Below are 102501 nucleotides of genomic sequence, written 5' to 3'. Positions count from 1 at the left end.
TATCCCGCCGAAAGCGGCGATGACCTTCAACCAGATCCTTGGGTAGCGGCACTGTCTTTCGCCCTCCTAGTTGCTCCAAATCCGCGCGAACATTTTCAGCCTGATACGCTTTTGTCCAGCCATTGGGATCACATCTGCACGCAGCTTCTTCTTGCTCACCCTTGCCTCGGCCGGTCAAACTGTCGCACAACAATGGAAAACTGAATTCCTTTGGGGGGAAGCGAAATGGCGGAAAGCGCCTCGAACTGGTTCAGCCGCGAAAACATCGTCGCGAAGCCGGGCTTCAGCCGATGGCTGGTGCCCCCGGCCGCACTCTGCGTGCATCTGTGCATCGGCCAGGTCTATGCCTTCAGCGTATTCAACCTGCCGATGACCAAGCTGATCGGCATCACCGAATCCGCTCCTGACGACTGGAAGCTCACCGAGCTGGGCTGGATCTTCTCCATCGCCATCGTCTTTCTCGGCCTCGCCGCCGCCTTCACCGGCAGCTGGCTCGACCGCCAGGGCCCCCGCAAGGCCATGTTCATCGCCGGCATCCTGTTCGGCGGCGGCTTTCTTGTCTCGTCGGTGGGCGTTTATCTCCACCAGCTCTGGCTGATCTATCTCGGCTACGGCGTGCTCGGCGGTTGCGGTTTGGGCATCGGCTATATCTCGCCGGTGAAGACCCTGATGACCTGGTTCCCGGACCGCCCGGGCATGGCGACCGGCATGGCCATCATGGGCTTCGGCGGCGGCGCCATGATCGCTTCGCCCCTGTCCGTCTGGCTGATGAATTACTTCTCCACGCCGGACAGCGTCGGTGTTGCCCAAACCTTCCTGACGCTGGGCATCATCTATCTCATCTTCATGTTCGTGGGCGGCACCATCGTGCGCGTGCCCGCCGAAGGCTGGAAGCCGGAAGGCTATACCGCGCCATCCCAGCCGAAGAAGATGGTCACAGACGCGAACGTCCATGTCGACACCGCGCTGAGGACCCCGCAATTCTATCTGCTGTGGGGTGTGCTCTGCCTGAATGTCACGGCGGGCATCGGCGTGCTGGGCCAAGCCTCGGCCATGAGCCAGGAGATGTTTCCGGGCGTCACGGCGGCCGCGGCCGCCGGCTTTGTCGGGCTGCTCAGCCTGTTCAACATGCTGGGCCGGTTCTTCTGGGCCTCGACGTCGGACTATATCGGCCGGCGGACGACCTACATGATCTTCTTCCTTCTCGGCATGGCGCTCTACGCAGCCGTGCCCTGGACCGGCGCCATCGGCAGCATGGCCCTCTTCGTCGCCTGCTACGCCGTGATCATCTCCATGTACGGCGGCGGCTTCGCCACCATCCCGGCCTATCTGAAGGATATCTTCGGCATTCGCTATGTCGGCGCCATCCACGGCCGCCTTCTCACCGCCTGGTCGGCAGCGGGAGTGTTTGGCCCGGTTCTGGTGAACTATATCCGCGAATATCAGATCGAGAGCGGAGTGCCGAAGGCGGACGCCTATAACGTCACCATGTACATCATGGCGGGGCTGCTCTTCCTGGGCTTCCTCTGCAATCTCATGATGCGCCCGGTGCATGAGAAGTATCACGAGCAGCCAGAACCGGCGAAAGCCTGACCCGGAGGAAACTGATGACCGAACACACCGACATCTCCGGCCAGAACACCGTAAAGCTGGTCCTGGCCTGGGCCTTCGTTGGCATTCCCCTGACCTGGGGCGTGTTGCAGACCCTGGCCAACGCCATGCAGCTCTTTCAGTGATCTCCGCGGCGGCCCGAGGAAAGGGTCGGCTGAAAGACCGGACACGGACCTGACGGGCCGGCCGTGGTGAACGGCGCTTAATCGGCCTGTCAGAATCTTTTCATGTCCACTTCATGCGGTACTCATTGTCGCACCCTAAATTGAACCCTGTAGGCAGGACGGATGTTGTGTCCGTCAGGCTCACAGAAACGCAAAAGGAGACTGACCATGAAGACCTGGCTGAAACCCGAGATCACCGAGTCCGAAGCTGGTATGGAAGTGACGTCCTATCTTCCGGCTGAGCTGGACCGCGCTTAATCTCAGACCTTGAGAGAAGCGGAATTAGGAGGGCGGCCCGCACACGCGGCGCCGCCTTTCTTTTTGCCCGGTCGTGGAGCGATCACGCCGCGCGGCAGTCGGGCCAAAAGAGGGGAAGACGATGAGACTTCTATTAGCAGGCGCGTTGATTTTGGCATTCACGGGTGCGGCCTTCGCCGAGCCCGATCAACCGATCGAGCGCATGGCTACAGACAAGGCGCAAAACTTCGAGCTTGGCAGCATCGACTGGCAGGACGAGGCGCTGCTGCCGAAAGGTGCCAAGAGCGCGCTCCTGATCGGAGACCCAAGCAAGCCCGGCGTCTTCATGGCCTATCTTAAATTCCCGCCGAACTACGAGATCCCTGCCCACACCCACCCCTTTACCGAGGTCGTCACGGTCCTCAAGGGCACGGTCTGGAACGGTCATGGGGAAAAGCTCGACCGCGACAAGGGCGATGAACTCGATGTCGGCGCCAGCTTCACCTTGCCCGCCGAGCACCCCCACTATCTTTGGAACGAGGATGAGACTGTCGTGCTCCTGACTGCGACCGGTCCCTGGAACATCAAATACACCAATCCGGATGACGATCCCCGCAAGGACAAGTAGCGGCCGCGCCCGCGAGAGCGCTTCATCGCACGGAGCCGAGGTCTTTTTTTGGCAGATTTCCTAGCCTGATTGATCCAAAGCCCCCTCGACGCGCTTTCATTTTCCGTTAATGTGCGAGTCATGCGGTGTCCATGTAGCGCCGCTATATTTACAATCAAGAATTTGGCAAGAGGAGACTACCCATGAAGACGTGGCTGAAACCCGAGATCACCGAGTCCGAAGCTGGTATGGAAGTGACTTCTTATCTTCCGGCTGAGCTGGACCGCGCTTAATCGCTAAACGCGACTAAAAGCGAAATTCAGAAAAAGGCGGTGCCTCGCGATTGCTGGCGCCGCCTTTTTTGTTGCGCGTTTTTCTTCCGGGATGGGAACGCCACTTAGCACCTCTCTAACCCCTATTTTGGCGATTTTTACGTTTTTTCGGGCCGATTTCTCCCTCAGAACCCGAATTTTTCGGCAAAAAGCCGAATTTCATCTCATTTTCATTTGAGAGTCAGGCGAGCGTAATCTCGCGTCCCCACATCTAATTTAGAACGCGAAAGGAGGACGCTATGAAACAGTGGCTGAAACCTGAGATCACTGAGTCTGAAGCCGGTATGGAAGTGACTACGTATCTTCCGGCCGAGCTGGACCGCGCTTAATCGAGCGCAGATCAGTTAGATCGCTATAAGAAAAGGCGGCGCCCAGCGAGATGCGGGCGCCGCTTTTTTTGTTTGGTTGCCTGAGCTGGCCGCCCCAAACGCGGGGATGACAGCGCCGAGCCGCGCCGATATGGTCGCGCCGAATTCGAGCGGCGACGGCTCCGCGCCCGCTGCTTTCTCCCGCCCACAGCCAAATCGATCATCCGCGACATGAAAAATCCCGCCGCAGGCAATTTTTTCGAAGATTTCGAGCTCGGTCAGACCATCGTCCACGCCACGCCCCGCACCGTGACGACAGGCGACGTCAGCACCTTCACCGCGCTTTACGGCCCCCGCTTCGCCGTCCAGTCCTCCGATAAGTTCGCCCAGGATATCGGCTATCCGGTCGCGCCCATCCCGGACGATCTCGTCTTCCATATCGTCATCGGCAAGACCGTGCCGGATGTCTCCCGCAACGCCATCGCCAATCTCGGCTATGCGGAGTTCCGCTTCCTGAAGCCCGTCTATCCGGGGGACACGCTCGCCGCCACCTCGGAGGTGATCGGCATCAAGCAGAACTCCTCCGGCAAGAACGGCGTGGTCTATGTGCGCACCACCGGCACCAACCAGGCCGGCGAACCCGCGCTGCAATTCGCCCGCTGGGTCATGGTCAACAAGCGCAATCTCGATGCGCCCGCGCCGGAGACAGTGATCCCCGATCTCGACGATCACGTCACGCCCGACACGATCGGCGGGGCGCTGCCGTCGCTCGACATGAACCATTACGACTTCGATCTCGCCGGCTCTCCCTTGCGATGGGACGATTTCGAGATCGGCCAGAAGATCAATCATTTCGATGGCCAGACCATCGAGGAGGCCGAGCACCAGATGGCCACCCGCCTGTTTCAGAACACCGCGCGGGTGCATTTCAATCAGCATATCGAGGGCCAGGGCCGCTTCGGCCGGCGCCTCGTCTATGGCGGCCACATCATCTCCATCGCCCGGAACCTTCAGTTCAACGGCCTCTCCAATGCCTTCCACTGGGCGGCCCTGAACGGGGCGGCTCACGTGGCCCCGTCCTTTGCCGGCGACACCATCTACGCCTGGAGCGAGATCCTCGATAAGGCGGAGCTCGATGGCCGCGACGACATCGGTGCCCTTCGCGTGCGGCTGTTCGGCGTGAAGGATTGCGATCCGGCCGACTTCCCCGGCGTGAAAGAGGACGGCAAATACGAAGATTCGGTCGTCCTCGACTTCGACTGCTGGCTGGTAATGCCCCGCTAAGCACGAAGCTGCGACCATCGGCGGATCGTCAAACAATCGCGAGACTCGCGCGTTAAGCCCATATGTGGATGGGCCAGCAGTTTGCGCCGGTCCCGGCTCTAACGGATTTTAGGAGATTTTCATGACCCCCTGTTGCCTTAAGCGCACCGCTGCCGCCCTCGCCTTCGGTACGGCCATGCTCGCCGTGCCGGCGGTCGCCGCCGCGGCCAGCGCCACCCTCAAGGACCTCGACGGCAAGGAGGTCGGCACGGTCGAGCTGACCCAGACCGCCACCGACGGTGTGCTGCTGAAGGTCGACATCACCAACCTGCCGCCGGGCGAGCATGCCTTCCACACTCACGAGACGGGCAAGTGCGAGCCGCCCTTCAAGTCGGCAGGCGGCCACTTCAACCCCGATGACGACACCCACGGCTATATGACCGAGGATGGTCCTCACGCGGGCGACATGCCCAACATTTCCGTGCCCGAGTCCGGCAAGCTGACCTTCGAGGTCTACAACGACGAGGTGAGCGTGGCCGAGGACGAGGGTCTGCTGGAGGACGATGAGGGCTACCTGTTCGACGACGACGGCTCGGCCATCGTGGTCCACGACGGCATCGACGACTACAAGAGCCAGCCCTCCGGCGACGCGGGCGACCGCATCGCTTGCGGCGTGATCGAGAAATAAGGCAGCGTCGGCTTCCGACCGCTTTGGAAGGGCCCCGGCTATCGCGCCGGGGCTTTTTCGTCTTCGACGGGCGGTTTTCCCGCGGCGGGGCATGCCCGCCGCTACCACGTGGCGCAGACCAGCATGATTGCCGCACTGCGAAGCGTGCGATAAGACTGAGTCTCTGGGTAATTCAAAATTTGAGCATATGAGCGACGGCAGGACAGAGATAGAGCGGCCGCTATCGCCGCATCTCCAGGTTTACCGGCCGATGCTCACCATGATGATGTCCATGACCCACCGGGTGTCCGGTGCGGCTTTGGCGGTAGGATTCGCCCTGCTCGCCTGGTGGCTCGTCGCGGTGAGCTCGGGGCCTGAATCCTACGCGGACGTGAGCGCCTTCTACGGCAGCATCCCCGGTCAGATCCTGCTGTTCCTGTTCACCTGGGCGCTGATCCACCACATGCTGGGCGGCGTACGCCATTTGATCTGGGATACGCTCCATATGCTGGACAAGACCAGCATCGAATTTCTCGCCTGGGCGACCATCGTCGGGTCCACCGTGCTCAATCTCGCACTCTGGATCTGCGGCGTCTGGCTGAAAGGATCGTTTTAGAAAATGCCAACCCCGCTCGCGCAAGCCCGCGGCCTGGGCGCGGCCCATAAGGGCCCGGAGACCTTCTGGCGTCAGCGCCTCACGGCGGTGGCCAACATTCCGCTCGTCCTGTTTCTGATCCTCTCGATCCTGCTCCACATCGGCAGCCCCTACGAGGAAGTGCGGACCTATCTCGCCAATCCCATCGTCGCCGTGCTGATGCTGGGCCTCGTCCTGTCCGCAACTATCCACCTGCGGATTGGGCTTAAGGAGATCGTCGAGGACTACATTCATGGCGACGCGTTGCGCATGACCATGCTGTTCCTGTCCGGCTTCTTCGCCATCGGCGTTGGTCTGGCCTCGGCGCTCGCCATCATCAAGATCAGCCTGGGGAGCTAACCGAATGAACGACCAGAGCCCCAATGCACCGTCCGTCAACGGCCGCGCCTATCCCCTCATCGACCATAAATACGATGTGGTGGTGATCGGTGCCGGCGGCGCGGGCCTGCGGGCGGTGGTCGGCTGCTCCGAAGCCGGCCTGCGCACCGCCTGCATCACCAAGGTCTTTCCGACCCGCTCCCACACCGTCGCCGCCCAAGGCGGCATCGCCGCGTCCCTCGGCAACATGCACCCGGACGACTGGCGCTGGCACATGTACGACACTGTGAAGGGCTCCGACTGGCTCGGCGACCAGGACGCTATCGAGTATCTCTGCCGCCACGCGCCTCAGGCCGTCTACGAGCTGGAGCACTGGGGCATGCCGTTCTCTCGCACCGATGACGGCACCATCCTGCAGCGGGCCTTCGGCGGCATGAGCATCGATTTCGGCAAGGGTCAGGCCATGCGGACCTGCGCCGCCGCCGACCGCACCGGCCACGCCATGCTGCACACCATGTACGGCCAGGCGCTCCGCCATTCGGCGGATTTCTTCATCGAGTATTTCGCCATCGACCTGATCATGGATGCGGAAGGCGTCTGCCGCGGCGTGGTGGCCCTCGATCTTCAGGACGGCACCCTCCACCGCTATCAGGCCAAGCAAGTGATCCTGGCGACCGGCGGCTACGGCCGCGCCTTCTTCTCCTGCACGTCGGCCCATATCTGCACCGGCGACGGCAACGCCATGGTGCTCCGCGCCGGCCTGCCGCTCCAGGATATGGAGTTCGTCCAGTTCCACCCGACCGGCGTCTATGGCGCGGGCGTGCTGATCACCGAAGGCGCGCGCGGCGAAGGTGGCTTCCTGACCAATGGCGAGGGCGAGCGCTTCATGGAACGCTATGCGCCGACTGCGAAGGATCTCGCCTCCCGGGACGTGGTTTCCCGCGCCATCACCATCGAGATCCGCGAAGGGCGCGGCGGCGGGCCCAACAAGGAGCACGTCTTCCTCAATCTGAGCCACCTGGAGCCCAAGATGCTGGCCGAGCGGCTGCCGGGCATCTCGGAATCCGCCCGCATCTTCTCCGGTGTCGACGTCACCCGCGAGGCGATCCCCGTCCTGCCGACGGTTCACTACAATATGGGCGGCATCCCCACCAACATGCATGGCGAAGTCATCCGCCCCACCGCCGACGATCCGGACGCCCTCATGCCCGGCCTGATGGCCGTCGGTGAGGCGGCCTGCACCTCGGTGCACGGCGCCAACCGCCTCGGCTCCAACTCGCTCATCGATCTCGTCGTGTTCGGCCGAGCCGCGGCCCAGCGCTGCGCGGAGATCGCCGGTGACGGTGCCTCCATGCCGGACCTGCCGAAGGATGCCGGCCAGAACGCCATCGAGCGCCTCGACCGGCTGCGCTACGCCGATGGCGACATCCCCACCGCCCAGCTCCGCCTCAAGATGCAGAAGACCATGCAGAACGACTGCGCCGTCTTCCGCACCGAGGAGACGCTGCAAGCCGGCGTCGACGGCATCAAGGCGGTCTGGGAGGAAGCCAAGGACGTGAAGGTCACCGACCGGTCCCTGGTCTGGAACACGGATCTCGTCGAGACCCTGGAGTTCGACAATCTCATCTGCCAGGCCGCGGTCACCGTGAACGGCGCGCTGAACCGGGAGGAAAGCCGCGGGGCTCACGCCCGCGAGGACTACCCCAAGCGCGACGACGAGAACTGGATGAAGCACACCTTGGCCTGGGGCGATTTTGACACCCACGAGGTGAAGCTCGGCTATCGCCCCGTGCACAGCTACACCCTGTCCAACGAGATCGCTTATATCGAGCCTAAAGAGCGGGTCTACTGATTGGGAGCTACTCGCTGATGAGTCATTGCCGGGCTAGTCCCGGCAATCCATGAACACGGAGTTCGATGAAGAGCTACTATGTCTATATTCTTGCAAGCAGAAGGCATGGGACGCTCTACATAGGAGTAACCGCCGATCTTCCAAGGAGAGTGTGGGAGCATCGTCAGGACGCGGTGGACGGCTTCACCAGACGGCACGCCGTTCATCGACTGGTTTACATGGAGGAGTTTTCGGAGCCCGGTCTGGCCATTGCACGGGAGAAATCACTCAAGCGATGGCCCCGGGATTGGAAGATCAATCTGATCGAGCAGGGCAACCCTGATTGGGCCGATCTATTTGACGGGCTCAATCGATAGAACCGAGAAGAAGGTGTTCATGGATGCCCGGCACAGGGCCGGGCATGACAACTGAACAAGAGGCACCATGGTCGAGCTGACGCTTCCCAAAAACTCCAAGATCAAGAAGGGCAAGACCTGGAATCCGCCGCCGAAAGACGCGGAGAAGAACCGCTGGCGGGAATACAAGGTCTACCGCTACGACCCCGACACGGAGGAGAACCCGCGCGTCGATACCTATTGGGTGGACACGGCCGATTGCGGGCCGATGGTTCTCGACGCCCTGCTCTGGATCAAGAACAACGTCGATTCCACGCTGACCTTCCGCCGCTCCTGCCGTGAAGGCGTCTGCGGCTCATGCTCTATGAATATCGATGGCACCAACACCCTTGCCTGCACCATGCATGCGGACGATGCGCGTCATAATCTGATCGCCATCTATCCTCTGCCCCACATGCCCGTGGTGAAGGACCTGGTGCCGGACCTGACCCATTTCTACGCCCAGCACCGCTCGGTCGAGCCGTGGCTCCAGACCGACAGCCCGACCCCGGGCAAGGAATGGAAGCAGAGCCGGGAGGAGCGCGAGGAGCTCGACGGACTCTACGAGTGCATCCTATGCGCCTGCTGCACCACGTCCTGCCCGTCCTATTGGTGGAACGGCGACAAATATCTCGGCCCCGCCACGCTGCTTCAGGCCTATCGCTGGATCAACGACAGCCGGGACGAGCATACCGGCGAGCGCCTGGACGATCTGGAAGATCCGTTCAAGCTTTATCGCTGCCGCACCATCCTGAACTGCACGAAATCCTGCCCCAAAGGGTTGAACCCGGCAAAGTCCATCGCCTCGATCCGAGCTCTGATGGTCGAACGCGGCGAGTAGGCGCGCGACCCTCTAGGCCCCCCGGCAGCGCGGCAGACTGAACGTGCAGTGCGGCAGGTTTGGCTTCTTCTTGCCGAACTCGGTGTAAGGGCTTTCCACGTCTTTCGGCGCGTAGCTGATCTCCTCAAGCCGGTCCCCCGTGAACTCCATGGTGGCGGAGCAGCTCCAATCCTTCGGCGTCCCGCCCGGCACCGGACCGGTCCCGCTATAGCGATAAATCAGGATCTCGCCCCCGGGCTTCGAAATCCGGCTATGAGGCTGGCCCGCGCAGGTGACGATTTCGGCCTTGGTGCGTCCGATATAGGGCTTGGTGAGATCGGGCGCCGTCAGCCGCTCGTAGGAATCGAGCGGATGGGTACAGCCCCCGAGGGCTATCGCGCCGGCAAACACGGCCAGAACGGCCGCGAGGCTATGCTTGAGTGTCATGGCCGCCCTTCTCGCAACCCATCGCGCCGAAATCTTGACCGAGCTGCGGCAACTGCCGCGACACGATGGCAAGATTGATACCGTCTAAAAGACCGGCGCCCACTACATGGGGATCGCGCCTGCGCTCGCCAAACCGCATCCTCGGGCGTTATCCTACGCCGATGTCTGAAATTGCACCAAATACCAAGCCCGATCGCATCGTATCGCTGATCGCATCCGCCACGGAGATCATCTGCGCCCTCGGTGCCCGCGACCGGCTCGTCGGCCGCTCCCATGAATGCGATTACCCGGGAGACGTGCTGAGCCTGCCACAGCTCACGGAAGCGAAGTTCCCCGTCGCCGGCACGAGCTACGATATCGACCAGCGCGTGAAAGCCATCGTCCAGGAGGGCCTTTCCGTCTATCGCGTCGATGCCGAAGCCCTGGAGGCGCTGGATCCGGACGTCATCGTCACCCAGGATCATTGCGAGGTCTGCGCCGTCAGTCTCTCCGACGTCGAGGATGCGGTCTGCACCTTCGCCAAGGGGCCTGGCGGCCAGGGAGCGGAGATCGTCTCCCTCCACCCCGACAGTCTTGCCGACATCTGGTCGGACATCCGGAAAGTCGCCAAGGCCATCGGCGACGTCGAAGCCGGCGAACAGCTTATCGAAGACGCCCGGGATCGCATGACCTGGATCGCCGGCCTGACCGCGAAGGCGGAAGGCAAGCCCCGCATCGCCATGATCGAATGGATCGATCCTCTCATGGGCGGCGGCAACTGGATGCCCGAGCTGGTCGAGCTGGCCAGCGGGATCGACTTCCTCGCCAAGCCGGGCGAGCCGTCCCCCTGGGTCGAATGGGACGACATACGCAACACCGATCCGGAAGTGATCTTCGTCCACCCCTGCGGCTTCGATATCGCGCGCACCCTGGAAGAAATGCCGAGCCTGGAGCAGCGGCCCGGCTGGAACGACTTGAAGGCCGTCCGTGAAAACAAGGTCTTCGTCGCCGACGGCAACCAGTATTTCAACCGTCCCGGCCCGCGCGTCGTCGAGAGCCTGCAGATTCTGGCGGAGATCCTCCACTCCGATCTCTTCCCACCGAGCTTCGAAGGCAAGGGCTGGGTCCGCTATGACGGCAGCTCCTCTGCCGCAAGCTCCGCCGCATAAGGAAAGCGGATGCGATCCCTCACCCTTATCGCCGGCCTCGTGGCAGCCTTTTGCCTCGCCGGACCTGCCGCTGGTCGGGATGCACAATCCGGCGCCAGCGCTTCCGCCTACGAGCAGAGCACCACGGAAGAGGATCTGCTGGCCGAGGATCTGGCCAGCGATCCGAAGGAAGAGGTGAAGGCCCAGCTCTACACGATCGCCGCCAAGACCACGCTCCCCTGGCACATCCACCCGGACGCCCAGGAAATCGTCTACGTGCTCGATGGCCCCTTCGTCGTCGAGGTGGAGAAGCAGGACCACTCCGTCGAAAGGACTGAGCTGAAGACCGGCGACGTCTTCCATCTCGATCCCAACGCCGTCCATCGCGGCATGAACGAGCATGCGACCGACGCAGCCAAGCTCTACGTCATCCGCATCAAGCCAAAGGATGCGCCCCTGGTCGAAGAGGTCGACGAACCGCAACAATAAGGTTGCGCTTTCAACAATGCCGCGCTACAAGATACGCAACCAGGAGGTTGCGCATGAGCGATCGTATCGAAAAGTCCATCGAGATCGAGGCCCCGGTGTCCCGCGTCTGGGAGGCTTTGACCGACCACGAGAAGTTCGGCGCTTGGTTCAAGGTCCGCCTCGATGGCCCCTTCGTCCCCGGCGAAGTTTCGACCGGGAACATCACCTATCCGGGTTACGAGCATCTGAGATGGGAATCCGTCGTGACAGCCATGGAGCCGGAGCGATACTTCGCCATGACCTGGCACCCTTACGCGATCGATCCCGACAGGGATTACAGCGCGGAGACGCCGACCCTGATCGAGTTCACCCTGGAGCCGACGGATGGCGGCACGCGGCTGAAGGTCGTCGAGTCCGGCTTCGACGAGCTCCCGCCGGAGCGCCGCGACGAAGCCTTCAGAATGAACGAAGGCGGTTGGGCGCAGCAGGTCGAGAACGTCAAGGCTTATGTCGAGAGCGCTTAGCGACCACAATCTCCGCGCCCATAGCGCATCCCTTTTCGCCGCCCTCGGCGACGAGACCCGCCTCGACCTGCTCGCCAAACTGACGGGAGGCGTGCCCAGGTCTATTTCCGCCCTGACCGAGGGCACCGATCTCACCCGTCAGGCGGTGACCAAGCACCTCAAAGTGCTCGAGGACGCCGGGATGGTGCATAGCGCGCGCGTCGGCCGCGAGAGCCGCTACGCCCTGGAGCCGAAGGCGATCGACGATTTGAAAGCCTATCTCGATCTCGTCTCCGCCCACTGGGACGACGCGCTTTCCCGCTTGAAGACGATGGTCGAAAGCGATCTGGATTGACGCCTCGCCTGCGGCCCATTTCCCCGCGCTCTTGACCACCAAGGCTTAACCGCCAAGCGTTATAGCTCGAAAAGGCAACCTGCCGGCCGACCTCCAGCGTCCGCCGGCGAAGAATCCGGAAGACCGATGCGCGGCGGCCCAAAACAGAAGTATGAAGCCCTGGTGGACGCCGGCGAGATCGATTTCGACCCCGCCCAGGCCGATGCTGCGAACGCGCTCCAGGCGCTCCAGGACCGGCTCGCGAAACGCCCCGAACCGAGCCTCATCGACCGCCTCAACCCTTTCGCCAAGAAGCCTGACCCCATCCCCGGGCTTTACATCTGGGGCCCGGTCGGCCGCGGCAAGACCATGCTCATGAACCTGTTCTTCGAGAGCGTGCACGGCGAGAAGAAGCGCCGCGTCCATTTTCAGGAATTCATGAGCGAGGCCCATGACGAGATCGAGAAGGCTCGCCAGCGCTCCGAGCAGCAGGCCGTTCGCGCCGCCGCCAGCGAGCTCGCCAAGAACCTCACCCTGCTCTGCCTCGATGAGCTCGAGATCACTGATATCGCCGACGCCATGGTAGTCGGCCGCCTCTTCCGCACCCTGTTCGATAAGAACGTCACCATCGTCGCCACGTCGAACACCGCGCCGAAGGATCTCTACAAGGGCGGCCTGAACCGACAACTCTTCCTGCCGTTCATCGAGGTGATCCGGAAGCGCATGGAGGTCCAGCCGCTGGAATCGGAGAAGGACTACCGGCTGGAGCGGCTCGCGGGGAGCGATCTCTATCTGACCCCCGCCGACGAGGCCGCCCGGGCCTCCCTCGATAAGAGCTGGCAGAAGCTCACCGGCCGGCAGGAGGGCGAAGAAGAGACCTTGACAGTGAAGGGCCGCGAGATCCGGGTGCCGCAAGCCGCGCTTGGCGTGGCCCGCTTCCCGTTCGGCGATCTCTGCGAGCAACCGCTCGGCCCTCTGGACTACCAGCGTATCGCCCGCAGCTATCACACAGTCATTGTCGACGGCATCCCCGTGTTGGGCCCCGAGCAGCAGAACGTCGCCCGCCGCCTCACAACCCTCGTGGATGCGCTCTACGATCACGGCGTGGGCCTCATCGCCTCCGCGGAGGCCAGCCCCGACAGCCTTTATCAGGGCCACAACCCCGACAGTTTCGCCCGCACGGCCTCCCGCCTCATGGAGATGCGTTCCGTCGACTATCTGAAGAGCCGCCACACCGGGCTGGAGGTCGAGACGGCCGAGCAGCCGACCTCCGAAGACGCCTGAAGAGACCCGGTCGCCACGCCGCACCGACGCCGAAACCCCAAGAGTTGCTATCGCAACGCACTCGATTAAACTGGCCTGCAGTCACGTGTCTTGGGGGGTCGCATGTCACGCAGTCGGATCGCGCTTATTGGTTCTGGGCAAATCGGCGGAACGCTGGCGCATCTTTCAGCCATCAAGGAGCTCGGTGAGGTCGTCCTGTTCGACGTTGTCGAGGGCGTGCCCCAGGGCAAAGCGCTCGATATCGCCGAATCCTCGCCCGTCGAGGGCTATGGCTCGAAGCTCGTCGGGGCCAACGAATATGCCGCCATCGAGGGTGCCGACGTGGTCATCGTCACCGCAGGCGTGCCCCGCAAGCCTGGCATGAGCCGCGACGATCTCCTGGAGATCAACCTGAAGGTCATGGAGCAGGTGGGCGCCGGCTTGCGCAAATACGCGCCCGACGCCTTCGTCATCTGCGTCACCAACCCGCTCGACGCTATGGTTTGGGCCCTCCAGACGGCCTCAGGCCTGCCCCACGAGAAGGTTGTGGGCATGGCCGGCGTGCTGGATGCGGCCCGTTTCCGCTATTTCCTGTCCGAGGAGTTCGACGTCTCCGTGAAGGACGTCACGGCCCTCGTCCTGGGCGGCCACGGCGACACCATGGTGCCGCTCACCCGCTATTCCACCATCGGCGGCATCCCGCTGCCCGACCTGGTCAAGATGCGCTGGATCACCCAGAAGCGTCTCGACGAGATCGTCCAGCGCACCCGCGACGGCGGCGCGGAGATCGTCGGCCTGCTCAAGACAGGCTCGGCCTTCTATGCTCCCGCTGTCTCGGCCCTCGCCATGGCCGAATCCTACCTCAAGGACCAGAAGCGCATGTTGCCCTGCGCCGCCTATCTGAACGGCGAATACGGCGTGAAGGGTCTGTATGCCGGCGTTCCGGCGGTCATCAGCGCGAAAGGCATCGACCGCGTCGTCGAGCTTGAGCTGACGAGCGCCGAGAAGGATCAGTTCAAGAAATCCGTGGACTCGGTGAAAGGCCTGGTCGAGGCGTGTCAAAAGATCGCCCCGAACCTCGGAAAAGCATAGAAGTCCCGTAAAGTTTTCGAAAGACGAGCCCGGCCTCGAAAGGCTACGTCCTGTCATCGCAAGAGCGTAGCCTTGCGGTTCCGGACGGCCGATGCCAGAAACCGGGCCAATTGTAGCAACCAACTGCCAGCGAGTAGCCCGCCCCGATGAATCTGCACGAATATGAGGCCAAGGCGCTGTTGAAGGAATTCGGCGCCCCCACCGCGAACGGCCATGTCGCCACGACACCCGACGAAGCCGCCGAGGCGGTGAAGCATCTGGACACCGGCACCTATGTGGTGAAGGCCCAGATCCACGCCGGCGGCCGCGGCAAGGGCGGCGGCGTGAAGCTGGTCAAGACCGTTGACGAGATTCGGTCCGAGGCTGACCGCATGCTCGGCATGACCCTTGTCACGCCCCAGACCGGCCCCGAAGGCCGTCTCGTCCGCAAGGTCTATGTCGAGGAAGGCTCGCCTATCGCCCGCGAGCTCTACCTCTCGATGCTGGTGGACCGGGCCGACGGCCGCGTGGCCTTCGTCGCCTCCACCGAAGGCGGCATGGACATCGAGACCGTCGCGGCCGAGACGCCCGAGAAGATCCTCACCTTCAGCGTCGATCCGGCGAGCGGCCTGCAGCCCTTCCACGGCCGGAAGGTCGCCGCGGCCCTCAAGCTCGAAGGCGATCTCGCCAAGCAGTGCGGCAAGCTGATTGCCGCGCTGTATAAGTTATTCCTGGCGAAGGATTGCAGCCTGATCGAGATCAACCCGTTGGTGGTCACCGAGGACGATCAGCTCCGCTGCCTCGACGCCAAGATGAGCTTCGACGACAACGCGCTCTTCCGCCACAAGGACATCGCCGAGCTGCGCGACATCCACGAGGAGGATCCGGCCGAGGTCGAGGCTTCCAAATACGATCTGTCCTACGTGAAGCTGGACGGCGATATCGGCTGCATGGTCAACGGCGCCGGCCTCGCCATGTCGACCATGGACATCATCAAGCTCTATGGTCGCGAGCCCGCCAACTTCCTCGACGTGGGCGGCGGCGCCACCAAGGAGAAGGTGACCGAAGCCTTCAAGATCATCCTGTCCGACGAGAACGTGAAGGGCATCCTGGTCAACATCTTCGGCGGCATCATGCGCTGCGACGTCATCGCCGAAGGCATCATCGCCGCGGCCAAGGAGACCAATATCGGCGTGCCCCTGGTGGTCCGTCTCGAAGGCACCAATGTCGAAAAGGGCAAGGAGCTGCTCGCAGGCTCCGGTCTCGACATCATCGCCGCCGACGATTTGGAGGATGCCGCCAAGAAGATCGTCGCCGCCGTGGAGGGTAAATGAACGCTGCGCTCGCCAGCACGCCCGATGGGACCGACACGCCGGGAGCCGCCACAGCGGCCCTGCGGGCCTGCCCCAATTGCGGCAAGCAGGCGAGCAAGCCGTTAGAGGCCTATTCCTCGCCGCCCTGGGCCGTCGTGGAATGCGCCGATTGCGGCTTCGTCTACCTCAAGAACCCGCCGGACTACGAAGCGCTCTCCAAGGACTTCGCCTGGGAGAAGACCCGTGCCGCCGAGAAGACCCGCCGCTCGAAGCAGAGCCCGGCGGTCATGTGGCTCGACCGCGCCACTCGCTGGCGTCTGTCTCTGATGCGCAAGAACCTGCTGGAATACGTCGCCGACCGCTATCCCGGCGGCCGCGTCCTCGACGTGGGCTGCGGCGAAGGCCGGCGTCTGCCCGAGACTTTCGTGCCGTTCGGCATCGAGATCTCCGAAGGCCTCGCCGCCGAAGCGGATAAGCGCATGCGCGCCCTTGGCGGATATGCCGTCCACGCGCCCGCCGTCGAAGGCGTGAAGCAATTCCCGGACGAGCATTTCGAGGCGATCCTCCTGCGCTCCTTCCTGGAGCATGAGAAACAGCCCAAGGAGCTTCTTCAAGAGGCCGTCCGGGTACTGAAACCCCAGGGCGCCATCTTCATCCGGGTGCCGAACTTCGCCAGCCTCAACCGCCATCTGCGCGGCGGCAAGTGGTGCGGCTTCCGGCATCCCGACCACGTGAACTACTTCACACCCAACTCGCTCAAGGCCATGGCGGCCGATTGCGGGCTCAAGATGAGCTTGCTCAATCCCCTCCGTCTTCCCTTGGACGACAACATCAACGCGATCCTCGAGCGGGATCCCAACATAAAAAAAGCTGCTGCATGAGCGTACTCGTCGACAAATCCACCCGCGTCATCTGCCAGGGCCTCACCGGCGCCCAGGGCACCTTCCACACCGAGCAGGCCATCGAATACGGAACCCGGATGGTCGGCGGCGTGACCCCCGGCAAGGGCGGCACGACCCATATTGGCCTGCCCGTCTTCGACACCGTCCAGGAGGCCGTGACCGAGACCGGCGCCAACGCATCCGTGATCTACGTCCCGCCGCCTTTCGCGGCCGATGCGATCCTGGAGGCGATCGACGCCGAAGTGCCGCTCATCGTCTGCATCACCGAGGGCATTCCGGTGCTCGACATGGTGAAGGTGAAACGCGCCTTGTGCGGCACCAAATCCCGGCTGATCGGACCCAACTGCCCAGCGTTATCACGCCAGACCAGTGTAAGATCGGCATCATGCCTGGCCACATCCATCGCCCGGGCAAGGTGGGCATAGTGTCGCGGTCCGGCACCCTCACCTATGAGGCGGTCGCCCAGACCACCGCGGCCGGACTCGGCCAGTCCACCTGCATCGGCATCGGCGGCGACCCCGTGAATGGCACCAATTTCATCGATTGCCTGGAGCTGTTCCTCGAGGACGAGCAGACCGAAGCCATTATCATGATTGGCGAAATCGGCGGCAGCGCCGAGGAGGAAGCGGCCGCCTATCTGGCCGAAGCCAAGGTGAAGAAGCCCACCGTCGGCTTCATCGCCGGCGCCTCCGCACCGCCCGGCCGTCGCATGGGTCACGCCGGCGCCGTGATCTCCGGCGGCAAGGGCGCGGCAAAGGACAAGGTCGCCGCCATGGAAGCGGCGGGAATTACCGTGTCTGAATCGCCCGCAGCCCTTGGACGCACGCTACTTAAGGTATTAAATGGTGCATGAGCTAACATGACTGTGCAGTGCACAATCACCGCTGAAGCCGGAGGGATTCGTCCGGCAAGGTAAGGTTGATGACCAGGCATCCATTGAACGACGTTTTCGCCCGCACGTCGTTCCTCCATGGCGCGAATGCCGCCTATATGGAGCAGCTCTACGCCCGCTATAAGCGCGATCCAGGCGCGGTGGATGCCGAGTGGCGGCAATTCTTCGAAGATCTGGGAGACGACGGCGACGCGGTCCTCCGCGAAGCCGAAGGCCCTTCCTGGGGGCGCCGGGGCGGCGTCTTCGAGGAGCCCTCGGCGCAACTCCCGGCTGCTGCGCCGGGCCCGGCTCTTCCCGCCGGCGAGACCCCGACCGAAGCGGCGAACGACACGCTGCGCGCCGCCCAGCTGATCCGCTCCTACCGCCAGCGGGGCCATCTGGTCGCCGATCTGGATCCCATCAAGCTCACCACGCGCCAAGAGCATCCGGAGCTGAAGCCCGCCACCTACGGCTTCACGGAAGCCGATTACGACCGCCCGATCTATCTCGGCGGCCTCCTCGGCCTCAAGACCGGCACCCTCCGACAGATCCTCGGCATCCTGAAGAAGGTTTACTGCCAGCATATCGGCGCGGAATACATGCACATCTCCGACCCCGAGCAGCGCCGGTGGATTCAGGAGCGCATGGAGGTTGAGCACGAGCAGTTTAGGTTCACCGAGAAGGGCAAGCAGGCGATCCTGAACAAGCTGATCCAGGCCGAGAGCTTCGAACGCTTCCTGGACGTGAAATACACCGGCACCAAGCGCTTCGGCCTCGACGGCGGCGAGAGCATGGTCCCGGCGCTGGAGCAGATCATCAAGCGCGGCGGCCAGCTCGGCCTGGAACAGATCGTCATCGGCATGCCCCATCGCGGGCGGCTCAACGTCCTGTCCAACGTGATGAGCAAGCCGTTCCGGGCCATCTTCAACGAGTTCAAGGGCGGTTCGGCCCATCCCGACGAGGTCGAAGGCTCCGGCGACGTCAAATATCATTTGGGCACATCGTCGGACCGCACCTTCGACGGCAATCAGGTCCACCTCTCTTTGACCGCCAACCCGTCCCACCTGGAGATCGTCGATCCCGTGGTGCTCGGCAAGGTGCGCGCCAAGCAGGACCAGCTCGGAGACAAGGAGCGCCGCAAGGTGCTGCCGCTTCTCCTCCATGGCGATGCGGCGTTCGCCGGTCAGGGCGTGGTAGCGGAATGCTTCGGCCTCTCGGGCCTGCGCGGCCACCGCACCGGCGGCTCGATCCATTTCATCGTCAACAACCAGATCGGCTTCACCACCGCGCCCCGCTTCGCGCGCTCTTCGCCCTACCCCTCGGACGTGGCGAAGATGATCGATGCGCCGATCTTCCATGTGAACGGCGACGATCCCGAAGCTGTCGTCTACGTCACCAAGCTCGCCATCGAGTTCCGCCAGCTCTTCGGCAAGCCCGTCGTGATCGACATGTTCTGCTATCGGCGCCACGGCCATAACGAGGGCGACGAGCCGGCCTTCACCCAGCCCCTGATGTATCAGCGCATCCGCAAGCATCCCCGCGTGATGGAGGTCTACGGCAAGCAGCTGGTCGACGAAGGTCTCCTGACGCCCCAGCAGGTCGAGGAGATGAAGGAAGCCTTCCGCGTCAGCCTCGAAGAAGAGTTCGAGTCCGCCGACAACTATCGCCCCAACCGCGCCGACTGGCTGGACGGCAAATGGTCCGGCATCAGCCTGGCCGAGGAAGGCGCCCGCCGCGGCACCTCCGGCGTCGATCTCGACGTGCTGCGCGAGGTGGGCGAAAAGCTGTCCTCCTATCCCAAGACCTTCCACCCTCATAAGACCATCGCCCGTATCCTCGAGGGCCGCCGCAAGATGGTTGAGGACGGCGAGAAGATCGATTGGGCCATGGCGGAGGCACTGGCTTTCGGCACCCTCCTCCTGGAAGGCTATCGCGTCCGCCTCTCCGGCCAGGACGTGGAGCGCGGCACGTTCTCCCAGCGCCATTCGGTGCTGATGGACCAGGAGAACGAGAAGAAATACACGCCGCTGAGACACCTCTCCAAGAAGCAGGGCACCTTCGAGGTCATCAACTCGATGCTGTCGGAAGAAGCGGTGCTGGGTTTCGAGTACGGCTACAGCCTGGCCGAACCGAATGCCCTTGTGCTGTGGGAAGCCCAGTTCGGCGACTTCGCCAACGGCGCCCAGGTCGTCATCGATCAATTCATCTCGTCGGGCGAGCGGAAATGGCTTCGCATGTCCGGCCTGGTCTTGCTTCTGCCCCATGGCTACGAGGGCCAGGGACCGGAGCATTCCTCGGCGCGCCTCGAACGCTATCTCCAGAGCTGCGCCGAGGACAACTGGCAGATCTGCAACTGCACCACGCCGGCGAACTATTTCCACGTGCTGCGCCGCCAGCTCCATCGCCAGTTCCGCAAACCACTCGTCCTGATGACGCCGAAATCGCTGCTGCGCCACAAGCGCGCCGTCTCGCGCATCGAGGAATTCGGCCCGGATTCGACCTTCCACCGCGTGCTCTGGGACGATGCCGAGAGCGGCAAGGACGAGGAGATGACACTCGTGCCGGACGACCAGATCCGGCGCGTCGTGCTCTGCTCCGGCAAGGTCTATTACAATCTCTACGAGGAGCGGGCGAAGCGGGACATCCGCGACGTCTATCTGCTCCGCATCGAGCAGCTCTACCCCTTCCCCGCCCGCGCGCTGCTTCAGGAGCTTTCACGCTTCCGCCAAGCTGAGATGGTTTGGTGCCAGGAAGAGCCCCGCAACATGGGCGCCTGGAGCTTCATCGAGCCCAATCTCGAATGGGTGCTGCAGCATGTCGAGGCGAAGCACACCCGTCCCCGCTATGCCGGGCGGGCGGCGTCGGCGGCAACCGCCACGGGGCTGATGAGCAAGCATATGCACGAGCTCGAAACATTCTTGGACGAAGCGCTGGGCTGAGCGGCAAGACACGAAGCGGAACGAAAACAACAACGGAACGAGGCCATGGCCACAGAAATCCGCGTACCGGCATTGGGCGAAAGCGTCGTCGAGGCGACGGTCGGACAATGGTTCAAATCGGCTGGCGATACGGTGAACGCCGACGAGCCCCTGGTGGAGCTCGAGACCGACAAGGTCACCGTAGAGGTCCCGGCGCCGTCGGCCGGCGTGCTCTCCGAGATCTCTGCCAATCCCGGCGACACCGTCGAGGTCGGCGCCGTGCTGGGTTCGATCGGCGAGGGGGAAGGGACCGCCCCGGCCGAAGCCAAGGGCGAAACCGAGGGCGAAATCAAGGGCGAGCCCGAGAGCGCGGCCACAAGCGAGCCAAAGAGTAACGGCAAATCCGAACCCGCCCCGGAGCCGAAGGAGCACGACAAGGCCGCCAACGAGAACGAAGCGCCTCTCAAGAGGGAGCCGAGCCCGCGCGAAGAAGCCGCCAGCGGCATTTCCCAGCACGAGGGCACCGACATGCCGCCGTCCCCTGCCGCCCGGAAGGCATTGGAGGAGGCGGGCCTGCAGCCAAATGAGGTGAAGGGCACGGGAAGGCGCGGACAGGTCCTCAAGGAGGACGTGATGCGTGCGAAGGCCGGCGGCCAATCGTCCGGAAACGGCGCGGGCGGCGACGCGGTCACCGAGATCCTCTCCCGCGAGCACACCAAGGACGCGCCCCCGCCGCGGCAGCCATCGGCATTGGAAGACGCCGAGCGCGAAGAGCGCGTGCCCATGACGCGTCTGCGGCAGACCATCGCCAAGCGCCTCAAGAGCGCCCAGGACACCGCCGCCATGCTCACCACGTTCAACGACGTGGACATGGGCGAGGTCATGGCCCTGCGCTCCGAGTACAAGGACGCGTTTCAGAAGAAATACGGCGTGAAGCTCGGCTTCATGGGCTTCTTCGTGAAGGCCTGCTGCCACGCCCTGAAGGAAGTGCCCGAGGTCAACGCCGAGATCGACGGCACCGACATCGTCTACAAGGATTATTACCATGTCGGCGTCGCCGTCGGCACCGAGAAGGGCCTCGTCGTGCCCGTCATCCGGGACGCCGACCGCATGAGCCTGGCCGAGATCGAGAAGACCATCGGCGCGTTCGGCAAGCGGGCACGCGAAGGCAAGCTTTCCATGGAGGAGATGCAGGGCGGCACCTTCACCATCTCCAATGGCGGCGTTTACGGCTCCATGCTCTCAACGCCGATTCTGAATGCCCCCCAATCGGGCATCTTGGGCATGCACCGCATCGAGGAGCGGCCCGTCATGCGGAACGGCGAGATCGTTGCCCGGCCCATGATGTATTTGGCACTCTCTTACGACCATCGCGTGGTAGACGGGCAAGGGGCCGTCACCTTCCTGGTCAAGGTCAAGGAAGCAATCGAGAACCCGGTCCGCCTCCTGCTCGACCTGTAAGATTGGAGTGACTCTTGCGTGAACAGCCGAAACTGCCGCCGCTCTATCCGCAGATTTGCGTATTGGGCGGGCTGGACGCGATCGCCTTCTATGAAATCGCCTTCGGCGCCGAATGCCTCGTGAAGCTCCTGGACGAGGACAACACCCGGGTACGCTACGCCCGGATGGAGATATACGGCGGCGAGGTCGCGATTCACGACGAAGTTCCGGAATGCAACGGCGCGGTGTTCTCGCCCGAGGACTGGCCCACCAGCGTCGCCCTGACCATTACGCTGCCCAACGTTGACGACGTGAATGCGGCCGTGGAACGGGCGGTCGTCAGCGGCGCCGAAGTCGTTTTTGATGTGCAGGATCTGCGGGAATGGTGCGTGCGCTACGGGCGGGTCAGAGACCCGTTCGGCCATGTCTGGGCATTCCAAGCCTTCCTGCCCTGCAGCTGAGGAAGATCGGATCAAGGACGGAATAATGGCCTACGACGTCATCGTGATCGGCACCGGCCCCGGCGGCTATGTCTGCGCCATCCGCGCCGCCCAGCTCGGGCTGAAGACCGCCGTGGTGGAGAAGCGCGCCACCCATGGCGGCACCTGCCTCAATGTCGGCTGCATCCCGTCCAAGGCCCTGCTCCATGCCAGCGAGGCCTATGCCGAAGCCGCCAACGGGTTCGCCGAGATGGGCGTGAAGGTTAGCCCCACGCTCGACCTCAAGACCATGCTCAAGTTCAAGGACGAGGGCGTCGCCGGCAACGTCCAGGGCGTTGAGTTCCTGCTTAAGAAGAACAAGATCGACTCCTTCCAGGGCACCGCGAAGATCCTCGGCGAAGGCAAGGTCGAGGTAACCTCCGGCGAGGGAAAGACCGAAACCCTGGAGACCAAGAACATCGTCATCGCCACCGGATCCGAGGTCGCCAAGATCCCCGGCGTCGAGATCGACGAGGAGGTGATCGTCTCCTCCACCGGCGCGCTTGCGCTGCCCAAAGTGCCGAAGAAGCTGGTGGTGATCGGCGGCGGCTATATCGGCTTGGAGCTCGGCTCCGTCTGGCGGCGGCTCGGCTCGGAGGTCACCGTCGTGGAGATGCTCGACCGCATCACACCCGGCCTCGACGGCGAGGTCGGCAAGCAGTTCATGAAGATCCTGAAAAGGCAGGGCATGGAGTTCAAGCTCTCCACCAAGGTCGTCTCCATCGAGAAGACCGCCAAGGGGGCCAAGATCACCGTCGAGCCGGCCGAGGGCGGAAAGCAGGAGACCATCGACTGCGACGTGGTCCTCGTCTCCATCGGCCGCATCCCCAATACCGAAGCTTGGGCGCCGAGGATGTCGGCATCGCCACCGACAAGCGCGGTCGCATCAAGGTCGACGGCCATTACCGCACCGATCTGCCCGGCGCCTATGCCATCGGTGATGTCATCAAGGGTCCCATGCTCGCCCACAAGGCCGAGGACGAAGGCGTCGCCGTCGCCGAGATCATCGCCGGCCAGGCGGGCCATGTGAATTATGACGTCATCCCGAGCGTGGTCTACACCGAGCCGGAGGTGGCAAGCGTCGGCAAGACGGAAGAGCAGCTGAAGGAGGAAGGCGTCGAATATACGGTCGGCAAATTCCCCTTCACGGCCAATGGCCGCGCCAAGGTGAACCGCACCACCGACGCTTCGTGAAGGTTCTCGCCGACAAGGAGACCGACCGGGTCCTCGGCGTCCACATCTTGGGCCCGGACGCGGGCAACATGATCGCCGAAGCCGCCGTTCTTATGGAGTTCGGTGGCTCGGCCGAGGATTTGGCCCGCACCTGCCACGCCCACCCGACCCTGACCGAGGCCATCAAAGAAGCCGCCATGGCGCCGACGGCCGTGCTATTCATATGTAGAACGACCGGCGTGGACCGGCGGCAGGGGGGAATTCGCGATGCTTTGGAAGCTTGGATCCGCATGGATGTTCGTCATCGCCTTACTGATGACTGCTGCACCGGCGAACGCCGCCCAGCCCAGCTTCGACTGTGCAAAAGCCAAGGCGGCCGACGAAAAGGCCATCTGCGCCGACGATAAGCTGGCGCAATTGGATCAGGCCGTCGCCATCGCCTACGGCCAGCTGGATTCCACAGCCCAGACCGATGCCAAGCCGATGATGCGCCAGAGCCTGGCCAACCGAGCCCAATGCGGGTCGGACAAGCTCTGCATCCTGAACGCCCAGGCCGACCAGCTCGTCATGCTCAAGGATTTCGGCGCGACCGTGCCACTGCCCCCTTGGGTCGGCCGCTACCAGCTCACCCTGTTCGAGGAGAGCGGGGCCAAGCTGACCAAGGGCATGCCGGGCAAGGTCGGCCAATGCACAAAGTCGAAGATCGCCTCCATCACCACCCGCTTCGGTGAGGAGCTGGTCGAGCCCGAAGATCCACTCGATAGCAACGGCTCTGCGGTGACCTACGCCAATGGCGGCTACCAGGTCTCCTACGACTATATTCCGGAGCTGGCCGCATCTCAGATCGGCGACGAGGTGCTGATCTGTCTGGTGGCGCTGCCCGAGGACTGCCCGCCCGGCGACGATCGCGGCAAGTACTACTCGGCGACCAATATCCGCACCGGCGGCGCCTGGTCGCTCCCCGACTCCCAGCATATGTGCGGCGGCGCTTAGCGCCCTTCCGTTTCACCTCTCCCCCTGGGGGAGAGGTCGAGCGCTCTTGCGCTCGGGTGAGGGGGAGAAAGGGTTCCGGTAGGATCCGTCCCCCTCACCCCAGCCCTCTCCCCACAGGGGAGAGGGAGTAGTCTGCACCGGCTGCACACGCCCCAAAAAGAACCACCGCTCAAGCCCGGGGGTGCGCGGCTTCGTAGGTGCGCAGCAGATGCTCCCGGTCGACCTCAGTATAGATCTGGGTCGTCGAGAGGCTGGAATGACCCAGCAGCTCCTGAATCGCGCGCAGATCGGCGCCCGCACCCAGCAGATGGGTTGCGAAGGAATGGCGGAGCGCATGGGGTGTCGCCGTCTCCGGCAGGCCCAGAACCCCGCGTAAGCGCGCGATCATCAGCTGGATGATGCGGGGGGAAAGCTGCTTGCCCCGTTGGCCGAGAAAGAGCGGGTCGCTCGCCGACATCTGGTACGGACAGAGCCTGAGATAGCGCTCCACCGCCTGCCGCGTCACCGAAAGCACGGGAACCACCCGAGCCTTGTTGCCCTTGCCGGTGACCCGCAGCATGTCCCGCCCGCCGACCGGCGCATCCTCGCGGGTCAGCCCCAGCGCCTCGGAGATACGCAAGCCCGAACCGTAGAGAAGCGTCAGCACGGCCGTATCCCGCGCCGTCACCCAATCCGGCGCGTCGGGTCCAGCGATCTCGGCTGAATCCACCAACGCCGTCGCCTTAGGCGCCGTCAGCGGCTTCGGCACGGAGTGCGGCAGCTTAGGAAGCTGCACGGCCCGCACCGCATCGTTCTTGCCGTAGCCCCGCCGCTCCAGAAACTGGAAGAACATGCGCAAGGCGGAGAGGGTCCGCGAGAGGCTCCGGCTCCCCACATCTTCTGAGCGCCGCGCCGCCAGGAAGCTTCGGAAATCCCGGGGCTTCAACCCCATCAGGGCGTGCAGATCGGGTAGACGGTTCAGCTCGCCTGCCAGGAAGCTCAGGAACTGGTCCAGGTCGCGCCCATAGGCCTCGCCGGTCTTCGGCGAGAGCTGCCGCTCCACCGCCAGGTACGTAAGCCACCGGTCGGCTGCCTCCTGAACGTCCGGAGCACCCGCCACATTGGCGCGCTTCGTTTTCTCTGCCATCGAAGGGGCCCTATCTCGCTAACGCATATCGCAAGGGACGAATTGCCCGTCATGATGCGCTAGGAGTCCTTAAGCCCGCTTAATCATAGAGATGAGTCGCGAAGCCCTGACCAGCGTCAAGACAGTCCCGGTTCTGCTGCCCCTCGCCCTGCCTGCGCCCTACGACTATCTCGTGCCGGAGGGAACGGAGCTGCATCCGGGCGACTTCGTTGTCGTGCCCCTCGGACCGGCCCTGCGCCTCGGCGTGGTCTGGCACGAGAGCAGCGGCAGAGCGGTGGACCCGGCCAAGCTCCGCGCCGTCGAAAGCCATTTCGATGACGTCCCGCCCCTCCCCGAGATCTCGCTCAGATTCTGCGACTGGGTCGCCAACTACACCCTCACCCCGCCGGGGATGGTGCTCCGCATGATGATGAGCGCCTCCAAAGCCTTCGAAGCGCCGGCCATCCGCTTCGGGGTGCGGGCAGGAGGACCGGAGCCGGAGCGCATGACGCCCGCCCGCGCCCGCGTCCTGGAGGCGGCCGCCAGCGGCATGATCTTCAGGAAGTCGGAGCTGGCGGAGATGGCCGGCGTGTCCGGCGGCGTCATCGACGGGCTGGTGAGCACCGGCACGCTTCTTCAGGAGGTGCTACCCGATCCATGGGAAGCGCCCTTCGACCTTACGGGCGAGAACGTTCAGCTCTCCGACCTTCAATCGGGCGCTGCGAAGGAGCTGTGCGCCAACACAGACGACGGGTTCATCGTCACGCTCCTCGATGGCGTCACCGGCTCCGGCAAGACGGAGGTCTATTTCGAGGCCATCGCGCAAACTCTGAAGGCCGGCGGACAGGCGCTGGTGCTCATGCCGGAGATTGCGCTCACCGGCCAATTCATCGCCCGCTGCGAACGGCGCTTCGGCGCCAAGCCCGCCGAGTGGCACTCCGGCATGACCTCCAACATGCGCGGCCGGGTCTGGCGTGCCGTGGCCAACGGCCAGGCGAAGTTCGTGGTCGGCGCCCGCTCCGCCCTCTTCCTCCCCTTTCCGGATCTTCGTCTCATCGTCGTCGATGAGGAGCACGACCAGGGTTACAAGCAGGAGGATCGGGTCACCTATCAGGCCCGCGACATGGCGGTGCTGCGGGGCAATCTCGGCCAATGCCCCGTCGTCCTTTCCTCGGCGACGCCCTCCATCGAGAGCATCGTGAACGTCCAAGCCGGGCGCTATCGCCACATCAAGCTGGAGAGCCGCTACGCCCAGGCCACCCTGCCAGATATCGAAACCGTCGATATGCGCAAGAGTCCGCCGGAGCGGGGGCGCTGGCTGGCCCCGCCCCTGGTCAAGGCCGTCGAGGAGACGCTGGAAGATGGCCAGCAGGCGCTGCTCTTCCTCAACCGTCGGGGTTACGCGCCGCTCACCCTTTGCCGGAGCTGCGGCTATCGTTTCGAATGCCCGAACTGCTCCGCCTGGCTGGTGGAGCATCGCTTCCGCCGACGTCTGGAATGCCACCATTGCGGCACCTTCATCCCCGTGCCGGAGGAATGCCCCCAATGCGGCGCCGAGGACTCGCTGACGCCTTGCGGCCCCGGCGTGGAGCGCATCGACGAGGAGATCGCCGAGCGCTTTCCCGACGCGCGCCGCATCATCCTCTCATCCGATCAGCTCACCGGGATCGAGGAGCTCCGCCGCACCTTGCGGGAAATCGAGGCGGGAGAGGCCGACATCATCATCGGCACCCAGCTCGTCGCCAAGGGTCATCACTTCCCGGGGCTGGCGCTGGTGGGCGTCGTCGATGGGGATCTGGGCCTGACCCAGGCCGATCCACGCGCCGCCGAGCGCACCTTCCAGCTCCTCAGTCAGGTCACGGGCCGCGCGGGCCGGGAGGCTGTGAAAGGCAAGGGGCTGATCCAGACCTATATGCCCGACCACCCGGTGATCCAGGCCCTCGTCCAGGGTGATCGGGATGCGTTCCTGGCCCGGGAGATCGAAGCGCGGCGGGATGCGGAGATGCCGCCCTTCGGCCGCCTCGCCTCCATCCTGATCTCATCGAGCCTTCGCGATCGCGCCGAGACCTTCGCCCGGGACGTTGCCCGGGCCGCCCCGCCCGCCAACAAGATCGAGGTGCTCGGCCCGGCCGAAGCGCCGCTGGCCATCATCCGCGGGCGCTACCGCTACCGACTACTGGTCAAGGCCGCGCGCGAGGCCGACCTGCAGAACTACATCCGCCTCTGGCTCCAGAACGCCCCCAAACCCCGCGCCGATCTGAGGCTTGTGGTGGATATCGATCCTTATAGCTTTTTGTGACGAGTTGTTGCCTCAAGCCGACTCGGCTATTTGGTGTACGTGACCTTCGAGAGATCAGGAGCGATTCTTGGGACAAGCCAAGCAAAAGGCTACGGCAACTCAGAAGATGATCCGCGCCCATCCACAATGCTCGTTGTGTGGTGGTATTCGCGCGACAAAAACGCGTGAGCATTTTCCTCCAACAAACTTCTTTGACCAATTTCATCGTCCGGAACAATTCGTTGTCCCTGCTTGCGACAACTGCAATCGGGGAACCGGTGTTGCCGACCTACTAGCGGGAATTATGGCCAGGATCGGGTTCGGCGAGCCGACCGCCCAGGAGCTAGACGACAACAAGAAACTCATGCGGAAGTTGCGGTCATTGCGCCCAGATTTCTACGCCAAAATGCTGAGTATTGGTCCTGTCGAAAAAATAAAAAATTTGTCTCGATACAGACGTTTGGGTCTGGATATACCAGATGATTGCGGTATGTTTGCGATTACTGGAGAGATGTTTCAGTACTTGAATCTATTCGCGCACAAAGCGGTACTCTGCCATTACTTTCACGCGGCTGGCCGAATTCTGGGTCCGGAGGGTGGAGTTCTGAGCTTCCTTCGACCAAAGGAACTCGTCGCCCTTGGGGCGATACCTCCCGAACTCCTAAACATTTTGGGACCCACTAACATTTTGTCCCAAGGCTCCAGGAGATTCGAAGTCTACGAGTATCGCGAAGATTTCAATGAAACCGACGGAGTATACGGAGTCGCTTGTAGATTTCGTACTGGATTCCAGCTTTTCGGGTTGGCCGCAGAAGATCTAAGCACGCTGGACGAGGAGACCCGTGTCGGCTTCGTTTCGCCCTCAAACTTACCTTCCATCCTCACGGACGAGAATTACAAGCACTACAACCAGTTCGAGAAAGCCACGCGATCCACCGCCGCATAAGCGGCAGAGAAGGGTTGCACCCCCCTACCCTGGATATACCTTCACGCTGGACGCCACGCTGTCCGCCACATGCTCCTTGGTGATCACGCCAAGGATGTTGTCGGCCCGCGCGATGCCGCGGCCACGCATCACCAGCGCCATCATCGCCTCCTTCTTCCACATGCGCTGGATCACGTCGAAGACGATGTCGTCCTCCCGCACGATGGTGAAGTTGCGGTGGGCGATGTCCCGCAAGGTGATGGTCGAAGTCGCCTTCTCCGGCGCCTGACGGAAGGACATGTCGATATAGAGCACGCCGACGATGTGGTTCTCGTCCCGCACGGCCACGTGGCGGATGCCTCCATCATGGGGCGGCTGGGCGAGGAAATCGTCCAGCGTCATGTCCGCCGGGGCCAGCACCACGTCGGTCTCCATGATCTCGTTCGCCCGGCGCACCAGGAACATGTTGGCGTGGAGCGCCTTGGGGATCACGTGTCCGCGGGCCACCAGCTTCAGGGTGTAGATGTTCTCCCGGGAGAGGATGCGGCGCGTGCCGATGGCGAGCGCCACCGCCAGGATCATGGGCAGGACAATGTCGTAATCCCGCGTCATCTCGAAGATCATGGTGACGGCGGTCATGGCAGCACCCGTGCCGCCGCCCACCATGGCGCCCATGCCGACCATGGCGAAGGAGGGCACGCTCACCCCCAGCGCCGGAAACAAGATGGACATGGCCACGCCGAAGGCGCCGCCGACCGTGGCTCCCATGAAGAGTGAGGGCGAGAACACGCCGCCCGAGGCGCCGGCGCCGAGGCTGAGAGAGGTGGCGACCAGCTTGCAGACCGCCAGCAGCAACAGCAGCCAGACGCCGGTCATGCTCCCTTCCAGGATCGCCTGGATGGTGGGATAGCCGACCCCCGCCACGAAGTAATGGCCGTAGGCGACATGCAGCCCGTAGATCATCAGCCCCACCAGGGTCATGCCGATGATGTTGCGGATGTAGCGGCCCTCGATCTTCTCGAACACCGTCTCGGTCCAGGCGAGGCCCCGCACGAAGACCGCCGCCGCCACGCCGATCACCACGCCGAGCAATGCATAGAGAAGGAGAAGTGCGCCCGTGGCCGCGTCGACCTCGACGGGAGAGAGGATCGGCACCAGGAAGGCCGGATCCTGGCCGAAGAAATAGCGTCCGATGAAGGTCGCCGTGCCCGTCGCGAGCGCCACCGGCAGGAAGGTGCGCACGCTCACCTCGGGCATCATCAGCTCGATGGCGAACATCACCCCGCCGATCGGCGTGTTGAAGGTGGAGGCGATACCGGCGCCCGCGCCCGCCGCCACCAGAATGATGCGCTGGCCCGGCGGCACGGTGATCACCTGGCCGAGGGTCGAGCCCAGCGCCGCGCCGATCTGGATGATCGGCCCTTCGCGGCCGACCGAGGCCCCCGACCCGATGGAGATGGCGGAGGCCAGCGACTTCACCACCGCAACCACAGGGCGGATGATGCCGGACTTGTAATAGATCGAGTCCATGACCTCCGGCACGCCGTGACCTTTCGCCTCGGGCGCGAAGGTGCTGACCAGCCAGGTCACGATGAGACCGCCAATCACCGGCACCAGGATGATCCCCGCCCCCCAGGGGCTCTCGGGGATGAAGCTGTTGTGCTCGAAGTCGATGGAGAAGGTGCCGAAGAAGAAGGCGTTATGGATGACGCCGATCAGGCCCCTGAAGAGAATGGCGCCGAAGCCCGTGACGACGCCGACGATGAGGGCGAGGAACGAGAGTAGCCAGAGGCTGATGCGGAGGGTTTCCTCCTCCTCCATGGCCGGAACCGTGTCGTCCGTCTGCAAGGGCTGCAAGACGGAGGCGTCGTCCTCCTGATCCGGCTTGTGCTTGCCTGGGCTTTTTCCGCCCGCGTCCTTCTCGTCCTTTGTCATACGTCCAACATATGCCGAGCCGAGCCTGCGATGTCGCGCAACCGGGGGATGGTGTCCCCATCGGCACCAGCGCCGTTTTGGAGCCGAAAGCGCGTTTTGAGGCCGGTTAGCACTCAAAGACATACGAGAGCAATCCGCTATTAAGCAATCTGCCCCGTTTCGGGTACTTCAAAAGTTGCGCCCCCCTCCCCGCCATGTTAGAGGCAAGCCGGCATTTCCGGGGGCGCTCAGCGTGTCCGCTGGGCGCGTTGACGCGGAAGTGGCAATCCCAGATTTTACGTGGCGACAATTGACCGGACTGAAAAGCAAATCAGTCCCCTGGCTAAGAATGAGCGTGTAACGTGGCAGGCGAAGACCCGACAGTGACAGGCGTAGCGGGCCGGTATGCCCTTGCCCTGTTTGAACTGGCGCAGGAAGAGAAGGCGCTGGAGAAGACCGAAGCCGATCTGAACCGCTTCGGCGAAGCGCTCGATGCCAGCGAGGACCTGGTCCGCCTGGTCAAAAGCCCGGTCTTTGGCGCCGACGAGCAGATGAAGGCTATCTCGGCCGTTCTGGAAAAAATCCAGATCGAAGGCCTGACCGCCAACTTCCTGAAGCTCATCACGAAGAATCGCCGGCTTTTCGCCGCTCCCGACATGATTGCAGCCTTCCGTGCGCTGACCGCCCACCATCGCGGCGAGACGAGCGCGGAAGTCGTTTCCGCAACGAAGCTTGAGGAAGGGCAGGTCACGGCGCTGAAGCAGGCGCTCAAAGCCGCTCTCGACAAAGATGTGCGCCTTACGACCCGCGTCGATCCCGCCCTGCTTGGCGGCCTCGTCGTGAAGGTCGGCAGCCGCATGATCGACTCCTCACTTCGCACCAAACTCAATAGTATGAAGCACGCCATGAAAGAGGTTGGCTGATGGACATCCAGGCCGCTGAGATCTCCGCGATCCTCAAAGATCAAATCAAGAATTTCGGCCAGGAGGCGGAAGTCTCCGAGATCGGCCAGGTGCTGTCGGTCGGCGACGGTATCGCCCGCGTCTATGGCCTCGACAACGTCCAGGCCGGCGAGATGGTCGACTTCGGCGACGGGATCATGGGCATGGCCCTGAACCTCGAAGTCGACAATGTCGGCGTCGTTATCTTCGGCAGCGACCGGAATATTAAAGAGGGCGACACGGTCAAGCGGACCGGCGCCATCGTGGAAGTGCCCGTCGGCAAGGCCCTGCTTGGCCGCGTGGTGGACGCTCTCGGCAACCCGATCGACGGCAAGGGCCCGATCGAGGCGGAAGAGAAGCGCCGCGTGGACGTTAAGGCCCCGGGCATCATTCCCCGCCAGTCGGTGCATGAGCCCATGCAGACCGGCCTCAAGGCCGTGGACGCCCTGATCCCGATCGGCCGCGGCCAGCGCGAGCTGATCATTGGCGACCGTCAGACCGGCAAGACCGCCATCATCCTGGACTCGATCCTGAACCAGAAAGCGATCAACGAAGGCGACGACGAGTCCAAGAAGCTCTACTGCATCTATATCGCGGTCGGTCAGAAGCGTTCGACCGTCGCCCAGCTCGTGAAGGTCCTCGAGGACCGCGGCGCCATGGATTACTCCATCGTCGTCGCCGCGACGGCCTCCGACCCGGCCCCCATGCAGTTCCTGGCTCCGTTCGCCGGTTGCGCCATGGGCGAGTTCTTCCGCGATAACGCCATGCACGCTTTGGTCGCCTATGACGACCTGTCCAAGCAGGCCGTGGCCTATCGTCAGATGTCCCTGCTGCTTCGCCGTCCTCCGGGACGTGAGGCCTATCCGGGCGACGTCTTCTACCTCCATTCCCGCCTGCTCGAGCGCGCGGCGAAGATGAACGAGGATATGGGCTCCGGCTCCCTCACCGCCCTCCCGGTCATCGAGACCCAGGCGAACGACGTGTCGGCCTACATCCCGACCAACGTGATCTCCATCACCGACGGCCAGATCTTCCTTGAGACGGACCTGTTCTACCAGGGCATCCGCCCGGCGGTGAATGTCGGCCTCTCCGTGTCTCGTGTGGGCTCCGCGGCCCAGGTGAAGGCGATGAAGCAGGTCGCCGGCAAGATTAAGGGCGAGCTCGCCCAATACCGTGAGATGGCGGCTTTCGCCCAGTTCGGTTCCGACCTCGACGCCACCACCCAGCGCCTTCTGAAGCGCGGTGAGCGTCTGACCGAGCTGCTGAAGCAGCCCCAGTTCTCGCCCCTTCAGGTCGAGGAGCAGGTGGTCGTCATCTATGCCGGCGTGAACGGCTATCTCGACGATCTCAAGGTCGATCAGGTGGGCCGCTTCGAAGACGAGCTCCTCCGCTTCGTCCGCGAGGATCACGCCGATCTCCTGAACGAGATCCGCGAGAAGAAGGCGCTTTCCGACGAGCTGACCGCTCAGCTCAAGGGTGCTGTCGACAAGTTCGCGAAGGCCTTCTCGTAAGAGAAGGAGTGGCGGGTAAGAAATGGCGTCCCTAAAAGATCTCAAGAACCGGATCTCCAGCGTCAAGGCGACGCAGAAGATCACCAAGGCCATGCAGATGGTGGCGGCGGCGAAGCTCCGCCGCGCCGAGCAGGCCGCTCAGGCCGCGCGTCCCTATGCTCAGCGCATGGAGACCGTGCTGGCCAATCTGGCCAACGCGCTGCGCGGCCAGGAAGGCGGTCCGCCCCTCATGGTCGGCACCGGCAGCGACCAGCGTCACCTGATGATCGTCTGCACCGCGGATCGCGGCCTTTGCGGCGGCTTCAATTCCGCCATCGTCAAGAAGGCTCGCGAGCATCTGCGCCGCCTCCTCGCCGACGGCAAGGACGTGAAGATCATCTGCGTCGGCAAGAAGGGCTATGACCAGCTTCGCCGCGACCATGCGGACAAGATCATCGAGGTGATCGAGCTGCGCGATGCCAAGACCGTCGGCTTCGTCCACGCCGAGAAGATCGGACAGAAGGTCTTGGGCATGTTCGAGGCCGGCGAGTTCGATGTGGCGACGCTGTTCTACTCCGAGTTCAAGTCGGTGATCAGCCAGGTCCCGACCGCGCAGCAGATCATTCCGGCCCAGATCCCCGAGGATGCTCCTTCCATGGAGGAGCAGCTCCGAGGCGCGGTCTACGAGTACGAGCCGGACGAGGAAGAGATCCTGGCCGATCTCCTGCCTCTCAACGTGACGACCCAGATCCTGAAGGCGCTGCTGGAAAACGCGGCATCCGAACAGGGCGCCCGCATGAGCGCGATGGACAACGCCACGCGCAATGCCGGCGACATGATCGACAAGCTTTCTCTGCAATATAACCGTACCCGTCAGGCGCAGATCACCACGAGCTGATCGAGATCATCTCCGGCGCCGAGGCGCTGTAAACGACGAAGGAAGAAATCATGGCGAAGACTGACAAATCAGATGCCACGGCCGGACATATTCGTCAGGTCACCGGCGCCGTTGTCGACGTGCAGTTCGACGATCATCTTCCGGCCATCCTGAACGCGCTCGAGACCGAAAACCAAGGTCAGCGCCTGGTTCTGGAGGTCGCGCAGCATCTTGGCGAGAACACTGTCCGCACCATCGCGATGGACTCCACCGAGGGTCTCGTCCGCGGACAGGAGGTTCGCGACACGGGCGCCCCGATCGAGGTTCCTGTCGGCGAGAAGACCCTGGGCCGCATCATGAACGTGATCGGCGAGGCCATCGACGAGGCCGGACCCATCGGCGCCGAGCAGACAGCCCCGATCCATCAGCCGGCTCCGGCCTATGTCGACCAGTCGACGGAAGCCGAGATCCTGATCACCGGCATCAAGGTCATCGACCTGCTCGCCCCTTACGCCCGTGGCGGTAAGATCGGCCTGTTCGGCGGCGCCGGCGTGGGCAAGACCGTGCTCATCCAGGAGCTGATCAACAACGTGGCGAAGGCCCACGGCGGTTACTCCGTGTTCGCCGGCGTCGGCGAGCGTACCCGCGAGGGCAACGACCTCTATCACGAGATGATCGAGTCCGGCGTGAACAAGGACCCGGCCAAGGAAGGCTCCGCGGAAGGCTCCAAATGCGCTCTGGTCTATGGCCAGATGAACGAGCCGCCCGGCGCCCGTGCCCGCGTGGCGCTGTCCGGCCTGACCGTCGCGGAGCATTTCCGCAACGAAGGCATGGACGTGCTCTTCTTCGTCGACAACATCTTCCGGTTCACTCAGGCGGGTTCCGAGGTGTCGGCCCTTCTCGGCCGTATTCCTTCGGCCGTGGGCTACCAACCGACCCTGGCCACCGACATGGGCGCCCTGCAGGAGCGGATCACCACCACTCATAAGGGTTCGATCACTTCGGTGCAGGCCATTTACGTGCCGGCCGACGATCTGACCGACCCGGCGCCTGCCACCTCGTTCGCCCATCTGGACTCCACCACCACCCTGAACCGTTCCATCGCGGAAAAGGGCATCTACCCGGCCGTGGATCCGCTGGACTCCACCTCCCGCATGCTGTCGCCCGGTATCGTCGGCGAGGAGCATTACGCGGTGGCCCGCGAGGTCCAGGAGATCCTGCAGCGTTACAAGTCGCTTCAGGACATCATTGCCATTCTGGGCATGGACGAGCTTTCCGAAGAGGACAAGCTGACCGTGGCGCGCGCGCGTAAGATCGAGCGCTTCCTGTCGCAGCCCTTCCATGTGGCCGAGGTGTTCACCGGCGTGTCCGGCGTGTTCGTCGATCTCGCCGACACCATCAAGGGCTTCAAGGGTCTTTGCGCCGGCGATTACGACGATCTGCCGGAAGCCGCCTTCTACATGGTCGGCACCATCGAAGAAGCCAAAGAGAAGGCTCAGAAGCTGGCTGCAGAGGCTGCCTAATGGCTGAAGCGTTCAATTTCGAACTGGTATCGCCCGAGCGGCTCCTCGTCTCCGAAGACGTGGAGTCCGTTCTGGTGCCGGGGACGGAAGGGGATATGACTATCCTCAAGAACCACGCCCCCCTGATCACGACCCTGAAGCCGGGCCTTCTCGACATCGTCTTCGCAGGCGGCCGTGAGGCCCGCTATTTCGTCAAGGGCGGCTTCGCCGAGGCCAACCCTTCGGGCCTGACCGTGCTCGCCGAGACCGCCATCAATCGCGACGACCTCGACGCGGCCAAGATGGACCAGGCGATCAAGGACGCCGAAGAGGACGTCGCCGACGCCGAAGACCCGCTCAAGCGGGATAAGGTGCAGATCCACCTGGATTATCTCCGCCAGGTGAAAATCACTCTCGGCCTCTGATTCCAGAAAACCTTGCAGCGCTCCGGCGCTGCAACTGTCTCTTCCCGGCCACACGATCCTGTTGGCCCGACCCACCCAAGGTTTGCTATAACTCCGCCCAAGACGATTGGGGAGGGACGAACCTGGGGGACGGGTGCACCGCACTTGATGCTCTGCACTTGAGCCGCCCGGTTTGCTGCCGGAGGCGGAATGAGTCGCAAGTCCAGTAACAAGTCCAGTCACATGCCCAGGCGATCGCTGACCTTCGGGATCGAGCGCCTCGGTCTCCTTTCCTTGTCGCTCCCGCGCCTGCTGCTGATCGCCGTGGTCGTCCTGATCACGATCGGCGCCTTCTTCGGCATGCAGCGCCTCAGGGTCGACGACTCCCTTTCGGAGCTCTTCCGCACCGACACCCCCGAATTCGCGACCTACGAGAGCCTTTCGGAGCGCTTTCCCTCCAGCGAATACGATGTCCTGATCGTCGTCACCGGGCAGGATCTGCTCGCACGCGATTCCATCATCGCCCTGCGCAACCTCGCCGTTGATCTGCATTTCGTGGACGGCATGGCCGGCCAGGTTTCCCTGTTCTCCGCCCGCGAGGCGCCCCAGCCGGGCAAGGTCCCGGGGCCGGTCTTCCCGGACGATCTGCCCGAGGGCGCCGCCTACGATCAGATGATCCAGAAGGTCCGCGACAACGAGATCATCAAGGGCAAGCTGCTCTCCGACGACGGCACCTTGGCGCTCATCCTGCTCGCCCTCGACCGGGACATCGTCGCCGAGCAGGGCCTCGAGACGGTCATCAAGCAGATCAAGGATACCGCCAAGCAGGATCTCGGCGATACGGATCTTCAGGTCAGCATGTCCGGCGCCCCGGTCATGCAGCTTGAGATCCGCAACGCCGTGAAGCGGGACCGCAACCTCTACAACGCCCTCGGCTTCCTGTTCGGCGCGGTCATCGCCTTCGCCTTCTTCCGGCGGTTCTCCCTCATGATCGTGGCCGCCCTGCCCCCGGTCATCGCCATCGTCTGGTCCCTGGGCATGTTCGGCTGGCTCGGCTTCAAGCTGAACCTGTTCCTGAACGTCATGATCCCGCTCATCATGGTGCTCGGCTTCTCCGACTCCATGCAGCTCACCGTTGCCGCCCGGGACCGGATGCTCCGGGGCCGCTCGCCCATCGACGCCTCGCGTTATTCCCTGCTCGTGGTCGGCCCGGCCTGCGTGCTCTCCAGCACCACCGCGGCGGTCTCCTTCCTGGCGCTGTTCTTCTCCGACTCCGCCCTGATCCGCACCTTCGGCATCGCCGGCGCGCTCTCCACCATCCTCGCCTTCATCGTCTGCATCATGATCGTGCCGCTGCTGGTGCGGCTGCTGATCCGGGATCACGAGAACCTCGGCGTTTCCCAGGACCGCGACAATCCCTTCATGGAGGCGCTGAAGAACCGCTGCGCCTGGCTCGCCGACTTCGTCGTCAAACGGCCTCTTGCCATCCTGAGCCTTGGTGTCATCGCCGTGCTGGCCCTCGGCATCATCTACAGCACCCTTCCGCCCCGTTATCGCCTCGCCGATCAGGTGCCCGACAAGGAGCAGGCCGTCGAGGCATCCGCCCAGCTCGATCAGAAGCTCACCGGTGCCAACCCGCTCCACGTCATGATCGATTGGCCGGCCGGCAAATCCCTCTACGACCCCGACGTGCTCGCGGTGATCGGCGAGGTGCATGATGCCGTCCAGTCCGAGCCCGATGTCGGCAATGTCTGGTCCATCGCGACGCTGCAGCGCTGGCTGGCCCGGACAGATGAGGACACGCCCGAGAAGCTGCAGGAATACGTGAGCATCCTGCCGGACTACCTCACCAACCGCTTCATCAACGAGCAGGCCCATGCCGCCGTCGTCACCGGCCGCGTGCCCGATATCGACGTCAGCAACCTGCTGCCCGTGGTGGACAAGCTCGAGACCCGCCTCAACCAGCTGCGCGAGCAGCACCCTGAGTTCCAGATCCGCGTCACCGGGCTCTCGGCCATTGCCGCTCGCAATAGCGCCAGCATGATCGAGAACCTCAACATGGGTCTGACAGTGGAGATCGCGGTCATCGCGCTCTTCCTGGGGCTGATCTTCCGCTCCTGGCTCGTCGTCGTGGTGAGCGTGGTGCCGATCCTCTTCCCGGTCTTCTCGGCTGGAGCCCTTCTCGCCCTATCCGGCGAGGGCCTGCAATTCGCCTCCATCGTCGCGCTGATCGTGGCCTTCGGCCTCTCGCTGAACGCGACCGTGCACTATCTGAACCGCTTGCGATTGGAAGACAGGGAGCATCAGGATCCGACCGTCGCGGTGCGGCGCGCCGCCGTGCTCATCGGTCCGGCGCTGGTTCTGACATCGACGATCCTGGCCTTCGGCCTCGGCATCACCGTGCTGTCGTCTCTGCCGTCATTGAGACTGTTCGGAAAGCTCGCGGCTCTGACCCTCATCGCCGCGCTGATCGGCGATCTGGTGCTCCTGCCTGCCTTTGTGCTTGTGATCCGCCGGGTGATGGCGCGCTTGCGGGGCGAGCCCCCCGCCACCAATGCCGAGCAGGCGAGCGCCGAAACCTCGTGACAGCGGCCAGCGCCTTAGGGCCTCTGGTCCTAGCTGCGTAGCGTCTGAACCAGCGGTGCGAATTCGTCGACCAGCCGGGTATAGACGTCCCGCTTGAACGGCACGATCAGCTCGGGCAGCGTCTCGAGCGCGACCCACTGCCAGGCGTCGAACTCCGCATCGTGATCCGGCCGGCCGTCGAGATCGATCTCGCTCTCTTCCCCGTCGAAGCGGGCCACGAACCATTTTTGGCGCTGGCCGCAATAACGTCCCTTCCAGGCGATGCCCACCAGCTCGGCTGGAAGATCGTAATGGTACCAATCTCGCGACTCGCCGATCAGCTCGGCGGACTGCACCCCGGTCTCTTCATAGAGCTCCCGGCGGGCGGCGACATCCGGCGCCTCGCCGGGATCGATGCCGCCCTGCGGCATCTGCCACCAATCGCCACGACCTTCGGTCGTGTCCTGGCGGTCGGTTCGGCGCCCGACGAACACGAGCCCATGCGGATTGACCAGCATGACCCCGACGCAGGGACGGTAAGGCAGGGTGGATTTCGTCTCGTCGGTCATAGGGAGGTTCGGATGCTGGGAATGAGAAGACGTTCGAAAGTCGTTGCTAGCTGCTGGCGGAGAGCGCCGCGCTTACGGGAACCAGAGAGATCCCCTTCTTGTCGAGCTTGCTGGCCCAAGACAGGATCTGCCGCACCGCAGCTGGTGAAGCTTCCGTGACCGCAATCGCCCCACCCTTCTCCTGCGCGGTCGCTTCGAGTTGGGTCAGCATGTTTTTGATCTCTTCTTCAGACTGGTCGCCGGCGATTTCCATCACGGCCGAACCATAGGGAAGCCCGAGCCCCTGGGCGATACCCGGTCCCACCGAATCCTTAGACGATCCGTCGCTCACATAGATCAATCCGCGATCCTTAAGCTCGGTGAGCAACGGCTTCATGACCGCCTCGGTGGACTGAAACTTGGTCCCGAAATAATTTGTCACGCCCACATATCCTGTGAAGCGTGACATTAGCCAATGAAGGCGTCCCTGGTTCTCCGCGGCATCCACATCCGTCAGCAGGGTGTGGGGACCGGGATCGTTGTTCGGATAGTTCGGAGGCTCCAGCGGGATTTGGAGGAAGACCTCGTGCCCCTTGTCCCGGGCGCGGGTCACCCAATCCTGCAAGCCGCGCCCATAGGGGCCGAGTGCGATGCTGACCTGGGGCGGCATGTGCAGCAGCACCTGGGTAATCACCTCGGCCTGACCGAGCCCATCCATCAGGATGGCCACCTTCGGCTGGTTGGCCGCCTCGCCCGCCGGCCCCACCGCAGCATAGACTTTTGCCGGCGTTTCGCCGTCTTCCGCCACCTTCGGCAGCGGTCCGTACTCGGATTGTTCTATTAAGCCTTCCACCGGAGCGGGCGGCAGGGCATTCCTCTTGGAGTCGGAATCCTTGCCCCCGGCCAAAGTCATGCCGGGGGTGTCGGACTCCGGAAGATCCGGAAGGTCTAGTTCGGAACGCTCGTCGTTTCCGGGCGGCGTTTGATTGCCTTCCGGGGCGCCTTGTTGCCCCTCCGGCACCACGTCGATGATAACCGATTGCTCGCCTGGCTGTGGCGAAGGCAGAACCGCCATGACGGCTATGCCCAAGCTCAACAGTAGCACCACGAGCGTTGCCGTGATGGCCAACGCTTTCATCGTGCTTGTCCCTCCCCGCGCTTCATTCCCCCGGTGAGACACGGCCCGGAGACCATCCCGGTCCCGGCCCGCGCCCGATCGTCTTCCCAGCCGGCCCGCACGCCTATTCGGCTTCCGTGCTCTTGGCCTGTGCCTGTTTGGCCTTCGCCTGCTTCGCGTCGGCCTGCTTCTTGAGCTCGGCCTCCACGGTCTTCTTGCCGCGCAGGATATCCAGCGCATAGATCAGCTGGGTGTCCTTGCTCTTGTCCTTCGGAACATAGGCGGAGCTGCCGGAGGCTTCGTCGTCCGCCTCCTCGTCGCCCTCGTTCCGAAGATGACCGCGAAGATCGGCCTCGCCGCGGGTTCCCGCCGCCTCGGCCTTCTTCTTCAGATCATCGGGCAATTCCTCCTCGACCACGAGATCGGGCTCAATGCCCTTGGCCTGGATGGAACGTCCCGACGGCGTGTAGTAGCGCGCCGTGGTCAGCCGCAGCGCACCATCGCCGAGCGGGATGATGGTCTGCACGGAGCCCTTGCCGAAGGAGCGGGTGCCGATGGTGGTCGCCCGCTTGTGATCCTGCAGAGCGCCGGCCACGATCTCCGATGCGCTGGCCGACCCGCCATTGATCAACACGATGATCGGCTTGCCGTCGACGATGTCGCCGTCCCGGGCGTTCGACCGCTGGCTCTCTTCCTGGTTGCGGCCGCGCGTCAGCACGATGGCGCCCTTGTTCAGGAAGGAGTCGGAGACCGAGATCGCCTGGTCGAGGAGACCGCCGGGATTGTTACGCAGGTCGATGACCCAGCCCTTCAGCTTGTCCGGCCCGATCTCTTCTTCGAGATCCTTCACGGCCTTCTGAAGATTGGGCGTGGTCTGCTCGTTGAAGGTGGTGATCCGGATGTAGCCCACATCGTCTTCGGCGCTGTATTTCACCGGATTGATGTGAATGATGTCGCGGGTGATCTTGACCTTGAACGGCGCATCCTCGCCCTCGCGGATGACGGTCAGCTCGATCGGCGAATTGACCGGACCGCGCATCTTCTCGACCGCTTCCTGAAGCGTCAGGCCCTGGATCTCCTTGCCGTCCAGATGGGTGATCAGGTCGTTGGCCAGGATGCCGGCCCGCTCGGCCGGCGTGTCGTCGATCGGCGACACCACCTTGACCACGCCGTTCTCCATGGTGACCTCGATGCCCAACCCGCCGAACTCGCCGCGGGTCTGCACCTGCATATCGCGGAAATGTTCGGGATTGAGATAGGAGGAGTGCGGATCGAGACCGGTCAGCATGCCGTTGATGGCGGATTCGATCAGCTCCTTGTCCTCGGGCTTCTCGACATAATCGGCCCGGACCCGTTCCAGCACCTCGCCGAACAGATCGAGCTGCTGGTAGATCTCGGAGTTGGCCGCCGAGGCGGATTCACTCTTCGCGACACTGACCATCGCTGAGCCGGCACCAATCACCGCCAGCAGCAAGAGGGTCCACACTGCGTATTCGGATTTCCGCATCATCCTTGCACCTTATCGGACAGCTCCGCCCACCATGGGTCGGGGTCTATCGGTCGTCCGTCCTTCCTGAATTCAACATAGAGAGCCGGGCGAGAGGTAGCCCCGTCCTTACCGTTGCTCCCGGAGGCTACGCCCATCTCTGCGATGGGCTCACCGGCGAGAACGAATTGACCGACGGTCACATCTATACGGTTCATGCCCGCAAGCAAAATATGATACCCCCCGCCAGCATTGAGGATCAAGAGTTGCCCGTAGGACCGGAAGGGTCCTGAGTAGACGACCCACCCATCCGCCGGGGCCGTGACGCGGGCTTTCGGACGCGTGGCCAGGGAAAGGCCTTTCCGGGTCCCGCCGAGTTCGTCCTCATCCCCGAATTTCGCGAGATACTGGCCCTGCGCCGGCAACGGCAGCTCGCCCTTGGTGTCGTCGAAAGGCACCGCCGGCTTCATCCGGTCCGGGCTTGCGAAAGCCACCTTGCGGCTCTCCGGCTTCACCTCGACCAGATTGTCGTCCGGCCCGCCGAGCATCTGCTCTTCCTGGCGCTTCCGGAGCGCCTGCTCCGCGGCCACCTCGGCCTCGTACTGCGCGATCTCGGCCTTGGCGATGCGGTCGTCCAGCTTCTCCACCAGCTCGCCCAGCGAGCCCACCTGCTGGGCCTGCTCTTCGGCCTGCTCCTTCACCGCGACCAGCTCGCTCTGACTCGCCTGGAGCCGTTGCTTCTTCGCCTCCAGGAGCTGATCCAGCCGGTTGCGCTCCGCCGCCAGCTTCTCGGTGTCTTGCTGCTCGCGGTCCCGCTCCTGGCGGATCCCATCCTCCAGCGCGACCAGCCGGTCGAGCTCGTCCGAAAGGAGGTCGGCCTGATATTTCAATTCGGGGAAGACCTTCGCCAGCAGCATGGCGCTGCGCACCGCGGCCAGCGAATCTTCCCGCGGCGTTACCAGGGCCGGCGGCGGGGACCGGCCGATCCGCTGCATGGCGCTCAGCATCTTGACGATGGTCCGCTTGCGGTCGGTGATCGACGATTGAACGGTTTCGACCTGATCGCTCATCTCCTTCAGCTTCGCCTCGGTCTGCGAAAGCTTGGCCTCGCTGGCCTGGACACGGCGTCCCGCCTCGATCAGGGCCTCGTTGAGCTTGGCCCGCTCCTTGGCAAGCGCCACAACATCTTCCGCCAGTCCTTCCTGGCGCGACCGGCTCTGTTCCAGCTCCTGGCGGGTGGATTCGAGCTTCTGCTTCGCCTCGTCGCGGGTCAGCTCTTCGTCGATCGAAGGGGGCGTTTCGCCTGAGGCCCCGTCTTGCGCCGGGGCTGCGGAGGGCAGCAGAGGCAACGCCAAAGCCACGATCAGCGCCAAGCGATGTGGAAAACGTGACCCGAAGGACAATGAACCGGCCATGCGCGAGATTGCGTTCCGAAGGGGGCGGGTGGAAACCGCTTCCGGGGGGACGCGTCGATTGAGGCGACCACACCGGAGCCATAGGGCAGAATCAAGGCACTCTGGTTAACATTCTTTAACCCAGCAAGGCACTTAGAACCGATGTGAGGCGACCGGGAGTGCCTGCCTAGCCCCGGTGATAGGGATGGCCGGCCAGGATCGTCATGGCCCGGTAGATCTGTTCGGCGAGCACGATGCGCGCCAGGCCGTGAGGAAGAACCATGGGACCGAGGGAGAGTGTGTCCTCCGCCCGCTCCAGAAGACCGTTACCGAGCCCGTCCGCGCCGCCAATGACGAAGCAGACCCCAGGCACCGCCTCGTCCCGCAAGCTCCGCAGCCGGTCGGCGAACGCTTCGCTGGACACGGCTCGGCCGTTTGGATCGAGCGCGACGATCCTGGCATCCGCCGGAATTTTGGAAATCAGCGCATCGGCTTCGGCAACCTTCCGCGCCTCCGCGTCAGGCAGTTTCGCCTCGGGCAGCTCGGCTTGGGTGACGGGACCGAATCCCATCGTCCGCCCGCTCGCCTGAGCGCGGTCGAGATAGGTGGCCAGAAGCTCCCGCTCAGGCCCCCGCTTGAGCTTCCCGACAGCCGCGATCTGGAGCCGCATCATGGGGCTGTCGCCCCGCGGCCCGCACGCACGCCGGGAATGGTGCTATACCGCCAGCCGCTCGATAGGCCGGTCGGCGGACCACATCTTTTCCAGATTGTAGAACTCGCGAACTTCTGGACGAAAGATATGGATCACAATGTCGCCCGTATCGATCAGGACCCAGTCGCATTGCGGCATGCCTTCGACCCTGGCCCGACCGAAGCCTTCTTGCTTCAGCACCTTGACCAGCTGGTCGGCGACAGCACCGACATGCCGTTGGGACCGGCCTGAAGCAACGATCATGTGATCGCCGATCGAGGTCTTGCCCTTGAGATCGATTGTAACGACGTTTTCGGCTTTGGCGTCGTCGAGAGCCTTCTCAACAATGCTCAACAGACGCGCCGGATCTGGCAACTGCCCCGAGCTCGCACTGTATCGGTTAAGCTCGGTGGGAGGAGCGCCGTGATCGGCACCCTCACTAGATGAGCGCATTTTGCGATAGACATCCTTCTGTCGTTGCACACTCGCGAAGCTGACTTGAACGCTGCAACGAGCCCCTCCAAGCAACTCCCACGAAGACACCCCAAAGATAGTATGGCCGATGGGCGCCTTTCAATAGCGATAGTCGATTCGAATGACGATTTGATCGCCCCGCCCCCGTCCCGGCGGTCGACGCCCCCGATCGCCGGTCCTCGATTGCTTTGACACTGTCATTGGCCTGTTGCTTAAGTTGCAAAACAGCACGGGAGGAAATGGCAATGAGACGAGGACTTTTGGCATTCGCGCTGCTTGTCGGGACGGCCGCACCGGCTGCGGCAGGCACGCTTCTGGCTTCCCCGACAAGATCATCGACGGCGACAGCTTCACCTTGTGCGAGGGCCGCGCCTGCAAGGAGGTCCATCTTTGCGGGATCAGGGCACCCTCCGATGGCGAGGAAGGCTTCCAGGAATCCTCCGACGCCCTGATGACCATCCTGGGCGGCAACCTCATCAAATGCACCCAGGTCGGCGGCGGGACGCCGTGCGACGAGAAGGGCAAATCCACCGACGGCGAAGCCATCGTGGCGACCTGCCATATCGGCTCACACGACATTGCCGAAGACATGGCGAAACACGGCTTCGCCTGCGATCAGGTGAGCATGTCCGGCGGACGCTATTCCGGCGAAGGTCTCGGCAAGCCTTGCGATACACAGCAAAGCGCGCTTAAGCCGGCGGAATAGACCGCTTAATCGGTGCTGCCATTCTCGCGAATTTCCGTCGAGGAAAGCGAGGACAGCGGCAGGGTGACGAGGGTCCAGGCGGGCGGGCGCATGAGTGCGAGCCCCGCCGCATCGCTCGGATCCACGAAGCGCCGCGCGAAGACCTGCGCCGCCTTTCCGGCCCGCGCCTTCATGCGGAAGCCGGGCCTGTCGAACACCGCCACCGGCATCGTCTCGAAGATCGCATGCCAGTCCTTCCAGCGGTGGATGTCGGCCATGTTGTCCGCGCCCATCAGCCAGACGAAATTGGTCTCGGGATACAGTCGCTTCAGCGTGCGAAGCGTATCGGCCGTGTAAGGCGATCCCTGCCCCTTCTCGAAATCCGTGACCTTGATGCGCGGATGGCGCGCCACGGCTTCCGCGGATGCCACGCGCTCCTCGATCGAGGGACCGGTTGGGGTCTTCAGGGGATTGCCCGGCGTGACAAGCCACCAGACCTGATCGAGCTGCAGCCGCTTCAAGGCCGCGAGGGTGATGTGCCGGTGGGCCTCATGGGCAGGGTTGAACGACCCCCCCAGCAGTCCGATCCGCATGCCCGGCGCCGCCAGGGGCGGCTTGGCGCGAAGGTCGATGGTCCGGCTTCCAGATACCAACGGGAAAGACCCTAGGGCCGCGTCTGGCCGCTGCCGCGGACCACGTATTTGAAGGTCGTGAGCTGCTCCACCCCCACGGGACCGCGTGCATGGAAGCGGCCCGTCGCGATGCCGATCTCCGCGCCCATACCGAATTCGCCGCCATCGGCGAACTGGGTGGAGGCGTTGTGCAGCACGATGGCCGAGTCGACTTGCGTGAGGAACCGGTCCGCCGCCGCTTGGTCGCCGCTCACGATGGCATCCGTATGCTGGGAGCCGTAGGCCGCGATGTGGTCCATGGCCTCGCGCTGGTCGGCGACCACCTTCATGGCGACCACGGGCGCCAGGTACTCGGTCAGCCAATCGGCTTCCGTCGCCGCGATCACCCGATCGTCTTCCTGCTGCACGGCCTCATCGCCACGCACCTCGCAGCCGGCATCGATCAGGATCTCGATCAGCGGCTTCAGATGGGTCTCAGCAATGGCGCGGTCCACCAGAACCGTCTCGGCCGCGCCGCAGATCCCCGTGCGCCGCATCTTGGCGTTGAGCACGATATCCTTCGCCATCTGAAGATCGGCGCTCCGCTCCACATAGACGTGGCAGATGCCTTCCAGATGGGCGAACACCGGCACCCGCGCTTCCTCCTGGACCCGCGCGACCAGGCTCTTGCCGCCCCGGGGGACGATCACGTCCACCGAGCCGTTCAGCCCGCCGAGCATCATGCCGACCGCCGCACGATCCGTCACCGGCACGAGTTGGATCGCCGCTTCCGGCAGCCCGGCTGCCGTCAGCCCTTCCACCAGAGCGCCATGGATCGCCTGGGACGTCGCAAGCGCATTACTGCCGCCACGCAGGATCACCGCATTGCCGGACTTGAGCGACAGCCCGCCCGCATCGCTGGTCACATTGGGGCGGCTCTCATAGATGATGCCGATCACGCCAAGCGGCACGCGGACACGGGAGATCTGAAGTCCGTTGGGCCGCTCCCAGGACGCCATTTCCTGGCCCACCGGATCGGCCAGCGCCGCGATATCCCGCAGGCCCTTTGCCATCCCCGCGATCCGATCTTCGGTGAGGGTGAGCCGGTCGACGAAAGCGTCTTCCATGCCGCTTTCCTTGGCAGCGCGACCGTCTTCGGCATTCACCGCCAAGATCTCGTCCGTCCGGGCCACCACCGCGTCGGCCATCTTCCGGAGAGCTGCGTTCTTTGTCTCCTCCGACGCCGTGGCCAGCGCATGGGCGGCCGACCGCGCAGCCTCGCCGATGCCGAGCATCAGCGCGTCCAGGCTTTGCGAATCCTGCCGTTTCACCGCCGCGTCCATGATCATTCGCCCTTTCGGTTCGCTGCCGAGCTCTTCAACGCCATATCGTCCCGGTGGACCAACTCGGCGCGGCCACGGTAGCCGAGAATCTCTGATATTTCACTGCTCTTGCGGCCGATCATGCTCGCCGCCTGGGCATGGTCGTAGGCCGCCAGACCGCGCCCCAGCTCGTCGCCCTCGAGCGTGCAGATCGAGACCGCATCGCCCCGCTCGAACTGCCCTTCGACCCGCTTCACGCCCGCCGGCAGCAGGCTCTTGCCGTTGCACAGCGCATTCGCCGCGCCCGCATCGACGACCAGCACGCCCTTGGGCTCGAGCGACCCGGCGATCCAGCGCTTCCGGGCTGCGACGGGATCGCTATGAGCGACGAACCAGCTTCCCCCTTCGCCGTCAGAAAGAGCCTGCAAGGGGTTCAGCACCTTGCCGCTGGTGATGGCCATATGGGTGCCTGCGCCGACCGCAATCTTCGCCGCCTCCACCTTGGTCACCATCCCGCCCTTGGAGAGCTCGGAGCCCACATCGCCCGCCATGGCCTCGATCTCCGGCGTGATCTCCCGAATTTCTTCGATCCGCCGGGCATTGGAATCCTGCCCCGGCGGCGCGGTGTAGAACCCGTCGATATCCGACAGGAGAACGAGGCAGTCGGCGCTCATCATGGTCGCGACCCGGGCTGCCAACCGATCGTTGTCTCCATAGCGGATCTCGGTCGTCGCCACCGTATCGTTCTCGTTCACCACCGGCACGGCACCGAACTTCAGCAGCGTGTTCATGGTGCTGCGGGCGTTCAGATAACGGCGCCGGGTCTCCGTATCGGCAAGCGTCAACAGGATCTGCGCCGCCACCAGACCGCGCTCCGCCAGCTTGGAATCGTAGGCATGCGCCAGATCGATCTGCCCGACCGCCGCGGCAGCCTGGCTCTCCTCCAGCCTCAGCGGGCCCTTGGGCAAACCCAAGGCATGGCGGCCGAGCGCGATCGAGCCCGAAGAGACAAGAATCACCTCCTTGCCCGCATTCCGCAGCGCGTTCACATCGTCGAGCAGGGAATCCAGCCAATCCGTTTTCAGCTGGCCCGTCGCGCCATCCACGAGCAGCGACGACCCGATCTTCACGACGATCCGCTTGGCGTCGCTCCATTCGGCGCGCGAGCTCACGGCTGCCATCCCTTCTTGGGCGAGGCGACCTCCTTGGCTGCGGCCTCGCAAGCGCGGATCGCATGGCTTAGGGCACGGACCGCCTCGTCCATGCCCGCACCCGTGACCGCCGAGATCAGCATCGGCGCCTTGCCGGCCGCCGTCTTGAGCGCTGCGACCTTCTCGTCCAACTCTTCTTCCGGGATGGCATCGGTCTTGGTCAGCGCAAGCAGCTCTGTCTTCTCCGTCAGCCCCGCTTCGTACTGCTCCAGCTCGTCCCGCACCGTCTCATACGCCTCGACAGGATCCTCTTGCGTCCCATCCACCAGATGGAGCAGCACATCGCATCGCTCGATATGGCCCAGGAACCGGTCGCCGATTCCCGCACCCTCATGGGCGCCCTCGATCAGACCGGGAATATCGGCCAGCACGAAATCGTGCCCGTCGGTGCGCACCACCCCGAGATTGGGATGCAGCGTCGTGAAGGGATAGTCGGCGATCTTCGGCTTTGCCGCGCTCACCGCCGCGAGGAAGGTGGATTTGCCGGCATTGGGCAGCCCCACCAGCCCGGCATTGGCGATCAGCTTCAGCCGCAGCCAGACGGTAAGCTCTTCGCCTTCCTGACCTTCATTGGCCCGCCTGGGCGCCTGGTTGGTCGAAGATTTGAAGTGGAGATTGCCGAACCCGCCATTGCCGCCATGGGCTAGCACGACCCGTTCTCCCGGTTCCGTCAGGTCTGCCAGAAGCGTCTCCTGATCCTCCGCATAGATCTGCGTGCCCGGCGGCACCTTCAGAACCGAATCCGCGCCCCCGGCGCCCGTCCGGTTCTTGCCTGCCCCGTTCGTGCCGCGTTTCGCCTTGAAATGCTGCTGGTAGCGGAAATCGATCAGCGTGTTCAGATTGGCCACGCATTCGGCAATCACGTCCCCGCCCCGCCCGCCATTGCCGCCATCGGGCCCGCCGAACTCGACGAACTTCTCCCGTCGGAACGAGACGCACCCGTTACCACCGTCTCCGGCCTTCAGATAGACCTTCGCCTGATCGAGGAATTTCATCGGTTTGTTCCGCTTGGACAGCGGCCTTTCTAGCGGAAAATGGTTAGCGTGCCGCTTCGCGCGCGACATCCGCTCGCGCCAGCCTGTAAAGCACGCAGCGGGACTTGCCGTCCCGGGATTCGCTCTCACGGAGCTCCTCCCCGCACCGCGCGAAGCCGAGCTTGCCGAGAACCCGGGCCGACGCCGGATTGTCCTCGAAATGCCCGCCCAGCAACGAGTCGAAACGCTCCGTCGCGAAGGCGTGGACGATCAGTTCCGCCACCGCTTCCGTTGCGAAGCCTTGCCCCCAGAAGGGCTTGCCGACCCAGTATCCCACCTCGGCGGTCTGTCCGCCGTCATCGGAGCGGTAGCCCGTGCAGCCGATCAGCTTGCCGTCGGATTCGATGGCGAAGACCGTGCCTTCTTCGCCTGCGGCCACGGATTTCAGCCATTCCGAGGCCTGCCATTCGCTGTAGGGATGCGGGATCGAGGCTGTCATGCGGGCGATATCGCGGTCGCCGGCCAGCAACGCAATACGGCCCGCGTCTCCCATGGAGAGCGGGCGCAGGATCAGCCTCAGAGTGCGGAGTCTCATCGCGCTTTCCTCGTGGTGGCCGCCGGGGCGACGCCACATGGAAAGGCAGTGCGGCGCCGACCGGAAACAGGCCGCGCCGAAGGGCGGGCCTGGCCTAGCTCGGCTTGACCGAAACGAAGACGCGGTCCTGCGCCTTGCGCTGGAACTCGACCACACCCTCGATCTTGGCGAAGATCGTGTAGTCCTTGCCCATGCCGACACCCTCGCCCGGATGCCACTTGGTGCCGCGCTGGCGGATGATGATATTGCCCGGGATCACGTGCTGGCCGCCGGACTTCTTAAGCCCGAGGCGGCGGCCTTCGGAATCGCGACCGTTGCGGGACGAGCCGCCTGCTTTCTTATGTGCCATGGTTCAATTCCTTCTCGCGCTCGTGCCTAGCTGTCGGACTTCTTCGCTGCAGGCTTCTTGGCGGCCGGCTTCTTCTCGGCAGCCTTCTTCGCCGCAGGCTTGGCATCCTTGTCGGCGGCCTTCGAGGTCGGAGCCTTCTTGGCCGGCGCCTTCGCCTTGGCGGCGGGCTTCTTCGCTTCGGTCGTCTTGGCCTCGACGGCCTTGGCCTCGGTCTTGGTATCCGCAGCCTTGGATTTGGCGGCGGTCTTCGCCGGAGCCTTCTCCTCGGCAGCCTTCTCGGTCACCTTGTCCGACGTATCGGCCTTCTTGGCCGCCGTCTTCGAGGGCTTCTTGCCGCCCGTGAGGATCTCGGTGATCTTCAGCGCCGTCAGATGCTGGCGGTGCCCGGCCGTGCGGCGATAGTTGGAGCGGCGCTTCTTCTTGAAGACGCGGATCTTGCCGGCACGCTTGTGCTCCACGACCTCGGCCGCGACGGTCGCGCCCGAAACCAGCGGTGCTCCGGTCTCCGGCTTGTCGCCGCCGACCATCAGAACCTCGCCAAGCTCGACCGTGTCGCCCGGCTCGCCGGTGACGGTTTCGACCTCGATAATGTCGTTCGGCGCAACGCGATATTGCTTGCCGCCTGTGCGAATGACCGCGAACATGTCTAAATCTCGCTTATCTCGCGATTGATATGGGGCCGGCCGCGCCTCGCGTCACCCTTGAAGATCTTCAGTGCAGATCGTCCAGACGACGCAAAAAGGCCGCTTGGCGCGAAACCGCGAGCCAAGGGCCGGATCGGCGCGGAATATAGAAGACAGGTTCGATATGTCAATTGCTGTTGGCATCGATCTATAACGTGACCTATCCGGCGAATGAGCGCGTATGCGTCCGCTCATGCTTTCGGCTCTTAGCCCCACCTTCGCGCCCGGCGGCCTAATCTAGTTGCGATCGGATCGTCCGCCGATAACATGCGCGCTCCGCGATCCCCCGCTCAAGCTCCCCTCAAGAGACGTCACGCCAGTGTTGAACTTCTTCATCCTGTTCCACAAATGTGGGAACTCGTACGTCAAGGCCGTCCATAAGCACGACCGGAAGACTCGTTTCGTGATGAGCGTTCGGCCGGGTGAAGCAGATACTCTCCTCGGTCACGACGAGCCCGGCACCCCGGTGAACGTCCGCTGCCGGAATTTCGGCTTGAACGTGGTCGAGCAGCACAACCTGCTTTCCGTCGATGATGCCCGGTTTCTCGTTTTCACCCGCCATCCGGCGAGCTTCATCCTTAGCGCGGTTAAATACCATCTCCGCGGCTCTGAGGAGTGGGCTGTAAACCGTCCGGAGCCGCATTTGGGTGGCGTATCCTTTACGACTGCACTCAACGCGACCGACGATGAGGCCGAGCGTCAGATCATCGCCATGACCCAGTTCGAGAGCCTCTACGAGAGACAGGCCTCGTTTGCCGAATGCTTCGCCGGTGAGAAGTTCATGCGCGTGCGTTGCGAGGAGCTCTTCGCAACGGCAGATCCCGAATATTTCGAACGGATCGCTGAGTTTCTCCGCCTCGACGACCGGCCGAAATTCGCCCGCGCGCTTCGGAAGGCCTCGCCCTCCAGCATGCGGTGGCTGCCCGGCCATTCCACGGGCGCATTTCAGGAGCGTGACCCGTATGCGGCATTAGCGCCGAGAGCGAAGGACCACTACGACCGCCACTTCCGGCGCTTCGCCGACAGGCTCGGCTACTAGAGAAGCGCTAAAGCCCATCTTGCGGGGGAAACCGACAAACGTTACAAGGCCCCTCCCGCGCAGCGACCACACATAACGCTATACGCGCCAAAGCACGGAGAGGTGCCGGAGCGGTCGAACGGGGCGGTCTCGAAAACCGTTGTACGCGCGAGCGTACCGAGGGTTCGAATCCCTCCCTCTCCGCCACTTTCCACATCGCCAAGATTCCTTGAGTTTCACTGCATGACACAATTCGGCGGCGGGAGATAATCGAGGCTGAGCTTGCCCCCATTGATGCTGGGCTCGGCATAGGTGCGCTGGAAGGTCACGAACGGGTCCTGTCCGTCCAGGATGGCAATCTCGAGATTGGTCACGATGGGCACCCCGGGCGCAGTCGGCACCTCCGCGGCGCACGTGCTGGCGCTCATATAGACCATGTCCGGATCGGCGAGCTGTTCCGGCGGTAGCTTCGCCTTTAGGCACGCTTCCATCGCGGCCTTGTCCGGCATGACAGCGACGGCAGGCCCCCAGCCGCGGATCCCGACCACGTGGGAGATCTTGCCGCTGCCGTCTCTCCGCTGCGCTCTGCACGCGTCGCCGTCAGATCGAATGTACCGAAGTGACCGTCGGCATGGATGGCGCCGGAGCTTCCCCCCTCGTAGACCAGGGTAAAGGCGTAATCCTTGCCGTATTCGGTGCCCTGGCAGGCAATGCTGAGCGTCTCAGCCGAAGCCGGACCGGCCGCCAGCAGCGCGAGGAGGGTGGCCGAGACCGCAAACCGATACGTCATCCGACTTGTCCTTTCGAATGCGGACCGTTTGCGGCCTGCGCGGCCGCTCACTGGCCGCTGCAGCGTACGGGCCCCAGGGAAAGCTGCTTGTTGATCGCGCTGGTGACGACCTTGCTCATGGCCGCGTTCTGATCGGCGGCGCAGGCATTGAACACAGCCACGGGATTGCCGTCCTTCACGCCTTGCGCGCTGCAGCACCATGGCAGCGCTGCCCTGCACGCATCGCTCTTGGCCTCCGCGCCGGCGGGGCATGCACAGCCACCTTCCAGCCCCCCGGGCGCACACGCTGCGCCGCGAATATCGTCGGGGATGGCCACCTCGGCCGCCGACGGCGTCTTCGGAGTATCCGCGGGCGCTTCGACGGCGGGCGTTTGCGCAGCGGGCGTTTCCGGTGCCTTGCTGGCGCCGACGGGCTCGCAATAGGAGCCGGCGGCGTTCGGTGATTCGAGCACGACATTGCCGGGCGGACAGGCATGCTGCCCCTGCGGTTCGGCGTCGGCCGGTGCCGCGTCCGGCTCGATCTCCGCCGGCGCGATCTCCGCCGGCTCGGATGGTGCGGGCGCGACGGACCCTCCACCGCTGGAACCGCTCGATTTATGCTGGGTCTTCGATCCGCCGCTGGACGACGAGGGCTTCTTGGCCGGATAGGTCTTCTTCTGAACCGGTTGCTCTTGGACCTTCTTGCGCCGGCGAAGCGGCTTCTCCAGCAGTCCGCCACCGCTTCCGTCCCGGCCGCAGACGATGGCGCCGCCCACGAGACGGCAGCCGATGCCGACTTCGACGACGAGACCGTTTGTACTGGTCGTCCCCAGCCAAGGACGTGACGCCGGTTGCGCCATGGCGGCCGATGCCGAGACGATCCCGAGCAGACCAGCGCACAGCAGGAAGGCGACGGCGAGAGAAACCCGATATCCCTTCATCGGACGATCACCTCATCGCACCGGTCGCCCGTTGTCCCCGATGGGCAATGGCAGTTGGGATAGGTGCCCTCCATGTAGGACGGACACACCTGGCGCGGCGTGGGTCCGGTCGGCTGCGGCTGTGGCGCCGGTGCAGGTGGCTGGCAGTGTGGCGGCGAGCCGGTCCAGCCGGGCGAGCACTGGGTCGGATAGCAGCTGCCTTCGGTGAAGCGCGTGCCGGGCGGGCAGCAATTCGGCGGCGTGCCATTCGGCCGGTCAGCAGGGCATGTGGCCGGCGCCTGCTGGATCTCTTCGCAATAGGCGCCGTACTTGTTCGGCCGGCGCAGCTGACGATACCCCGGCGGGCAATCGGGCCGCTGCCTTTCCTCCTGCTTCTGCTTCATGGGAATGCAGATCGGGTAGCGGCCGACGGTGCCCGGCGGGCAGGGCTGCACCTCCTGCTGAAGCGGACGGCACGATCCGCGGGAGTACTGATAGCCTTCGGGGCAGCAGCGCGGCGGGGTGCCGACGGGGCGGTCCGGCGGGCAGACATTCGGTGTCTGAGGCGCCTGCTGCTTCTGGGGCGCCCGGCAGGTGCCGTTCACATAGTCGAGCCCGCGCGGGCAGCGGCATTTGCCGCTGCGGTATTCCAACCCGGCCGGGCAGGTCTTACCGGACTTCGAGGGATAAGCGCCCCCCGTTCCGGTACCGGGCTTGGGCGCAGGCGTCTCAGGCTGCTTGGAAGTGTTCGTTCCGCCGGTCCCGATCGATTTGCAATCCGGATAGGTCCCGCTCGTGCCGGCAGGACAGACCTGCTTAGGCGCCACGCAAGCGGCCCCGTCCCAGCTTTGACCCGCCGGGCAGGCGCATTCTCCGCTTCTGGTCTTGACCAAGCCACCGGTGCATTGCGGCTCGGTCGAAACGACATGGCAGGAAGTCTCGGTCGGCGCGGCCCCGGTGCCGCCCGTGGCGGCCGGTCCCTTGCTCGTGGGCTCAGGACCGCCGATGGCCGCGCAATTGCTGAACCAGCCTTGCTCGGAGACGATCTCCGGCAGCTTCACCACCATGGTGTATTTGTTGTGCTCTCCCGGATCGAGCCGCATCTTGCCGGTGCAGGAGAACGGCAGGCTCGTGGGCGCGGGCGAGCACGGGAAGGGATCGTTGGCGGCGCTGATCGAGACGATCTCCGCCGATTCCAGACCCACGAGATTGTCGACCACCGTGACCGGATCGTCGTGCACGATCTTCTCGTCGTTGAAGATGTCGAGGGTGAAGGTGCAGGTGGTGCCCGGACGGCAGTTCTGATCGCCGTCCTTGGAAACCTTCACCTTGAATGGGTCGAGCTTGACCTCTGCGCAACCGAAGCCGGCCGGGCCGTCGCCGCCGAAGGCCGCGGCGCAGTTCTCAAGCACGTTGTTCTTCTGCCAAAGCGGACCAGGCGTCACCAGAACATCGAGGCTGAGGGATCCGCCGACCGGGATCACCCGCTTGGCCTCGACCGGCTTGCAATCGATACTGCGCGCGTCTGCACTGGTGCAGGTCCAATCCGCGCTTGCCGCCGCCTCGACCTTTGACGGCGCCGATTGCGGGATGCCCTTGGACGAATTCTCTGCAACGCCGTCATGCACCCGGAGATCGCCCTGGAATACGGCCGGCCCGTCATTGGTAACGACGATGCGGAACGGACAGCTCCCCTTCAGGTCGCAGACGCCGTTGCTGGTCGAGACCTTGACCACCGAGAGATTGGACGTCGCCATGGCGCTCGCCACGGAGATGCAGTCTCGCGGATGATCGGAAGCCGCCGCCGCCGGCCCGACGATCTCGGCGCAGTTTTGGAACGTGGTCGCTGTGGTGAGGTTCGGCTTCGTCGCGTAAATGATGGTGATGGATTTGCCGGACTCAATGGTCACCGGCGCCGACGTGCTGCAACCTTCAGCGCCGCAGACAAAGGTGATGCCGCCGCCGACCGGCACATCGTGCTGCCGCCGCCGGGGGTGAAGCTGTCGCTGAAGGTGAACGGGCCGGCATAGGTCCCTGGGCCGACATTGTTGACGATGACGATGAACTGGCAGCTCTCCGACTTCTTGTCGGCGGCGAGATCGCAGCGGATCGGGCCGTGCTTCTCGAGCCTCAGCTGCGGGCCATTGGTCAGCGTCAGCGTCGCGCAGCTTGGCGTCTGCCCGGTCATGGTCGCGCAGTTCTTCATCTCCTTCACCGAGCCGGTGCCGGCACCGAGGCTCGCGGCGAACGAGAAGCGCTTGATGGCGTTAGGGCCGCCGGCGGCATCGAGCTGCAGGGTTGCCGTGCATTTGAAGCCCGTGCCTTCCTTGGGGCAGGTCCACGGCTCGCCAGGAGAGACCGTTGCGCCCCCGAACAGCGCGCCGTCACCAGTCAGATCGTCGGTGAATTCGACTGGACCGTTGATCGGCTGATCGGTGCCGTTGGCGACGGCGATGGTGAAGCTGCAAACTTGCGGGTTGCCGGCGCAGCTGCCGCCGGTCTTGACCACCGAGAGCTTTCCGGGCTCACCCGGCAACGGCAGCGCGCTATTGATATCGGCGCATTTCGACGGTTGATCGGAGCCGACCGAGGCCTGCCCCGTCAAAGTCGCGCAGTTGTGGAACGACCGCGCCAGCGGATTGCCCGGAACGATCTGAACACTGGCTGTGACGCTCTTGCCGGGCTCGATGGTGACGGGCTCCGGTGCCAGGCTGCAGTCGGTCGTGCCGGTGCCGGTGCCGGCGATGCAGGACCAGCCGCCGCTGGACGATCCTTTGGCGGTGATCGAGCCGAACCCGGGGGACGTGACAAGGTCGTGGAAGCTCACCGGGCCGGCATAGGTCGCATTGCCCGCATTGGTGACGGACACGTTGAAGGTGCAGGTCTCCGAAGCATTGCCGGCGGCCGGAATGCAGGCCACCGGCTGTTTGTCGATGCGCAACATCGCTCCTTGGACGAGAGGTGCTGTGGCGCAGCTCGAGGGCAGCCCCTCGATAGTGGCGCAGTTCTTCATCTCCTTCACCGTTTCGGTGCCGGCCCCGAGGGTGGCGGAGAAGGTGAAGGTCTTGGACGCATTTGCGCCGCCCTTGGCGTCGAGCTTCAGGTTGGCGGTGCAGACGAAGCCCTGCCCCTGCTTCGGACAGCTCCAAGGCGCAGGAACGCCGCTCAGCGCCGCGCCCGCAACCGGGGCGCCATCGCCGCTCAGATCGTCGGTGAAGGTCACCGGCCCGTCGATCGCCTTGTCGGTGTCGTTGACGACGGTGATATCGAAATCGCAGACCTGCGGACTACCGGCGCACGCCTTGGCGGATTTTTTCTTGCTGATCGAAAGCTTGCCCGGGACGATCGGTGTCGCCTTGAGTGGCAGGCTGGCGCAGGCCGGCTGCGGCTTGGCCGGGGGATTGCGCCCTGGCCTCCAGCACCGGGCGCGACGGCAACGCCCGCCGTCGCCTTGCCGATCGAGCTTAGCTTGGCGGTGGAATAGGAGACAGTCACGGCGTTGAGCATGCTGCCGTTGTCGCCGATATTCGGTGGCGCCCCGACCGTCAGGTTCATGTCCGCCGTATAACTCTGACCGGGCGTCAGCGTCACCTCGCCGACATTGCAGACGAGTTGCTTCGCCTTGTCGTCGGCGCGCGGCCCGCAAGCCATGGCCGGGTTCGCCGTCACCGAGTCGACCTTGACGCCGGCGCCCCTGACTGACGTTACCGGATCGGTGTAGACGAAGTCGGCATTGAGCACGATGGAGAAGGTGCGGGTCTCGGCGCTCGTGTTCGTGGTGGTGAAGCGCCACGGGCAGGACTGCGCCTTGGCACAAGAATTTCCGGCCGGCACCAGCTCGGTCTTGAAGCCATCCTTGTCGCTGCTGAGCGGCGCCATAACCGGTGCCGCGGGGGCAGCCACCGGCGGAAGCTGCGGCTCCACCGAGGCGCAGTTGTTCATGGTCGTCGCCGTGGCTTTGGCGCCGATCTTCAACCCCATATTGAATTCGTCGCTCGCGCCTGGTGCGAGCGGCGTCCCGCGTTCGCAGCGCGTTGGAAAGCCTTTCGAGCAGCTCCAAGGAGCGCGCGGCAACACGGCCATATCGTCACCGGGAAGATCCAGCGCGCCGTCGCCCGTCGGCGCGTCCACCACCGTCAGCTTGTCGACTGGCGCATTGCCGTCGTTCTTCACCTTGATCTTGAACTCGCATCCAGTGGCGCCGGAGCAATCCGCCACGACGGCTTCCTTGGAAATGCTGAGACCGTTGCCTTGCGGCACCGGCTCGCCGGGTTTCGGCCCTGCTGGCGCGCCGCCGGGGCCCACTCCGCCACCCGCGCCGCCGTCCCCTCCGGGAGTCGGCCGGGTCGTCGGCATGACGGCGCAGGACTGCGGCGCTCCTGGGGGTACCCCGGTCGCCGCAGGCGCTGCCGGGGCCGGCGCAACCGCCTCAACCCCCGGGACGAGCCCTTCCTTGTTCGGGGCTGCGCCGGCGGCCGCCGGCGGATTGGCGGCGGCTTGCTGCGCCCTGCACTGATCGAGCACGGTCTTTTGTGCCGATAGGAGGCTTTCGGGACTTGCCGCGGTCTGCATGCAGAGCTTCTTCTGCTCGGCGAGGTCCGCCGACATGAATCCCTGGTTCAAACTGCAATTCAGGCGCTTGTTCTCCTCGCCTCCTACTATGGCCTGCTTGGCATAGTCATCGCAGCCGGGCGCCTTTGCCTTGCACTGCACCAGCAAGGCGGTGCGCGCGTTGGTTTCCTGGGCGATGATCGGAGCATTGACGGGTTGCGCCATGCACCATTTCTCGTGACTCATCTGATCGCGTGTCCACCGCCCGGCGGGTTCCCGATCAATCGCGCAGTTCAGCTGCTCGGCTTCCTGCATTGCGCCGTCCGCGGCCCGTCCATAGGCGTCGCAGGTCTCGCTAAGGAGGCATTTGAGCGGGGCTACGTTCGTGAAGGAGGTGGTGCCGCCGCCGGCCGTGATCGCCTTGCCGGTCACGCTGCCGTCCGGCCCGACCGTGCCCTGATAAGTCACCACGGTTTCGAAATCGGGCGGAGTGTCGTTTGGCCAGCGGACGACGAAGGAGAATCTATCCTGGGTTATCGTCCCCGCTTGTATCTCCGCCCTTTGCGGGCCATTGGATGTGATCCGGCTGGCGGTGCCGGTGAGCCTGCTCGGCTCGCCGCCTCGAGGAACCTGCTTAAGATCGAGGAACGAGACAGCGCCTCCAGTCCTCTGATTGACTGAGAAGCCGTCTTTCTCCCATCGCACGCAGAGATTCTTGCCCGACGGATCACCGTCGGCGACCCGGTGGAGGAAGCGCCATGGCAAAGGCGTCTGCTGTGGCACGGCGAAGCTTGCGAATTTCAACAGACTATTGCCGTACGGCACGAGCTCACCTTTCTGCTCGGGCGCAGCCGGTTTCGGCGCGGGTGCAGGCCCCGGTGCCGCCGGCAGGGGAGTGATCGTGGTACAGTTCTTGACCGCTTCGGCGGCACCGATCGGGCCGGTCTCGAAGCCGACCTGAAGCTGAATACTGGTCCGGGGCGGAATACCTTCGGCTCTGGTGCAGGCGAAATTCGGCGGGGCCGAGCTGCAGGTCCAGCCGGCTGTGCTTTCGACGAGCTTGGCAGTGGCCAGAGCAGCGTTGCCGGCCGACAGCGTGTCCTGCACGGTGATCGGACCCGGAGCCTCTTTCTCGGTGGTGTTCTCGACGAGGATCTCCCAGCGGCAGACTTTGGTCTCGTCACAATGGGTCGAAGTATTGAGCTTGGTAATCGCGAGGTCGCCAATCTGAGCGGGCTCCCCATTGGTGGCCTCGGTCGTCTTGCCGCCGCCACCGCCGGGCGTTTCCGGGACAGTCGTGCCGCCTCCGCCGACGACTGGAGGTAAACCCGTGCCGCCGCCACCCGCCACGGGCGGGAATCCACCGCCGCCGGCGATGGGCGGAAAGCCACCGCCTCCACCCCCGGCGATTGGTGGAAAGCCTCCAAGACTGCCGCCCGCGATGGGCGGATAACCCGCCTCGCCCTTGCAGATCTGGAAGGCTTGCGTGTCGCCCACATGACCGATGAGGTCGGGCTTGTCCTGTTTCGGGCTGAAATTGATAAGGGCGCTCGTCGCCGGCGCATCGGCGGGTTCGACGGCCGAGGTCGAGCTCACTTGCGCGCCGTGGCCGCTGCCATCTTCGGCGATCCCCTCGACGCTAAACACGATGCTGGCATCGCAGGTCTGGGTGTCGAGGCTGCCGTCCTCGGTAAAGGCGTATTGCAGGCCGGCACCGCCGGCGCCCGCCTCATTGCCCGGGCCGGTGCCCACATTATAAGTCTGCGGCTCCGGCGACCAAATGCCGGGGGTCGCTGGATCGTCGGGCTGTTCGAGCTTGAACAGCAGTGGCTTGGCCGAGCCCGGTTCGGTGAAGGCGGTATAGTCGTAAGACGCCTTCAGGGGACGGCGCAGGCCCAGGATCATGTCGCCCTTGGCGTCGAAGGCGATGTTGGCCACCACCACGGGCTGCTCCGTCTTCACCTCCAGCTCGGATCGGGCATCCTCGGCGAAGGCGCCGTCCGGCTCGAGGCCGACGGACCAGATCTCTGGCCCCTGATCCACGGAGTAATAAAGCCGTCCGCCGTGGACGGTGAGACCCCGCACCCGGCGGGCTTCGGGAGTGAAGCCCCAGGTCGACGGATCCTCCGCCTTGAAGTCCGGACTGGTGATGTCGGCGCGCTTGCCGTCATCCTCCAGGGGCTTCAGCCCCCTGGCGGGCCGGCCGGCCACGCCGTGATCGAACTGGCCGAGATTGGCCGCGTTGTAGTCGAGGCCGAAGCGATGGATTAGGCCGGTATCCAAGTCCGAGGCGTAGAGGTTGCGGCTCGCCGGATCGATCGCGAGCCCGCCGAGCCCCGGGCCGCTATTGGCGATGCCGGTGAAGGCCGTATCGGCCAGCAGGGTCGCTTCCCCTGTCCTACCGTCGATCTTCCAGATGGCGCCGGGACTTGCGCCGTCAAGACCACCGAACTGGCCCGGCATGAACCTCGCGCCGGCTTCGCCCGTCTTGAGACGGACGGGCAGCCCCTTCGCGTCGGGCTTGGCGCCTATGATGTTCAAACCGTAGGCCGAGGTCGCCGCGGCGTAGAGGCTGGGCGAAAGCCCATCCTTCCCGGGATCGAAGATCAGCGAATAGACCTGGCCGATATCCTTCGCAGGGACGGCGAACTTCACCAGCGGCGAAACCAACTGGCCCTTCAGCGGACCGCCGAGATATCCGAGGTCGTAGACCGTCAGCGCGGCTGCGGACTCGTCGATCACGGTCTGGTCGATGGGATTTGTCCCGGCAGGTAGGCTCGGGGACGAAAGCTTCGTGCCGGCGAAACCGGAGATTGCGAGATCGCCCGGGGCCAGCCCGCTTGCCCCACCCCCGTCCTGCGCTGCCAGCGCGCCGAGAGACGCGAGGAGCCAGAAGAGCGCCCAGGAGATGAGAATAACGAAACGGTTGAGAGAGAGGCGGAATCTGCCGCTCCGCCCGCGCCCTGATCCGCAATCAGGGAGCCGGCCCGCTCCGAGAGCTGGACCGAAAGCCACGACCATGCTTCACAACCACCATAAGGCAGCCACGGGATACAGAGCCGGGCTCGACGAGCAAACTATCGACGAATCTTAAAGTTGCAAACTGGAATAATATTCTCTTTGCGTGCGTTGGCGATTCTGCTTCCAACCCGGTCGCAACTGGATCTAGATAGCTGATCCAAATTCTCTGCCGCCCTCGGTGGCGGCGACCTTCAGGGCCGGACATGCGCCTCAAGGGTCGAATTCAACGAATGCTGCTTGCCGGGCTGGCCGCGTCTATCGCTGCGGCCACGGGACCCGCCTTGGCAGGTGACCGCGCGCCCGCCGTTATCCGGTCCGGCGTCTTCCTCAACTTCCCTGAGCAGTTCAACCGCTACTACACCGATCCGGCCTGGCGGCCTTCGACGACCCTCTATGCGAGCCCGGAGGCAGCGGCGACGGAACGACACGCGGGGCCCCGGCGAACCCGTCCGATGCGATCGAATCCGCCCGCCCCGGCACCGAGATCCGCTTTCTGCCTGGCGTCTATGCGGGCTGCTTCGAACTCTCTCAGAGCCAAAGCGGCACCTACGATCGACCCATCGTTCTGACCGGAGAGCGCAATGCGGACGGCTCCATCGGCGTGCTTATGACCTGCTGCCCCGACGAGCGCGCGACCTGCTTCAACCTGGAGAATGCAAGCTACGTCGCCATCGACGGCTTCGAGCTGATCGGCGGCAAATACGGTGTGCGCGCTGTTGGAGCCGACTACCCCGCGAGCGATCATTCACGCGGCATCGCCGTGATCAACTGCATCGGCCACGATCAGCGCCGCGATCCCTTTTTCTCCGGCCAATCGGATTGGAATGTCTGGGAAGGCAACGTCGCCTATGGCGCGGGCGAAGAGGACGGCCACGGCATCTACCTGAGCAACGGCAGCGATTGGAATCTCGTGCGTTTCAACGAGACCTACGGAAACAGCTCCAGCGATTTCCAGATCAACGCCGATCCCCAATCGGCCTGCGCCGATGTCGGCATCGCCTTCGACGATCCGCGATGCGACGCCTTTGCCGGCGGGGGAGAGGGCGGCCAGGGCGCCAGCGATTACTTCCTGGTGGAGAACAACTATTTCCACGACAGCCTGGGCCCTGGACCCAACTTCACCAGCGTCCGCCGCAGCATCATCCGCAACAATATCTTCGGGCCTCAGACCCGACACAATGTCAGCTTCTGGCAGGAGACGGACAATCCCAGGCTCGGCTCGAGCGACAACAAGATCCTGCACAATCTCTTCATCACGATGGGGGCCCACGCCGTGCAGTTCGTCAACGGCTCGACCTGGAACCTGTTCGCTAACAACGTGCTGATCGGGGTCAGCCGGAACGGAGCGACCGTTACCGCGAACCCGGACGCGCTCTTGATGGAGGTCGACGAGACCACGGCCGAGAACAGCTATCGCGGCAATCTCTATATCTCCGGCAGGCTGGACGGGCGGGAGCCCAACAGCAGCGAGTTCGCGCTCTCCAATTTCGAGCCCGGCTGGTTCGCCGATTTTCCTGCCGAGATGACCCATGACCCCGATGCGTTCGCACCGGGACCCGAAGCCCCCTTCCTCGACAAGGTCGCTCCCGAAGACGATGCTCGCTTTGATCGCAATGGACAGCCGCGATCGAACCCTGCCGACCTTGGTCCGATCGAAGACCTGGGTTCCGTCGATTCGGAGTGATCTCGCGGTCACCGCCGATGCTGGAGGCCGAGAGCTGCCGCGTCAGAGATTGCCGCCGTTATAACGGCCGAAGCGCCGGGCGAGGTAGAGCGCCACGAGCAACGCGCCCAGCAGGAAGATCAGGATATGCAGCGGCAGGCGCCAGTCGAACGCGCCCACCCGGGCAAGCAGCAGCCAAGCGACGATAAGATTGGCGAAGCCCCAAAGCACATTCACCGTCGATGACGAGACGCCTTCGCCCAACGGCCGGGCGAAGGGTGTCTGGAACGGCCGCCCCATGCAGCCGGAGACGAGGTGGGGAATGGCGTTCACGGCCAGGGCCCCTGCGAAGAACCAGGCGATCAGGGCAAGGATGGGCATTGTGTCTCCGGATGCTGGAAGCAGACATGCTATCGTCTTGGCAAATCGCGCCCTGGCCCATGAGGTTCCATGATGAGGCTCCATCGGATCGCTCAGCGGAACAATTTCACGCCCACGCGACTGTGGGTTCGCGACATCTGATCTTCGAGGCCCCCGATGCTCTCTCTTCTCGTCTTCTACGGCTCCTACCGTTCCGATCGCATGGGCATCCGGCTCGCCCGCTATCTCGTCCGCCAGTTCACAGAGCGTGGCCACGACGTGGAGCTGATCGACGCGAAGGAGGTGAACCTCCCCATGCTCGACCGCATGTACAAGGAATACGATGAAGACGAAGCGCCCGCGGCCATGGAGACGTTGGCCCAGAAGATCCGCGCCGCCGACGGCTTCGTTTTCGTCACCGGCGAATATAACTGGGGTATGCAGCCGGGCCTGAAGAACCTCACCGATCACTATCTGGAAGAATGGTTCGGCCGGCCCGCCGCAATCGCGAGCTATTCGGCCGGCCGGATCGCCGGTGCCCGCGCCAGCATGGCTTGGCATGTGACGCTCAATGAAATGGGCATGCCCGTGGTGCCGACCACGATCACGGTCGGCCAGATTGGAAAGGCGCTGGATGAAGACGACCAGCCCCAAGGCGAGGGCGGCGGGGCCCTGGAGAAATCCTTCCCCCAATTTGCCGACGACCTCGCCTGGTGGGCCGAGGCGGCCAAAGCCCAGCGGGAGAAGACGCCGCTGCCATATTGAGGGTGTCCCCTCAGGCCTCCACCGGCGCCGCGGCCGGCTGCCCCATGCGGTTCCAGGCGTCCAGCCCGGCGACCTTGTAGGCTTCGGCCAGGGTCGGGTAGTTGAAGGTGTTCTCCACGAAGAAATCGACCGTGCCCTGCAGGTTGATCACCGCCTGTCCAATATGGATCAGCTCCGTGGCGCCCTCGCCGATGATATGGGCGCCGAGCAGCCGGCGGGTCTCCAGAGCGAAGATCAGCTTCAGGAAGCCTGAGTTCACCCCCATGATGTGGCCGCGGGAGGTCTCCCGGAAGCGCGCGACACCGCACTCATAGGCGACGCCGCTCTCCCGCACCTCTTCTTCCGACTGCCCGACCGTCGAGATCTCCGGCACCGCGTAGATGCCGTAAGGGAAGGCTTCCGGCGGCGGCGAGGCCGGCATGCCGAAAGCGTGGCAGGCGGCCAGACGCCCCTGCTCCATGGAGGTGGAGGCGAGGCTCGGAAAGCCGATAATGTCGCCCGCCGCATAGATATTCGGTACGTCCGTCTGGAAGGTGATGGGATCGACCTTCAGCCGTCCTCGCTTGTCGGCCTCCAGCCCCAGCGCAGCGAGATTGAGACTGCCCACGCTGCCCGAGCGCCCGGCGGCGAACAGCAGGCATTCGGTGTTCACCTTGCGCCCGTCTTCCAGCGCCACCTGCACCCCGCGGTCGGACTTGGTGATCTCCTTCACCGCCGCGCCCAGCCCCACCATGCCGCGGTCGCGCATCTGGTGGACGAAATCGGCCACCACCTCCTTGTCGATGAAGTCGAGGATGGTGTCGCGCCCTTCGATCAGCGTCACCGGCACGTCGAGGGCGGAGAAGATCGTGGCGTATTCCACCCCGATCACCCCGCCGCCGATCACCGTGAGCGAGCGCGGTAGTCGGTCGATCTCAAGGATCTCATCGGAGTCGAACACCCGCTCCCCGTCGAACGGCACGTGGCCAGGCCGGTAAGGCTTGGTGCCGACGCAGATCACGCATTTGTCGAATTCGACATGGGTGATCTCCTCCGTATCGGTCGTCAGCTCCACGGTGTTCGGCCCGACGAAGCGCGCCTCGGCCAGGGCGAAGGCCACCATGTTCCGCATGAACTGGTGCTCCAGCACCTCCACCTCGTGGTCCAGCGTCTTGTGCAGCCGCTCGGTCAGATCAACCGCGGTGATATCCTGCTTCACCCGGTAGGCCCGGCCGTAGAAGCCGCGCTCCCGCCAGCCGGACAGGTTCAGCACCGTCTCCCGCAACGTCTTCGAAGGGATCGTCCCCGTATGCACCGAGACGCCGCCGAGGCGCCTGCCCCGGTCCACCACCAATACCGATTTGCCGAATTTCGCCGATTGCACGGCCGCCCGCCGACCGGCAGGCCCGCTGCCGATCACCAGCATATCAACCTTGTCCATAATCCCCCGAAACGGTTAGACGCCGTTCCTCCCTCGCTCAAAGCTTGCAGCATTGTGCAACTGCGAAACAACAGTTTTGCGGGACGGAAGCGCGATTTCTGGCCTGAGCGAGCCGAAGCCTCCCTAGTTCGGCATGCCCTCGAACTGGGGCATATCGAGCGGAACGGCCCATTTCAGCCGGCGCTTGGTAAACATCTCGAGCTTCGGCTCGATCAGCTCCGGCCGGTCGAGGCTGCCCAGCATCACGAAGACGAGTCCGGGGAAGCTCTCCAGATTGCTGGTGAACAGCCGGGCGCCGCAGGTCGGGCAGAAGTTTCGGTCGAGCTTTTTGCCGGAATCGGCGACGTAATGCTCCGCCTCCGGCGTGCCGCTGGTCAGGATGAAATCGTCCTCCGGCACGGCGAAAAACGTCGCCGCCTCACCGCCAGAGGCCTTCTTGCAGTCGAGGCAGTGACAAACGGCAACGAAGTCGGGGTCCTTGTCGAACCCGAACGTCACGGTGCCACAGGCGCATTGGGCAGTATATTTCTTGGACATGGCTGGCCCCTTTCGGCAAAGGCCGTTTCACGGGAAGCCTGCCTGACCGGCACCTTCCCAATCCGCTCAATATACTCCGTGGTTGCAGAAACGGGGAGCGCTACCGGCTCCCCGCCGCTCGTCCTTTTGCCGCGTTCTCTCCGCGCGTATCCCCAAGGATCGTGGACTGCGCCATCACCGTGCTTGCCCCTTTCCACAGCCGGGCTATGTTGCACTGCAACAAACCCGCGAATTTCGCGATCCAGACAGCAATGGAGGAACAACATGCACGGTCGTCCGCGCCGTAGCGCACTCTATATGCCCGGCTCAAACCAGCGCGCGCTCGAGAAGGCGAAGACGATCGCCGCCGACGCCCTGATCTTCGATCTGGAGGACTCCGTTGCCCCGGACGCCAAGAGCCGCGCCCGCGAACAGGTCTGCGCGGCGGTGAAGCAGGGCGGTTATGGCGACCGCGAGCTCGTGATCCGCGTGAACGCCCTGGAGACCCCGTGGGGCACAGACGATCTCCACGCCGCCTGCGAGGCCGCGCCCGACGCCATCCTCGTGCCAAAGGTCATCCATTCCGGCGACATCATCTCCGCCGCGAAGATCCTCCAGAGCTGCAACGCGCCCCAGAAAGTGCGGCTTTGGGCCATGATGGAGACCCCCATGGCCATCCTGACGCGCGCACCATCGCCGCCACGGCCGTCTACGAGGATAACCGCCTGTGCTGCCTCGTCATGGGCACCAACGACCTGATCCGCGAATCCCGGGCCCATGCCCATTACGACCGCTTCGCCGTCGTCCCCTGGCTCGCCATGACCCTCGTCGCCGCCCGCGCCTACAAGCTCGACATCCTCGACGGCGTCTATAACGACTTCAACGACGAGCAGGGCCTGCGCGAGGAATGCGAGCGCGGCAGCAGCTTAGGCATGGACGGCAAGACCCTGATCCATCCGAGCCAGGTCGGCCCCTGCAACGAGATCTTCACCCCCTCCGCCGAAGAGGTGGAATGGTCGCGCAAGATCATCGCAGCGTTCCGCGAGCCCGAGAACGAGAACGAAGGCGTGATCGTGGTCGAAGGCCAGATGGTGGAGCGCCTGCACCTCACCATGGCGGAACGCACCGTCGATATCGCCGAGCAGATCGAGGCAATGGAAGCCGCGATGGGGTAAGGTTCGCGGCGAGGGAGGATTCGCCGATGACCGATACGCTGCAGACCGAGCAGGCTGAGAACGCCGTGCGCTTTCAATATACCGAAGACGACATGGTCGCCGCCCACGCGGCCTGGTGGTCGGGCTCGGCGAGCTGGCAGACCTTCCTGAAGTTCGGCGTCATCATCGGCCTTCTCTATATCGGCCTCGTCTATGTGGCGAATTGGGGCAACCCGACCACACCGCCCCAGATCGCGGGCGCGCTCCTAGTGGCCATCGTCGTGACCTTGGCCGGGTTCGCCATCGGCTACGTCATCACGCCGCGCCGCGCCCGGAAGATGTATCGCCAGCACAAGGCGCTCGGCGGGGAGCACCAGATCGAATGGGACGATGACGCCATCCGCATGAAAAGCGGTATCGGCTCCAGCGAACTGCCCTGGACGATCTTTCATTGCTGGCTCGACGGGCCGGGCTCGCTGCTTCTTTATCAGGCGAACAATCTCTTCCACGCCATTCCGAAGCGTGGCCTTTCGGACGCCCAGTTCCGGGACATCATCCGCTGCCTGCGCGCCGCCGGCGTCCCCGAAAAGCCCCGCTTCGGGTTTCTCAGATCCGGCGCCTGAACGTCCGCACCGCGGCGGCCGCTGGACAAACCCGCCGCTCCCGTCTACTGGCATTGACGGCGCGCCCGCGTGGGTTGTGCCGGCGTTACTGAGGACGGACAGGGGGCAGGGATGGAGCCGGGTCTCAAGGTCGATCCAACGCATTTGCCGTCGTTCATCACCCCGCCGGGCGACACCGACACCCTGATGGTGGTCGTCGCGCTGTTTTTGCTCTTCGCCGTGCTCGGCGCCGGCGCCCTCTTCCTCACAGTTCACGCGCTCCCGGAGCGCATCGCTCACCGCTCAAAAAAGCTCCAGATGGAGATCGTCGCGGTGCTCTGTCTGCTGGCCCTGTTCTCGCATCAGCACCTGTTCTGGGTCATCGCCCTGGTTCTGGCGATGGTCGACCTGCCAGACATCACCACGCCCATCCGCCGCATGGCGCCGCCCTCGAGCGCATGTCCGGTCTGCCCTCGATTGCCGATCCCGAGATCGCCCGCGCCGAAGCGGCGGGCTGGGACGCCGCCACACCTGCCCCCGCCGCCGTGCCCGGCCCGCCAAGGGAAGAGCCCGCAAAGGAAGAAGTTGCAAGGGAGGAGAACTCGGCGGAGGACGCTGCCGCCACGTCTCCGGCCAAGGAGTCCCAGAAGACGCCGCGGGCGAAGGAGTCCAAGACCGCTTCAGCCAAGACCGATCCCGCGAAGACCGATCCGGCGAAGACCGATCCGGCGAAGACCGATCCGGCCAAGACCGATCCGGCCAAGACCACCACACCTGAGAGCAAGGAGAGCTAGATGCTGGAGCTTCTTCTCTGCTCGATGGTCACGGTGCTGCCCGACTATCTCTATCGCCGCTACGTGCAGGGAAAGCGCTTCGGCCACGAGATCACCCTCTTCTCAGTCTGGTACGAGCTGCGCTGGGGCATCGTGAGCTGCCTCATGCTCACCGTGCTGCTGATCACGCTGGTCTTCTACTACCACCCCTCCAGCACCGCGGCCGCCTCGGTGTTCCGCACCGTGCCCATCGTGCCGGAGATCAGCGGCAGGGTCGCCAAGGTCGAGGTGCCGGTCAGCGGCGAGGTGAAGGCCGGCCAGGTGCTCTTCCGCCTCGATGACGCGCGGCAGAAGGCCCAGGTGGAGAGCCTGAAGCGGAAGGTCGAGGAGATCGACGCCCAGATGCAGCTGGCCGAGGCCGAAATCGCCAGCGCCGAAGGCCAGCTCCGCCAGGCGAAGGGCGACTATCAGCAGGCTTCCGACGAGCTCCGCACCAAGCGCGAGCTGTTCCAGAAGAACGCCAACGTCGTCTCCCGGCGCGAGCTGGAGGATCTGGAGACCGCCGTCGATGCCCGCCAGGGCGGGGTCGATGCGGCGGAAGCGGTGAAGGCCCAGGCCGAGCAGAAGCTTGCGACCCTGCTTCCCGCCCAGAAGGCGAGCGCCGAAGCCTCCTTGAACGAAGCGGAGGTGCAGCTCAGCAAGACCGTGGTGCGCGCCGGCGTGACCGGCCGCGTCGAGCAGTTCAACCTTCAGCCCGGCGATTTCGTCACCGCCCTCGGCCGGCCTGCGGGCGTCCTGATCCCGGCGGACTCCGGCCGGGGAACGCTTGCCGCCGGCTTCGCTCAGATCGAAAGCCGCGTGGTGGAGACCGGCATGATCGGCGAGGCGACCTGCGCCGCCATGCCCCTGACCATCGTGCCGCTGGTGGTGACCCGCCGCCAGGACTACATCGCCTCGGGCCAATACTCAGCCCAGCAGCAGCTTTTGGATACGACCGATCTCGGCGCGCCCGGCTCCATCCTGGTGCGCCTGGAGCCGCTCTATGCGGGGACGCTGGACGACCTGCCCCCCGGCAGCGCCTGCCTGGTCAACCTCTACAGCAACCATCACGAGGAGCTGGAAAGCGGTGAGCTCGGCGTCTTCCAGTCCCTCTACTATCACGGGGTCGACACGATCGGCCTGGTCCACGCCGCCATCCTGCGCATCCAGGCCATCATGCTCCCGATCCAGACCCTTGTGCTGGATGGGGGGCATTGAGGGGACATCGCATCTAGGACGAATGGACCGATGTGAGGTGCGATAAGCCGCGCTGGTGTATCGTGGAATCAGCGAGATGAATGGTCACTCAATGTAGGGATTATCGTCTTCTTCGACATGCTGAAGGACGACGTCGCCGTTTTCTTCGATGGTAAATATGACGATCAACGGGGGAATACTGTCGATCCGCTTGGTGCGGGCGTACCTAAAGCTACACCAATCGTTCTGGTGGGAATCGAAACCAAAAGGGTTGCGATAGAGTCCTTCGACAATAGCCTCCATGGCCTTATCGATGGCTCGGTATCCGCCCAAAGCGGTTACCGCGGCGCCGAAGCTTTCCGACTCTTTGATCTCTCGCACTGAGCTACTTCGAATTCCAGCCTTGCGCGCGGCCTTGCTCGGACAGCTCGGACAGCTTGTCTTTTGACAATGGCTTGTCTGAGAAATAAGCGGCCTGATAGGGGATTGGCTCGCCGTCTTTTCTGATCTTCCACGCGATACCGTGAGATTCGTCGCTGCTTTCAGATCCGGTCATGTGTTCGTAATGGGCTATGGATTCGTCGAGGTAATCGAGGTCCTCCTGGCTGAAAAAATTTAGAACCGGCCGTCCCTTCGCAACGGGCCGCCGCTCCACCACTAGACCGTATTTTTGGGACACATATTCCAGATGCCCTTCAGAACCCAACTCACGCAAGAGGGGAGGCATTTCTACCGGAGCGGGCCCCTTCTCCAGCCTCTGATACTGCCGACCTGTGACAGGCTGCCCGCGCTCATAAAATGAGCGGAAGTCGGCACGCCAAAGAGTCTTATTCAGCTTGATCAAGCCGAAATATCGAAAAGAGGCGCAGCGTTCTGCGACGTAAAGAATGGCCTCCTTCAGGCGTCTCTGCCCTTCAGGGAGGTCAATCTTATACAGCGCGCGCTGATCGTATTTCTCAAACGAGGTCATAGGCTCCCGGTCTCTGAGAATCATTTTACATCTCACTTGACTCCAGAGCAAGATTGTTGTAGCCGCCACCAAAAGTTGCGATTCTCTCTGTTGCAACAGAAAGTTAAGCCTACTTCTGCCATTGGCCTCAAACTCGGCTAAACCGGGGCGTGGGGCCAAGGCCGACGTCTTGTGGGCCATTGTCGAGTCTGGCTCCCGGGCCGCATGTGCCCGCCGCGTTAGCAGCACCCTACCTGCGGCGTGAATTTGCGCTAGTATCGTTTCTGCGCAGTCCAGCGCCAATTGATGGAGGCATGACCGTGTCAAATGCACCGTCCACCTCCTCCCCCGACGCCCTTGCCCAATCGATCCTCCGGCGGATCGCGCCGGAGCTGCTGGAGGCTCGTGCTGAGGAGTTGGTGAGCTTCGGGGCGTTCTGCGCAGGCGAGCTGGAAGACCAGGCCGCCTATAGCGACCGCATCCATCCGCCGGTCTGGAGGAACGTGCCCGTCGATCCCGCTCATCCGGGGGAGCGGCGCGGGGCCATCTTCCTCAACCCGCGCTACGAAGCCTGCCATCAGGAGGTCTATGCGCGGGGCTTCATCGCCGATCTGTTCGCCGAAGCGGACCCGGCCCCCCAGCTTTGGCCGCTGATCGGCCAGTATCTGGTCTCGCAATCCGACATCTCCATCGGCTGCCCCTTCGCCATGACCCACCCCGTGGCGCTGATCGTGGCGGCTTATGCACCCGACGCCGTGCGCGAGAAGTATCTGCCCGAGCTGACCCGCACCGACGGCGAAACCAAGAGCGGCGGCACCTGGGCGACCGAGAAACATAGCGGCAGCGATGTCGCCCAGACCCAGACGAAGGCCGAACCGCAAAGCGACGGCACCGTGCGCCTGACGGGCCAGAAATGGTTCACCTCCAATGCCGGCTCCGGCCTGGCGCTCGCCACCGCGCGGGCAGAAGGCGCACCGGACGGCGCCAAGGGGCTCGGCCTCTATCTCGTCCCCAGCCATATCGACGACGACTGGCAGACGCCGAACGACTACGAGATCACTCATCTAAAGGAGAAGATCGGCACCCGGGCGCTCGCCACCGGCGAGGTCCGCCTCGATGGGGCGCTGGCCTACGAGGTCGCGGCGCCGCCGGACGGTCTGCGAGTCATGATGGCGGCTTTGGGCTGCTCCCGCGCCCATAATGCCATGGCCGCCGCGGGCATGATGCGCCGTGCCCTGATGGAGGCTCATGCCTGGGTGCAGACGCGGGAGACATTCGGAAAAAGGCTGATCGATCACGCCCTCGTCCGCAAGCGGCTGCTCGAGATCGCCACCCAATGGATCGCCGGCACATTGCTCGCCTTCGAGGAGGCGAAGAGCTTCGACGAGGCATGGGGCGCGGACGACGATGCCGCCCGGCTTTGGTCGCGGATCGTCACGGCGCTCGCCAAATACAAGACGGCGGAGCAGGCGGTCTGGTGTATGCAGAAGGCGCTCGGGCTGATCGGCGGCAACGGCTACACCGAGGACTACCCCATCGCGCGCCTGTATCGCGACGTCATGGTGCTGCCTGTCTGGGAAGGGCCGGAGCAGATCCAGGCGCTGGAGCTGCTGCGTCTGATTGCCGGGAAGGCGCCGGGCGGCGCGGTCTTCATCCAAAGACTGGGCGAGATTCAATCGGACCTGCCGGACGATCAGATGGCCCGCGAGAAAGAGCGGCTGGGCGATTTACGCGCAGGCCTCCGTCGGGCGCTGACGGATCTTCAGGCGGCAGACGATGCCGCCAAGGAGGCGACCGCCGACAGTTTCCTGCATAAGATGTCCGATGCGCTCTGCTACGCGCTGCTCTGCGAGCATGTCGCCTGGGAGATCAGCGATACGGGCAGCAAGAGCGCCCTGCTCCCCGTCTGCGATGCCTATTACCGCACGACCTTCGCGCCCGACCCCACACCGAGCACCGAGCCCGATCCGCTGCTCCAAAGCTTCGACGCGGTCATGAGCGTCGTCGGCGCCGGCTAGCCGTTCTGCCGAAGGCCTTCCAGATAGGCGCAGAGCATATCGGCCAGGGCGTCCGCATAAGCCTCGATCTCGCCCTTCGTTCGCGGCTTCTCGGAAAAGCGCTTTCCCACCGCGGTTAGCGTGGTGGCGATCAGATCGCCGGCCAAGACGCGCTCCTCCTCTGAGATTTCAGGCAGCAGGTCGGCCATGAAGGCGGCGATCTTGCGCTGCGCTCCCGCCTTGGCCGCCTGCGCCTCCGGGGCGTCCCGGTAGAGCGGGGCGGCATCGTCGAGCGCCATGCGCACCTCCGCCTCCTCGCATTCGGAGCGGACGAAGGCGTGCACGAGCGCGCGCAACCGCTCCAGCGGCGGCTTGCCGTCGTCGTCGAGAATGCCCCCGAGCAGCTCTGCCGTTTCGCGCCACTCGTCGCTCTGCAGCCGGAAGAGGATCGCCGCCTTGTTGGGAAAATACTGATAGAGCGAGCCGACGCTCACCCCCGCCCGCTCGGCCACCCGCGCGGTGGTGAAGCGCTGCGCGCCCTCCTTCGCCAGAACCTGAACAGCGGCATCCAGAACCGCCGCTACAAGCTCTGTTGAGCGCGCCTGTTTCGGCTGCTTTCGCGAGGAAATCCGGGGAGTCTTGCGCTCGGTCATGGCGTGGCTCGGCAATGCGAATATGAAACCTGACGGATTATTCGTATTTTTCTTCGCAAGGCGCAACCCCGCGCCGTTTGCATAAATGGAGTTACCCCGATGACCACCCTGACCGAAGCCCCGCTTGCCCCCGTGCTGGAGCGGCTGTTCGAAGAAGCTGCCGCAGCGGCGCCGTCCCAGAGCCTCGTCTGGGCGACGCTTTCGCCGGAGGAGCGCGACCGGCTGATGCACAGCAAAACCGACTATCTCGACATCTACAGCCGCCTGAAGGATCTGCCATTACCGGTGTCGCGCGAGACCGGCGCACTGCTCTACATGCTGGCGCGCAGCAGCAAGGCGAAGGCGATCGTCGAGTTCGGCACGTCCTTCGGCATCTCGACGCTGCATCTCGCCGCCGCCCTGCGCGACAATGGCGGCGGGAGGCTGATCACCACCGAGTTCGAGCCCTCCAAGATTGCCCGCGCGCGGGGCTCGCTCACCGAGGCCGGTCTCATCGATCTGGTGGAGATTCGCGAAGGCGATGCGCTCAGGACCCTGAGCGCCGACCTTCCCGAATCCATCGATCTGGTTCTGCTGGACGGCGCCAAGGCGCTTTACGATGCGGTGTTGGATCGGCTTGAGAGCCGTCTGAAGCCCGGCGCGCTCATCGTGGCCGACAATGCCGATTATTGCCCCGAATATCTGGAACGCGTGCGCGATCCCCAGAACGGCTATCTGTCGGTGCCCTTCGCCGAAGACGTGGAGCTCTCGCTCCGGCTCGCCTAGAGCCCGGCGCAGCTCTCAAAAGCAGACCGGCATGGGGCGTCCCGCCGGTCCGCTTTAGCGATTTCTAGGCCTTGGCGGCCGCAGCACCGTCGCTCACATGAGTCAGCGTCCGCTGCTCCTCCGTCGCGGCGATCTCCACCGTGTGGTTCTTCCCTTCCCAACCTTCCGTGTAGCGGCGGGTGAAGTTCAGCTCTTTCCGTCCCGCATAGCGCTCCGGCTCGATCGCCACGCCCCAGAGGCCGAAGGGGAGCTCCTGCGCCGGCACGTCGGCGACGTCCTGCCAGCCGTCCCAACCGAGATGCAGGGTGAAGGGTTCGCGGTCCTCGATGATCAACGCGCGCCCCTGACAGAGCGACGGCACCGGCACCTCGTTGCGCCAGCGGGTGTATTTCGCCTTCGGCACCGAACCGCCATAGCGCTTGGCCACCGCCTCGAGCAGCTCCACGGGCCGTCCGGCCTGGCGAGCGATCAGGAGCTTCAGAAACTCCGCGTGGCTCCAGACCAGCGGCATGGCGCTGCCGGAAGGCCTACCGGGATAGAGATGGCGCTCGGGGATGGGTGCCGCGTCCCAGACCTGCTCGGGCAGCAGCCCGCCCGGGCTGGCGCAGTTCCGCATGGTCTTCAGATAGAGCAGCGGGTCTTCTCCGGCCTGCAGCGCGAGATGCCCACGCTCACCCACCAGCAGCGGCCAGGCGCGGCCAACGCCGTTGCCGTCATAAGGCGAGCCGTCGTCATGCTCGCCGTAGCCGTCCTCGTTGTAGCGGCGATAGACCGGGCCTGAGGGCGTATCCACCTTCAGTACCTCGTCGACCACCTTGATCGTGTCCTTGATCTTTGGATCGGTGGCCGAGCGCAAACCCAGCCGCACGATGTAGGAGAAGTCGAGCGCCACCAGCGCACAGGCCCGGATGGTCTCGCCGTTGCGGTTTCTCAGCATCAGCGTGCCGGTCACTCCCCCATCCATCTCCGGCGGGGCGATGCGCACATAGTAGCCGTCCACACCGAGCTTCTCGGCCATGGGTGTGCCGGTGACGTAGCACCACTCCTCGATCCGCTCGTTCCAGTCGTCGGCGAGATCGAGGGCGTAGCCCCGGGTCGCCTCGTCGAGCCAGGGCGCGGCCGCCACCAGGGCGGCGATCAGCACCGGAATGGTGAAGGCGCTGATGCCGGGATTCTCCTCCCACCGGTCCTGATCGCTCTGGGGGCCGGCCTTTGCGATGAAGGCGATCGCCCGGCGCACCATCTCCGTGGTGCCCGGCAGATCGGGCTGCCCGAGCTCGCGCAGCTTCGCCGCCAGCATCACGGGGAAGGCCGCCTCGTCGAGCTGAATGCCGGTCCAGAAGGGCACGCCGTCGGGGAAATAGTTCTGGGTCCAGTGGCCGTCCGGCTGCTGGACGCCGATCATATGGGCCAGCATGCGCCGCGCGTCCTCGACCTGGTTGGCGGCAAGCAGCGCGAAGGCGGCAAGCGTCGCATCCCGCGGCCAGACGAGATGATAGCCGCCGAGCGTATTGGTGGAGTTGCCCCAGGGCGTGCTCATGGAGGCGACCACCGCTCCGGGGAACATGCGGTCCTCGTGGGTGCGCAATACGGTGGCCGTGGTCAGCGCCTCCTCCGCGAGATCCGCCTCAGGCGCCGGTAGGCTGAGCTTGCTGCCCCAGGCCTCCCACCCCGCGAGGAAGCGCTCCCGCACCGTGTCGTAGCCTTGCGCCAAGGACGACATGGCAAGCGTGCGGGCGCCGGTCGGATGGGGCGCGATGCCGAGGGCGATCACACCCTTCGGCGCCGAAAGCGCGGCCGACATGGCGATATTTCCGCCGGTCGCGCTCGTGAAACCGTAGGTGAAGCGGTTATGGGCGTTGAGATCCTGCCAGCCGTCGGAAGCACCGACGAAGCCGACGCTCTGGTCTTCCATTGGGGCATCGGCGCCGATGCAGACCGCGCGCGCCGGGATCGAGGCATAGAGCAATCCGCCATCCACCCACGCATCGTTATCGTAGCCGCTCTCGCCGAGATGGGGCGCTGCGATGATGCCGAGCTTGTACGGGCCTTCCAGATCGTACCGCACCAGTAGCACGTCCCGATGGGGATCGGGCAGGACCTCGAGGGTGAGCCTGTAATCGTCGCCCGTATGGGTCACCGTCAACAGAGGGAGATAGGGTTCGGGCTTCGAGAGGGTGTAATTGCATACCCGCTTGAGATCGACCCAATGGCCCCCTCCGATCAGGTAGAATCCGAAATCGCGGATCTCCGGCCGTCCGGTCGAAGGCCAGTAGATCTCGTTGACATTGCCATGGCCGATGCTCGCCCAGACACGGGCCGTGCCCAGGGAGGTCGTCACGAAATCCTTGTCGCTGGACGCCCAGGTGGGCGGAATGCCCGGTGCGCCGAATGCTTCCCCGCCTGTCATGGCATAGCCCCCGTCGATCGGAAAAAAGCCGGCCGCCGACCGTCCTGGATCAGGTGGCGGTCCCGCACCGGCATGGGTTCAACACGAGGGGGATCTTACGCGCCGAACCGTTAACATCCGCGTGACGTCACGGCGAAAATTGACCGATTTCGGCGAAAAATGCTCTGGGGCGGGCTTCAAGGCGGTCTAGATCGCGCGCTCGGCGAGCATCAGCGCGCTATCTTCCGGATCGCGGCGCAAGCGGCAACCCAACCGCCGAGCGAGGGTCTTCATGGGCGTGTTGTCGGCATGGATCGACGCCCATGTCCGGCGGTAGCCCATCTCGCGGCCGGCGGCGAACACCGTCTCCAACGCCTGCCGAGCGAGATCCAGATGCCGTGCCTCGGGCCGGAGCGAGACGGAGAATTCCGCCGTGCGTCCGTCCGGCTGGCCGGCAATCCGCGCGCCGCCGAGGATCTCCCCGGCAAGCGTGCCCCGGCCCTCGATCACCAGGCAGATATCCTTCGCCGGATCGGGCGTGCAGAAATCCAGCGCCATCGCTTCCGACAGATGCGGCATCGTATGGTTCATGCGGAACCACTTCGACATGTTTTCCAGCGCGTCGTAGCCTCGTATCAGCGAGGCGGCATCCGTCGGCCGGATCGGCCGCACGACGTAAGCCAGCCCGTCCCTGCCGTTAAGCGTGACCTCGCGCCGGGCAAGCCTCTCCCGCAGGGTGCGCGGGAGCTCGACAGGCGCCGTCGCGGGGACGGCGGGGTGATATCGCGTATGAACGACAGCCATGGGGTCATCGGCCTGAGTCCGGCCGCTCTCTCAATAGGTTAGGCGCACAATGCTGCACCGCAACAATTGGGAGATAGGAACATTGAGAGACCATGGCAAAGCCTCGCGACAAGTGAGCGCAGGCGCCCGTGGCATCTAAACGAGCATGCCGCCGGAAACCTCGATCCGCTGGCCCGTGACCCAGCGATTCCCGCCCGTCAGGAGATCGGCGATCATCGGTCCGATATCGTCCGGCAGGCCCGCGCGCCCCATGGCCGTCATGGAGGCAACGCGATCGTTCATTTCCTGATTGTCGCGCACGACGCCGCCGCCAAAATCGGTCGCGATCGCCCCCGGCGCAACGGTGTTCACTGCGATGCCCCGGTCGCCGAGTTCCTTGGCGAGATAGCGGGTCAGCACCTCCACGGCACCTTTCATGGACGCATAAGCCGACATGCCGGGAAGTGAGAACCGCGCCAGCCCGCTGGAGAGATTCACGATCCGCCCGCCATCCGCCAGCAGGGGCAGCAGCTTCTGGGTCAGGAAGAACACGCCCTTGAAGTGAATCCGATAGAGATTGTCGAGATCCTCCTCGGTGGTTTCGGCGAAGGGCGCGCGCAGGCCGATACCGGCATTGTTCACCAGATAGTCGAACCGCTCGCGGCCCCACCCGGAAAGGGTCTCTTTCACCTGACCGACGAACCCGTCGAAGGCGGAGATATCACCCGTATCCAGCTGGAACGCGGCCGCCTTCCGGCCCATTCCCTCGATCTCGGTGACGACCTTGTCGGCCTCGTCCTTGTTCGAATGGTAGGTGATGATGACGTCGGCGCCGCGCTCGGCGAGATTGATGGCCGTATTGCGGCCAAGGCCGCGGCTGCCGCCCGTGACGATGGAGGTCTTCTGAGAAACCCTGTTCCCGTTGGTCATTGTCGAAATCTCCCGTTCGAAAACTCTGAGGGGAGATTTAGGGAGCCCGGCAAAAAGCGGAATGGCTGAAGGTGCCGCTTCCTTGCCTAATCCTCCACGGCTCCACCGAGCGACCGGGTCTCGAAGGTCACCTTCTGATCCGCGTTCCCGATGAGATCGATTGTGGCCGAGGTCGCGCCCTTCGGGATGCGGATATCGGTCTTGGAACCCAGCTTCAGCACCAGAACCCCGTCGGTCTTCTTGCCCGAGGCGGCCCAGGCTCGAAATAGCTCTTCACGACATCCACCTCGTCGCCGGCCTGCTCGATCGTCTCGCCATTCTCAAGCTTGAAGACGATGGAGCGGACATAGGCTCCACCCGACGATCCGCCAGCATTCACATAGAGCGTGGCGACGCCGGGCTCCGGCCCGGGCTCGGCCACAATGGAATATTCGCTGACGCTGGTCCGCCGGTGCAGATCGCGATGCCGAAATAATACTGGTAGAAGCCGACCGTGAAGAGGATCGAAACGATCGTGAGCACGATCGCCACGGGACGCGTGAACAGCCGTGCGAAGGATCGATCCCGACAAGAGTATCGAGGGACCAGGCGCCCGGGCCGTAGAGCATCACGCTGACCGATATGGCAAAGCCGAGCGCTGCCATGGTCCATTCGTCCAAGCACTCGAAGCCTTGCCAGCCGAAGATCAGCATCAGGGCCACGTTGAGCAGCGCCGCACCGACGGCCGCGCCCCGGGTGATGAGCCCGAACATCAGCCCAAGCCCTGCCAGCAGCTCGCCGACCGTCATCAGATAGGTGGCCGCTTCCGTCAGCTGCGGCTGCTCCAACAGCCAGTGGATCACGCTCTCGATGGGGGAGCCCGGCGCGGCATGCACCAGCTTGTTGGCGACGTCGTGGGGGCTGTCGATGTCGAGCTTGGCCGGCGCGTTGTAGAAACGCCGCCAGGCAGCGGACACGAAGGTGAAACCCATAGCGAAGGCTGATGCACGCAGCGCGAGCGCCTTCACCCAGTCGAACCGCTCGTCCTCGACCATGATGCCCCTCCCCGAATCGCTGGCTCGGCTAGTGTGGATTGCGCCCTAGCTCGTGCCAGCTTTTCTCGCTTACGTCGACACCGTAGTGCTCGGCCGCCTTCTTGATATTGGCGAAGGCAAGATCGCGGTCCTTGTCGGACACGCCCTCGACCTGATCGAACCGCGCCAGGGCGTTGCGCACGTGATCGGCGTCCGTCAGCGGCTCCTTACGCTTGTCGGGAAAGGCGAACACGCTATCGGGCAGATCCGACTGCTTGGTGAGTTCGCCGTGCTTGGTGTGGGGTTTCCAGGTGGTCTGCATCGTAAACCTCCTACGACTCTGTAGAGCCCCCGAGGAAGAACGCCGGTCCCGGCATTTGGTTTTTCGAAGGCTTATTCCAGCGCGATTAGAAGCTTGCCGGAGACAAAGATGATGTCCGGCCCGCCGCCATCATTCGGATATGAGCCATCGATACGCTGGAGCTCCAGACGCACGCGAAACGATCCGTCGCTCTCTTCCAGCGCGCGACTGTCGGGCTTGATCGTCGCCACCGGCTTGGGCTCGGTATGCCGCTCGACGATCGGCGCAAGGTCGAACCTGACCTTTGCCGGTTTTGAAGGCATGGCGATGTCGAGGGAGATGGTTTCGGGATCGAATCTCGCGACCAGTTCGAGAGGCTCGGTTCCATCAGCCTTCAAGGGGAACGTCCGTTCGAGCGACTTTGGACGCTTGGCGCTGGGATAGAGCGCCAGAGCGATCAGGTAGTCATACCCGGCAACCGCTGTCGCGGTCTCACCCCGTTCGACGCCGAAAGAAAAGCGCCGCCGCGTGTTCGTACCACGCTCGTTGCTCGGCACGTAACCGATTCCCATACGCTCGACCGCCGTCTTCGCACCCATGTTGTCGAGATTCGGCTCACCAGGATGCTCCGGATCGCCGAACCACGGTCGGATCTGGTCAAGCTTCTTGGTGTTCGCGAGATAGTCAGTGATTTCACTTATCGCGATCCGGTCTTCACGGCTCACATCGTTCGCCGGCTGTCTTATTTGTCCGTCCACCAAAACGCCGCTTCGCTCCAGCGCCGTTTCGAGCCGCCCAACCTGACTCCACGCCGACACGGCGACGGCGCCCCACGGCCCCACCGACGCACCGATCAAGAGAAACGCCAGCAAAGAAACGATCAATGCGGGCGCTCTCATTCGCCCGAGAGCCATGGCCAGAACCGCCGACAGCGTCAGCCAGACCAGACAGAGGAGCACGGTATAGCGCTCTTCGGTGAAACCGTATTCGTTGATCCGCACCCCGATAGCGATCGCCAGGAGGACGAGCGGCGCCAAAAGGACCGGAAAGAAAAGCTTTCGGAAGAGCGCGGCAAGACCGTGTTCGAGCGGATAGACCACCAGATAGGTGATCACGCCCGCAAGAGCATAGCCCACGACGAGATAGGCCACGCCGCCCTCCGGCAGTTGCCCTGCGAAGGCGATCTTCGCCATGTAGGCGTAGAGGATCAGCGTATAGATCGCGAGCAGAGGGATCATCGCGTAGGTCGCGATAACCCTCAGAGCCTTAGGGTAGCTGGTTTGAAGCCTTTCGTAGTCCGAAGGAATGCCGGCGAGGAGGGCTATTGGGAAAACCAGATAGAAGCTCACCTTTCCGAGAAATTGGACGACCTGGCCGGCGTTCAGATCGATCCCGAACAGATATTCGATGCTGTAGACGATCGCGCAACCGCCGAGAAACAGGATGCTTGCGCCGATGGCCGAAAACAGACCTTGTAAGGTAAGCCGCGCGGCATAGACCCAAAATGCCGAACGGTCCTGATCTCGCAGATAGGGGACCGCGACCGCAAGCAGCAGCAGACCATAGGCAAGGAAGGAGAAGGGAAAGTACGGAAGAGGCGATGCAAGAAAGAGCGCAGAGACGCCCACGAACATCATAGGGCCGAGGACGAAAACCGTGGGCCAGCCCCAGCCGTAGCGCTCGCGCACCAATTGCAGAGAGACGAAGAGAAGCGATCCGCAGACCCAGATCGCAAACCAGCGGACGAACCCTCCCAGCTGCCAGTGGCGGAGCGCGATGATGAACATTCCGCCGCACAATGCAGCGGGAATTGGAAAGCGCGTTATGCTCCCTGCCGCCTCCTGAACGAGGGTCCCGGCGGCATGACGCCACCAGCTCCGGCCAGAATCGTCGCTCATGTCTGTCCCCCGCGCCCCGCTTCGCGCACTTTTTGCGGGTCACGGCGCCATCGCGCAACCCATTTCTGCGGAGACACGCGCGGCCACTGCTTTACTCCACCACCACCGCATAATCCTCGCCCTCGTCCTTCGCTCCGGATTTCTGGCCGCTGCCCTTCAGCAGGAAGACCAGGCCGATGGCGAGGAGCGACATCACCATCATCAGATAGAAGTCGTCGGAATAGGCGATGATCGTCGCTTGGCGCGTGATCTCCTGGTCGAGCAGCGCCCGGCTCGCCCCGCTCGTTGGATCGAGTAGCCGCCCCGCCCCGCTCTCAAACGCCCGATTGAACGGCGTCACGTAGCTGGCGATGTTCGCATGGTTCACCTGCGTGTTCTCCACCAGCAGGGCCGAGACGATGGAGATGCCGACGCTCGACCCGATATTGCGCGACAGATTGTAGAGGCCCGTCGCGCCGCCTCGCATCTTGGCGGGCAGGGTCTGGAACGCGACCGTGGTCAGGGGCACGAACAGGAAGCCAAGCCCCGCCCCCTGGATGAAACCCGTGACGGCGATGTTCCACTGGGAGACCTCCGGCGTCCAGCCGGTCATGTCCCACATGGCCCAGGCGGTGATCACCAGCCCGATGACGAGCAGCGCGCGTGTATCGACCTTCCCCATCAGGCGGCCGACGATGAGCATGGTCGCCATGGTTCCCAGCCCCCGTGGTCCCATGACGATCCCCGCCGTGGTGACGGGATAGCCCATCAGGGTCTGGAGATAGGGCGTCAGCAATGCCAGGGAGGCCAGGTAGGTGATGCCGATGATGAAGATGAAGACCATCCCGATCGTGAAGTTGCGGTCGAGGAAGAGCTTCGGATCGACGAACGGATTGTCGGTCGTGAAGATATGGACGAGGAAGACATAGAACGCGCCCAGGCAAACCATCAGCTCGATGACGATCTCGCTGGAGCCGAGCCAGTTGAGCTGCTCGCCGCGGTCGAGGAAGAGCTGCAGGGCGCCGATGGCAATCGACAGGCTGACGAAGCCGGTCCAGTCCAGCTTGGAGTCTTCTAGCACGGTTTCGCGGACGAAGATCATGATGCCGACGAAGGCCATGATGCCGATGGGCAGGTTGATGTAGAACACCCACCGCCAGCTGAAATTCTCCGTCAGCCAGCCGCCGAGCACAGGCCCGAGCACCGGTCCCACCATCACCGACATGCCGAACAGGCCCATGGCCTTGCCCCGATCCTCCGGAGGGTAAAGGTCGAGCAGGAAGCTTTGCGCAAGGGGTACCAGCGCCGCCCCGAACGCGCCTTGCAACAACCGGAAGAGAACGATCTCCGTGAGGGATTGCGCCATTCCGCAGAGCATGGAGGCGACCGTGAATCCGGCGATAGCGACCATCAGCACGCGCTTGCGGCCGAAGCGCCCGGCGAACCAGCCCGAGGGCGGCGTCATGATGGCGGCAGCAACGATGTAGGAGGTGAGGACCCAGTTGATCTGGTCTTGGCTCGCCGCGACGGTTCCCTGGATATAGGGCAGCGCGACATTGGCAATGGTCGTATCCAGCGCCTGCATCACCACCGCGAGGATCACGCAGAACGTGATGGCTGCGCGCCCGGGGACGGCCTCGAACGCCTCCCCGCCCGCGCTGGCCGCCGCCTCAGCCATGGGTGTTCTCCGGCGATCGGCCCGCACCGAACCAGCCGGTCATGAAATCCGGCAGGCCGCGCGCATGGCCGGTGTCGACCTCGATCTCGACGCTCATGCCCGCCCGCAGCGGCGGCTTGTCCGACGGCGTATCGAGCCGCACCCGGACCGGGATTCGCTGCACGACCTTCACCCAGTTGCCGGAAGAGTTCTGGGCCGGCAGCAACGAGAAGCTGGACGCGGAAGCCGGGCTGATGCTCTCCACGCTGCCGCTCCACGTCACGCCTGGATAGGTATCGACACTCACCGTCACCTTCTGGCCGGGCCTGACATAGGTGAGCTGGGTCTCTTTGGGTTTCGCCTCCACCCACATGTGATCCGTCGCCACCAGGCTGAATGCGGACGTGGAGGCCGCAAGATACTGCCCGACCTGGAGCGACGGGACGTTGGCGACGACGCCATTGAATGCGCCCGCACGGTGGTGTGATCGAGCTGCCGCTTCGCCTCGTCGCGCTGGGCCACCGCGTATTTGAAGCCTGAGAGCTTCTCCACCGGATAATCCGGATGGTTGTCGAGCTTCGCCGCGGCCTGGGCCAGCTGGGTTTTCAGCGACGCCAGATTCTGCTGGGCATCCTGCAGATTGTGCTGCGCCTCATCGTAATCGGCCTGGGACGCGAAGTTGCGCTTCAGCAGGGATTGCTTGCGATCGAAATCCCGCTCGTAGAAATCGACATCCATCTTGGCCTGATCGATCTGGGTCTCGATCTGGGCATAGGATCCCTTGAGGGCTTCGAGCTGGGCGCGGGCGATTCCGACCTGTCCTTCCGCCTTCTCCAGGGCAAGTTTGAAGGGCAGCGGATCCAGCCGGAACAGGACGTCGCCCTGCTTCACCGGCTGATTGTCGTGCACGGCGACGCTCTGAACGATGCCGGAGACGTCCGTCGAGACCGCCACCATGTCCGTCCGGACATAGGCGTTCTCGCTCTCCATCACCGCCCCGCCTGTCACGTAGAAATACGCGCCGATGGCCAGCGCCAACGGCAGCAGCGCGAACAGCACCAACCGCACCCGGCCGCGTCTCTTGTTGCGCGGGGCCGGGCCCGTGTCGGCCTGGTGCTCAGCCTCCTTCGCCGCCACCGCTGTAGCGTCCTGCTCCTCGGAGGAAGCAGGCTCCGGCGTGCTGTCCGGCTTCTTCTCTTGAACCTCGCCCAGCGGCTCCGCGGGGCTGAAATCGGCATCGCGCTCTACCTTACCCATCGGAGGTGTCCTCATCTGGCCTTTGCTCGGCGCTGCTGATGCCGCTGAGATTTTCCCGCATGGCCTGCAGCGTTTCCATCATCCTGGCGGCATCGGCTGGGGGGACCCCTTGAAGGGCGTCCTGCTTGGCGGTGGCCGCGATGGCTTTCAATTCTTTCAGCTTGGGATAGGCCGCCGGCAGCAGGAAAAGCTGCTTGCTGCGACGGTCGGTGGGATCGGGGCGGCGCTCCAGAAAGCCTGCGGCCTCGAGCTTGTCCACCACGCGCGAGAGGCTGATCGGCTCCAGCTCCAGCATCTCCGCCAAGCGCCCTGCCGGATGCCGTCGTTGAACCGCAGATAGGCGAGCACCTGCCATTGCGCGCGCGTCAGCCCGAGCCCACGCGCACGCTGCTCGAACAGCTTGCGGATGAGCCGCGCCACGTCGTGCAGCAGGAATCCGAGGGTGATCTCGGGCTTGTCTGGGCTGAAGTCCGTCATTGGACGATCGAATACTAAGCGTGCTTATTATAGATAAGCTTATTTATGCCGATCGCCTTCGCTCGCAAGCGGCGAGACGTCACACCTTCGGGGCGCAGATGCCGCGTCCCGGAGGTGTTTCGTGGAATATCGGGGTTCTAGTCGCCGGCCGTGCCGACATCCGGCACGTCCTCGCCCAAGGCCGTGGCGAGATCGATCTGATGGTCCTGCTCCTGGACCAGGATCTCCCGGATCTGCTCGGCCATGGCGAACTCGTTCAGCGCCTCGCATTGACGGACACGCTGCCGGTAGTTGCGAACCGTCTCATTCTCGTTGTCGAGGTCGAAGCGCAGCATCTCCCGCGCATCCTCGGAGACCTTCACGGGCTTCGCCTTCACCGTCGGCGTATGGCCGAGATAGTCGATCTGCCGCGAAATCGTCAGCGCGTGCTCCAGCTCCTCGTGAGCGTGCTGCTCGAGCTGGTCCGCGATGCTCATATATTCAGCACCCTTGATGACCTGGGAATAGACCACGTAGGCGATGATCGCCTGATACTCGCGCGCGAGATCCTCGTTCAGGAGCTCGGCAAGCTGGTCGCGTGTAATATTTTTCTCAGCCATTTCGTTTCCTCATCTCAAAAAAGAACCGATATCTGAGATATTGGGTGCGCCCACCCGCGCTGAAAAGGAGGCGGTTGCTTTTGCGCCGGACCGATCTCGCTCCACGAACCGGTGGTGCGACGCTGCGCCAATTGGGGGACTTGATCCGCCAAGCCGTTCCGGGTTCTAAGGAGAGCATGACGCGAAACGGCCTGAGAATCGGCAGCCGCTTGATGCTGGCCCTCCTGACCTTCCTGTGCCTTGCACCGGGAAGCGCCGGCGCCGTCGTCTGCATCGGAGCGGATGGCCACCTGGCGGTCGAGACTGCCCATGTCGCGTCCTGCCACCGCGAAGAGGTCGTCCATCACGACCCTGCCGTCCACCAGGGCGTATCGCTGGCCGTGCATGGTCAGGACCATGCCGAGCCATGTCTCGACCTCAGCGCACCGCCGGGCGCGGCCACCACCAAGGCCATGGCCCAGCTGAATGCACCGGCCAGTGGAGCGATACCCACTCCGGCCCTGACCGCGGTGCCCACCCATGCCAAGACCCTCGCAGCGCCGCCACCCCCGGCGACTGCACCGCCTTCGCCCCACCTGACATTCCTGAAGACGGTCGTCCTTCGCACCTGACGCCTGTTCCGCCTGCCGGACTTCTCGTTGAAGCCCGGCCCTTTGCGCATGCGCATCTCTCGACGGAACAAGGCTTTCAACGATGCATCTCAAATCCAAGCCGGCGACACCGGCCCGGCTCGCTCATCCCGCGTCTGTCTTCCTGGCGCTTACCGCCCTTCTCGCCCTGACGTCCGGCCTTGCCGCCTGCGACGGCCTTAGCGCCCAGGAGGACTCAGGCTCACAGTCTGCCGGGCACGATCAAGCCGAAGGTCACGGCCACGACGATGGCCATCCTCACGCCGACACGAATGAGGAGGATCACGAGGGACACGATCACGGCGCCGAAGAGACGGGTGACGAAGGCCATGCGCACGGCGGAGAAGAAGCCGGCCACGAAGGCCATGAACATGGCCACGAAGGCCCGATCCGCCTGAGCGACGAGCAGCGCAAGGAGTTCGGCATCACGGTGGCGGCGGCCGAGACGGGCGCCGTGACCGACAGCTTCACCCTGCCCGCAGAGGTCCACTACAACGGCGACCGCCTGGCCCACGTCGTGCCGCGGGTCTCCGGCATCGCGACCGAGGTGAACGCCACCGAGGGCGATGATGTGAAGAAGGGCGAACTGCTCGCCGTCCTCGACAGCCGCGAGCTCGCCGATGCCAAATCCGACTATCTGGCGGACGTGGAGCGGGAGAGCCTCCAGGAGATCAGCTTCCGGAGGGAGCAGCAGCTCTGGGACAAGAAGATCACCTCCGAGCGCACCTTCCTCGACGCCAAGTCTGCATTGGCCGAAGCCCGTATCGCGCGCCGCGGCGCCGAACAGAAGCTCTACGCCCTGGGGATCAGCAAGGATCAGGTCGTCAATATCAAGAACGAGAAGGACACGGTGCTGACCGCCTACGCGCTCACCGCACCCTTCGACGGCCACGTCGTGAAACGCCACATCACGCTTGGCGAATATATCGGCGCCGACCGGCAGGCCTTCGCGGTCGCCGACCTCTCAAGCGTCTGGATCGATCTCAGCGTCTTTCCGGGCGATCTCGACCGGATCGAGAAGGGTCAGACCGTGGATATCCTCGACGATCAGGGCAACGTCATCGCCCAGGAGACGATCGCCTTCGTCACCCCTCAGATCGAGGAAGGCACGCGCACGGCCATCGCCCGTATCATCGCCGATCCGGTCGGCGGCCGCCTACGCCCCGGCATGTTTCTCACCGCCCGGGTCACGGTTGATTCCGGCCAGGACGCCGTGAAGGTCCCGCGCGCCGCCGTCCAGACCATCGAAGACAAGCCGGCCGTCTTCGTCGAGACAGACGAGGGCTTCGAGCCGCGCAATGTCACCCTGGGGCCGAAGGGCGAGAACGACATCGTCATCGCAGAGGGCCTGAAGCCCGGCGAGAAGATTGTCACCGAAGGCGCCTTCACCCTGAAAGCCGAGATGTCGAAAGGCAGCTTCGGCGGTCATCATCACTGAGGCGGGAGAACAACAATGAACCGCTTCATCGAGACCATCCTCGCCCAGCGGCTGATCCTGCTCGTCCTGGGCATCGCCATGATCGTCGCCGGCGGCTTCGCCTATCGGAGCCTTCCCGTCGATGCCTTCCCGGACGTCACGCCGACGCTCGTTCAGGTCTTCACCGAGACGGAGGGCCTCGCCCCAGAAGACGTCGAACGCTACGTCACCTATCCCGTCGAAGTGGCCATGAACGGCCTGCCTGATCTGGCGGAAGTGCGCTCGACATCGAACTTCGGCCTCTCCGTCGTGAACGTCTATTTCGAGGACGGCACGGATATCTATTTCGCGCGCCAACTGGTCAACGAGCGGCTCCAGGTGGCCGCCGAGGAGATCCCCCAAGGCTTCGGCGAGCCGGAGATGGGGCCCATCACCACGGGTCTCGGCCAGATCCTTTTCTACTATCTGAAGGACGAGACCGGCTCCTACAGCCTGGAGGAGCTGCGCGAGCTCCAGGATTGGGTGGTGAAGTTCAATCTCCAGACCGTGAAGGGAGTGACGGAGGTTCTGTCGCTTGGCGGTTACGTCAAGCAGTTCCAGGTTGTGATCGAGCCCCAGGCCCTTCTCCGCTACGACCTGACGATCGCGGACGTGCTGGAGATCGTCGAGGCCAACAACGCCAATGTCGGCGCACAATTCCTCGTCCAGAACGCGGAGCAATATGTCGTCCGCTCGATCGGGTTGGCCGAGGACATCGCCGATCTCGACAACATCGTGGTGAAGACCGTGGACGGCACGCCCGTCTATCTCCGCGACATCGCCGAGGTGAAAATCGGCGGTGAGGTCCGCCAGGGCCTCGCGACCTCCAACGGCCAAGGCGAGGTCGTCGCCGGCCTCGTGCTGAAGCTGATCGGCACCAACACGTCGTCGGTCATCGATCGCGTGAAGACCGAGCTCGCCAAGATCCAGACGGCGCTGCCCGAGGGTGTGAAGATCGTTCCCTACTACGACCAGTCGGCTCTGGTCGGCCAGGCGGTGAGCACCGTCACCAATGCCCTGATGCAAGGCGTAGGCCTCGTCGCGCTCGTCATCTTCGCCTTCATGGGAGGCGTGCGCCCGAGCATCGTCGTGGCTCTGTCGATCCCGTTCTCCATCGGCTTCGCCTTCATCATGATGCAGGTGCTCGGCGTTTCTGCGAATCTCATGTCACTGGGCGCCTCGCCATTGCCATCGGCATGATGGTCGATGCGGCCATCGTGATCGTGGAGAACGTCGACCGCGTGATCCACGACCCCGAAGTCAAGGGCACCCGCCGGGAGCTGATCGCCCAGGCCTGCGCCGAGGTGCTGCGCCCGGTGATCTTCGCGATCCTCATCATCATCATCGTCTTCCTGCCGCTCTTCATGCTCCAGGGCGTCGAGGGCAAGACGTTCCGGCCATTGGCCCTCACCGTGTCTCTGGCCATGCTGGGATCGCTGATCTTCGCCCTTCTCATCGCACCGGCCCTGTCGGAGATCATCATGCGCCGCCGCAGCGGGGGCGGGAGCATCGAGGAGGCCGGCGTCCTCCGCGCCCTCGTCGCCCTCTACCGGCCCATGGTCGCCTTCCTCGTAAGAGCGCGATGGCTGGCGGCTGGCCTCGCCGGCGCCCTCGTCGTGGTCGGCGTTCTCGCCTTTCCCATGCTGGGCTCGGAGTTCACGCCCGCCTTGAAGGAAGGGGATCTGCTGGTGCGCCTCACCATGGCCCCCTCGATCTCCCTCGACGAAGCGAAGGAAACCGTCACCCGCTTCGAAAGGCGTCTCATGAACCGGTTCCCCGAGGTGGAGCGTGTCGTCAGCCGCGTCGGGCGCGGCGAGGTCGGCGCCCATGCCGACCCCGTCAACAGCGCCGAGAGCTTCGTCGGTCTGAAGCCCGAGAGCGAGTGGACGGAGGATATCTCCTATGACGATCTCATCGCCGAAATGGCGGAGTACTTCGAGGACTTCCCCGGCACCCAGTTCAACTTCACCCAGCCCATCGCCGCCGCCACCGACGAGCTTTTGACAGGCACCAAGCGGAACTTGCCGTGAAAATCTTCGGTCCCGATTCGGAGGAGCTACGCCGCATCGCCGGAGAGGTTCGCAACGTCGTCGCGGGCATGGAAGGCGCCGCAGACGTCCAGATGGATCAGGTGATCGGCACGCCCCAGCTGCGTATCACCATCGATCGCGCCGCCGTCGCCCGCTACGGCCTCAATGTCGACGACGTCCAGGAGGTGGTCTCCACCGCCGTGGGGGGCTCGACCGCCGGCCAGATCCTCGAGGGCGTCCGGCGCTTCGATATCCTGTTGCGCTATCCCGAGGATAGGCGCGACACGGAAGAAGCCATCCGCCGCATCATCCTCCAGACGCCGGCAGGTCCGCTGGTCTCCCTCGATCAGGTGACGAAGATCGACTCCATCGTCGGCCCCCGCCAGATCACCCGCGAGGACAGCCAGCGCTTCATCACCGTGCAGGCCAATGTGCGCGGCCGCGATATCGGCAGCTTTGTCGCCGACGGCGAGCAGCAGATCTCCGAAAAGGTGGAGCTGCCGCCGGGCTATCTGATCAATTGGGGTGGCCAGTTCGAGCTGCAGCAGGAAGCCAACCAGCGCCTGGCCATCGTCGTGCCCGTCACCCTCGGCCTCATCATGCTGTTGTTGTTCATCAACTTCGGCTCACTGAAGAGCGCCGGCCTCATCATGCTGAACATTCCGCTGGCGCTGGTCGGCGGCATCCTCGGCCTTCTGATGACCGGACAGAACCTTTCGGTCCCCGCCTCGGTCGGCTTCATCGCCTTGTTCGGGATTGCGCTTGAGAACGGGATGGTTCTGGTGACCTACCTCAACCGTCTGGTGGAGGAGGGGGTCGATGTGGACGAAGCCTCGATCCAGGGCGCGTGCCTGCGGGTCCGGCCCGTGCTGATGACTGCGGCCACCACCGCGCTCGGCCTGATCCCGCTGCTTTACGCCACCGGAGCCGGAAGCGAGGTGCAGAAGCCGCTCGCCACCGTCGTGGTCGGCGGCCTCGTCACGTCGACTATCCTCACGCTCCTGGTGATCCCGGCACTCTACAAATGGTTCGCGCCAGGGCGTGAAGGATCCGGGAACTAAGGGGTTAAAGTCTCTCGGTCGTCGTCCAGGACCTCCGTACCACGCACGATCTCTTCGGCGGTGACCTTCCCATCGTCATTGAGGTCGAACAGCATCAGGTAGCCATATCGCTGATGGAAGCGCTCCGCTTGTCTGTCCGTGTCGTCACGGGCGTCCGCCATCATTTCATCGCTGGAGACATCCCCATCCCTGTTGGTGTCCAGAGTGCGCCGAAAGATCTCGAGTTGGCCGAGCTCGCTGCCGGAAAACAGTCCGCCAAGCTCTTCGAACTCTTCGTTGCTGATCTTGAGATCGCCGTTCAAGTCGTACCGAAGCGACTGCGAAAAGCGCCGTGAGCGATTTTGTGCTGCTTCGAGACGTTTCCGCTTTTCGAGAACCTCTTCCGTCAGAACTCCGTCGGGGGCGAGCTGATAAAGCTGCCGGATGGTGTTCTCGATATACCGGTCAGGATTCTGCGCAATCATCTGCACAGTCCTCGGCGGAAGCTTTCGGACCACCTCCCCCTGAGGCATGGGTTCGGCTCTGGCGGTGCTTATGGCGGCAAGGAGCATCGGGAATATCGCCAGAACGCGGAGTATCATGAGAGGAAGTCCTTTGTGGTTTGCTGCGTGGCAGGAGAGTTGAAGCGCATGCATGAAGCTACAGCTTCAGGCGGGTTGCAGAACCCGGCAGCCGCAATCGTACTTAAGAGCTGCTTTCCGGGTCGCTCTGAGACGAGCGCCTGTCGAATGCGCGGCGATGCTACGCCGGCCGCACGATGAGGCCGCGGCCGCTTCTGGCAGCGCATAAGCCGCCTTCCACCCACACTCCGTATCTCGTAATGTCCGGCGGTGACGAAGATTCGTAAATCCCAGGTCGAGGCTGTGCGCAAGGCCGTCGACGCCCTCACCCGCGCCTATAAGATCGCGGAGCGGCCGGGCAGCTGCGTGAGCTCCAAGCTCAATCCTTCGGATATGCACGCGCTGCTCTACATCATGCGCAACCCGGGTTGCATCGCCAGCGATGTGGCCTGCTATCTCGGCGTTGTACCGACCACCGCCTCCACCATCCTGGATCGGCTGAGCAAGCGCGGCCTCGTGAGCCGCTCCCGGACGGAAGAGAACCGTCGCATCGTCAAGCTCGCCGCGACGGCCGAAGGGGAGAAGACGGCCGCCGCTCTGCTGGCCGAGCAGGAAGGGCAGTGCGAGGAGATGCTGTCCCGCCTCGATCCTTGCGAGCGAGACGCCTTCGTGGCCCTGATCGGCAAGGTCGCCGACCTCAAGCTCTGACGGAATGATCCCTGAATCGGCAGCGAGATGGGCCGCTCGAGCCGCCCACCACGCCTGCCGTCGGTCTCGGGTCGCGCCCTTAGTCCAACGTTCCCCGCGGACCGAAGAATTCGAAATGCAGGTTCTCCGCAGGAACACCCCGCACGGTAAGCTGCCGGTGCACCGACTCCATGAACGGCTTCGGGCCGCAGAAATAGTATTCCGCACCCTCGCCCGGCAGCAGCTTATCGAGCAGCGCCTCATCCACCAGACCGGTGGTCATATGCGCCGCCCGTGTCGCCCCATCCTTGGCCGGCTCGTCATAACAATAGTGCCGGTGAAGATTGGGATGCTTCTCCGCGAGCTGGTCAATCACCTCTCTGAACGCCTGCATGTCTTCGTTGACGGCGCCGTGCACGAGAAGGATCGGCCGCTCCGGGCTGGTCTGCAGCGCGTCGGAAAGAATGCTGAACAGGGGGGTAATGCCGACGCCACCGGCGAGCAGGACCAGGGGCCGGTCCGGATCGAGATCGGGCTGCAGGAAGAACTCGCCGCAGGGTGCGGCGACTTCGATTTCGTCACCTGGTTCGAGCTCCCGATGCAGGAGCGTCGAGACATACCCTTCGGGCGCGTCCGGCCCCTTGCTCTCTTCCCGTTTCACGCTGATCCGAAACCAACCCTGACCCGGCCGATCCGACAGGCTGTAGTTCCGCATGGTGGTGCTGCCGTCGGGCGTCGGCACCCGCAGCGTGATGTACTGTCCAGGCTTGAACTCCGGGAGCCGCTTGCCGTCCACCGGCTCTAGATAGAAGGAGGTGATCACATCGCTCTCCGGCTCCTTTCGTGCGATCCGGAACTGCTTGAAGCCGGACCAGCCGCCGGGTTCGGAGGCGATCTCGTCGTAGATCGCGCTCTCCCGACCCACCAGCACATCGACCAGCACACCGTACGCCTCGGCCCAGGCCTGGATCACCTCGTCGGTTGCGCCGTCGCCAAGCACCTCCTTGATCGAGGCCAGCAAATTCTCGCCGACGATGGGGTAGTGCTCCGCCCTGACCTGGAGAGCCACGTGCTTCTGAGCGATCAGCTCGACTGCCGGACCGAGCGCGCCCAAATTATCGATATTCGCCGCATAGGCGCAGATAGCCCCGGCCAGCGCTTGCTGCTGCAACCCGGCGCGCTGATGCGCCTGATTGAAGAATGGCTTCACTTCGGGATTATGGGAGAACATCCGCTTGTAGAAGTGACGCGTCAGGGTCTCCCCATGCTCCTCCAGAACCGGAACGGTGGATTTGACGATCGAGATGGTTTCGGCGCTCAGCATGAGTCCCTCCTTTGAATATGTATTCCGAATGCATATTATGAGTCACATGCTCCCGAAACGGGCTATAAGGCCGCACCATGCAGCTCACCATGTTCACCGATTACGGGTTACGCAGCCTGATGTACTTGGCCGGCCGGCCCGACCAGCTATGCAGCGTCGGCGAGATCGCCCAGCGCTACGGCATCTCGCGCAATCACCTCGTGAAGGTCGTCCATCGACTCGCCCAGCTCGGCTATATCGCCAGCAGTAAGGGCAAGGGCGGCGGCATCCGTCTTGCCTGCGATCCCAAGGAGGTGCGCCTCGGCGATCTCGTCGAAGCGCTCGAGCCGAACATGAATATCGTCGAGTGCTTCGACCGCAATACCAATAGCTGCCTGATCGTCGATGCGTGCCGTCTCAAGCGCTATCTCCATGAGGCGACACGCTCGTTCCTCACCGATCTGAACCAGCACACCCTCGCCGACGCGGCCGGCAACCGCGCCATGTTCAAGGCCCTGAATGAAATAAGGCCGGCATAGCCGCTCAGGCGGGACCGTTCTCTGTCGGCGGCGACTTCTCCACCTGGCCGCGCCGCTGCAGCCAAAGTATGAACAGCCAGCACGCGCTGGCCCATGCCGCACCGACGGCCCAGCCAGCGATGACGTCCGTTGGCCAGTGGACGCCGAGATAGATGCGGCTGATCCCGACCATGAGAGCCAGCAGCAAGGCGACGCTGATGGCATAGACCTTCAGCCTCAGAGCCGAGCTGTAACGCATCACGATCACCCCCAGGGTCAGATAGACCGTGGCGGACAACATGGCGTGGCTGCTTGGAAAGCTCAGAGTGAATACCTCCGTGCCGTGGGCAACCAGATCCGGACGCGGCCTGTCGAAGATGAACTTGAGAGCGTTGTTGAGGATCGTGCCGCCCACGAGCGCGATCGAGAGCAGCAGCGCGGCGTGGGGCCGCTTGCTCATCAGCAGCCAGAAGAACACCACGAGTGAGATGAAGATCAGCGCGAAGGTCGAGCCGAATGCGGTGACGTCCCGCGCCGTTTCCTCCAGCCAGGCCGGGCCGAGAGGGTTGGCCGTGTCGCCGGGGCTGCGCAGCGAGAGCATCACCCATTCGTCGAAGGCGCGGCTCTCTCCCTCCACCACCTCGTCGGCGATTTCGAAGAACACCCATACGCTCGCCGCCATGGTGCCGATCAAGAGGACCGGAATAGCCTCGATCCCCGGTGCCTTGCGGTAAAGACGATGCGCCTTGTCCCGAAGTTGTGCCCAAAACCCTGTCATGGCCCCCGCATGCCCTTTAGCTGCACCGCCCGCAAGCGGCTCGCGGCCATAAGGCCCCGGCAAGCGGGCTTCTGTCAAAGCTAGCCTTGGAGATCGACTTGTGTATCCTCTCCGGCATAAAAATGACGTTTGGGGGAGGAGAGGCAATGCCTTTGCATTTCGGAAAGATCGGAGCGCTGATCGCCATCGTAACGATCACCGCGTTTCTGCTTTGGCTGATGTTCGGCGCATTCTTCGCGGGCGAGACCGTCGATGAGGATGCCGCCCTTCAAAGCGGAAGGGCTGTCGCCGCATCAAGCGTCTTCGGCTTGCCGGGCGCCCCCCGTAAGCAGGAAGAGGGCATCCGTCCTTAGTCCGCTGAGCCGATAGAGAAGGATCGACGTCCCGATCATCCAAAACGTCATGGCGATCACGACGGCGAGCGCGGCGCCCGTCGCGCCATAGGCCGGAGCCAGCAGAATATTGCTCAGCCCCAGCACCGCGATGGAGCAGATCGCGAGCGTTGCGTTCTGGGTCTGCGCGCCGAGAACCGTGAGCAGCGCCACATTGGGCCCGAACAGAGCGCGCACGAGCTGGCTCACGATCAGGATCAGGAGCGGCACTTTCGCCCCGGCGAATTCCGGTCCGAACAGCGACAGGAGCTCGTTGCCCCATACTGCGAACAGCGCAAAGGCACCCAGCGTCGCCGCCAGCGGAAAACCGAGGGCCTTGGCCATGGCCTTCTTGATCGGCGCGTAGCTCTTGCGCGCATGGGCGTCGGCCAGATCGGGCTGGACGATGTATTGGGCCACCTGCACCGCGAAGCCCACCAGAACCGCGATCTTCAGGCAGACGCCGAAAATGCCGACCTCCGCCTGGCTGATGAACGGCGTGAGCATCAGGATGTCCACGTCGGCGAAGAACTCGATGAACATCACCACGATGATCAGCGGCAGAGCCTCCCGCCGCCAGATCCGCACCAGGCGCTTCGGCGGCGGCGCGGACGGCATCTTTGGCACGTCCCGCTGCACCAAAGCGTACTGGGTGAAGGCGATGACGCTGGTGATACCCGCCACCAGCCAGGTCACATCCGCGGCGTCGAACTGAATGCCGAGCGCAATGAAGGCGAGCACGCCGAAGAACAGCAGGAACGGACGGATGGCCGTGTCGGGCAGATAGGCCAGCAAGAATCGGCGCAGGGACCCGGCGAACGAGCCGTTCACCCGCAACGAGGCGCTAGCCGGCAGGGCTGCGGCCGCCGCGATCAGTGCCATGCGTGTCACATGATCGAGGCCCGGCCAAAGCAGTCCGAAAGCGACGATGCCGACGGCGCCGATCAGCACGTAAAGCGTCGCCTCCCGGCGTGCCCGGGTGATGAAGGCGAGCACGAGGTCGGGCCGCCCTTTCTCCCGGTAGCGGGAGATGAAGCGGGGCGCGATGGCCGGGTAGCCGTAAGCGGCGACGAGACCGGCGACCGCCACCAGACTGACGACGGAATAGAACACGCCCAGGGCGCTCGCCTGCAGATAGCGCGCCAGCAGCACCTGGGTGATGAAGCCCGCCGCCGCGCCAGCGATGCGTGCAACCGACACCATGGAGGAGACGGTGAAGAGGGCCCGGCCCTTGCCGAGCAGCGCGGCCGCTCGCGACAGCGGATTTGTATCGGCGGCCCCGGTCGTCATGCCATCGTTTCGGTGGAGCGTTTCTGTTTCTGCTGACCGTTCTTCAGCCCATCCGCCATCAGAGAAGGATCGACCTGCCACTTGCCCGGCGCGCTCGGCATGTTCGTTTCATGCTCCAGGAGGCGCAGAAACTCATCGCGGGGTATGGGATGAAAGCCGAGACTCTCCAGATGCGGCGTCATCCACTTTGCGTCGCGCAATTTGAAGCCCCAGGCCGCAAGGTGCCGGTGTAACGCCACCGTGGCGACTTTCGAGGCATGGTCGACGCGGGAGAACTGAGACTCGCCGAAATAGGCCTTGCCGATCGCGAGCCCGTATAGCCCGCCGACCAGATTCCCCTTCTCGTCCCAGACCTCGACGGAATGGGCGTATCCAGCTTCATGCGCGTCGTAATAGGCCTGCATGATCTGCGGCGTGATCCAGGTAAGCGGCACCTTGCCTTCCCGCGGCCTCGCGCAGGCTGCAATGACCTCGGCGAAACGCTGGTCCATGGTGACGTGGAATTTCTGCTGTCGCAGCAGCTTCGCGAGTTTCTTGCTCACATGGGGCTCGGCTGGGTCGATGACCGCCCGCTCGTCGGGACACCACCATTTCATCGGTCCAATATGGCAGAACGGGAAGAGGCCGCGCTTGTAGTTCGTAACCAGGGCATCGACCGAAAGATCGTTGCTCACGCCGACCAGTCCGCGCCACGTATAATAGTGGGGCCGCTCCGGCAGCCGGTGCCACTCGAATTCGGGCGCAAACAGCTGGGCACAGGTCAGCAGCCAGATCCGCGGCAAAAGCCCGATCCGTTTCGGCTTCAAGGCGTAGCCGACCCCCAAGACCCAGCGGCGCAGGCGCGCGGACCAGCTTTCGTGAAATAGCGCTTCAGCGGGGTCGCTCTCGTGCACGGGCACGGCGACCCCCAAAGTGTCATGATTGGCGTTGCTCATCCAAAAGCACCATTTGCACCGGGGCCGGCATGGCCTCGATCCGCATTTTCGGAAAATACCGTGGGAGGTTGGTACGCCAACAAACGATACTTGCACTCCCCTTCGGAAGAACTCCTTAACAGCGCGGCAAAAATGAGCCGCCTGAGCCGGAAATTTGCTGTGGGCGAGCAGCTTTAACGAGGTTCGCGCGGGCTGCGAATGCTTGATCTGCGGCGCAACCCGCCTGAGTATGGAGTTGGGCGTCATAGCGCCCCACCTCGCCATGCCGCGCTACGCGACGAAATGAGGCTGCCATGCCGAGACTCTTTTCCGGCATCGAAATCCCAGAAGCGATCGGTTACCGCATGAGCCTGTTGCGCACAGGCATGACCGGCGCGCGGTGGATCGACCCGGCGAACTATCATCTCACCTTACGGTTCATCGGCGACGTGGATGGCGGCACGGCCCGCGATTTCGCCGCCAATCTCGGACATATCGATGTGGAGCCGTTCCAGCTCCAATTCGACGGTCTCGGGGCCTTCGGCGGCAAGAAGCCCCGCGCGCTCTGGGCGAGCCTCCGCCCGTCCGAGCCCTTGCTCAACCTCCAGCGGGCTCACGAACGCGCCGCCAGGCTTGCGGGACTGCCGGCGGAGGCGAGGAACTTCACACCTCATGTCACCATCGCGCGCCTCCGCGGCACCAAGCCCATCTCCGTGGCGGGCTATCTGGAGAGTCAGGGCGGATTCTTCTCCGAGCCCTTCACCGTCGACCGCTTCGTGCTGTTCTCGTCGCGCGCGTCTATCGGCGGCGGGCCTTACGTGGTGGAAGCCGAATACCCTCTGGAGCATCAGCCTCTGCACCACTCCTTCGGGTGATCGCCTAGAGCGGCTGACCGACATCGATGCGGTTGCCTTCCGTATCCTCGAACACGAAGGCGCGCAGGCCGTACTCCTTGTCCCGCACACCCTTCACGATCCGAAGCCCGTTGGCTTCACAGAGTGTTGCGAGACGGTTCGCGTCCTGGACCATCAGATGCGCCACCGGAAAATTCGCCGGCTTGTGCGTCTTCTGCAAAGTGAGATGGAGCTCCGCCCCGTCCCGCTTCAGGATGACGAAGCCGACCGGATCGCCGTTCTCGAAGATCTTGGTGAAGCCCAGCGTGCCGCAATAGAAGCGCAGCGCCCGCGCCATATCCTGCACGGGCAACGTCGCCGCGATGCGTCCGAAACCGATGCTGTCTGGATCGACAGTGCTCATGTCGGTGTTGCTCATGGAGAACCCTCCTCACGCGGAAGGCGGATCTCCGGACGGTGCCGAAGTCGGTAACGGGCCTTCCAATGATGTGAAGGAGGCGGTGCTCCGGGATGGCCAGTGATAGGCCGAGCGGGCCGGCGGCCGCAAGTCGCGATCAATCCTTCGGGGCGCTCTTTCCTGCTGGGGCACTGTCGCCGATCAGGGATTCGAGCAGACCTTCGCTCGCCGCTTCGATCAGGTCGAGCGCATGGTCGAACCCTTCATCCCCGCCGAAAAACGGGTCCGGCACGTCGATGGCCTCCAGATGGGGCGCATAATCGAGGAACTGGCGGACCTTGCCTTCGGTCCCTTCCGGCGCGAGCGCCTTGAGTTCCGCCAGATTGTTGCGGTCCATGGCGAGGAGCAGGTCGAACCGGTGGAAGTCCTCCGGCGTCACCTGCCGCGCGGCCTGGGAGGAGATATCCATTCCCCGGCCGGTAGCTGCGGCTTGCGCGCGGGTGTCTGGTGCCTGGCCGATATGCCAATCTCCCAGCCCTGCCGAATCGATCTCGAAACGGTCGGCCACACCGGCCTCTGCGATCACGCGGCGGAATACACCCTCCGCCATGGGCGAACGGCAGATATTGCCGAGACAGATGAAAAGCAGCTTGTGACGGGGATCGCCGGACATGACGCCTTGAATCGCATGGGCCTCCAGGCTTTGCAAGCGTGCCCCGCTGCAATCCGTGGCATCTTGTGATCGGGCACCTGCAACCCTAAATTTAGCGCATCCGCTAACACCTTAGCGGTTTGGAGGACGATGAATGGCTGCCTTTGATGATGCCGACTCCTTGCGTAAGGAGGCCATGGGCCAGGGCGTATCTGCCGAGCGCGTCGCCGAACGCGAGCGCAAGGTCCGCCGTGACTTTTGGAGCAAGCTGAAGCGCTTCGCGGGTCAGGTCCCCTTCGTGGAGGATCTCGTCGCCGGCTATTACTGCGCCCTCGACAGCGAGACGCCGTTGCGCGTCCGCGGCATGCTGCTGGCGGTGATTGCGTACTTCATCCTGCCGATGGATCTGATGCCCGATATCGTTCTGGGCCTCGGTTTTGCCGATGACGCGGCACTGCTGGCGGGCGTTATGAGCCTGGTCTCGTCTCACATCACCCCGGCCCACCGCGCTGCGGCGGCCCGCGCCCTGGAGCGCGAATTCCCCGACAGCTAGCGGTATGGCGCGGTCGAGAAGCCGGCCGCGCCGGCCTTTCGATCCCGGGCTCTAATCCTGGGGCCGGACGATCAGCTTCCCCTGCACCTTGCGCTGCTCGATCATTGTCAGCGCCTTGCCGGTCTCGACGAGCGGGAACGTCGCCTGGATATGCGGCGCGATTTTCCCCTCATCGGCCCATTGCAGGGTTTGAAGCATGTTTTCCCGATGGGCATCGGGCGACCGCTCGATAAACGCCGTCCAGAACACGCCGATAATTGAGCAGCCCTTCAGAAGGACCAGGTTCAGGGGCAGTTTGGGGATCTCACCGGCCGCAAATCCGATCACGAGATATCGCCCCTCCCACGCCATGGCCCGCAGGGCCGGCTCCGCGCTGTCGCCGCCAACGCAGTCATAGAGCACATCGACGCCGCGCCGGTCGGTGAGTTCGCGAAGGCCGGGCTTCAGGCCCTTCTCCTTGTAGTTCAGTCCCATATCGGCGCCATGCTCTCGGCAATAGGCGAGCTTGTCGCCCGACGAGGCCACCGCGATCACCCGCGCGCCCATAAGCTTGGCGACGTGAATGGCGGCGACGCCGGCCCCGCCCGCGGCCCCGAGGATGGCCACCGTCTCGCCCGGCTGCAGCCGCGCCCGGTTCTTGAAGCCGTGCAGCGCCGTGCCGTAGGTCACCAGCAGCCCGGCGGCGAACTCGTCGCTCACGCCCGTCGGGATCGGCACGACATTGCGTGCCTTTGTCGCGACCTTCTCCCGGCAGCCGTTGCCGCCGATGAAGGCCACGACCCGCTGACCGATTTCGAACTCCGAAACGCCGGCGCCTACACTGTCGATCGTCCCGGCGATCTCGGCACCGGGCGAATACGGCAGGGGCGGTGTGATCTGATACTTGTCCTTCAGGATCAGCGTATCGAAGAAGTTCAGCCCCACCGCGTTCACCCGGATGACGACTTCGCCTTCCTGGGCCACCGGTTCATCCACCTCCTCCACGTGAAGAGCGCCGATGCCGCCGAACTCCTTGAACTGTGCCGCCCGCATGATTCCATTCTTCTCCAAACTTGACCGGCCGCCGGACCGGTCTCCGAACTCTCTCCACACCAATGGTCGCGCATGAGCTGCCGCCAACCGCAGCAGCCAGGCCGACTTGTCAGGTGTAAAGGCTCGTCCCGAAAGTCCCACACCGTCTCAACCGCAACCCGCCCGCATCACGCGCTGGCGTTCCGGAGCGGCTCGAGCCGGACCGCATCAACCCCCGGGGCAACTGACCGCATCGCCGTCAGAAATCTGGCCAAACCCATGGCGAATCTATATGGTCTTATTCCCAACCGAAACCGCATGTCTTTCAGTCAGCATCCGAGTCGGGGAATCAATGATGCACCGAGCTGTCCGTGCTGCTTGCCTTCTATTGGCTTTCAGCTGCGCACCTGCATACGCCCAGAACGCCAAGCTTCTGAAGAATTTCAATCATTGGTCTGCCTATCAATCCGCGGCGAGTCCGAAGACATGCTTCGTCGTGTCGCAACCGCTCTCATCCGAGCCGAGCGATGTGCGGCGGGGTCCGATCTATTTCTACATCAGCCGGTATCCCTCCGACCGAATCAAGAACGAGATCAGCATCAAGATGGGCTACCCGTTCAGCCCCGGCGCGAAGGTCTCGGTCAACATCGATGGCAAGGCCTTCAGCTTTTACACGAAGGATGAAGGCGCCTACGTGGAGACCCGCGCTGGAGAGGATCAGGTCGTCGAGGCCATGAAGGCCGGTTCCAGCCTCACGGTCAGCGGCACCTCGTCTCGCGGCACCAAAACGACCGACAAATATTCCCTGAGCGGCGTCACGGCGGCCATGAGCGAAATCGAGCGGGAGTGCTCCTTCTAGGGCACTCTTCCCACATTTTCACAGTTGCGCGCCCGATCCGGCAGTCTATCCGCTTCGGGCGAATCTGCGCATTCCCCTCCACATTCGGCCCCGATCGTCCTATGTCTGTGGCCATGCTTCCTGCATCTGCCATATCCGAGGCTCCGAAGCCTGCCCAAGATTCCGCGCCCCAAGAATCCGCGCCTCATGAATCCGCGCCGCCGTCTCTCATCGGCTTGAGCCGCGAGGCCCTCGCGGAACGGCTCGGCGCCATCGGCGTTCCGGAGAAGCAGCGGCGCATGCGCGCCGCCCAGCTCTGGAACTGGATGTATGTGCGCGGCGTCGACGATTTCGGCGCAATGAGCAATGTCGCCAAGGGACTGCGCGAGGAGCTCGCCGGCAGGTTCGCCCTGGGCCGGCCCGAGATCGTGTCCGAGCAGGTCTCCCAGGACGGCACCCGAAAATGGCTGCTTCGCCTGGCCGATGGCCGCGAGGTCGAGACCGTCTACATTCCCGAGGACGACCGCGGCACGCTGTGCATCTCCAGCCAAGTGGGCTGCACCCTCACCTGCTCCTTCTGCCACACGGGCACCCAGCGCCTGGTGCGCAATCTGGAAGCCGGCGAGATCGTCGCCCAGATCATGCTGGCCCGCGACCGGCTGGGAGACTGGCCCGGGGCCGAAGGTCCGGAGGACAAGACCGGCATCCCGGACGGCCCCCGCAAGATCACCAATGTCGTGCTCATGGGGATGGGCGAGCCGCTCTACAATTTCGACAATGTGCGCGACGCCATGGCCATCGTCTCCGACGGCGAAGGCATTTCCCTATCCAAACGGCGCATCACTCTTTCGACTTCCGGCGTGGTGCCGGAGATTCCGCGCTGGGGTGAAGAAGCCGGCACCATGCTCGCCATCTCGCTCCACGCCGTGCGCGACGACCTGCGGAACGAGCTTGTGCCCATCAATAAGAAGTGGCCCATCGCCGATCTTCTTGAGGCCTGCCGCAACTATCCCGGCCTCTCCAACGCCAAGCGCATCACCTTCGAATACGTGATGCTGGACGGGGTGAACGACAGCGTCGCCGACGCCAAGGAGCTGGTGCGGCTCCTGAAGAAGATCCCGGCCAAGATCAACCTGATCCCGTTCAATCCCTGGCCCGGCTCGCCTTACGAATGCTCCGACTGGGACCAGATCGAGAAGTTCGCCGAGGTCGTGAACCGCGCGGGCTATGCCTCACCGGTCCGCACGCCCCGCGGCCGGGACATCATGGCCGCCTGCGGGCAGCTCAAGAGCGCATCCGTCAAGCTCCGCGCCAGCCAGCGCGCGGTGGCCGCCGCTTCAAACGCGTAGCAGCTGTTTCAGCACAACGACGCCAGATTCAGGCTGTCATCCCTGCGAAAGCAGGGATCCAGTATCCACGGCGCTGATGAGCGGGCACGGCAGGGATTACTGGATTGCCCGGTCGAGCCGGGCAATGACACCTGGGATGGTGCCCGCCTAACCCCGCTTCACCGCCCAGCGAAGCGCCTCTTCC

The 102501-nt window shown here is 64.0% G+C and carries 98 protein-coding genes, 1 tRNA gene and 7 pseudogenes (1 of these 106 running past the window's edge); 57 read left to right on the top strand and 49 right to left on the bottom strand.

Going from position 1 to position 102501, the window contains the following annotated elements:
* The 14 genes from A7A08_RS16480 to A7A08_RS06390 all read left to right on the top strand — a co-directional run.
* A partial coding sequence (locus tag A7A08_RS16480; RefSeq protein ID WP_208430581.1) for a hypothetical protein occupies positions 1-204 on the top strand: 204 nt, incomplete at its 5' end.
* Positions 205-225: 21 nt separating this feature from the next.
* The gene (locus A7A08_RS06440) at positions 226-1593 is read left to right on the top strand and encodes an L-lactate MFS transporter (protein ID WP_069094655.1); all 1368 of its coding nucleotides are present in this window, start codon (positions 226-228) and stop codon (positions 1591-1593) included.
* Positions 1594-1607: 14 nt separating this feature from the next.
* Positions 1608-1736 carry an MFS transporter small subunit gene (locus A7A08_RS17125; protein ID WP_280948696.1) on the top strand — a complete coding sequence of 43 codons (129 nt, stop codon included), beginning with the start codon at positions 1608-1610 and terminating at the stop codon, positions 1734-1736.
* Between the two features lie 207 nt (positions 1737-1943).
* Positions 1944-2033 carry a pyrroloquinoline quinone precursor peptide PqqA gene (gene pqqA, locus A7A08_RS06435; protein ID WP_069094653.1) on the top strand — a complete coding sequence of 30 codons (90 nt, stop codon included), beginning with the start codon at positions 1944-1946 and terminating at the stop codon, positions 2031-2033.
* A gap of 121 nt (positions 2034-2154) precedes the next feature.
* Entirely contained in the window at positions 2155-2640 is a 486-nt protein-coding gene (locus tag A7A08_RS06430) for a cupin domain-containing protein (RefSeq protein WP_069094654.1), read from the top strand.
* A gap of 182 nt (positions 2641-2822) precedes the next feature.
* Entirely contained in the window at positions 2823-2912 is a 90-nt protein-coding gene (pqqA, locus tag A7A08_RS17570) for a pyrroloquinoline quinone precursor peptide PqqA (protein WP_069094653.1), read from the top strand.
* A 278-nt stretch (positions 2913-3190) separates the two neighbouring features.
* Positions 3191-3280, top strand: coding sequence for a pyrroloquinoline quinone precursor peptide PqqA (gene pqqA / locus A7A08_RS17565; RefSeq protein ID WP_141693869.1), 90 nt, complete (start codon positions 3191-3193; stop codon positions 3278-3280).
* Between the two features lie 210 nt (positions 3281-3490).
* Positions 3491-4543, top strand: coding sequence for a MaoC family dehydratase (locus A7A08_RS06420; protein WP_069094652.1), 1053 nt, complete (start codon positions 3491-3493; stop codon positions 4541-4543).
* Between the two features lie 121 nt (positions 4544-4664).
* Complete coding sequence (locus A7A08_RS06415; protein ID WP_069094651.1) at positions 4665-5210, top strand: superoxide dismutase family protein; 546 nt, start codon at positions 4665-4667, stop codon at positions 5208-5210.
* A 187-nt stretch (positions 5211-5397) separates the two neighbouring features.
* Positions 5398-5805 carry a succinate dehydrogenase, cytochrome b556 subunit gene (gene sdhC, locus A7A08_RS06410; protein WP_069094650.1) on the top strand — a complete coding sequence of 136 codons (408 nt, stop codon included), beginning with the start codon at positions 5398-5400 and terminating at the stop codon, positions 5803-5805.
* 3 nt (positions 5806-5808) lie between these two features.
* Positions 5809-6183: a succinate dehydrogenase, hydrophobic membrane anchor protein gene (sdhD, locus tag A7A08_RS06405; RefSeq protein WP_069094649.1), complete on the top strand. Its 375-nt coding sequence runs from the start codon at positions 5809-5811 to the stop codon at positions 6181-6183.
* Between the two features lie 4 nt (positions 6184-6187).
* Positions 6188-8014, top strand: a complete 1827-nt coding sequence (gene sdhA / locus A7A08_RS06400; RefSeq protein ID WP_069094648.1) for a succinate dehydrogenase flavoprotein subunit — start codon at positions 6188-6190, stop codon at positions 8012-8014.
* A gap of 65 nt (positions 8015-8079) precedes the next feature.
* Entirely contained in the window at positions 8080-8370 is a 291-nt protein-coding gene (locus A7A08_RS06395) for a GIY-YIG nuclease family protein (protein WP_069094647.1), read from the top strand.
* A 67-nt stretch (positions 8371-8437) separates the two neighbouring features.
* Positions 8438-9229 (top strand): succinate dehydrogenase iron-sulfur subunit, encoded by a 792-nt coding sequence (locus A7A08_RS06390; protein ID WP_069094646.1) that lies wholly within the window; start codon positions 8438-8440, stop codon positions 9227-9229.
* A 12-nt stretch (positions 9230-9241) separates the two neighbouring features.
* Here the strand turns inward: A7A08_RS06390 and A7A08_RS06385 are convergent, their stop codons facing one another.
* Positions 9242-9655 carry a hypothetical protein gene (locus tag A7A08_RS06385; RefSeq protein ID WP_069094645.1) on the bottom strand — a complete coding sequence of 138 codons (414 nt, stop codon included), beginning with the start codon at positions 9653-9655 and terminating at the stop codon, positions 9242-9244.
* A 161-nt stretch (positions 9656-9816) separates the two neighbouring features.
* Here A7A08_RS06385 and A7A08_RS06380 point away from each other — a divergent pair, with 161 nt between their 5' ends.
* From A7A08_RS06380 to A7A08_RS06315, 14 genes and pseudogenes are all read left to right on the top strand, one after another.
* Positions 9817-10803, top strand: coding sequence for a cobalamin-binding protein (locus tag A7A08_RS06380; protein ID WP_069094644.1), 987 nt, complete (start codon positions 9817-9819; stop codon positions 10801-10803).
* A gap of 9 nt (positions 10804-10812) precedes the next feature.
* A complete protein-coding gene (locus A7A08_RS06375; protein WP_069094643.1) occupies positions 10813-11271 on the top strand; it encodes a cupin domain-containing protein in 459 nt (152 codons plus the stop codon).
* Positions 11272-11324: 53 nt separating this feature from the next.
* Positions 11325-11774, top strand: coding sequence for an SRPBCC family protein (locus A7A08_RS06370; RefSeq protein WP_069094642.1), 450 nt, complete (start codon positions 11325-11327; stop codon positions 11772-11774).
* Complete coding sequence (locus A7A08_RS06365; RefSeq protein ID WP_069094641.1) at positions 11758-12108, top strand: ArsR/SmtB family transcription factor; 351 nt, start codon at positions 11758-11760, stop codon at positions 12106-12108. Before A7A08_RS06370 ends, A7A08_RS06365 begins: the two co-directional genes overlap by 17 nt.
* Positions 12109-12234: 126 nt before the next feature.
* Positions 12235-13371 carry a cell division protein ZapE gene (gene zapE / locus A7A08_RS06360; protein WP_069094640.1) on the top strand — a complete coding sequence of 379 codons (1137 nt, stop codon included), beginning with the start codon at positions 12235-12237 and terminating at the stop codon, positions 13369-13371.
* A 102-nt stretch (positions 13372-13473) separates the two neighbouring features.
* Positions 13474-14442, top strand: a complete 969-nt coding sequence (gene mdh, locus A7A08_RS06355; RefSeq protein WP_069094639.1) for a malate dehydrogenase — start codon at positions 13474-13476, stop codon at positions 14440-14442.
* A gap of 146 nt (positions 14443-14588) precedes the next feature.
* The gene (gene sucC, locus A7A08_RS06350; RefSeq protein ID WP_069094638.1) at positions 14589-15755 is read left to right on the top strand and encodes an ADP-forming succinate--CoA ligase subunit beta; all 1167 of its coding nucleotides are present in this window, start codon (positions 14589-14591) and stop codon (positions 15753-15755) included.
* Positions 15752-16615, top strand: a complete 864-nt coding sequence (locus tag A7A08_RS06345; protein WP_069094637.1) for a class I SAM-dependent methyltransferase — start codon at positions 15752-15754, stop codon at positions 16613-16615. Before sucC ends, A7A08_RS06345 begins: the two co-directional genes overlap by 4 nt.
* Positions 16612-17489: pseudogene (gene sucD, locus A7A08_RS06340) on the top strand (succinate--CoA ligase subunit alpha). The gene A7A08_RS06345 and the pseudogene sucD overlap by 4 nt, the downstream one beginning before the upstream one ends.
* A 68-nt stretch (positions 17490-17557) precedes the next feature.
* A complete protein-coding gene (locus A7A08_RS06335) occupies positions 17558-20446 on the top strand; it encodes a 2-oxoglutarate dehydrogenase E1 component (protein WP_069094636.1) in 2889 nt (962 codons plus the stop codon).
* 45 nt (positions 20447-20491) lie between these two features.
* Positions 20492-21886 (top strand): 2-oxoglutarate dehydrogenase complex dihydrolipoyllysine-residue succinyltransferase, encoded by a 1395-nt coding sequence (gene odhB / locus A7A08_RS06330; RefSeq protein WP_069094635.1) that lies wholly within the window; start codon positions 20492-20494, stop codon positions 21884-21886.
* 14 nt (positions 21887-21900) lie between these two features.
* Complete coding sequence (locus A7A08_RS06325) at positions 21901-22326, top strand: VOC family protein (RefSeq protein ID WP_069094634.1); 426 nt, start codon at positions 21901-21903, stop codon at positions 22324-22326.
* A gap of 25 nt (positions 22327-22351) precedes the next feature.
* Positions 22352-23746: pseudogene (gene lpdA, locus A7A08_RS06320) on the top strand (dihydrolipoyl dehydrogenase).
* Positions 23747-23784: 38 nt separating this feature from the next.
* The gene (locus tag A7A08_RS06315) at positions 23785-24510 is read left to right on the top strand and encodes a lysozyme inhibitor LprI family protein (protein ID WP_069094633.1); all 726 of its coding nucleotides are present in this window, start codon (positions 23785-23787) and stop codon (positions 24508-24510) included.
* A gap of 169 nt (positions 24511-24679) precedes the next feature.
* Here A7A08_RS06315 and A7A08_RS06310 read toward each other — a convergent pair whose 3' ends face one another.
* A complete protein-coding gene (locus A7A08_RS06310) occupies positions 24680-25636 on the bottom strand; it encodes a tyrosine recombinase XerC (RefSeq protein ID WP_069094632.1) in 957 nt (318 codons plus the stop codon).
* 91 nt (positions 25637-25727) lie between these two features.
* Here A7A08_RS06310 and A7A08_RS06305 point away from each other — a divergent pair, with 91 nt between their 5' ends.
* Together A7A08_RS06305 and A7A08_RS06300 are read left to right on the top strand one after the other, a co-directional pair.
* Positions 25728-27914: a primosomal protein N' gene (locus tag A7A08_RS06305; protein WP_069094631.1), complete on the top strand. Its 2187-nt coding sequence runs from the start codon at positions 25728-25730 to the stop codon at positions 27912-27914.
* 67 nt (positions 27915-27981) lie between these two features.
* Entirely contained in the window at positions 27982-28839 is an 858-nt protein-coding gene (locus A7A08_RS06300; protein ID WP_141693868.1) for a hypothetical protein, read from the top strand.
* A gap of 24 nt (positions 28840-28863) precedes the next feature.
* Here the strand turns inward: A7A08_RS06300 and A7A08_RS06295 are convergent, their stop codons facing one another.
* The gene (locus A7A08_RS06295) at positions 28864-30753 is read right to left on the bottom strand and encodes a chloride channel protein (RefSeq protein WP_245290832.1); all 1890 of its coding nucleotides are present in this window, start codon (positions 30751-30753) and stop codon (positions 28864-28866) included.
* A 341-nt stretch (positions 30754-31094) separates the two neighbouring features.
* Here A7A08_RS06295 and A7A08_RS06290 point away from each other — a divergent pair, with 341 nt between their 5' ends.
* From A7A08_RS06290 to A7A08_RS06265, 6 genes and pseudogenes are all read left to right on the top strand, one after another.
* Entirely contained in the window at positions 31095-31655 is a 561-nt protein-coding gene (locus tag A7A08_RS06290) for a F0F1 ATP synthase subunit delta (RefSeq protein WP_069094629.1), read from the top strand.
* The gene (gene atpA / locus A7A08_RS06285; RefSeq protein ID WP_069094628.1) at positions 31655-33184 is read left to right on the top strand and encodes a F0F1 ATP synthase subunit alpha; all 1530 of its coding nucleotides are present in this window, start codon (positions 31655-31657) and stop codon (positions 33182-33184) included. Before A7A08_RS06290 ends, atpA begins: the two co-directional genes overlap by 1 nt.
* A gap of 22 nt (positions 33185-33206) precedes the next feature.
* Positions 33207-34093: pseudogene (locus tag A7A08_RS06280) on the top strand (F0F1 ATP synthase subunit gamma).
* Positions 34094-34111: 18 nt separating this feature from the next.
* The gene (gene atpD, locus A7A08_RS06275) at positions 34112-35563 is read left to right on the top strand and encodes a F0F1 ATP synthase subunit beta (protein WP_069094627.1); all 1452 of its coding nucleotides are present in this window, start codon (positions 34112-34114) and stop codon (positions 35561-35563) included.
* On the top strand, positions 35563-35967 hold the full coding sequence (locus A7A08_RS06270; RefSeq protein WP_069094626.1) for a F0F1 ATP synthase subunit epsilon: 405 nt from the start codon (positions 35563-35565) through the stop codon (positions 35965-35967). The genes atpD and A7A08_RS06270 overlap by 1 nt, the downstream gene beginning before the upstream one ends.
* A gap of 189 nt (positions 35968-36156) precedes the next feature.
* Complete coding sequence (locus A7A08_RS06265; protein WP_069094625.1) at positions 36157-38532, top strand: efflux RND transporter permease subunit; 2376 nt, start codon at positions 36157-36159, stop codon at positions 38530-38532.
* 29 nt (positions 38533-38561) lie between these two features.
* Here the strand turns inward: A7A08_RS06265 and A7A08_RS06260 are convergent, their stop codons facing one another.
* The 6 genes from A7A08_RS06260 to rsfS all read right to left on the bottom strand — a co-directional run bounded on the left by A7A08_RS06260 (position 38562) and on the right by rsfS (position 44200).
* Positions 38562-39080 (bottom strand): RNA pyrophosphohydrolase, encoded by a 519-nt coding sequence (locus A7A08_RS06260; protein ID WP_069094624.1) that lies wholly within the window; start codon positions 39078-39080, stop codon positions 38562-38564.
* Positions 39081-39126: 46 nt separating this feature from the next.
* Positions 39127-40197 (bottom strand): divergent polysaccharide deacetylase family protein, encoded by a 1071-nt coding sequence (locus A7A08_RS06255; protein WP_069094623.1) that lies wholly within the window; start codon positions 40195-40197, stop codon positions 39127-39129.
* A gap of 103 nt (positions 40198-40300) precedes the next feature.
* Positions 40301-41686 (bottom strand): S41 family peptidase, encoded by a 1386-nt coding sequence (locus A7A08_RS06250; protein WP_169822939.1) that lies wholly within the window; start codon positions 41684-41686, stop codon positions 40301-40303.
* Positions 41683-43077, bottom strand: a complete 1395-nt coding sequence (locus A7A08_RS06245) for a murein hydrolase activator EnvC family protein (protein WP_069094622.1) — start codon at positions 43075-43077, stop codon at positions 41683-41685. The genes A7A08_RS06250 and A7A08_RS06245 overlap by 4 nt, the downstream gene beginning before the upstream one ends.
* A 166-nt stretch (positions 43078-43243) precedes the next feature.
* Positions 43244-43729: a 23S rRNA (pseudouridine(1915)-N(3))-methyltransferase RlmH gene (gene rlmH, locus A7A08_RS06240; protein WP_342586630.1), complete on the bottom strand. Its 486-nt coding sequence runs from the start codon at positions 43727-43729 to the stop codon at positions 43244-43246.
* A 42-nt stretch (positions 43730-43771) separates the two neighbouring features.
* Entirely contained in the window at positions 43772-44200 is a 429-nt protein-coding gene (gene rsfS, locus A7A08_RS06235; RefSeq protein ID WP_083226504.1) for a ribosome silencing factor, read from the bottom strand.
* A 376-nt stretch (positions 44201-44576) separates the two neighbouring features.
* On the opposite strand from rsfS, the gene A7A08_RS06230 reads away from it, so the two are divergent.
* Entirely contained in the window at positions 44577-44927 is a 351-nt protein-coding gene (locus tag A7A08_RS06230; RefSeq protein ID WP_069094620.1) for a hypothetical protein, read from the top strand.
* Between the two features lie 5 nt (positions 44928-44932).
* Here the strand turns inward: A7A08_RS06230 and A7A08_RS06225 are convergent, their stop codons facing one another.
* The 7 genes and pseudogenes from A7A08_RS06225 to rplU form a co-directional block, all read right to left on the bottom strand.
* Complete coding sequence (locus A7A08_RS06225; protein WP_245290829.1) at positions 44933-45559, bottom strand: nicotinate-nucleotide adenylyltransferase; 627 nt, start codon at positions 45557-45559, stop codon at positions 44933-44935.
* Positions 45560-45570: 11 nt separating this feature from the next.
* On the bottom strand, positions 45571-46860 hold the full coding sequence (locus tag A7A08_RS06220; protein ID WP_069094706.1) for a glutamate-5-semialdehyde dehydrogenase: 1290 nt from the start codon (positions 46858-46860) through the stop codon (positions 45571-45573).
* Between the two features lie 2 nt (positions 46861-46862).
* Positions 46863-48020 carry a glutamate 5-kinase gene (proB, locus tag A7A08_RS06215; RefSeq protein ID WP_069094619.1) on the bottom strand — a complete coding sequence of 386 codons (1158 nt, stop codon included), beginning with the start codon at positions 48018-48020 and terminating at the stop codon, positions 46863-46865.
* Entirely contained in the window at positions 48008-49045 is a 1038-nt protein-coding gene (gene obgE, locus A7A08_RS06210; protein WP_069094618.1) for a GTPase ObgE, read from the bottom strand. The genes proB and obgE overlap by 13 nt, the downstream gene beginning before the upstream one ends.
* A 43-nt stretch (positions 49046-49088) precedes the next feature.
* The gene (locus A7A08_RS06205) at positions 49089-49619 is read right to left on the bottom strand and encodes a GNAT family N-acetyltransferase (RefSeq protein WP_069094617.1); all 531 of its coding nucleotides are present in this window, start codon (positions 49617-49619) and stop codon (positions 49089-49091) included.
* Between the two features lie 94 nt (positions 49620-49713).
* Positions 49714-49968 carry a 50S ribosomal protein L27 gene (gene rpmA, locus A7A08_RS06200; RefSeq protein ID WP_069094616.1) on the bottom strand — a complete coding sequence of 85 codons (255 nt, stop codon included), beginning with the start codon at positions 49966-49968 and terminating at the stop codon, positions 49714-49716.
* 218 nt (positions 49969-50186) lie between these two features.
* A pseudogene (gene rplU / locus A7A08_RS06195) lies at positions 50187-50612 on the bottom strand (50S ribosomal protein L21); the annotation flags it as partial.
* Between the two features lie 358 nt (positions 50613-50970).
* Here rplU and A7A08_RS06190 point away from each other — a divergent pair.
* Entirely contained in the window at positions 50971-51690 is a 720-nt protein-coding gene (locus A7A08_RS06190; RefSeq protein WP_141693866.1) for a hypothetical protein, read from the top strand.
* Between the two features lie 96 nt (positions 51691-51786).
* Positions 51787-51876 (top strand) — tRNA-Ser (locus A7A08_RS06185).
* Positions 51877-51905: 29 nt separating this feature from the next.
* Here A7A08_RS06185 and A7A08_RS06180 read toward each other — a convergent pair.
* From A7A08_RS06180 to A7A08_RS06160, 6 genes are read right to left on the bottom strand one after another with little or no spacing between them, the layout of a single operon-like run.
* Entirely contained in the window at positions 51906-52160 is a 255-nt protein-coding gene (locus A7A08_RS06180; RefSeq protein WP_141693865.1) for a hypothetical protein, read from the bottom strand.
* Positions 52145-52459, bottom strand: a complete 315-nt coding sequence (locus A7A08_RS15910; RefSeq protein ID WP_141693864.1) for a hypothetical protein — start codon at positions 52457-52459, stop codon at positions 52145-52147. The genes A7A08_RS06180 and A7A08_RS15910 overlap by 16 nt, the downstream gene beginning before the upstream one ends.
* 47 nt (positions 52460-52506) lie before the next feature.
* Positions 52507-53379 carry a hypothetical protein gene (locus A7A08_RS06175; RefSeq protein WP_069094612.1) on the bottom strand — a complete coding sequence of 291 codons (873 nt, stop codon included), beginning with the start codon at positions 53377-53379 and terminating at the stop codon, positions 52507-52509.
* Positions 53376-55331 (bottom strand): hypothetical protein, encoded by a 1956-nt coding sequence (locus A7A08_RS06170; protein WP_208430580.1) that lies wholly within the window; start codon positions 55329-55331, stop codon positions 53376-53378. Before A7A08_RS06170 ends, A7A08_RS06175 begins: the two co-directional genes overlap by 4 nt.
* A complete protein-coding gene (locus A7A08_RS06165; protein WP_069094610.1) occupies positions 55265-56581 on the bottom strand; it encodes a hypothetical protein in 1317 nt (438 codons plus the stop codon). Before A7A08_RS06165 ends, A7A08_RS06170 begins: the two co-directional genes overlap by 67 nt.
* Positions 56578-60924, bottom strand: a complete 4347-nt coding sequence (locus A7A08_RS06160) for a hypothetical protein (RefSeq protein ID WP_141693863.1) — start codon at positions 60922-60924, stop codon at positions 56578-56580. The genes A7A08_RS06165 and A7A08_RS06160 overlap by 4 nt, the downstream gene beginning before the upstream one ends.
* A 613-nt stretch (positions 60925-61537) precedes the next feature.
* Here A7A08_RS06160 and A7A08_RS06155 point away from each other — a divergent pair.
* Positions 61538-62614 (top strand): right-handed parallel beta-helix repeat-containing protein, encoded by a 1077-nt coding sequence (locus A7A08_RS06155; RefSeq protein WP_069094608.1) that lies wholly within the window; start codon positions 61538-61540, stop codon positions 62612-62614.
* A gap of 42 nt (positions 62615-62656) precedes the next feature.
* On the opposite strand, the gene A7A08_RS06150 is transcribed toward A7A08_RS06155, so the two are convergent.
* On the bottom strand, positions 62657-62974 hold the full coding sequence (locus A7A08_RS06150; protein ID WP_069094607.1) for a hypothetical protein: 318 nt from the start codon (positions 62972-62974) through the stop codon (positions 62657-62659).
* Positions 62975-63130: 156 nt separating this feature from the next.
* Here A7A08_RS06150 and A7A08_RS06145 point away from each other — a divergent pair, with 156 nt between their 5' ends.
* Positions 63131-63718, top strand: a complete 588-nt coding sequence (locus A7A08_RS06145; RefSeq protein ID WP_069094606.1) for an NADPH-dependent FMN reductase — start codon at positions 63131-63133, stop codon at positions 63716-63718.
* Positions 63719-63728: 10 nt separating this feature from the next.
* Here A7A08_RS06145 and sthA read toward each other — a convergent pair whose 3' ends face one another.
* Together sthA and A7A08_RS06135 are read right to left on the bottom strand one after the other, a co-directional pair.
* Positions 63729-65138: a Si-specific NAD(P)(+) transhydrogenase gene (gene sthA, locus A7A08_RS06140; protein ID WP_069094605.1), complete on the bottom strand. Its 1410-nt coding sequence runs from the start codon at positions 65136-65138 to the stop codon at positions 63729-63731.
* A 123-nt stretch (positions 65139-65261) separates the two neighbouring features.
* Positions 65262-65675, bottom strand: coding sequence for a GFA family protein (locus tag A7A08_RS06135; protein ID WP_069094604.1), 414 nt, complete (start codon positions 65673-65675; stop codon positions 65262-65264).
* 264 nt (positions 65676-65939) lie between these two features.
* Here A7A08_RS06135 and A7A08_RS06130 point away from each other — a divergent pair.
* From A7A08_RS06130 to A7A08_RS06115, 4 genes and pseudogenes are all read left to right on the top strand, one after another.
* Positions 65940-66829 (top strand): annotated as a pseudogene (locus A7A08_RS06130) (HpcH/HpaI aldolase/citrate lyase family protein).
* Positions 66830-66855: 26 nt separating this feature from the next.
* Complete coding sequence (locus tag A7A08_RS06125) at positions 66856-67431, top strand: YcxB family protein (protein ID WP_069094603.1); 576 nt, start codon at positions 66856-66858, stop codon at positions 67429-67431.
* A 437-nt stretch (positions 67432-67868) separates the two neighbouring features.
* Positions 67869-68204 carry a hypothetical protein gene (locus A7A08_RS16475; protein ID WP_069094602.1) on the top strand — a complete coding sequence of 112 codons (336 nt, stop codon included), beginning with the start codon at positions 67869-67871 and terminating at the stop codon, positions 68202-68204.
* The gene (locus tag A7A08_RS06115) at positions 68205-69440 is read left to right on the top strand and encodes an HlyD family secretion protein (RefSeq protein WP_069094601.1); all 1236 of its coding nucleotides are present in this window, start codon (positions 68205-68207) and stop codon (positions 69438-69440) included.
* A gap of 84 nt (positions 69441-69524) precedes the next feature.
* On the opposite strand, the gene A7A08_RS06110 is transcribed toward A7A08_RS06115, so the two are convergent.
* Together A7A08_RS06110 and A7A08_RS06105 are read right to left on the bottom strand one after the other, a co-directional pair.
* Entirely contained in the window at positions 69525-69800 is a 276-nt protein-coding gene (locus A7A08_RS06110; RefSeq protein WP_069094600.1) for a hypothetical protein, read from the bottom strand.
* 4 nt (positions 69801-69804) lie between these two features.
* Entirely contained in the window at positions 69805-70389 is a 585-nt protein-coding gene (locus A7A08_RS06105) for a Panacea domain-containing protein (protein WP_169822938.1), read from the bottom strand.
* Between the two features lie 299 nt (positions 70390-70688).
* Here A7A08_RS06105 and A7A08_RS06100 point away from each other — a divergent pair, with 299 nt between their 5' ends.
* Positions 70689-72386: an acyl-CoA dehydrogenase family protein gene (locus A7A08_RS06100; RefSeq protein ID WP_169822937.1), complete on the top strand. Its 1698-nt coding sequence runs from the start codon at positions 70689-70691 to the stop codon at positions 72384-72386.
* On the opposite strand, the gene A7A08_RS06095 is transcribed toward A7A08_RS06100, so the two are convergent.
* The gene (locus A7A08_RS06095) at positions 72383-73018 is read right to left on the bottom strand and encodes a TetR/AcrR family transcriptional regulator (RefSeq protein ID WP_069094597.1); all 636 of its coding nucleotides are present in this window, start codon (positions 73016-73018) and stop codon (positions 72383-72385) included. The genes A7A08_RS06100 and A7A08_RS06095 overlap by 4 nt on opposite strands.
* 99 nt (positions 73019-73117) lie before the next feature.
* On the opposite strand from A7A08_RS06095, the gene A7A08_RS06090 reads away from it, so the two are divergent.
* Positions 73118-73783: an O-methyltransferase gene (locus A7A08_RS06090; protein ID WP_069094596.1), complete on the top strand. Its 666-nt coding sequence runs from the start codon at positions 73118-73120 to the stop codon at positions 73781-73783.
* Positions 73784-73847: 64 nt separating this feature from the next.
* On the opposite strand, the gene A7A08_RS06085 is transcribed toward A7A08_RS06090, so the two are convergent.
* The 12 genes and pseudogenes from A7A08_RS06085 to A7A08_RS06040 all read right to left on the bottom strand — a co-directional run bounded on the left by A7A08_RS06085 (position 73848) and on the right by A7A08_RS06040 (position 85066).
* Entirely contained in the window at positions 73848-76193 is a 2346-nt protein-coding gene (locus tag A7A08_RS06085; protein WP_069094595.1) for a glycoside hydrolase family 15 protein, read from the bottom strand.
* Between the two features lie 186 nt (positions 76194-76379).
* Positions 76380-76976: a GNAT family N-acetyltransferase gene (locus A7A08_RS06080; protein ID WP_069094594.1), complete on the bottom strand. Its 597-nt coding sequence runs from the start codon at positions 76974-76976 to the stop codon at positions 76380-76382.
* Positions 76977-77111: 135 nt separating this feature from the next.
* Positions 77112-77885, bottom strand: coding sequence for an SDR family NAD(P)-dependent oxidoreductase (locus tag A7A08_RS06075; RefSeq protein WP_069094593.1), 774 nt, complete (start codon positions 77883-77885; stop codon positions 77112-77114).
* An 86-nt stretch (positions 77886-77971) separates the two neighbouring features.
* Complete coding sequence (locus tag A7A08_RS17120) at positions 77972-78106, bottom strand: hypothetical protein (protein WP_280948688.1); 135 nt, start codon at positions 78104-78106, stop codon at positions 77972-77974.
* 99 nt (positions 78107-78205) lie between these two features.
* Positions 78206-78919, bottom strand: coding sequence for a TQO small subunit DoxD (locus tag A7A08_RS06070; RefSeq protein ID WP_069094592.1), 714 nt, complete (start codon positions 78917-78919; stop codon positions 78206-78208).
* A gap of 28 nt (positions 78920-78947) precedes the next feature.
* The gene (locus A7A08_RS06065; RefSeq protein ID WP_069094591.1) at positions 78948-79220 is read right to left on the bottom strand and encodes a DUF6582 domain-containing protein; all 273 of its coding nucleotides are present in this window, start codon (positions 79218-79220) and stop codon (positions 78948-78950) included.
* Between the two features lie 71 nt (positions 79221-79291).
* Positions 79292-80887 (bottom strand): DUF4153 domain-containing protein, encoded by a 1596-nt coding sequence (locus A7A08_RS06060; RefSeq protein WP_169822936.1) that lies wholly within the window; start codon positions 80885-80887, stop codon positions 79292-79294.
* A 301-nt stretch (positions 80888-81188) separates the two neighbouring features.
* On the bottom strand, positions 81189-82754 hold the full coding sequence (locus tag A7A08_RS06055) for a DHA2 family efflux MFS transporter permease subunit (protein ID WP_069094589.1): 1566 nt from the start codon (positions 82752-82754) through the stop codon (positions 81189-81191).
* The gene (locus A7A08_RS17705; protein ID WP_483428586.1) at positions 82747-83100 is read right to left on the bottom strand and encodes an HlyD family secretion protein; all 354 of its coding nucleotides are present in this window, start codon (positions 83098-83100) and stop codon (positions 82747-82749) included. Before A7A08_RS17705 ends, A7A08_RS06055 begins: the two co-directional genes overlap by 8 nt.
* Positions 83043-83990, bottom strand: a complete 948-nt coding sequence (locus tag A7A08_RS17560) for an HlyD family secretion protein (protein WP_483428585.1) — start codon at positions 83988-83990, stop codon at positions 83043-83045. The genes A7A08_RS17705 and A7A08_RS17560 overlap by 58 nt, the downstream gene beginning before the upstream one ends.
* A pseudogene (locus A7A08_RS17555) lies at positions 83983-84467 on the bottom strand (MarR family winged helix-turn-helix transcriptional regulator). The gene A7A08_RS17560 and the pseudogene A7A08_RS17555 overlap by 8 nt, the downstream one beginning before the upstream one ends.
* Positions 84468-84604: 137 nt before the next feature.
* Entirely contained in the window at positions 84605-85066 is a 462-nt protein-coding gene (locus tag A7A08_RS06040) for a ferritin-like domain-containing protein (RefSeq protein ID WP_069094588.1), read from the bottom strand.
* Positions 85067-85242: 176 nt separating this feature from the next.
* Between A7A08_RS06040 and A7A08_RS06035 the strand changes: the two genes are divergently transcribed.
* The 3 genes and pseudogenes from A7A08_RS06035 to A7A08_RS17550 all read left to right on the top strand — a co-directional run bounded on the left by A7A08_RS06035 (position 85243) and on the right by A7A08_RS17550 (position 90242).
* On the top strand, positions 85243-85677 hold the full coding sequence (locus A7A08_RS06035) for a hypothetical protein (RefSeq protein WP_069094587.1): 435 nt from the start codon (positions 85243-85245) through the stop codon (positions 85675-85677).
* Between the two features lie 82 nt (positions 85678-85759).
* Entirely contained in the window at positions 85760-87133 is a 1374-nt protein-coding gene (locus tag A7A08_RS06030; RefSeq protein ID WP_083226501.1) for an efflux RND transporter periplasmic adaptor subunit, read from the top strand.
* Positions 87134-87148: 15 nt separating this feature from the next.
* Positions 87149-90242: pseudogene (locus A7A08_RS17550) on the top strand (efflux RND transporter permease subunit).
* Here A7A08_RS17550 and A7A08_RS06020 read toward each other — a convergent pair.
* The gene (locus A7A08_RS06020; RefSeq protein ID WP_169822935.1) at positions 90239-90706 is read right to left on the bottom strand and encodes an EF-hand domain-containing protein; all 468 of its coding nucleotides are present in this window, start codon (positions 90704-90706) and stop codon (positions 90239-90241) included. The pseudogene A7A08_RS17550 and the gene A7A08_RS06020 overlap by 4 nt on opposite strands.
* A 366-nt stretch (positions 90707-91072) precedes the next feature.
* Between A7A08_RS06020 and A7A08_RS06015 the strand changes: the two genes are divergently transcribed.
* A complete protein-coding gene (locus tag A7A08_RS06015; protein WP_069094585.1) occupies positions 91073-91510 on the top strand; it encodes a MarR family winged helix-turn-helix transcriptional regulator in 438 nt (145 codons plus the stop codon).
* Positions 91511-91589: 79 nt separating this feature from the next.
* Here the strand turns inward: A7A08_RS06015 and hmpA are convergent, their stop codons facing one another.
* Positions 91590-92813, bottom strand: a complete 1224-nt coding sequence (hmpA, locus tag A7A08_RS06010) for an NO-inducible flavohemoprotein (protein WP_069094584.1) — start codon at positions 92811-92813, stop codon at positions 91590-91592.
* 77 nt (positions 92814-92890) lie between these two features.
* Here hmpA and A7A08_RS06005 point away from each other — a divergent pair, with 77 nt between their 5' ends.
* Positions 92891-93331, top strand: coding sequence for an Rrf2 family transcriptional regulator (locus tag A7A08_RS06005; protein ID WP_069094583.1), 441 nt, complete (start codon positions 92891-92893; stop codon positions 93329-93331).
* Positions 93332-93335: 4 nt separating this feature from the next.
* On the opposite strand, the gene A7A08_RS06000 is transcribed toward A7A08_RS06005, so the two are convergent.
* On the bottom strand, positions 93336-94088 hold the full coding sequence (locus A7A08_RS06000; RefSeq protein WP_069094582.1) for a phosphatase PAP2 family protein: 753 nt from the start codon (positions 94086-94088) through the stop codon (positions 93336-93338).
* Positions 94089-94174: 86 nt separating this feature from the next.
* On the opposite strand from A7A08_RS06000, the gene A7A08_RS15900 reads away from it, so the two are divergent.
* Positions 94175-94441 carry a hypothetical protein gene (locus A7A08_RS15900; protein WP_141693861.1) on the top strand — a complete coding sequence of 89 codons (267 nt, stop codon included), beginning with the start codon at positions 94175-94177 and terminating at the stop codon, positions 94439-94441.
* Here the strand turns inward: A7A08_RS15900 and A7A08_RS05990 are convergent.
* On the bottom strand, positions 94382-95749 hold the full coding sequence (locus A7A08_RS05990) for an oligosaccharide flippase family protein (RefSeq protein WP_083226499.1): 1368 nt from the start codon (positions 95747-95749) through the stop codon (positions 94382-94384). The two genes, A7A08_RS15900 and A7A08_RS05990, sit on opposite strands and share 60 nt — an antisense overlap.
* On the bottom strand, positions 95746-96684 hold the full coding sequence (gene aat, locus A7A08_RS15895) for a leucyl/phenylalanyl-tRNA--protein transferase (protein WP_069094580.1): 939 nt from the start codon (positions 96682-96684) through the stop codon (positions 95746-95748). Before aat ends, A7A08_RS05990 begins: the two co-directional genes overlap by 4 nt.
* A gap of 293 nt (positions 96685-96977) precedes the next feature.
* On the opposite strand from aat, the gene thpR reads away from it, so the two are divergent.
* A complete protein-coding gene (thpR, locus tag A7A08_RS05980; RefSeq protein ID WP_069094579.1) occupies positions 96978-97538 on the top strand; it encodes an RNA 2',3'-cyclic phosphodiesterase in 561 nt (186 codons plus the stop codon).
* 4 nt (positions 97539-97542) lie between these two features.
* Here the strand turns inward: thpR and A7A08_RS05975 are convergent, their stop codons facing one another.
* Both A7A08_RS05975 and A7A08_RS05970 read right to left on the bottom strand, forming a co-directional pair.
* Positions 97543-97920 carry a VOC family protein gene (locus A7A08_RS05975; RefSeq protein ID WP_069094703.1) on the bottom strand — a complete coding sequence of 126 codons (378 nt, stop codon included), beginning with the start codon at positions 97918-97920 and terminating at the stop codon, positions 97543-97545.
* Positions 97921-98071: 151 nt separating this feature from the next.
* Positions 98072-98623 (bottom strand): low molecular weight protein-tyrosine-phosphatase, encoded by a 552-nt coding sequence (locus A7A08_RS05970; protein ID WP_245290828.1) that lies wholly within the window; start codon positions 98621-98623, stop codon positions 98072-98074.
* Positions 98624-98720: 97 nt separating this feature from the next.
* Between A7A08_RS05970 and A7A08_RS05965 the strand changes: the two genes are divergently transcribed.
* Positions 98721-99119 (top strand): YkvA family protein, encoded by a 399-nt coding sequence (locus tag A7A08_RS05965; protein ID WP_069094578.1) that lies wholly within the window; start codon positions 98721-98723, stop codon positions 99117-99119.
* A 51-nt stretch (positions 99120-99170) separates the two neighbouring features.
* On the opposite strand, the gene A7A08_RS05960 is transcribed toward A7A08_RS05965, so the two are convergent.
* Entirely contained in the window at positions 99171-100151 is a 981-nt protein-coding gene (locus tag A7A08_RS05960; RefSeq protein ID WP_069094701.1) for an NADPH:quinone oxidoreductase family protein, read from the bottom strand.
* Positions 100152-100626: 475 nt separating this feature from the next.
* Between A7A08_RS05960 and A7A08_RS05955 the strand changes: the two genes are divergently transcribed.
* Both A7A08_RS05955 and rlmN read left to right on the top strand, forming a co-directional pair.
* Positions 100627-100989 (top strand): invasion associated locus B family protein, encoded by a 363-nt coding sequence (locus tag A7A08_RS05955; RefSeq protein ID WP_141693859.1) that lies wholly within the window; start codon positions 100627-100629, stop codon positions 100987-100989.
* Positions 100990-101090: 101 nt separating this feature from the next.
* Complete coding sequence (gene rlmN / locus A7A08_RS05950; protein WP_083226497.1) at positions 101091-102317, top strand: dual-specificity RNA methyltransferase RlmN; 1227 nt, start codon at positions 101091-101093, stop codon at positions 102315-102317.
* Positions 102318-102464: 147 nt separating this feature from the next.
* On the opposite strand, the gene A7A08_RS05945 is transcribed toward rlmN, so the two are convergent.
* Positions 102465-102501, bottom strand: partial view of a 2-hydroxychromene-2-carboxylate isomerase gene (locus A7A08_RS05945; RefSeq protein WP_069094576.1) — the end only. It continues 563 nt past the right edge of the window; the window shows 37 of its 600 coding nt (coding positions 564-600); its start codon lies beyond the right edge, outside the window; the stop codon is at positions 102465-102467.

Origin of the sequence: Methyloligella halotolerans (genome assembly GCF_001708935.1) — a bacterium.
GTDB classification, from domain to species: Bacteria; Pseudomonadota; Alphaproteobacteria; order Rhizobiales; family Methyloligellaceae; genus Methyloligella; species Methyloligella halotolerans.
This window is presented reverse-complemented; position numbering and strand designations above follow the sequence as displayed.

Bases quoted from the DNA above. Each gene is read 5' to 3' on its own strand.
- A7A08_RS06415 (WP_069094651.1), top strand. From the start codon at position 4,665: ATGACCCCCTGTTGCCTTAAGCGCACCGCTGCCGCCCTCGCCTTCGGT.
- A7A08_RS06305 (WP_069094631.1), top strand. From the start codon at position 25,728: ATGAGTCGCGAAGCCCTGACCAGCGTCAAGACAGTCCCGGTTCTGCTG.
- pqqA (WP_069094653.1), top strand. From the start codon at position 1,944: ATGAAGACCTGGCTGAAACCCGAGATCACCGAGTCCGAAGCTGGTATG.
- A7A08_RS06440 (WP_069094655.1), top strand. From the start codon at position 226: ATGGCGGAAAGCGCCTCGAACTGGTTCAGCCGCGAAAACATCGTCGCG.
- rlmH (WP_342586630.1), bottom strand. From the start codon at position 43,729: ATGATGCGGCTCCAGATCGCGGCTGTCGGGAAGCTCAAGCGGGGGCCT.
- A7A08_RS06395 (WP_069094647.1), top strand. From the start codon at position 8,080: ATGAAGAGCTACTATGTCTATATTCTTGCAAGCAGAAGGCATGGGACG.
- proB (WP_069094619.1), bottom strand. From the start codon at position 48,020: ATGGCAGCCGTGAGCTCGCGCGCCGAATGGAGCGACGCCAAGCGGATC.
- A7A08_RS06430 (WP_069094654.1), top strand. From the start codon at position 2,155: ATGAGACTTCTATTAGCAGGCGCGTTGATTTTGGCATTCACGGGTGCG.
- sdhA (WP_069094648.1), top strand. From the start codon at position 6,188: ATGAACGACCAGAGCCCCAATGCACCGTCCGTCAACGGCCGCGCCTAT.
- mdh (WP_069094639.1), top strand. From the start codon at position 13,474: ATGTCACGCAGTCGGATCGCGCTTATTGGTTCTGGGCAAATCGGCGGA.
- A7A08_RS06085 (WP_069094595.1), bottom strand. From the start codon at position 76,193: ATGACAGGCGGGGAAGCATTCGGCGCACCGGGCATTCCGCCCACCTGG.
- A7A08_RS06095 (WP_069094597.1), bottom strand. From the start codon at position 73,018: ATGACCGAGCGCAAGACTCCCCGGATTTCCTCGCGAAAGCAGCCGAAA.
- A7A08_RS06000 (WP_069094582.1), bottom strand. From the start codon at position 94,088: ATGACAGGGTTTTGGGCACAACTTCGGGACAAGGCGCATCGTCTTTAC.
- A7A08_RS06365 (WP_069094641.1), top strand. From the start codon at position 11,758: ATGTCGAGAGCGCTTAGCGACCACAATCTCCGCGCCCATAGCGCATCC.
- A7A08_RS06175 (WP_069094612.1), bottom strand. From the start codon at position 53,379: ATGAAGGGATATCGGGTTTCTCTCGCCGTCGCCTTCCTGCTGTGCGCT.
- rsfS (WP_083226504.1), bottom strand. From the start codon at position 44,200: ATGCGCTCATCTAGTGAGGGTGCCGATCACGGCGCTCCTCCCACCGAG.
- pqqA (WP_141693869.1), top strand. From the start codon at position 3,191: ATGAAACAGTGGCTGAAACCTGAGATCACTGAGTCTGAAGCCGGTATG.
- A7A08_RS06370 (WP_069094642.1), top strand. From the start codon at position 11,325: ATGAGCGATCGTATCGAAAAGTCCATCGAGATCGAGGCCCCGGTGTCC.
- A7A08_RS17560 (WP_483428585.1), bottom strand. From the start codon at position 83,990: ATGGGTAAGGTAGAGCGCGATGCCGATTTCAGCCCCGCGGAGCCGCTG.
- A7A08_RS06420 (WP_069094652.1), top strand. From the start codon at position 3,491: ATGAAAAATCCCGCCGCAGGCAATTTTTTCGAAGATTTCGAGCTCGGT.
- sdhD (WP_069094649.1), top strand. From the start codon at position 5,809: ATGCCAACCCCGCTCGCGCAAGCCCGCGGCCTGGGCGCGGCCCATAAG.
- A7A08_RS06055 (WP_069094589.1), bottom strand. From the start codon at position 82,754: ATGGCTGAGGCGGCGGCCAGCGCGGGCGGGGAGGCGTTCGAGGCCGTC.
- A7A08_RS06270 (WP_069094626.1), top strand. From the start codon at position 35,563: ATGGCTGAAGCGTTCAATTTCGAACTGGTATCGCCCGAGCGGCTCCTC.
- A7A08_RS06145 (WP_069094606.1), top strand. From the start codon at position 63,131: ATGCTCTCTCTTCTCGTCTTCTACGGCTCCTACCGTTCCGATCGCATG.
- A7A08_RS06155 (WP_069094608.1), top strand. From the start codon at position 61,538: ATGACCTGCTGCCCCGACGAGCGCGCGACCTGCTTCAACCTGGAGAAT.
- A7A08_RS06250 (WP_169822939.1), bottom strand. From the start codon at position 41,686: ATGATGCGGAAATCCGAATACGCAGTGTGGACCCTCTTGCTGCTGGCG.
- obgE (WP_069094618.1), bottom strand. From the start codon at position 49,045: ATGAAATTCCTCGATCAGGCGAAGGTCTATCTGAAGGCCGGAGACGGT.
- A7A08_RS06105 (WP_169822938.1), bottom strand. From the start codon at position 70,389: ATGACCTCGTTTGAGAAATACGATCAGCGCGCGCTGTATAAGATTGAC.
- sucC (WP_069094638.1), top strand. From the start codon at position 14,589: ATGAATCTGCACGAATATGAGGCCAAGGCGCTGTTGAAGGAATTCGGC.
- sdhC (WP_069094650.1), top strand. From the start codon at position 5,398: ATGAGCGACGGCAGGACAGAGATAGAGCGGCCGCTATCGCCGCATCTC.
- A7A08_RS06245 (WP_069094622.1), bottom strand. From the start codon at position 43,077: ATGGCCGGTTCATTGTCCTTCGGGTCACGTTTTCCACATCGCTTGGCG.
- A7A08_RS06385 (WP_069094645.1), bottom strand. From the start codon at position 9,655: ATGACACTCAAGCATAGCCTCGCGGCCGTTCTGGCCGTGTTTGCCGGC.
- aat (WP_069094580.1), bottom strand. From the start codon at position 96,684: ATGAGCAACGCCAATCATGACACTTTGGGGGTCGCCGTGCCCGTGCAC.
- hmpA (WP_069094584.1), bottom strand. From the start codon at position 92,813: ATGCTGAGCGCCGAAACCATCTCGATCGTCAAATCCACCGTTCCGGTT.
- sthA (WP_069094605.1), bottom strand. From the start codon at position 65,138: ATGGACAAGGTTGATATGCTGGTGATCGGCAGCGGGCCTGCCGGTCGG.
- atpD (WP_069094627.1), top strand. From the start codon at position 34,112: ATGGCGAAGACTGACAAATCAGATGCCACGGCCGGACATATTCGTCAG.
- A7A08_RS06375 (WP_069094643.1), top strand. From the start codon at position 10,813: ATGCGATCCCTCACCCTTATCGCCGGCCTCGTGGCAGCCTTTTGCCTC.
- A7A08_RS06135 (WP_069094604.1), bottom strand. From the start codon at position 65,675: ATGTCCAAGAAATATACTGCCCAATGCGCCTGTGGCACCGTGACGTTC.
- A7A08_RS06255 (WP_069094623.1), bottom strand. From the start codon at position 40,197: ATGAAAGCGTTGGCCATCACGGCAACGCTCGTGGTGCTACTGTTGAGC.
- A7A08_RS17125 (WP_280948696.1), top strand. From the start codon at position 1,608: ATGACCGAACACACCGACATCTCCGGCCAGAACACCGTAAAGCTGGTC.
- A7A08_RS06265 (WP_069094625.1), top strand. From the start codon at position 36,157: ATGAGTCGCAAGTCCAGTAACAAGTCCAGTCACATGCCCAGGCGATCG.
- A7A08_RS05975 (WP_069094703.1), bottom strand. From the start codon at position 97,920: ATGAGCACTGTCGATCCAGACAGCATCGGTTTCGGACGCATCGCGGCG.
- A7A08_RS05960 (WP_069094701.1), bottom strand. From the start codon at position 100,151: ATGCGGGCGGCACAGTTCAAGGAGTTCGGCGGCATCGGCGCTCTTCAC.
- A7A08_RS06020 (WP_169822935.1), bottom strand. From the start codon at position 90,706: ATGATTGCGCAGAATCCTGACCGGTATATCGAGAACACCATCCGGCAG.
- A7A08_RS06035 (WP_069094587.1), top strand. From the start codon at position 85,243: ATGACGCGAAACGGCCTGAGAATCGGCAGCCGCTTGATGCTGGCCCTC.
- A7A08_RS06220 (WP_069094706.1), bottom strand. From the start codon at position 46,860: ATGGACGCGGCGGTGAAACGGCAGGATTCGCAAAGCCTGGACGCGCTG.
- A7A08_RS15910 (WP_141693864.1), bottom strand. From the start codon at position 52,459: ATGACGTATCGGTTTGCGGTCTCGGCCACCCTCCTCGCGCTGCTGGCG.
- A7A08_RS05990 (WP_083226499.1), bottom strand. From the start codon at position 95,749: ATGACGACCGGGGCCGCCGATACAAATCCGCTGTCGCGAGCGGCCGCG.
- A7A08_RS06115 (WP_069094601.1), top strand. From the start codon at position 68,205: ATGCTGGAGCTTCTTCTCTGCTCGATGGTCACGGTGCTGCCCGACTAT.
- A7A08_RS06065 (WP_069094591.1), bottom strand. From the start codon at position 79,220: ATGCAGACCACCTGGAAACCCCACACCAAGCACGGCGAACTCACCAAG.
- A7A08_RS06345 (WP_069094637.1), top strand. From the start codon at position 15,752: ATGAACGCTGCGCTCGCCAGCACGCCCGATGGGACCGACACGCCGGGA.
- atpA (WP_069094628.1), top strand. From the start codon at position 31,655: ATGGACATCCAGGCCGCTGAGATCTCCGCGATCCTCAAAGATCAAATC.
- thpR (WP_069094579.1), top strand. From the start codon at position 96,978: ATGCCGAGACTCTTTTCCGGCATCGAAATCCCAGAAGCGATCGGTTAC.
- A7A08_RS06295 (WP_245290832.1), bottom strand. From the start codon at position 30,753: ATGACAAAGGACGAGAAGGACGCGGGCGGAAAAAGCCCAGGCAAGCAC.
- A7A08_RS06315 (WP_069094633.1), top strand. From the start codon at position 23,785: ATGCTTTGGAAGCTTGGATCCGCATGGATGTTCGTCATCGCCTTACTG.
- odhB (WP_069094635.1), top strand. From the start codon at position 20,492: ATGGCCACAGAAATCCGCGTACCGGCATTGGGCGAAAGCGTCGTCGAG.
- A7A08_RS06040 (WP_069094588.1), bottom strand. From the start codon at position 85,066: ATGGCTGAGAAAAATATTACACGCGACCAGCTTGCCGAGCTCCTGAAC.
- A7A08_RS06080 (WP_069094594.1), bottom strand. From the start codon at position 76,976: ATGGCTGTCGTTCATACGCGATATCACCCCGCCGTCCCCGCGACGGCG.
- A7A08_RS06260 (WP_069094624.1), bottom strand. From the start codon at position 39,080: ATGACCGACGAGACGAAATCCACCCTGCCTTACCGTCCCTGCGTCGGG.
- A7A08_RS06205 (WP_069094617.1), bottom strand. From the start codon at position 49,619: ATGAGACTCCGCACTCTGAGGCTGATCCTGCGCCCGCTCTCCATGGGA.
- A7A08_RS06075 (WP_069094593.1), bottom strand. From the start codon at position 77,885: ATGACCAACGGGAACAGGGTTTCTCAGAAGACCTCCATCGTCACGGGC.
- zapE (WP_069094640.1), top strand. From the start codon at position 12,235: ATGCGCGGCGGCCCAAAACAGAAGTATGAAGCCCTGGTGGACGCCGGC.
- A7A08_RS06390 (WP_069094646.1), top strand. From the start codon at position 8,438: ATGGTCGAGCTGACGCTTCCCAAAAACTCCAAGATCAAGAAGGGCAAG.
- A7A08_RS05965 (WP_069094578.1), top strand. From the start codon at position 98,721: ATGGCTGCCTTTGATGATGCCGACTCCTTGCGTAAGGAGGCCATGGGC.
- rlmN (WP_083226497.1), top strand. From the start codon at position 101,091: ATGTCTGTGGCCATGCTTCCTGCATCTGCCATATCCGAGGCTCCGAAG.
- A7A08_RS06125 (WP_069094603.1), top strand. From the start codon at position 66,856: ATGACCGATACGCTGCAGACCGAGCAGGCTGAGAACGCCGTGCGCTTT.
- A7A08_RS06310 (WP_069094632.1), bottom strand. From the start codon at position 25,636: ATGGCAGAGAAAACGAAGCGCGCCAATGTGGCGGGTGCTCCGGACGTT.
- A7A08_RS06005 (WP_069094583.1), top strand. From the start codon at position 92,891: ATGCAGCTCACCATGTTCACCGATTACGGGTTACGCAGCCTGATGTAC.
- A7A08_RS16475 (WP_069094602.1), top strand. From the start codon at position 67,869: ATGTCCGGTCTGCCCTCGATTGCCGATCCCGAGATCGCCCGCGCCGAA.
- A7A08_RS06030 (WP_083226501.1), top strand. From the start codon at position 85,760: ATGCATCTCAAATCCAAGCCGGCGACACCGGCCCGGCTCGCTCATCCC.
- rpmA (WP_069094616.1), bottom strand. From the start codon at position 49,968: ATGGCACATAAGAAAGCAGGCGGCTCGTCCCGCAACGGTCGCGATTCC.
- A7A08_RS06380 (WP_069094644.1), top strand. From the start codon at position 9,817: ATGTCTGAAATTGCACCAAATACCAAGCCCGATCGCATCGTATCGCTG.
- A7A08_RS06150 (WP_069094607.1), bottom strand. From the start codon at position 62,974: ATGCCCATCCTTGCCCTGATCGCCTGGTTCTTCGCAGGGGCCCTGGCC.
- A7A08_RS06070 (WP_069094592.1), bottom strand. From the start codon at position 78,919: ATGGTCGAGGACGAGCGGTTCGACTGGGTGAAGGCGCTCGCGCTGCGT.
- pqqA (WP_069094653.1), top strand. From the start codon at position 2,823: ATGAAGACGTGGCTGAAACCCGAGATCACCGAGTCCGAAGCTGGTATG.
- A7A08_RS06090 (WP_069094596.1), top strand. From the start codon at position 73,118: ATGACCACCCTGACCGAAGCCCCGCTTGCCCCCGTGCTGGAGCGGCTG.
- A7A08_RS06335 (WP_069094636.1), top strand. From the start codon at position 17,558: ATGACCAGGCATCCATTGAACGACGTTTTCGCCCGCACGTCGTTCCTC.
- A7A08_RS06180 (WP_141693865.1), bottom strand. From the start codon at position 52,160: ATGGAAGCGTGCCTAAAGGCGAAGCTACCGCCGGAACAGCTCGCCGAT.